This is a genomic window from Candidatus Omnitrophota bacterium (assembly GCA_028716165.1).
Lineage (GTDB): Bacteria > Omnitrophota > Gorgyraeia > JABMRG01 > JABMRG01 > JAQUQI01.
This window is the reverse complement of sequence record JAQUQI010000004.1, coordinates 1-115,343: the sequence shown is the minus strand read 5'-3', so window position 1 is coordinate 115,343 and position 115,343 is coordinate 1. Positions and strand designations below refer to the sequence as shown.

Genomic DNA, 115,343 nt, shown 5'->3' with positions numbered 1-115,343 from the left:
TCAACTTCCGCATAACCTCTTTCATCAAAAAATCTCCTAATGGATTTGATGATCCGGCACCTGGTCATAAAAACATGCATTGACTCATCATTGGATATCAGGTCAAGATACCTCTGCCTGTAACGGGTCTCTATGTCTTTGAGGCCGTGCCATTTTTCAGGTAAAGGCCTTAATGATTTTGAAAGCATCGTAAGCCCAGAAGCATTGATTGTTATCTCACCCGTCCTGGTCTTAAATAAAGACCCTTCGGCGCCGATAATATCTCCTATATCAAGAAGGTCCCAAAGCCCGCCGGTTACATCATCCTTTTTTACGTATAGCTGTATTTTAGAGGTATGATCTTTTATGTCAAGAAAAGCGCTCTTGCCGTGTTCTCTGACACTCATTATTCTGCCAGCAGCTTTTACGACATTTTCCATGGTCAACTTGCCCAGCTCAAAATCAGACCTTAACCCTGACAGGGTATTTGTTTTTTCAAATCGCGCGCCATAAGGCCTTACCCCATTTCCTCTTAACGCGTCTATTTTATTATGTCTTACATTTAGTATATCATCTGCCATTTAAACCCCGCCTGTAGTTAATAAGTGAACTTTATTATATATAATATAATATAGCATGTCAAATAGAAAAGGCGTGTTATTGCCGCCTTGCGAAAGGCTGTATTTTTTACGATTAAGACCTCTTTCTCTCTTTTTTGCCGCTGTTTTAATAAGTCCCCGGGCAGGATACAGCGCACTGCCAATTCGGGGTGAAAAAAATGAATTGTCTTGAAAATTCAAACAGTTGACCTATAATAAAACTGATGAAAAGAAGAATAAAGAAATGGCTTACCGTATTCCTGGTTATCTTCGCGGCGCTGTTTTTAACAGCGTCCCTTCTTTTGCATTATGTCAATAATAGTTTCGTTCCCGGGCATCTCAAGAATTTTATTTCACACGCCATCTATAAAAATACGCACTGCCGCGCGGACATCGGCTCTTTACGGCTTGGCTTAAAAGACGGTTTTATATTAGACGGTGTAAAAATATACATGCCCATAACGGAAGAACTTTTGCTATCCGCCGAACGGGTCTGCTTTAATATCGTTTTTATCCCTTCATTTTCAGGACAAAAAATAATAATACCCGTATTAAGAATATACAGTTCTCATATAAATATGCGCAGGCAGGCAGAGCCAAAATGGGATTTTACATCTATTCTGCAAATACCCGAAGCCGGCAAGAAACCGTTATCCTTCTCTATCAGACTAAACAATATCATCTTTGAGGACGGCAATATAGATTTTTCAGACCAGCTGGCCATAAAAAACTTCAAAAAACAACTGACAGGATTAAAAGGCAGTATAGGCATGGGCAACACGCTGACCTTTAAGGCAGGGGGCAGGGCCGATGAATGCGATTTTTACGTGTCCGGCAAATACCAAACGGATGACGGCAAACTAATCTTTGAATGTGAGGCTGAAAATCTGGATCCGCAAGATATTGCCGCCGCTTATATAGATTCCGCCGTTTGCGATATCAAAAAAGCCGATATGTCGGGGCATGCCAAAGGCAGTGTATTTAAAGGCCGCCTATCACTGACAGAATGCGATATCTTCGCGGAAAATGTGGACGCAGTTGTAAACGGCGTGCGTATAATCGGGTGTTACAACCTGCGCGGGAAAACAGCCTTCGATATGGACAGTATAAGCAATATTGAATACGCCTTTGGCGCAAATATTAATAACGGCAGATTAGGCATAGAGGGTGATACCTTGTTGGACAATATCAGCGGCATCAAAGCGGATATTGAATTCACAAACACGATATGGCGCGTCAAAGAGCTCTCCTGCCTGTTCTACGGGTTTAAAGCACAGATATACGGCCTTGTAAAAAACCCTATGGAAAATTATACCATAACAAGCAATTTAAAAACACAAATAAACTTAAAAGACATCGCCGGTAAAAACAATATACCGGTAAACAGCGGAACAGCCTGCATTGATCTGGATATAGCCTGCGATAAGACAGGGTTTTTTAACGTTAAGGGTAAATCCGATATAAAAGACCTGGCTATTACCGGCAATGATTTTTATCTAAGCGGTAATTTTAGTCTCACGGGACAGGGGTCAGGGGTTTTGGATAATTGGCGTTCGGCAGAATATAAGGGCACTGTGACCTTTGACAATACTCACGTATCAGGCGCGGGGGGCCTTCCTTCTATATATAATGCCGCGGGCGAGGCACAGTTTACGGACCGTTCAATATCCATAAAAAAACTTAACGGCACGATATCCGACACAAACATATCATTGTCCGGAAATATAGCGTACAAAGATACTGCCGTTGCCAACCTGCGCCTTGAAACCGGCCCTGTGCCCCTGCCAAGATTAATATCGCTCTTGCCAGATAGCGCTCTAAAAAAATTTGAAGGCGTTGAGCTGTCGGGCAACTGCTCATTGGATATCCGCTTCAAAGGCATTATCAGTAATCCGGACAGCCATTCATATGAAGGCCATTTAATAATAGACAAGGGATCGGCCGTGCTTGGGGTATGGCCTTACCGGATATCGGACATCAGTTCAAATATCAGCTTTAAAGGCCGGGACATCTCATGGCGCGGGATGGATTTTACCGTGTATGATAAGCGCTACTCATGTAGCGGGAGAATACCTGACTGCGCCAGGCCGTCGGTTGCCGCGCTAATATCTTCAGAGGATCTAAGCCTTGACTTGGAAACCGGCCCGCTTGATGAAAATAGAGTTTTGTTCTCAAAGCTAAACGGTAAATACCAGGGGCTGACTTTTTCACTAAAAGGTGCTATTGATGTGCCCTCAAACCCGCGCGTTAATTTTTCCGGGCAAGCCTATCTTGACCTCAAAGACCTGCCTGAAACCGCAAAACATTTTAACTCGCTCATTAAAGACGCTGATATGGAAGGGGTCGCAAAGTTTAATATTGATGCCAAAGGCCCTCTTGCCCGGCCGATTGACTGGACAGTATTCATTGAGGGCACTTCAGGAAATTTACGTATCAATGATTTTATACTAAAAGACGTCTATCTTGACTACAGGATGCAGGACAGATTTGTAGACATTCCGGTATTGTCCCTGTCCACATATGACGGGATAGTAAATGCGTCCTGCCGCGCCAATCTAAAAACCGATGAAAAGCCGTTTATCGTAAATCTGGACATAAAAGATATTGATCTGCATAAATTTGCTGTCCAGGCCAAAGGAGTTGACAAAAGGATCAAGGGCCTATTATCTTCCAAAACGGTTTTAAACGGTTACATAAACAACAGGGATTGTCTGAAAGGCAACGGCTGGCTACAGGTAGCCAACGGTTACTTATGGGAGTTTCCGGTCCTGCGGGGAATAATGAACATATTGCTGATGGAGCCGCCCGAATATATAATACTAACAGATGCTTTCGGCAATTTTGTAATTGAAAAGGACAGAATATACACCGGGGATTTTAAGATGCTTTCAAAATCTGCCTCGCTTTTATGGGAAGGCGGTATAGGATTTGATCGCTCATTAGACTTTAATATAACGGGCAGATTTGCCGAAAGCGTTATAAAACAGGTATCAGAACCCGGGAGGATAAAAAATGCCATGTTGCGTGAAGCCGGCAGCCTTATTATGGAGGTCCATCTTACGGGAACCCTTGAACACCCAAACTACCAGATAGTGCCTTTCCCTTTACAGAGAATATTTCATGACAAAATCACAAACACTATAAATGACATTTTCGGAAATATTCAAGAATAAAAACCTTGGCCTTTTCAAGCGCAATCGCTCTGTGGCTAATCGCGTCTTTTCGGCCCGGGCTTATCTGGGCAAAAGTCTTGTTTGAGCCTTCTGGGATAAAAACACTATCATAGCCAAAACCGTTGGCCCCGGCCCTTTCAAGGGCTATCCTGCCATAAACCGCGCCGCTAACCACCTTTATCGCTTTACCGGCAAAAGAGATGCATATAAAACAACGAAATCTTGCCCGCCTCTTGCCCGCGGTAAAGACCAACATGTTCTTTAAAAGCTTGGCTATATTTTTGTCGTCATTCTGCGAAAGCCCCGCATAGCGCGCCGACCTTACCCCGGGCGCGTAACCTAAAGCGGGCACCTCAAGGCCGGAGTCATCAGACAGGACAAGCTTTCCAACAATCTTTGATATCTGTTCGGCCTTTTTTACCGCATTGCCGCGAAATGTGCTCCTGTCTTCCCTGACTTCGCCGATATCTTTAAACATATCAAGGCTTAAAACTTTCACGCCGGAATTGCGCATAAGCCTTTTCAACTCAAGAAGTTTTTTGGTGTTCCTTGTCGCAAAAAGTATCTCTCTCAATTTTTCAACGCCTCTTTTTGTTTGAGAACAAGCTGTTTAATTCCTTTTTTGGCAAAAGAGATCACCCCCGCCATCTGCCTGTCATTGAACGGGCGGCGTTCCGCGGTTGCCTGGATTTCTATAAAATCGCCGGATGCCGTCATCACCACATTCATATCCACATCGGCGTTTGAATCTTCTTCATAATCCAGGTCAAGTATTATATTATTATTTACAATGCCGGCGCTTATCGCGGCCATGTAATCGCGAAGCGGCGAGCTTTTTAAGATACCTTTGTTTTCCATATTTTTTAAACAACTTGCCAGGGCCACGAAAGAGCCTGTTATGCTCGCCGTCCTTGTCCCGCCATCAGCCTGTATAACATCGCAATCAATAAAAATAGTACGCTCACCCAGCAATTCCAAATCAACAACAGACCTCAATGACCTGCCTATCAGCCTTTGTATCTCATGCGTCCTGCCGCCTACCTTTCCCCTGGAAGATTCTCTCTGAATCCTTTTGCCGCATGACCTGGGAAGCATTGCGTATTCTGCCGTGATCCAGCCGCGGCATTGGCCTCTTAGAAACAATGGGACACCGTCTTCTAATGATGCGGTACATATAACCTTGGTATTGCCAATCTCAATCAGGCATGAACCCTCGGCGTATTTTATAAAACCTGTTTTTATCCGGACCTTTCTGAGGGCATCCGGCGCCCTGTTACCGGCGCGTATCATAAGCGCTCCTTGAACAGGTTATTGCCGGCGGCATCAATGGCGACAATAACCGGAAAATCCTCCACGCGCAATTCATATATTGCCTCGGGCCCCAAATCCTCGTAGGCGATTTGCCTGGCCTCTTTTACTTTTTCCGATAGATACGCTCCGGCGCCGCCTATGGCCGCCAGATAAAGACAACCATATCTTTTGACAGCCTCTATAACCTCATCGGACCTTCTGCCTTTTCCTATTGAACCTGCTAAACCTGATTTCAATAAAACAGGGGTAAAGAGATCCATGCGCTTTGATGTTGTGGGCCCGCAGGAGCCGATGACGGCCCGGGGCGGAGCTGGCGTAGGGCCGCAATAATACAGGATATTATCAGTCAGATCAATGGGAAGATATTTATTAAGCTTTATAGCCTGGTATAATCTTTTGTGCGCCATATCACGAGCGGTATAAAGCCTGCCGCGTAACAGCAATTCTTCTCCGGCGCGAAACTTAGACCTGGCTTTTTTTGTAAGCGGCAGATATACTCTTTTCATGCTATATAACCCCTTTGGCACTGCGCGTAGCATGACAGCTTACCTTCACGCACAAAGGCAGGCCGGCAATATGAGTGGGAAAACTCAATATATTCACCCCAAGGCATGTGGTTTTCCCGCCGAGACCGGCAGGGCCTATGCCTGTCTTGTTCAGTTTTGTCATAATCATATCTTCTATGCGGGCAAGATGTTTTTTGGCCTGCTTTCTGCCGACTTTAAGCGTAATAGCCTGGGTTGCCAGCAAAGCGGCTTTATCCATGGTGCCTCCCATTCCTATGCCTATGATTAGCGGCGGGCAGGCATCATAACCAGAGCGTTTTACCGTATCCAGGACAAAATTAACTATAGTTTCCTCCGTGTCGGTAGGCTTAAGCATAACAAGAGAACTGGCATTCTCACTCCCAAAACCTTTAGGCACAACGATAATCTCTATCCTGTCGCCCTTGACCACATCATAATGAATAACACACGGCGTGTTTGTCTTTGTGTTATTTCTCAATAAGGGATCGGAGACCACGGACTTTCTTAGAAATCCGTCTCTATAACCGAGCTCAACGCCCTTATTGATAGCGTCGGTCAAAGCGCCTTTGACAATGACCTCCTGTCCTATCCGGCAAAATACCTCAACGAAACCGGTATCCTGGCATATGGGTATAGATTTATCACGGGCAAGGCGCGCGTTTTGAACAAGTATTTTTAAAATACGCCTGGCGGAAAGCTTTGTCTCGGTTCTTAAGGCGCGTTTAATAGCAATAAGAACATCTTTGCGTAAACGTATATTTGCCTCAATGGCAAGCCTTCTTACCAGCTCGCTGACTTTTGCGCTATCTATTTTTCTCATATACACTGCCTACTGTTGTCTGTATGCCGCCGCGCGATTTGAACACAGCCGTAATTTTGGCGCATAAAGGCCTGCATGCTTTGACAAAATCATCCAATATCCTGTTCGCGACATGCTCATGAAATATGCCTATGTTCCTGAAAGAGACAAGATAGAATTTAAACGATTTAAGCTCCACGCAATGCCTGTCCGGAACATATTCTATTGATATATCCGCGATATCCGGCAGGCCCGTCTTAGGGCATATACAAGAAAACTCGTCCGTGCGTATGTATACCGTATAACGCCTGTCTTTATATTGGTTGTCCCAAACCTCAATCGCCGGCGTCCTGATTTTCCTTATATTGTTCTGAAGACCCTCGTATTTACCTTGTTTAATGTTTTTTCTCGCCATAGGGCGCTCTCCATGTTTTTTGTCTGCCGGACGGACAGTTTCATCTTAACCCCATCATCTTATGCGATTGGGGTATAACAAGCACTTTGCTAAAAACGCTCAAAGCCTTTTTCTGCAGGCCCAAGAGGGTGTCGGCCGATATGTTTACGCCAGTCCTCTCTCTGCTCGTCTCCGGCTGGATAATGACAGGTACGTCACGGCTGGTTTCTTTTACAAGGGCGAGAGCCCTGTCAAATTCCTGTATGTCAATTTTATCCGAAACAATGATTTTTATAAATAACTCTTTACCCGCCGCGCGGGTCAAAAAAATCCTGTGATCTTGCCAACACGGTCTTATATTGCATACGCTGGGTAATTTTATATCCATTGAAATAATATCAATATAAGATATAACGCTCTCAAGCGCCTTGGCGAGCGTGCCATTGGTTTCTAAATATACGGTCAGATTTTCGCTTGCAAGAAGCGGCAGTAATTCTTTAAGAAATACGCCGCGCAATAGGGGTTCGCCGCCTGTTAATACCGCGGTATTTTTAAAACCCGGAAGCCTTAGTGCAAGCACGCGTTTCAATACCTCGCGCGCGGACAGCCGTTCGGCGCCGGCGTATGAGCGCGTATCACAGAAAGAACATTCCAAATTACAACCTTGAAACCTTATAAATATATGCCTGCACCCGGTATAGGGCCCCTCTCCCTGTATTGAAGCGAATATTTCCGTTATCTCGGCTGTGCTGTTCATCTAAAGGGGTCTTTTATACCTGCGGCCTGAAAACCTTTTGCGCGTATCAGGCAGGAATCGCATCTGCCGCAAGGCAGACTCCCTGCTTCATAGCATGACCAGGTATATCGCAAAGGGACTCCTATATTACACGCCTTGGTTATTATCTGGCTCTTCGTCATATTGATCAAAGGAGCCTCTACGGATATTGCCTTACCGTAGATTCCTGTCCGCATACCTTTTTTTATCATTGCTGAAAAAGACCTGATAAAATCATGCCTGCAATCAGGATAACCGCTGTAGTCTATCTGATTAGCCCCTATAAAAACCTTGCGCGCGCCTATCGCCTCCGCGTATGAAGCGGCAAAGCTTAAGAAAATAATATTACGGGCAGGCACATATGTATCAGGCACGCGTTTTCTGCGAAGACAGCCGACAGGGACCTTTTTGTCTTTATCCAACAAGGAACTACCTCCCCAGGGCAAAGAGATTTTTACCACACAACTCTTTGTGCCGCTCATCCTTGACAATAACCGGGCAGATTCAAGCTCTCTGCCGTGCCTCTGGCCATAATCAAAACTTAAGGCGTATGCCTCATACCCTCTTGCCTTGACGATATACAATACAGTCGCCGAATCAAGGCCGCCTGAAAGAAGAACTACTGCCTTTTTTTTATTCATAGTATATTGCGCAGGAGGCCGGCGTCTCCCATACCGAAACGCTTTCCAAAGACATGGGCGGTTTAATTTTGATTTTATAACGGTTAAAAATATACTCCGCTACTATTTCCGACGTCGGATTACGCTTTTTAAAATACGGCATATTATCAATACGCTTATGGTCAAGCGTGTCCAAGACAGACTTAAGCAATAACTTTGCCTTCTTAAAATCAATAAGCAGGCCTGTCTTATCAAGAAAGCCCGACTTTATAGTAACCTCAACCCTCCAATTGTGCCCATGCAGGCTCTCGCATTTACCTTTATAACCCTTTAATCTATGAGCGGCGCTAAAGTATAACTCAACCTTGACTTTATATCCCATAAACTACCTTTCTTATATGATCAATACGCTTGTTCAAAAACCTTTCACCGATACGCTTGAAATTCTGAGTCTCATCGCTTACAAAAAATTTGATCCGGCCTTTAGAGCGAGAACTGCTTAAGAGCATACTTTGAGTCAACAGCTCTTTCACATGCGCGGATGTTGATTTTGCCGAATCAACAAGGTTTGTCTGCCGGCCCAAAACCTTGGCTATAAGACCTTTGATAATCGGATAATGCGTGCAACCAAGGACAAGGGTATCTATGCGCATCTTTTTTAAAGGGTCCAAATAATACCGTATTATATCTGTCATCAATCTGTCGTCATCAAGAGACTCTTCTATGGCGGGCGCAAGCAAAGGACAGCCGCGCGAATAAACTTTCATGGAAGCAGAAATACGCTTTATCTGCCTGCTATAGGCATCACTTTTTATAGTGGCGGTAGTGCCTATAACGCCTATTCGCGAGTTTCTACAGGCCTTGACCGCGTCACAGGCGCCGGGATGGATAACACCCACAATAGGCACCTTAAAATTTCTCTTCAGAGCCGGCAAGGCCACGCTTGACGATGTATTGCAAGCTACTACAATCAGTTTCACGTTTTGCTTTAGCAAAAACAACGCGTTTTCTATTGAAAACCTTACTATGGTATTGCTGGATTTCGTGCCATATGGCACACGCGCCGTATCGCCATAATAGACTATGTCTTCGCGCGGCAGTATGCCGGCGAGCTCTTTTACTACCGTAAGCCCGCCTACGCCGGAATCAAAAATACCTATAGGCCTATTATCGTTTTGTCGTAAAACCTTCCGCCGCTTCATATTCATCCCTGTAATTTATTATCCCTTCGGATATCAACCTTGCTATTCTGCCGCGATAAGAAGCATCGCCAAGCCTCTGGGCTTCCCGGGCATTGGATATAAATCCCACCTCAACCAAGACTGAGGGCATTTTCGCGCCCTTGAGAACATAGAAATTAGCGGCTTTTTGGCCGCGGTTCTTGAGATTAAGATTGCCGCAGGTTATCTGCGTGATGCTTTTGGCTAATTCTATAGACTCCTGCCTGTTCTCGCTGTATTCAATGTCCCACAGAATCGCTTCAAGCTCGCTTGATGGAGCCAGGTTGCCAAAAGAAGAGTCTTCATATTTTAAAGACGCGTTTTCCACAGCTGCAACAGCGCGCGCGTTGTCATCAACAGCCTCTGATAAATAAAACACCTCAAAACCGTTTGCCTGGCCGGAACGCGCGGCATTAGCATGAATACTAATAAAAAAATCCGCCTCGTATTTATTGGCAATATCAGCTCTTTTCCATAAAGAAATAAATATGTCCTTGTCGCGCGTCAGCCTGATATCCAGTCCTCCCGCCTCAAGATAGCGTTTGATTCCTTTGGCTATATCCAAAACAATATCTTTTTCCCTTAACCCGTTTTGGCCCACGGCACCGGGATCTTTGCCTCCGTGTCCGGGATCCAAAACTATCCTTTTTATGGTATGTCTTGCGCGGGGGCTGGGGCTGTCTTTGGATATCCGGCCATGGATAAACAGATCCGCAAGGATGGATTTACAAAAATCATTCGGAACAAGGATATTTGACCTTCTCATGATAACAGGCGACTGGAGCTTGTGTAAAACTCCGTCAACCAAAACCAGCCTGCTGCCAAGAGCCATTTCTACATCATTATCACCTTTGCGCAAAATGAGAATTTTTTTTACGCCATCCCATTCCCAGGCCGTATTATAAGTATTTATAATTGAGGTGATATCCGTATAAACGCATTGGCTGTTTGCGCTGGCCTGATTTTTGAAAGAACCAGTATCCCTGACAGGAGATGTAGCGCATCCTGCCGATAGAAATACCAATAAACTTAAAAAAGATATTCTCAATATTCTCATATCATGAAATCCAATAATTGATATTATAGCTTTATGCGGCGCAAAAGTCCCGTATAAGCGCCCGCATAATCATAGGCTTTGGTGGACACGGTTGCAACCAATTCGAACTGCTGGAGAAATCCATGCCCACATCAAAGTGCTTCCAGTAAACAGACCCTATTTATACCAGAAATTAGCTCAAAAAGCAACCGAATTACACCTGTTGGGCTTGTCGTTTAATAATATAGGTAAAATACTTAGTGTAGACCCCAAAACCATCAAAAAAGCAATATTGTCATTGCGAGGAGCCCTTCGACTTCGCTCAGGGTAAACTCCGCGACGAAGCAATCATAAGCCCATGATAAATGGGCTATAAGCCTCTGTCATCCTGAGGGAGCGTAGTGACCGAAGGATCTGAAACCAAGAAAGGAGCCAATATCATGTCCCATTCAGCATCTACCGCATCTTTAATCCTGACCCCAAATATATCTGGGCTCAAGTCTGTATCTTATACGAAACCGGAAAAACTATCCTTGTTTACAATGGTATGAAAATCTGGATTCCAAAATCACAAATATACGGAATAAGGTTGAGAAAGAACATTTTTGAGATTTATGTCAGATAAAGTATTTTAGGATAATGAAATATTATATCTTCGATGTGTTTCTTTATATAACACACAACAGATATTTTTTACATAGGCCTATTTTTTTTGAATGGTTTCTTTAAACTTAAAACGTGAAAACAGCCGCTTGCTGACTTTAATACAGCTAGAAAACATTCATATATTAAATTTTCTATATCATTATAAGCCCAAAGCCGCTCTTTTAATACTTCTTGATCAAATAAAATACCTTTTATATAGCAACTTTTTTTTATACTTTCCCTATCCCATTTTTCCATATCTGGATATTTCTCATCTACTTTTTTATGCCATTTTTCTTTCTCTTTAGTTTTATATAATGGAACCATATATGGCCAGTCATGGTGTGTTTTAGGTCCATAGATTTCAATTCGCGGTTCTCTCCTGTGTATCTTCATATGTCTATATCTTGAAATCTGATCAAATGCATCGTTATTGAGTAAATCCAGATAATTCAATAATTTTTTTACTCCTTTTATATTTAACCCAAATTTCAATGGAAATGCTATCCTTTCTCTTATATGTTCATAGATAAGAACATTTTCCCTGGGATCAAACGGACAATAATATGACCATATCATTAATGCAATTTTATCCTTGCAAGAGTCTATTCTCGTAATACAATTATCCGCAAAATAAGAAATCTGAAAATTTGTATGTGAGAGTGCGCTTTCTGGAGGATGTATGGCTTTGTAAACCTCAGCATAAGCCTTCATCCATGATAGACTAAATGCTATTTCATCACAAATTTTCCTAATGCCAAAAACCCAATGAATTGCATTAAATTGCCAATCAAAAGGTATATCCCTACAAGCATCATTTAATTTTTTATACGATGAGAAAAGTTTTTTCGATTCTTTAAGATTTTCAAGTTTTTTATGTTCAGTACCAAAAGCATCTTTAACCTTTAAAAATAAATCTTCTTTATTATGTATTTTATTCATATATTAATGGTCTGACCCTAATTATTAAAGTTCATAATTTTCATAATATCTGCCTCTACTTATTACTAGATAGTCTATTTTTCACGCATTCTCGGCATTCGCAAAATCATCATCTTGAACTTCGTATAACTCCCCGCATCTTAAGCACTCATCTAGTTCCGATTCTTTCCATATCGAGCCACAACTAAAACATATATACCGATTGCTTTCAAACTGACTTCCGCTTAGACCTTTATCAACGAGAGTTTCCTCCTTGCATTCAGGACAACTATATAAGGGGTTATATCCTCCATCCTTAACTGTCGTATAATAATTGATGCCTAATATAGTTTCAATCCACTTATTTGCAACGATAGCTGGTTCAGCCGAATATCCGCAGAATAAACACAAAGGATGCTCTTCTCCTAATACCAAGGCTTCTTGATAGCAAGCTGGGCACTCAACTATTGTTGCATAAGAATCTTTTTTGACTTTTTCAAGCTTAGGTTTTATTTGTTCAAGCCGTTTTTTTACAAATTTTTGAAACGTATTTAAATTTTTTCGAATTTCCGATAATGCATGTTTTTCTAGGTGGGGTAATTTTTTGGGTAAAAACTGCTCATTTATAAAATCCAACAGCACAGAAAGAACTTCTGCTGTAGCAGTCATAAGCGCTTCGACTGAATCAGTCATTCCGAAATGTTCTAGTTAATTCCGCTTATCACGAAAATGAGATAAGATTTCTTCATCTTTTTTTACAAATGATATTTTACATATACCCTTAAGCCTTACAATTGTAGCATTAAAACGCACACTCATAAAATTACCAGATTCATAATCTTTTATATTTGCCTTATTGATGTCTTCGAACAGAAGTGACCAATATCCCATTTTTAGACATTCCTTTGAAACAAGTTCAACGTCAGCGTATAAATGTAATATAGCATATTTAAGACTTCTGCTTTTTTTATGTGCTATATATTCTTGTGCTGATGTAATAAAATCAAACGCATTGTCAAATAGTGTAAATTTTATATGCTCTACCTTTTCCATGCCTGTCTTTCATATCCTTTAATGACCTTTAGTGCTTAATACTTAATTATTTAAAAATAAAAGTGCTTCTTTTTTATCTAAAAACTCTGTTAGAACTATTTTCTTTTTACTATTTCTTTTTCGGTGGAGGTGGTGTCGGCTCCTGTGGCTTCTGTTCATTTTTAGGAGGTGGGTTATATCCTCCCTCGCTTAATTTTTTGACAGGCTTCTCATTGCTACTTTTGCTATCACACATGTTTTTCCTCCTTTTATTTAATAACTATTTATTTAAAAACTCTACAGATTCTATCTTTTGCTCAGAAGTAATTAAGATACCCTTGATATCCAAATAAGTAAATTTTCCCTCATCTATCCAAGCGGGCTTATGCAAAAAAATATATGGCTTTGCTGGATCATCAGAATAATACATAGGCCATCCATATATCCGTCTACCGTTTTCAAAATTTATTATTATGTGTGTTTTAAGATCACAAAATACATTATACCATATAGTGTCTCTTGATGTTCTATTTGTAAGTTTAAACCGTCTTAATATATTCATGGGGAAATCATAAGTATGACAAACACCGAATATAACAGGAATGAATAAACTTATAATAAATAATCCTAAAAAACCTATAGCATTATACTTAAGAAAATATCCTGTTTTTTCTGCACACAAATATACGGGGCTCTTATCTGAAAAAAATGTAAATAAAACATAAATAATCATTGAGAAAACTAATGATTCTAATATTTTCTCAAATGGCTCCGGTTTTTTTCTTGCTATAAAAAAATCTAAAACTTTGGAAGAAATAATTCCGGGAAGAAGTAATATCAAAATTTGTAATGTTTCAAAATTCATAGCTTCCATTTATACTGCTCCTTATTAATAAAAGGGTTAAAATTTGAATAAAACATAAACCACTTGACTACTTGGTTTCATTAAATTATTTAAAAAATAACGTGTGCTTATTATCATTAGAATGTAGCTTTAACTACTTTAATTAGTTGACCATACGTTAACAGCAGTGGATGCCATTTCTTTTTGACGTTGCGCTATCATTTGTTTATTCCACCTGGTGTATTTAAGAAGCGTTTTTGTCAAAATTACATCGGATTCCTTATAAAATTTGTTTTTCTTCTTAGTAAAACCAAGATTCCCCTTATTCAACACCTTGCTTAATAAAGTCATATTCCCGAGCCTATTTAAATAATCCTTATGGTAATGTCCAACATTGCCCCATCCATGACCTAGTGTTTGGGGCATTATGTGTTCTATTGTTACCTTAGAAGTATCGTTTGTAATCGGTTCCTTTTTCCCGCGATGATAACTTTCTAACTTGTACAAAATATATGTAGCCAATCTGCGTTGCGATGTGTTAAAAGTAGAAAAACTTTGTCCAAAGGTTCCATCATCTGGAGAAAGCTGTTTTATTTTTTTAACTAACTCGTTAAGTTCCTCTACCGTATTTTGTTTGATTCTTTTGGAAAATTCGGCAAATGTCTTTGCTAAATCATATGACGTTTTCTTATTGCATACCATCAATCTAAAAAATGTATTTTCTATCAGCAATAATGTTTTTCTTCTTATTCTATAGAATTCTAATTTGTCATCTCCAATTTTCAAATTAAAAAGCGACATCAAAAATGGATAGCACACTCCAACCTCTGCGTTAATTTTATTTATGGCCATTAATGTTTCCTTTATTTCTGGCCATTGATTCCATGCGCCCCTGTTTCCCAAATAAGGCTTCAATATGTCAGTATAAACAACCATATGCCTACGCATTTCATTGACAAGTTCTAAAATATTAACGTTTCCTTCCAATCCTCTTTTCATTGCTTTATACAAGCTTCCTTTAAGCGGTTGTCCATTTTGTAAAATCCAAAAATGTTTTAAAAATTCGTTAATTGAAACCTTACTAGCTCTATCCAAAAAGTCACTCCAAGCCCTATCTACCTCTCCCGAGCAACGTTGCTCTATTGCTTTTGAATAAATTAAATTTTTTATTAAATCTGAAGGTTGGAGAGTGACCCCTCTATAATTCAAAACTTCAAATAACGTCGCTGCCGGAAAATGTTTGTCCGCAAATATAACAACAAAGTAAATTTTATCGCAAATAAAATCACATAAGTTTTTTAAATAGTTTTCTTTTTTTAAATTATCTTCTATTTCCTGTAACCTATCGTTAACATGGGTCTTTAAATTTCGGAAGACATGGGCTCTTAAAAATTCATTGCTTTTCCTTGTTACCTTATCATGTATATACTCTTCGGGTTCCAAGAGACATTTTTTAAAATAATCTTTATCTTGCTTTGTTAATAGTAAATATGGTTTCTGTTCTTTGTCATAAACATATTTACGCTTTAGTTTCTTTATATAATCATTCAACTGGTTATCATTTTTAGAGTTATTAATCTCCTCTAACGCATGAATAATTATACTAATTAGTGCAATAACTACTGTTAGCCGTTGTTGCCCATCATAGACAATCTCATTGCTCCTATTATGCTGCAATACAATAGAACCAAAAAAATGATTTTTATTATAATTAATGGCATCTAATAAATCTTCCCAAAAATCATTAACATGTGTTTTTTGCCAGGCAAACGTCCTTTGGAATTTTGGAATTTGATAATAGCTTCCATTAAACAGCTTCTTGAATGTGGATGATTTAGCTTGTACTAAATTAGGCATCTTATCCTCCTTGTCACTCTTCCAAAAAATACCCTGCTGGTTTCTTTAGTACTTTTGCAATTTTCATTAATGTGGTTATGGAAGGTGATGATACGCCGGTTTCGTAGCGGGAAATGCTCTTCTGCTTAGCATTTATTTTATTTGCGAGTTGGGTCTGGTTTAGGTCTGCGTCTACACGAGCTAGTTTAATTTTCTTGCCTAATTGTTTTATATCCACTCTTTCCTCCTAAAATATAATCGATTAAGCATTATGAGTTATTATAATAGCCTTCTATGCTTGCAATAAAGCGATCAAAACAATCCAGCTCTCTTGGAATTTCTCTATGTATTTTTTTCGACCAATCTTTTATATCCTCTATTAAAAAACAGCTTTCTAAATTGTTTAATGCTATATCATGAGTATCATGTTTTTCTTCGTGAATCTTTTTCATAACGGAGAAGAAAAAACCAAAATCTTTTAATAATTTTTTTCTAATTTTTTCGTATTTAGTTTGCAAAACAGGATTCCTTTCTTGTTGATATTTACAAAGTATTTCTTTAAATTTTAACCAATTCGCATAAAAATTCTTGGCTCTTAACTGAAAACCAATTCTATTTATGCTTCTAGGTAACCATCTATAAATCAAAGTAGCAACTAAAATAATTATTACTATTTCCAAAGCATTCAAAAACATAATGGGATTTGTTAAAACCGCCCATACAGAATTCTTTAAAATATTATCTAATATTGCTAATATAGAACTTAAGGCAAGTAATATTTTGTTCATTATCTATCACCTTAAAAATTTGTTTTATTTATTGCTGAACATATTATCCAGGCACAAAAAAGACTTGACATAATATACCTTTTTGGGTATAGTTTAGTCATTTGATGGGTTATTGATAATAAGCAACTTAAAAACTATTCTGTATACCACGGGTAACTAATATATACCTTTTTAGGGCTAAATGCAAGTAAAAACTACTCATACAACTTGTGATATTAATTCTAGAACTTCAGTCATTCGCGATGATGTAGATTTAAAAAAGCTGCTAGATGTCATCTCTTCTATTATGGTTGATGAGTATATTGAAATAGCAAAAGAAAATCCTGACACATTCAAAAATGGGGGCACAAAATGAGAGTAGCGATATACGCGAGATATTCTTCTGAAAACCAGAGCGAAAAAAGTATTGATGATCAGATAAGGGTCTGTAAAGACTACATCAAAGCCAATGATATGACTATTGATGATAAGCATATCTATATTGATGAGGCCATTTCCGGGTCTATTATAAATAGGCCCGGGTTACAGGCATTAGAAAAGGACTCTGAAAATAAAGAATTTGAAGCCTTGGTAGTAGATGATCTCTCAAGGCTATCACGGAGCAACCATCAGATGCTTACATTGGTGTTAAAGTTTAATTATCTCCAGGTTAAGATTATATCTGTTTCTGATGGCATTATTACTGATGATGATAACTCAAAACTTGGTATTCATATACGCGGTCTTATGAACGAACTATATCTTGATGACCTTAAGAAAAAGACAATGCGGGGCTTAGAGGGCCAGAAAATACGGGGCTTTAGCGCTGGCGAAAAGGTATATGGCTATTCTACCCATCCTGTGGGGGAATTAAAAATAAACAAAAAAGGACAGCCCAAATATGACGGCATGGCGCATAAGATTAACCCCGAAGAGGCGGATATTGTTAAAAGAATATACAGAGAATTTGTTGAAGGCAAGAGTTTGCACAAAATTGAAAAAGAGCTTAATGAGGATAAAATCCCTACTAAAAGAGGCTATTCGGGCGGTTGGAGTATATCGAGCGTAAGCAGAATATTGAAAAATGTAAAATACACAGGGCTGTGGGTATGGAAAAAATATAAAAATGCCAAGGACCCCATGACCGGAAGGATAAAAAAGATCTTAAGGCCGGAAAAAGACTGGTTCTCCTCTTTTAAAGAAGAACTTATTATAATCGATAAAGAGCAATGGGAAAAAGCCCAAAAAAGATGGCAGGAACTTAAAGGAACATGGCCTGTCAGAAAAAAATCTAAAGATACAAAGCAAAAAAGCTATATTCACTCCTCTCCCTCTCATCTGCTTTCAGGGTTTATGAAATGCCAGTCTTGCGGAGGGGCTATAATTCTAGCAAGCGGCAAAGGCGGCGGCTATTACGGCTGCTATAATGCAAGGAGAAAGACTTGCAATAATATGCTCTTAGTGCCTCGCAAGCGCATAGAACAAACTATAGTAGCGGATTTAAAAGAAAAGATACTTACTATTGAAAATTTAGAGTATGTATATAAGAATGTCGAAAAATTAGTCGCCTCAGGCATGGATGAGGTGCCTGAACTCATCAAGAAAAAGAAAGCCCTGCATGATAAAATATCTTTGGAAGTACAAAACTACCTTAATTATATTAAAATGGGTAATTTATCAAAGGCGGTATCAGAGGCTTTAAAAGAGGCTGAAACAAAATATGAGGATTTAAGGGATGAGATAGGGGCCTTAGAGTTTCAGAAAGAGAAAAGATTTAAGGCCCCTCCAAAAGAATGGATAAGCCATAGATTAGAGAACCTGCATCAGACATTAAGCAAAAATACCTGTGCCTCAAGCTTAGCGCTTAAAGATATATTGGGCACTATAGAGCTTGAGCCAATTTCTGAAGAAAAGGATGATTTTTACAGAATTATGATGGGCGGCGTATTTAAGCCGTATTATGTAGCTCATACTAAAATTCAAACCCTTGCCCTGCTGGATAACAGGGAAAAAGGTTCGAATTGGTCGCAATGGTGGAGGCGGAGGGAATCGAACCCTCGTCCTTAAGTTTGCCGCAAGAGGCAACTACATGCTTATCCTGTAATTTGATCTTAGCCTTACTATCTCCTGCAGGAAGGATATGGCAAGGCGCCGCTTTTAATGAATCTCGTTTTGCTCCTTAAAAGCTAAAGTTGCAAAACCAGCCTGTTAATGGCGTCAGATTCTTCCCCACAGGCCGGGAAGGCTGACGGTAACCGCCTTTTAGGCGGCTAACGGTAGCACAGAGGGCATACCTACATTCATAGGAATTACCTCTGTGACTTTTGTGCGTAGATTATCTGCACTTATCTTTTGGTCGGCTTTTTACCCTTAGTTTGCACCAAGAGTCTCTTCCGAGACGAGGCCAGCTGACCAACCTCGGCATGCTCCTTCTTACGCCATACAATAAGTCGAATCCATAATCGCCCCCTTAAACAATCTATTTAATTGAGCGCCTGATCTCCCTTTCAATTGTTTTTTGGCGTAACTTTTCTCTCTTATCAAAGAGCTTTTTACCTTTGGCGACCGCTATCTCAATTTTAACAAACCCTTTTTTCAGATACACTCTTACCGGCACCAGAGTATAGCCTCTCTGCGATGCGAAACCATATAACCGGCTTAACTGGCTCTTATGTAAAAGCAGTCTTCTTGTTCTTTTTGGATCGGGCGCGTAAGGCCCGCTTTGCATATAAGGGCTTATATGCATTCCATATAGATAGGCCTGCGCGTTCTCAATCTTAACAAAACTTCCGCTTAAGGAGATATCTGCCTTGCGGCAAGATTTTACCTCCGGCCCTTTAAGCTCAATACCACACTCAAGCTTTTCTAAAAGCGTGTATTCAAAAAAGGCTTTCTTGTTGCAGGCTATGTCCTTGCTTGGGCTTCTTTTCATGCCTCGTTCTGTTGTAAATTATTAAGTATAACATAAAATAGCATAAATATCAATATATTCCCCGCGCGAAATAGGGGGCAGATTTCAAGAACGGATACTCTAAGCTGGCATAAAGACGGGAGGCGTTTATTAATAATGTTTCAGACATTTCCGCCTTTAAAAAAATTTATGGTATGCCGCAATCCTTCGCGCAACTCCATAACAGGCTTCCAGCCAAGCATTGCTTGCGCCTTGCCTATATCGGGCCTTCTAACTTTCGGGTCATTGACGGGCAGGGGCCTATATTCTATCCTGCTTGAAGAGCCGGTAAGCTTGATTATTTCCCGGGCGAGATCAAGCAATGTCATTTCATTGGGGTTGCCGATATTTACAGGCTCATTAATGGCTGAACACAAAAGCCGGTATATCCCGTCAATAAGGTCGCTTACATAGCAAAAACTTCTTGTCTGCAAACCGTCTCCATAAACTGTTACGGGCTTACCCTGAAGAGACTGGCAGATAAAATTAGGTATAGCTCTTCCGTCGTAATCTCTCATACGGGGGCCATATGTATTAAAAATGCGCACTATCTTGGTATCCAGGCCCCGGCTCCTGTGATAAGCCAATGTCATGGCTTCGGCAAAACGTTTGGCTTCATCATAGCAACCCCGCGGGCCTGCGCAGTTAACATTGCCCCAATATTCCTCCGGCTGGGGATTTACCAACGGATCTCCATAAACCTCGCTGGTTGAGGCAAGCAAAAACCTTGACTTATATTTAATGGCAACTCCCAGGGCATTATGCGTGCCAAGCGAACCTGCCTTCAATGTTTCTATTGGGTGCTTAAGATAATCAACAGGGCTTGCGGGAGAGGCGAAATGCATTACACAGTCAATCGGCCCGTCAACATCTATATAATTTGAAACATCATTGTTAATAAATTTAAAACGCGCATCTTTGGATAGATGGCTGATATTATCCATACACCCTGTAATCAAATTATCCATGCATATTACATCATGGCCTTTTTCTAAAAGCATAGCGCATAGATGGGAGCCAATAAACCCTGCGCCGCCGGTTAACAATATCCGCATCCTATCTCCTTCTTTTTAAAACCACATTATAGACGAACATGATTTCGCGCGTCCACAATCAACGGAATCAATCTTTAACAGATTCCCTGTCTGCCTAAACAGAAACCAGGCGCCTGGGATTGTTTTTAAACCATTCCACGGTAAGACGCAATCCTTCATAAAAATCCGTTCTGGTACTGACCACTTTTTGTATGCCTGTAATATCAGCGTATGTCCTGCGCACGTCTCCTGATCGTTTAGGGGCAAATTCCGGCTTTAGGCATGTCCCAAGCAGTTTATTAATAGCGTCTACTATACATAATATTGACACACTGTTTCCGAGGCCGACATTAAAAACAGAGCCGGAGACGGCTTTCGCATGCGCGCAGATAATATTAGCGTTTACGACATCTCCTACATAGACAAAATCGCGCGATTGCTCGCCGTCCCACTCAACTACAGGGGGCTTATCATTAAGCATCCTTGACAAAAGCGCCGGTATTGCCGCCGAATACCTGCTCTCCGGATTCTGGCGGGGCCCAAACACATTGAAATAACGCAATGACACGGTTTCCAGCCCATATGTCTTTGAAAATGTATGGCAATAATTCTCCGCCGCAAGTTTTGATACGCCGTATGGGGATATGGGCCGCGGATTAAAATCTTCCCTTTGCGGAAATTGCTGTGTATCCCCATAGCACGCGGAGCTTGACGCATAAACAAACCTTTTTACCCCGGCCTGTTTTGCCGCGAACAAAAGCATTAATGTGCCATTGACATTAATATCATTGGTCAGGAAGGGGTCATCAACAGATTTCGGAACAGAACGAAGCGCCGCCTGATGGAACACATAATCAACGCCCTTAAGCGCCTTGCGCAGGGCCGCCTTGCTCCTGATGTCGCCTTTTATAAGCTCAAAACAGCCTCTGTTTTTATGTTTATCTGTAAAATCCAGATTATGCCTTGAGCCGGTAATAAAGCTGTCCAGGACACGGACAGTTTCGCCTTTGGATAATAATGCCTCAACAATATTTGAACCGATAAATCCGGCCCCCCCGGTTACCAAATTTAAACTCATTCAATACCCTCCTTACACAATAAGAATTAAAGTTTTATTATGCGGTCTGAATATATACCAACTTTCGCGAAAGCGTTCCGAGCGTCAAATATAAGCCTCGTATTTTTGGCTATAAACCCATAGTTAAACCTCTGATGATCGGTGACCAATACGGCCAGGTCATGCTTTTTAAAAACGGCGGGAGAAAGCTTTACCGATTCAAGCCGGGCATTATGGGTATCCAGATACGGTATATACGGGTCATAGTAAGAAACGCGGGCGTTTCCATTTTGCAGTATTTTTATAATATCTAATGCCGGCGATTCCCTTAAATCCTTTATATCTTTTTTATAGGTCACTCCTAATATGAGTATCCGTGCCGCGGCAAGTTTTATCTTTTTATCCGCCAGAATTCTGCTTACCCTCTCTGAAACGTAATGCGGCATAAAAATATTGGTCTTTGAAGCAAGGTTTATCATGCTTGTCTTAAAACCAATCTTTTTGGCTTTCCAGGAAAGATATAAAGGATCGCAGGGCAGGCAATGCCCTCCGATTCCGGGCCCAGGATAAAAAGGCATAAAACCAAACGGTTTGGTGCTTGCCGCCTCAATGACCTCCCATACGTCAATGTTCAGCCTGTGGCATAACATTGCGAATTCATTGACAAGACCTATATTAACGTTCCTGAATGTGTTTTCAAGCAGTTTAACCATTTCAGCGGTTTCGGCGGAAGAAACGCGTATCACCCTGCCTACGGCCTTCTCATAAAGACTGGCCGCAAGTATGCCTGAAAATTTGCTGATACCGCCTGTTACTTTAGGTATACCTGAAAACGAATATTTTTTGTTTCCGGGGTCTATCCGCTCGGGCGAGAAAGCCAGAAAAAAATCCTTTTCCGGCAGCAGGCCTTTTTTCCCAAGGATAGGCAGCATTATATCACGGGTGGTTCCGGGATATGTAGTGCTTTCCAATATGATAAGCTGGCCGGGCCTTAGCTTATCGGATATAGCCCGTGTTGCTTTTAATATAAAAGACATATCGGGCGTCTTATTGACTCGCAAAGGGGTTGGAACGCATATTATGATAATATCCGATTCGGACAAGACATCAGCATTATCAGAAGGCTGGAATTTATCCGACACGGACATTATATCCTTACCGCATATATCATCTATATAAGAATGCCCTGATTTCAATGCGCCTATCCTGGAAGCCTTGGTATCATAACCGTAAACAAAAAAACCTTTTCTGGCAAACTCTATCGCAATGGGAAGCCCTACATAACCAAGCCCTAAAACGCATAATTTAGCGCGCTTTGTCTTGATAAGATTGGTCAACCTTTTAAACATATATTCTCCTGTTGTCTTAATATAATTTTGGTAATTTTCTCGGCGGCCTTACCGTCCCATTCCGGTATCGGCTCCGCTTTTTTCCATCTGCCGGCGAGTATGTCATTTACTGCCTTCAAGGCCCTGGCCTTATTCAAACCGACTATTAAGTTAGTACCCTTTTTGACGGTAACAGGCCTTTCGGTTGTATTCCTTAAAGTCAGACAGGGTATGTCCATTACGGTCGCCTCTTGCTGTATGCCGCCAGAATCTGTCATAATAAGCCTGGCCCTTTGAAGTAATTTATGAAAATCCACGTATCCTAAAGGCTGGCAGGAAATCACACCATTAAGTTTAAACCCAAACTCTGCCATCATTTTTTTTGTCCTTGGATGCATGGGAAAAATAATCTTTACGGCCTTTGCGGCCGAATTAAGTATATCAACAATTTTTTTCAGGTTATCCTGACAGTCAACATTAGACGGCCTGTGAACCGTGGCAACGGCATAATCATTATTTTTCAATCCCAAATCCTTCAGTATGCGGGATTTACCAATTGCTGTTTTGCATATATAAAAAGCGTCTACCATGGTATCTCCTACGAGAAATATCTTTGAGGAATCTATGCCTTCTCTTAAAAGATTTGTATTGGCATAGCTTTCGGTAGTAAAAAGATAATCCGATATGTGGTCCGTAAGAAGCCTGTTTATCTCCTCCGGCATATTTTTATCAAACGAACGAAGCCCTGCCTCCACATGAGCTATTTTTATATGAAGCTTTGAAGCGGCGAGAGCGGCGGCAAGCGTGGAATTCACATCACCGACTACCACCACGAGGTTAAAACTACTGCGAAGCAATATCTTCTCTATCGCCTCCATAACCCTGGCAGTCTGTCTGCCATGAGGCCCTGATCCTATACCCAAATTTATGCCAGGCTTAGGCAAGTCAAAATCCGAAAAAAATACATCGGACATCAATTTGTCATAATGCTGGCCAGTATGCACCAAACTGTATTTAATACTGCTTCGGTATTTTCTAAACGCCCTGATAAGAGGCATGATCTTCATAAAATTAGGCCGGGCCCCGGCAACCAGCATGATGTTAATCATATTACCACCTTATAATATTTGCCCGGCGTTTCAAATCCTGCCACCAATTAGTGTTTTTCATATACCATTGCGCGGTCAGCATTAACGCTTTATCAAAATCAAACAAAGGCCTCCAGCCCAGGGCTTTAATCTTTTTTGAATCCATAGCGTATCTGGTGTCGTGGCAAGGCCTGTCATTGACAAAACTAATCAACCGCTCGCCGCGGCCTATAATACGCAATATCTCTTTGGCTATATTTATGTTTTTTATTCTCCTGTCTCCTGATATATTATAAATATTTCCAGGACGGGCCTTGCGCATGACATAGTCAATTCCGGAACAATTATCAATTACATAAAGCCAGTCTCTTACATTCTTGCCTCTTCCATACACGGGCAGGGGCTTACCTTCTATAGCATTTGTTAAAAAAAGCGGTATCATTTTCTCCGGATACTGGTAGGGCCCGAAATTATTGGAACTCCTTGTTATGATAACAGGCAGGCCGTATGTCTTATGATATGAACGGCATAACAGATCCGCCGCCGCCTTACTTGCCGCGTAAGGCGAATTCGGCATCAGGGCATCTTCTTCCTTTGAAAAACCCTTCTTGACGTCTCCATACACTTCGTCGGTTGATATCTGGATAAACCTGCTGACCTTGCATTTAACGGCCGCCTCCAGCAATACCCTCACGCCGTTAACATTCGTTTTTATAAACCCCTCCGGATCTTTTATTGATCTGTCCACATGGCTCTCAGCGGCAAAGTTAACAATAACATCACAGCCTTTTGCCGCCGGAAATACGGCATCCATATCGCATATATCGGCTTTGATAAACCTATAGCCTTTACGCGAGCCGATATCGGCTAAATTATTCCGGTTTCCGCAATAGGTCAGTTTATCCAGATTGGTGATACTGCAGCCGCCGTATCTGGAAAACATATACCTGATAAAATTACTGCCTATAAAACCGGCTCCGCCTGTAACCAGGACGCGCATTATATTCTCCTAAAAAATATTTTTACCCGTAAACCGGGCGCGGGCCGCGGCATGGCCTGCGCGGATACGGAACTGTTCCCGATACGCTTCAAACCCTTATCATCTTTCCGCGCCATTAGGCTTATCATAATATTCGTTTAACGGAATGGATGACATAATCCATCTGCTGCCGCGTCAATTCAGGATATACAGGCAATGTGAATACCGTATCCGCGGCTTTTTCGGATTGGGGTAAATCGCCTTTTTTGTAACGCAAATAGGAAAAACACGGCTGGAGATGCAGTGGTATGGGATAGAACACGCGGGAATCAATTCCCATTGCCTGCAGGTGCTTAATAATCCTATCCCGCATAGAGCTATCCGCGGCACGAAGTATATATTGATGATATATGTGCGTGTTGGTAACCGGCACATACGGGAGCGCCAGGCATGTATCTTTAAGGGCCTTATTATAATATAAAGCGTTTTCCATTCTTTTTTTATTCCAGGAATCCATATACTTTAATTTCACGCGCAGGACAGCCGCCTGTATAGCGTCAAGCCTGTTATTGCGCCCGATATATATGTGCCTATATTTGTTAGCAGCCTCTGAACCCTGATTGCGCAAACGGTAAAGCTTGTCGGCAGTGTCTTTATCGCGCGCGAGTATCATGCCAGCGTCTCCGAATGCCCCAAGATTCTTCCCCGGAAAAAAACTTATACTGCCGCAATCACCCATAGTCCCGGCCTTAACGGATTTTACGCTAGAGCCTTTACCAGACACGCCTGGCATGTATTCAGCGCCAAAAGCCTGCGCCGTATCTTCAACAACCTTGATCCCGTTATCTTTTGCCAATTCAATAATAGGGGCCATATCAGCGCACTGGCCGTAAAGATGAACAGGCACGATTGCCTTTATCGCGTTAAGCCCTGGCTTCTTTTTTAAATGCGCCTCTAACGCCTTGGAATCCATGCAATATGTCTTTGGATCAATATCTATAAAAACAGGACTGGCCCCGGCATGGACAACGGCGCTTGCGGTGGCATAGTAAGTAAATGCCGGGCACAGGACAAGGTCTTCACGGCCTATATCAAGGGCCTGCAAGGACAGCGTGATGGCGTCCGTTCCGTTTGAAACACCGATAGCAAAATTCGCGGCAGTGTAATTAATTATATCCTGTTCAAGCGCTCTTACACTGTCTCCAAGTATAAAAGAACCCTTGTCAATGACATCGCCTATTGCCCTGTCTATTTCCTTCCTTATAGGGTCAATCTGTGCCTTCATATCCAAGGCAGGTATTTTCATATTAGCCTCTTATTTTACTAAAACCAAGCCTATGCCGGTCCGCCAGCCGGCATTAAAGCCTTTTCTTGTTAAATTTTTTTGCCGCGAGATTATTTGCTCTTAAAAGCGATTTAAATGTCCCCGAATCAGTCCAAAATCCGGTCAAGATGTCATAGTGCATAAGGCCTCTTTTGATATAGACATTGTTTACATCCGTAATCTCAAGCTCGCCTCTTTTTGAAGGCCTCAAGTCCTTTATTATATCAAACACCGAACCGTCATACATATAGATACCGGTTACCGCGTATTTGGTTTTCGGCTTGGCCGGTTTTTCGGTAATCCTTAGTATCTTGTTCCCGGATCTGGTAAATTCAACAACACCGAAACGCTGGGGATCAGAAACTTTTTTAATCATTATTCTCGCTCCCCGGCCCTGGGCCTTAAATTTGTCAACCGAACGGCTGATCGACTGCTCAATAATATTATCCCCAAGAATTACAACGATATTCCCGTTATCGGCAAAATCCCTCGCCAGCCTAAGGGCATCGGCAATGCCTCCCTCGCCTTTCTGGTAAGCATATTCTATGTGCTCCAGCCCGAGCTCCTTGCCGTCGCCTAAAAGCCTTAAAAAATCGCCGGCATTTTTTCCACCGGTCACAACCATGACGTCTTTAATCCCTGCCTGGACAAGCGTCTGTATCGGATAATATATCATCGGCTTATCCCATACAGGCAATAAATGTTTATTGGTAACGGCCGTCAGCGGATGCAAACGGCTGCCAAGGCCTCCTGCCAGAACAATCCCTTTTATCGGTAAACTCATATTATTTTTCCCAGTCATAATCTATATCATTATCACGATCATCAACCCGGAATTCATCAGGGTCGTTGTGGTTATAGGCATAGGTCACCGTATTTATGACAATAGCTTCTTTTCTGCTTATACATTTAAAACCGTGATAGACCCCTGGAGGTATACGCACCACCATGGGCTCGTCAAGGCTTATTTCATACTCTTCTATTTGACCCGATGTCGGGGAATCTTTACGCGCGTCATAAAGAACAAGCCGCATTTTTCCCGAAACGCAGGTAAACGAATCGTATTGTTTTTTATGCCAATGCCATGCCTTGACGATACCGGGAAAGGCGGTTGTCATATATACCTGCCCAAAACGGATAAACATTTCATCGTCATCGCGCAATATCTCCATAAGCCTGCCGCGTTTATCCGGTATAATCTTCAATTTTTTCACCCTGACGTCTTGTATCATATGCACCCCGCGGATATATCAATCGCTTGCCAGGCTTACGCGCGTCAAGCGGTACTCAACCCCTTGCTAATGAGCATGCCTAAAAATAAAAACCTTAATTTCTGCCTATACTGACATAAACAAAACCAAGCTTGCGCATCTCGGCCGGGTCAAACATGTTCCTGCCGTCAACAACAATAGGCCTCTTTAGTATACGGCGCACCTTGGCCCAATCAAGCTTTCCGAATACAGGCCATTCGGTGGCTATCACCAGGCAATCAGCGCCTTTTGCCGCCTCATAACTGTCTTTGCAAAAAGAAACACCCCTCAATTCCTGCCCAGCCTTACCCATTGCCTCCGGGTCAAACACGGAAATTCGGGCGTGTTCTTTCTTCAGCATATTTATTACATCAATGGCAGGAGACAGTCTTATATCGTCCGTGTTGGGTTTAAAAGAAAGCCCTAAAACCGCGTTCTTTTTTCCCTCAATATTCCACACCGCCCTTTTTATCTTTCTAAAGAAAAATTCCTTCTGCTGTTCGTTTCCCCTGCCGACAGCCTTTAAAAGCTCCGGATTGTATCCCAGCCGTTCCGAGGCATGGATAAACGCGGAAAGGTCTTTGGGAAAACAAAACCCGCCGTAACCTAAACTCGCTTTTAAAAAATCGCGGCCTATCCTTCTGTCCATGCCGATACCCTCGGCGACTTTATCAATATCAGCCTTTGAAAGATCGCATATCCTTGACAAGGAGTTTACAAAGGATATCTTCATGGCCAAAAAAGAATTGGAAGCGTGCTTAATAAGCTCTGCGCTTTTGATATCCGTGAATATTATTTTAGTTTTTATTGACCTGTATATAGCAGCCATGGTATTTTTAGCGCGTTCCGTCTCTGCCCCTATTACTATCCTGTCTGGGCGCATAAAATCGTTTATCGCCGTTCCCTCCCTTAAAAATTCGGGATTTGACGCGATATCAAATTTAGCCCGCCTTTTTTTGAACATGCTTATGGTGGATTGGACCCAGTCGCCTGTCGTAATGGGAACTGTTGACTTCTGCACTATTAGTTTATAAGAATTCATATTTCTGGCAATTATTTCAGCCACATTCTCAACCGCGCTTAGATCCGCTTCTCCTTTGGCCCTCGGAGGAGTTCCTACCGCGATAAAAATTACCTTTGACATTTTTATGCCATAGGCAATATCATCGGAAAAAACAAGCCTGCCGCGCTTGACATTTTTTAATACAAGCGCCGAAAGCCCGGGTTCGTATATAGGCATCTGGCCCTGCCTTAGCATATCTATCTTTGACTTATCATTATCAACACAAATCACATTGTGCCCTATTTCAGCCAGGCATGCGCCGGTGACCAGGCCCACATAACCTGTGCCGATTACGGCTATCCTTTCACTGCCTTGTGGTTTCATTATAATTCTTTCTCCTTTTATCCGGTTAACTGCCGCTCAATAATGCGCGGGGCTTATCATCAAAATGCGGATAGAGCCCCTTTTTTTTATAAATCACAACCTGCTTTATTCGCCTGATTGGGAGCCGCCTTTTGGCCTGTGATAGGTCTTGCCAAATTCAAACGGCACATCAGGGAAGGCTTTAAGCCTGAAAATAAACATGATCTCCTGCCCGCTGTCTTTTGTGACATTAAATCTAATATCCATTTCCCAGCAGTGTAAATCTTTTGTTATTACATACTCCTGTTCCTTAAGGCTCTTTATCTGTTTTTCACCGTTACGCGTGGCTAAAAAATCCAAATCCTGATAAACGCTAATCCGCCATCCGGGCAGTAAATCAAGCTTTGCCTGGGCTATCAAATTATTGGCGCCGGCCTGATAACTGTGGCCTATTCCCAAAGACGCCTTTTTGCCAAGATTAAAATCAATATTATTATTTATTTGCTTAAGCCATTCGTGATGAAAACGCAGGTGAGGGTCAATGATCGCGTCCGATGTGGCCGTAAGCCAGCTATAGGGCTTTAATTCCAACTTAGCGGTAAAATCCCCAAACCGGGAACCGCTGTCATAGTTAAAATCATATGTGGTATTGATAAGAAGCATGGCCAAGTCAACCGTCTCTTGTTTATCAGGCCCTCTCTTGGTCTGAAGTTTGTTTTCAAGGCCCAGACTTATGGAACTTTTCCTCTCCACGCCACCGCTTAACATGATACTGCTATCCTTCGTGGGCTTTGAGATATGCAAATAGCCGAACAATGGGGTCAAAATATGGCGCAGTTTGTTTAATTCCACGCCCAAAGGAGAGCCGCAAATATCAAACATCTTATAGAATTTGGTACTGATATCCACCCCGGTATAAGCGGCCCCGCTTATAATGGCTTTATCCATATCTATCCGCCTATCAAGAAAAGTCTGCTTTGTCCCCGCATATGGCGTAACCGAGAGAAAGCCAAGATTAGCCTGATAGGAAAGCTGGTTATACGTATCAAAAATATTAGCATGCTGGGAATCTTCTATACTGCCGGGGTCATCATCCGTATGCCTGGGATAAACCTTGTTCATGTTCGCGGCCCTAAAATCACCCTTATAATAAAACCTTGTGCTCCCAAGGCGTTGATTGTGTATATTAAGTTTGGCCTCTGGCAAAAGCTCTGTCATCTGGTCAAATCTATTGACCCGTTTTTGAGTCAAAAGGCTTGCTGTGCCAATTTTCATGTTATGCGCGGCAAGGATATAAGAAAGCGGGCGCTCATCTTTTTCGTAATCACGGTAAAAATAATCCTTCAGGACATTGTAGTCTTCATATTTATGCAATTCCGCCGTCACAAGCGTATTCGCAGAAGCCTGCCACTGATGCCTGGCGCGCATAATATATTTCTGCCGTTCCGTCGTAGGCTGTCCGTCGTCTTTATCGGTCCATTTGCTGTAAAAATGGTCTCTCTTCAACTGCCTTTCATTTATATAATAGCCAAAAAGGCTGCCTCTGCCAAAAAGCTGGGTATCGTATATATAATCAGCCCCCACGGCAAGATCCTTCTTTTCGCGGTAATCAATGTGTATATAACCTTTCTGATTAGGGCTAAGATTGTACCGCCACGCTGAAAGCAGGTAATACCCCCAATCACTGCTCTTGCCAGGGACAAGAGAGACATTGGGCATATCATCACCTAAGGGATGGCAATAATAAGGGATCCACATGACAGGTATATCAAGCCCTTTTTGCGACAACGGATTAATCCACGCCAGCGCGTTATATGTGTTAATCATTTTGCCCGGGTAGACATCAATCTTATCGGCAGTTATTTTCCAATGAGGTATCTCATGATCACAGGTAGTAATGAGGCTCTTTCTTACTATAAATTCGTCTTCGCTAACCCTATCCGCCTGCCTGCCCTTGACAAACCATGGTAAAACCTGTCCCGAAAAATCACTCACACAGCCCGTGCTGTTCTTGAAATCATATTTTATTGTTTCTCCTTTAAACACATCGTCACCCTGGCTAAGGGTAACATTGCCCTGGGCAAGGACATTATAGCTTTCCGCCCATACCGACACCTTGTCGCAGGTCAGCTCAATATCCTTATACTTTATTATAACGTTTCCCGTGCCGACAACTTTTTTTTCCGACTCAAAATATTCAACCTGATCTCCGTCGCACTCAATGGGATCTTCTTCGGCATAAATAACGCCGCAGATAAACGATATACCTGTGGCGGACCAGATAAACAGGGCCGACATGAACACCGGAACAATTATTTTCTTAATCACAATTTTGACCTTTTGCAAAAACGGTTGGATCCGCCAAGGTTTTGCCGGCGCGGGCCAAAAAACCATCCCGGATACGGCACGGCGGGAAGGCGCGCCTAAATTCGTTCTTCGGAGAAAACAAGCGAAGCGGCACCTGCAATGCCCGCATCCTCAATAAATCTGGCTCTTTTGATTTTAAGGTCTTTGGTAAAAACACTCATTGCCCGGCGATTTACGGTATTTTTAACAGGATCCAATAAAAGCCTGCCCGCCTTTGAAAGCCCGCCTCCTATGACAATAATCTCGGGGTTGAATGTGTTTACTATGCCTGCCAGTCCGATACCCAATCTTTCACCCGCTTTACGCCATACGTTCAGGCAGAACTTGTCTCCGGAGGAAGCCGCCCTGTCAATAAGTTCAGGGGTGATATTTGAATACCTGCCGCGGGCAAGCTTCAATAACCCAGATCTGGCCCCGCGCTTCAAATCCTTTACGGCATCTTTAACAATATAACTATTCCCAACAAAGGTTTCTATACAGCCATTGGAGCCGCAATTACATTTAGGCCCGTTTATATCTATACAAATGTGGCCCATCTCAACCGCTGAATAGCCTCTTCCCCTGAATATTTTGCCGTCTATGATTACAGCCGAGCCCACACCCGAACCCAGCGTTATACAAACCGCATTATCATAGCCTCTGGCCGCTCCCCATCGGGCCTCTCCGGCACAGGCCGCGTTCGCGTCATTATCCACATATACCGGCAGGCCAAGCCTCGCCTTCATAATATCACCGAGACGGACCATTTTCCAACCGTTTATATTTGTCAGGCTATGCACCACACCTTTACGATAATCAACGGGGCCGGGCACGCCTATGCCTATGCCTGATACGCGCGGAAAATACGGGGCCATAATATCTTTCGCGGCAAAGACCAACCTGTCTATAGGCCTGCCGCTTGAGGCATATTCCTTGCTTAAGAACGCGGCCTTGACAATGATATGTCCGCGGGCATCAAGCAGACCGACTTTCGTAAAAGTAGCGCCGAGGTCAATACCTACAGCCAAATCTTTTTTGTCCATAATCTTTATCCCGGACGGACGGCAATACGGCGGTCATTTCTTTCTGCCAAAACCGTACACAACCACCTTGTTCCTGCCCGAATCTTTCGCCTTATAGAGCATCTGATCGGCCCTGTCCATAAGCTGGTTAATTTCGTCAGCATCGTCAGGGTAAGTGGCAATACCTATGCTTATATTAACATCTATCTTTTCGTCATAGGCATTTATCCCCGAACTGCTTACAGCCTTGCGCAGTCTCTCGCCTACAATAAATGCCCCGTTTTTCGTGGTTTGGGGTAATAAGACGGAAAATTCCTCGCCTCCATACCTGCCCATAATATCTATCTCGCGCAAGCTGTTCTTGATTATTGAAGCGGTTTCACGTAAAATCACGTCTCCGACCAAATGACCGAATTTATCATTGCATTGTTTGAACCGGTCAATGTCTATCATGAGAAAAGACAATTTGGTGTTAAAATGCCTTGCCCTGGCAAGCTCTTCTTTAAGCCTCTCAAGAAAATGCCTGCGCACAAATGTATCCGTAAGGCCGTCAGTAATGGCAAGCTCCTGCACAAGCTCATAAAGCCTTATCCTCTCAAGAACAATAGCAAACTGGTGGCTCAATATTATAAACCTTATCATATCGGCAGACAAGGGCCCTTCAATTAAAAAAACCCCGTTTAACCTGTCGCCTGCCACAAGAGGAATGGCAATATATGTCTTTATCCCGTCCGGCAGGTTTATCGGTTCCGGAGAGGTCATATTGGCATCCCTGTCTATTAACAAAGGCCCTTTCCTGTCTTTCATATAATCGCATGCCGCTTCTTCATAATTACTTAATACGCAACCCGTATTTATATCTTGCTCCAGATCAAAAACTTTATCTATTTTAGGCTCTTTCTCCTTGAATGAAAATATGATTATTTTGCATTTCTGGAAATCAAAATACCCGGTTATTGATTTCCTCATACTTGCTATAAGCTCTTCAACCGTGTTCGCCGCAATCATCTCTTTAGGGGCCTGGTAAAGACTGATTATATCGTGGACCGCTTTTTCAAGATAAAGTTTCTGGCCTTTCAGTTCTTCATCAAGCTTGTAAAACGACCTGTACTCCTCCTTGACCACATTCAAGACCTTTTCCTTTATGCCAAGCAGGGCCATCGTGGAATACCTTAACAGCGCGCCGGCCAGCGATACGGACAGAATGAGAACAATTGTCTGCAGGACTTCAGACAATTGAACGTTTAAAAATAAAAAACACGCGCACATCAATATTGAGAAAATAACAATGGCGCATGCCTCAACAGCGGTAAAAAATAAAACTGCCGTTGAGGCGATAGCGGCGGAAAAACTAAAAACCGGCCCGAAAAATTGCCCGTTCGCTATAAACAACGCGCAGGCGATAAATAAAACGCATATTAATATAAAAGATATCAGGCAGCGCATATTTTATTGCGCCCTTCCTTTTTAGCCTTATATAAAAGAAAATCGGCATTTTTTAGTAGATCATCTTTATCTTTCATCTCATCGGAGTAAGAGCAGACCCCGGCAGATATAGTCACGCTTGTCTCCTCGCGCCTTAACACGAATTTATATCCCGCGACGTCCTGTCTGATTTTTTCGGCAAGCCCTGCCGCCTTACGCAATTCAAGCCCGGGCAGAATAATCAAGAATTCTTCTCCGCCATACCTTGTAATAAACCCTGCGTGTTTTTTCATGACCCCTTCTATAATATGAGCTACCCCCAACAGCACCTTATCCCCGGCGGAATGGCCGTATTTATCGTTATAATCCTTAAAATGATCAATATCAATCATGATAACCGAAAGCTGGCTTTTGTCGGAACAAGCCCTGTCCACTTCATCATAAAGAAGTGTTTTCATATGCCTGTGGATATAAAAACCCGTCAGGGAATCTCTCGTTGAGAGGTCTTCAGTATCTTTATACAGGCGCGCGTTGTTGATGGAGCCGGAGGCAAGGTCTGAAACGAAATCCAAAAGCCTTAAATCATCAAACGAATAAGAGCCCCTCTGCCTGCTATTCAACCGCAGTATACCTATTATCCGCGACTGATTGATAATAGGAACACTGATTAAAGACTTGAAATCCCGCTCGCCCGCCAGCGGCTTATAATCAAACCTAAAATCTTCGTTTATGTCCTCAACGCTCAAGGTCTGCCTCTCCTTGAATACCCATTTGTCAAAGATGTCCCCATTTTTGGACTTTATCTTGGGCATGGGCGAAGATTTTTTGGACGCAACCAGTGAAAGCCTCTGTCTGGCCTCATCAACGATAAACAACAGAGCGGCGTCTGAACCCGGTATTATGTCGTAAGCGGTATCTACCGCCAGTTTGTATATGTTTTCAAGCGATATCCTGGCGCTAAAGTCTTCTCCTGTTTCTCTAAGCCGCCGGTATCTGCCTAAGCGCCCAAAGAAAGCGTTATTCAGCCTTTCCGTCTTTTCCCAATCCGACCTGACTAGATTTGATGCCTCTTTTATTTTTTGCGCCGCAACCATCTTCTTTTCAGCTTTGCGCGTATTGCGAAGCGCGAAAAACCACACACCTAAGGCGATCAAAGCCAGCACGCCGGAATACACATTATATAACCGGCGCCCGGTCAAGGCCGAAAGCAAGACGATAGAAACAACCGTTATGGGAAGAATTATAAAAACGGCCGCGGGCGGCGACAACACAGGCAACAGGATAATGAAAATCCCGGCCGTAACCGCGATATACGGTATTATTGAACAAAGATATTCGGGGTTGCTCTCAAAAACAAAAAATCCCGCAAGGATAAGATAGGTTGTCAAAACTGCTAACAGAGCCAGTATGCCCAATATAATAATTCTAAGTTTTAGGGGATACATACGTAACTATAGAATAGTTTTTTCTGTTTTGGGGTCAAAAAAATGAGCCTTTTTCATGTCAAAAACCACGTCCATTTCCTGATTAACAGTAGGCTTGTTATGGCCTCCCACGCGCGCAACAAAGGTGTGTTTGCCCGTATTAAGATATAAATATACTTCGGCACCCATAGGCTCTACTACTTCGCAGGTAACCGAGATGGTATTTTCAGGCGACGCATACTGGACAAAGAGCTTATCGTAAATATCCTCCGGCCTTATTCCCATGGTCACTTCCCTGTCGCGGTAATTTCCAAGTTTATCACGCATCTCGTCGGCAATCTTGACCATGAAGTTACCCTCATTAAAAAACAGCCTGCCTTCAGAGTTGATTATTATGCCGTTCATGAAATTCATCGGAGGAGATCCTATAAAACCTGCCACAAATTTATTAACAGGCCTGTCGTAAAGCGCTATAGGATCGGCTATCTGGTGGATAACGCCGTCTTTCATCACGGCTATCCTCGTACCCATTGTCATGGCCTCTACCTGATCGTGGGTCACGTAGACCATGGTTGTTTGAAGCCTTATATGCAGTTTGCTTATCTCCACCCTCATCTGGCCTCTCAACTTAGCGTCAAGGTTGCTAAGGGGCTCGTCAAATAAAAATACAATAGGCTTTCTTACTATCGCCCTGCCTACGGCAACGCGCTGGCGTTCTCCCCCCGATAATGCCTTGGGCCTTTTATTCAAGTGCTTTGTAATTCCCAGTATCTCTGCCGCATCCCTGACCCTCTGCTCTATTTCGGCCCTTGAATACCTGCGCAATTTTAGGGCAAAAGCCATATTTTCATAAACAGTCATATGGGGATAAAGAGCGTAATTTTGGAATACCATTGCTATATTGCGGTCTTTCGGGGGCACCCCATTCACCCTTTTATCGCCTATATAAAGATCGCCTTCGGTAGGGTCTTCAAGCCCTGCTATCATCCTAAGTATGGTGGATTTGCCGCAGCCTGAAGGGCCTACAAGCACTAAGAATTCTTTGTTTTCTATTCCGAGGCTGACATTATTAACGGCAAGCACATTACCCGAATAAGTTTTGGAAATATTTCTTAAACATACCTGCGCCATTTTTTATCGCTCCTTTTTTGAATATTCTATCAATAATGACAGGGTATTTTTCATGTCTTTTCTGGATACTATAGCATCCACAAAACCGTGTTCCAGCAAGAATTCGGATTTTTGAAATCCCTGGGGAAGCTTTTGACGTATGGTTTGTTCAATAACTCGCGGTCCGGTGAAACCTATCAATGATTTAGGTTCGGCTATAATAATATCCCCCAACGAGGCAAAACTTGCCAGAATACCGGCCATAGTAGGATTCGTAAGTATGGATATGAAAAACCCGCCCGCCCTGTCCAGCCTGGATAAGGCCGCCGATGTCTTGGCCATCTGCATAAGCGAAAACATCCCTTCATACATCCTTGCCCCGCCGCCTGAACCTGATATGACGATTACCGGTATCTCTTCTTTTTGGGCAAGCTCAATAGCCCTTGTGATTTTTTCACCAACAACCGATCCCATAGAACCCATTATGAATCTTGAATCCGTAACGGCAAGAACAACGTCGTTGCCGTTAATCTTGCCCGTGCCGTAAACCGCCGCTTCTTTCAATCCCGTAAGCTCTGAATCCTGTTTCAATTTTTCTTTATACGTCTTCGGGCCCTGAAAATCAAGCGGGTCAACAGATGCCAGTCCGCTGTCCAGTTCCACAAAACTACCCTTGTCCAGCGTAATATCTATTCTCTTCTGTATGTTCAATACAAAATGATAGTTGCATTTCGCGCATACCATAAAATTCTCTTCAAGCGTCTTGTTGAATATGATTTCGCCGCAGTCTTCGCATTTAGTCCACAGGCCGTCGGGAAAATTGCTCTTCCTGATACCCCTGTTAGGATTCTTGTTGATTTGTTTATGTTTACTGAAAAACATGAGTGCTTTTCCCTTATGGCCCTTTTACCTGTTAAAAAATCAGCCTGTGCGATAAGCTTGGCGCCGGCTACGACAGGCCTAATAGTTCCTTTGCTTTATCAACAGCCGACGAAGCGTCCTGGGCATATCCGTCAGCTCCGATGTAGTCAGCGTATTCCTGTGTAACCGGAGCCCCGCCTATTATTGTTTTTATGCGGCCGTGCAAGCCCTTTTGCTTAAGCTTTTCCACTACCGTCTTCATGGAAGGCATGGACGTGGTAAGAAGAGATGACATCGCTATTAAAGACGCGTTGGAGGATAGTGCCTTGTCAATAAAAACATCCGCGGATACATCTATACCGATATCAATCGCGTTAAAACCCGCGCCTTTTAGCATCATGACAACCAGATTTTTACCTATGTCGTGGAGATCGCCTTTAACAGTCCCGATTACGATAGTCGCCTTAGGCTCAACCCCGGAGCTTGCCAAAAAAGGCTCTAATACCGTCAAGGCTGAATGCATGGCCTTGGCCGCTATCAAGACCTCCGGCACGAATATTTCATTCAGCTTGAATTTGGCTCCTACTCTTGACATCCCCGCTATCAAGCCGTTTTCTAATATATCCCTGGGCGACTCGCCTTCCGAGACCGCCTGGCTTACCAATCGCAATGTCAGGTTTATATTGCCGTCAAATACAGCGTCGTTTATCTTCTGCCAATCCAATTTCACATCCTTTTATAAGTATAAATTTAGGATATATAATAACATATAAAAATTTGCATGGCAACAAAAAATTAACAGCGGATACGATAACGGGCTAACTTGTGTAAATACCGGCCTAAACTACCGGGGTTTTAAACAGTTGACAAACCTTACCATGATTTAGTATACTTTAACCCAAAGCGGAAGTGGCGGAACTGGCAGACGCGCTAGCTTCAGGAGCTAGTGGGCACAACCCTTGGGGGTTCAACTCCCCCCTTCCGCACCATATTTTTTCGGTACAGTGCTCAAAAGAACCTGAAACGTGTTAATTATCTGCGCCAAAGGCAGATTTTTATTAATATATCCGATTGACCCCAATTTCATGGCCTTATTTATCAGATTATCATCATAACCGTAAGCTGTCAGCATGATTACCGGCAGGAGGGGGCATTTTTGTTTTATACGGGATAATACCTCTGTCCCGTCCATACCCGGCATTCCGATATCCAGTAAAACGATATCGGGTTTGACTCTATCAATCGCCGTTAAAGCGTCTGCCCCTGTGGAAACGGTTTCAATATCATAACCTTTTTTGGAAAAGAGGTCATTTAAGAACTCCCTGGCACCCTGTTCATCATCTACGGCAAGTATCTTTATACTGCAGGCCATAATATCCCTCCTTATGCGCTAAAAAGTCTTTGTATATTCATAAAAAAGCCGCGCGCCAAACCTTTAATGCCATGGTCCCAACTGGGCGCATACCGTCTTTTGCGAAAATAAATTAATAACAGAATTATGTAAAAAAAGCAAATTCCGTATTTTTAAAAACTACGCAAGATATTCTAAAGCCGCATCCAAAAATTATCCGGTATGTTTTGCAAATACAGCCTTCAGGACGCGGAGGCAGACAAAAAGATGTTTTATTTGGAAAAAATTTTTTTATAAAACGGCAGGTAATCTATTATGAGCTTTCCGTTTAGATGGTCTATCTCCTGCCCAAAGGCATGAGCAAGAAGGCCGCCGTTTACGTTCAACGCGCATCGCTTGCCTTTGTCGTCAAGCGCTGAAACAACAAGCTTTTTTTTTCTGCTTACCTTAACATATGTATTGGGCAGTGAAAGACAGCCTTCTTCCATCAGGGAAGTTCCTTCAGCTTTTATTATTTCAGGGTTTACCAGCTTCAAGAGCTCCTGGCCCGTGTCAATAACAATAACTCTGATATCCATGCCCACTTGAGAAGCAGCCAGGCCTACGCCATTGGCGGCATACATAGTCATGGCCATATCATCAAGCAGTTTTCGTATCTCGGTATTAACCACTTCCACTTTTCGGCATTTTTTACGCAAACATGGATCAGGGTATTTTATAATATTTAATATAGCCATTTAAAAATCAAGCCGTTTTTTAAGCGCGGCGTGCTCTTTCAAAAGCTCCTTGGGCAGGTCTCTGCCAAAAGCGTCTAAAAAATCTTTCTGGGATTCCAGCTCCTGCTTCCATTGAAGCGGATTTATTTCAAACAGCTCTTTGATGGCGCCGTCTTTGAGTTTAAGCCCCGATATATCCAAGTCTTTGGCATACGGTAAATATCCTATAGGGCTTTTCTTAGCCTTCGCATTACCATTACACCTATTAAGTATCCACTCCAGAACACGCAAATTTTCTCCATAACCAGGCCAGATAAAATTACCTTTGTTGTCCCGCCTGAACCAATTAGCGTGAAATATCCTCGGAGGTTTTGCCATCTTTTTCCCCATATCAAGCCAATGCTTAAAATATTTTGACATATTATAACCGCAGAATGGCAGCATTGCCATAGGATCGCGCCTTACCTCGCCTTGTTTGCCGTATTGGGCGGCCGTGCGTTCCGATGCCATGGTAGCGCCTAAATATACGCCATGCTGCCAATCAAACGATTCATATACGAGAGGGGCTACCTGCGCCCTTCGGCCGCCAAATATAATAGCTGATATGGGCACACCATGGTGCTGTTCCAAGCGGTATGATATGGATGGGCATTGAATAGCCGGCGCCGTAAATCTGCTGTTAGCATGGGCGCCTTTTAACACATTGCCTTCATCATCAAGCATGCCCGGATGCCACGGAAAACCTCTCCAGTCTATGCCTTCCTTCGGCTCCGGGTCATCGCCATCCTCCCACCAGACAGTATTATCGTTTCTTAAAAGCACGTTCGTAAATATAGTATTCTTGCTTATTGTCTCAACCGCGTTGGGATTTGTCTTCCTGTTAGTACCGGGAGCGACCCCAAAAAAACCCCATTCAGGGTTTATCGCCCAAAGGCGTCCGTCCGAATCCACCCTCATCCAGGCGATATCATCACCCACCGTCCATACCTTATACCCCTTTTTCTTCATTCCATCCGAGGGGACAAGCATAGCGAGATTTGTTTTGCCGCAAGCGCTGGGAAACGCGGCCGCTATATAATCTATGCGGCCATTCGGTTGTTCAATCCCCATTATTAGCATGTGTTCCGCCAACCAACCCTCCTTTTGGGCCTGATAGCTGGCTATACGAAGAGACAGGCATTTTTTGCCTAATAATACGTTACCGCCATAGCCCGAGCCAACGCTCCATATGGCATTATCCTGCGGTATATGCAGTATCATGCGGCGCTTAATGTCCAAGTCCGCTTTACCGTGCAGGCATTTTGTAAATACCCCGCTCTCTCCCAGCTGTTCCAAAACCTTATCGCCTACCCTGGTCATAATATACATATTGAGGACAACGTATATACTGTCAGTTATCTCAATACCTATTTTACTGAATTCCGAACCGATAGGGCCCATTGAAAAGGGGATTATATACATAGCGCGCCCTTTCATGGAACCGGATAATATCTTTGACGCTTTTGCGTAGGCCTCATCAGGCGGCATCCAGTTGTTCGTAGGGCCTGCCGCTTTACGGGTAGAAGTGCAAATAAACGTAAGGTTTTCGGTGCGCGCGACATCGTCTAAAGCAGTCCTGTGCAAAAGACAGCCGGGTAATTTTTTTTGGTTAAGCCGGATAAACTCTCCTGACGCCACCGCCTGGTCTTCAAGCTCTTTTTTCATCCGTTCCGAACCGTCAACCCAAACAATCGTATCCGGCTTACATAACTTCACGCATTCTTTGACCCAATTATTCAGCATTTTATGCTTAACCATTTAAGCCTCCAAAAAGAATCATATTATCATACAATAATATATATATTCACGCAATCAAAAATATGCATCCGGTAAAAATATTAGTAAAATCACAACGTTCGGAAAATGACCGGACGCGGGTATATCCGATCAAGGCCAAGATATATTTTTTGTTACCGGGCCAATAGACAAAGCGGACTATTTCATTTTAAAAACAGGCTTACGCAGCAGGAAAAAACAAAAAAATGACCTTAAGTAAAAATTTTCTTACGGGGTATGGACAGCAACAGCAACAGGCCGATCAAAAGACACGCATACCAGAGTATCGTAAACTGAAAAATCGCCTTCGGCGAGACAAACTCTATATATTGCCCTATGCCGGGATTGTTTTCAAAAGCAAAAAAACTCCTCCATATCCCGTTTACGATACCATGGCATATAATAGGCGCCAGCAAATTCCTGCTCTTAAGAAACAGAACCGCGAAGATAGAACCTGTAATAAAATTACCTATAAACAATATTATTATCTCATCCATACCGTTTCCGTCAAACAGGCTAAATGACGTGCGCCATAACGCGTAACAAACCGAAGAAATAATAATAGCGTGCGCCTCTGTCTTGTAAAGAAACTTTTGCATCAGATAGCCTCTAAATGCGGGCTCTTCGCATACGGCCTGAAAAAAAATTGATACAATCACCCAATACATGGAATTGGTAAAAACGATATTCCCAATTTTGTCGCCGGGCAAGACAAACGTCAATACTTTAAAATAACTGCCCAGGCCGAGCGTCAAGCCGGTTGCCGCCAGAGGAACAAATATCCCAAGGAACAAAAACCTAAGGCTTATTTTCATCCTGACAAACAGATGGTAATGGATTATGGCCCCTGCAAGCAAAACGTTTATAATAACCGGGTCCCAGCCGTTAAAAGATATCTGCCCCGTATGCATGCCCCATACAAGGATAAATTCAAACATCAAAAAAGAGCTTATCCAGCCGTATGCCTTAAGTTTTCTATAAGGATAACTTTTGGAATACAGCCACAATATAGGTTTTTTATCGCAGAGAGATTGGAATAAAAATGCCGTCAGGCCGGCAAAAAAAGGCAAAAACATGACCAGGGTCTTATGGCCTGCCCTGATTGCGGACACGTTAACCCAAAGTGCCAGCATTAACAAGCACAATATAAAATAAACCGGATTTACACCCTTATCACGCAAATTAACAGCCATTATGAACAGTCCCCTCCGTTACCTTGGCCGATCAAGACTCACTCTATCTTTGAAAGTTCCGCTTTTGTAATGGAACTTACCATGGAGGCATCGGCGGCGCCTTTTGTCTTAGACAACACACACTTGATAACATTACCCATATCCTTAACGGAAGCCGCCTTGACTTCGGCCATAGATTCCTTGACAATAAGCAGCAGCTCCTCCATACTTAACGATTTAGGCAGGTAAACGGACAGTATGTTTATCTCCAATTGCTCTTTTTCCACCAAATCCATGCGATTGCCCTGACGAAAACCCTCTATAGAATCCCTTCTCTGTTTAATCTGTCTCTTGATAACGGATATGACGTCTTCATCATCAAGCTCTTTTCTTTTTTCAATAGAAAGGTTCTGCATGGCGGATTTAAGGAACCTTAACGTTGACACTGTCGCGGCATCCCTGTTTTTTAAGGCGTTTTTCAAGTCGCTATCTATCCTGTCTTTAAGCATATTTCCTCCATTGGCATAACAAAAACTGTTTTAAAACAAAATACATCCGAAATATTTTCCGTAACGCGGTCAAATATGCCTTAAATTTATATTATATAGACATATGCGCCGCGGTGTCAAGACATTACGCCGCATCGCGGTGATCTGCGGTTTTTGCAATCGCCCGGTATACGATAAACCAGAAACCCTCTAAAATATCAAGCTAATTTCCGGGCTTTATACTTTTTTAAATATACCATAAGTATCATAACTGCCGAAGGCGTAATGCCTGATATACGCGACGCCTGTCCGAGCGAAACGGGCCTTATCCTTTGCAATTTCTGGATAATTTCCGAGGAAAGCCCGGGTATGTTCATATAGTCAAGTTCAGAGGGTAAATTTATCTTTTCAATATCTTGCATCTTTTTAACGCATATCTGCTGCCTGTTTATAAAACCTTCGTATTTTATTACCGTCTCTATTACCGCTTCATGCGCCGGGGGAATGCCGTCGGGCGAAAGATTAAGTTCCTTTATATGAAAATATCTTATCTGCGGACGGCGTAATAATTCCAAGGCTGATATCGGTTTTTTAAGCTCCGGCATACCAAGTCCTTCCAGCAGACCATTAATCCTCTCCCCGGGAAATACCCTTTTGCGGGAGAGGCAATCCACCGCGTTTTTTATCAGCCTGTCTTTTTCCTGCGACTCGGCAAGTTCCTGTTGCAAGACAAGGCCCAGCCTGTGGCCATAATGCCTAAGGCGCACATCGGCGTTGTCTTCACGCAGTAAAAGCCTGTATTCCGCCCTGGACGTAAACATGCGATAAGGTTCATCCGTACCTTTTGTAACCAGATCATCTATCAAAACACCTATATAACTCTCTTGCCTTGACAGTATCAACGGGCTTTTATTCTCTATTTTAAGAACGGCATTTATCCCGGCCATAAGCCCCTGGGCAGCAGCCTCTTCATAACCGGTGGTACCGTTTATCTGGCCTGCCAGAAAAAGATTCGGCATTTTTTTTACCTGTAAAGTCGGCATAAGTTCCGTGGGCTGGACAAATTCATATTCTATGCCATAACCGGGCATCACAATTTTTGCCGCTTCCAGACCCTTTATAGAATGCAAAATATCCTCCTGAACATCAAGCGGCAGGCTTGTTGATAAACCGTTTGGATAATACCAATCCGTGTCAAGGCCTTCCGGTTCCAAAAACACGTGGTGTGACGACCTCTGCGGAAATTTGACCACCTTGTCCTCAATGGACGGGCAATACCTGACCCCTTTAGATTTTATAATGCCGGTAAAAAGCGGTGAACGAGTCAGATTTTTTCTTATTATATCATGCGTCCTCTGATTGGTATGGGTCATGTGGCAGACAATCCTGTTGACAGGACTGTTCTTTGTTGAAAAAGAAAACGCAACAGGTTGCTCATCTCCATATTGCGGCGTCAGTCCGGAAAAATCTATGCTGTCTTTTTTGACGCGCGGAGTTGTTCCTGTTTTAAGCGTTGCTATCTCAAGGCCAAGCTTCTTTAATGACAGGCTTAATTCTATTGATGCCGGTTCCTTATAGCATCCGCCTGCTTCATGGTCAAGGCCGATATGTATAATACCGTTTAAAAATGTCCCCGGAGTCAGGATGACTGCGCCGGCAGAAATTGACCCGGAACAGGCAGTCCGTACCAGGCATGTTTTGCCGCCGTCAAATGAAAGAGCGCATGCCTCATCCTCTATTATAATAAGGTTTTTTTCTGAACAAAGCTTACCGCTCATGTATTCAGAATACCTGTGCCTGTCAACCTGAACCCTGGAAGACCACACGGCGGGCCCGTGGCTTTTATTCAAGATTTTAAAATGGATGCCGGCAAAATCAGCCGCTTTTGCCATCTCGCCTCCCAGAGCGTCTATTTCCTTAACAAGCTGTCCTTTGCCAACGCCTCCTATGGAAGGATTGCACGGCATATAGGCCATCCTGGCCTTGTTCATTGTAAGCAAAAGGCTTTTATGCCCCATGCGCGCGCATACCAAGGCCGCCTCTGCGCCGGCATGGCCGGCACCTATAACAATTATATCGTATCGCGTCATATTCTGCCAAAAAGGGGCATATCCTTAAAGCATAAATGCCTTGGAATACGCCCCAACCATCCATACGTGCCTGTGAACCCGCGTTCGTTTTATCCGACCCTTTGCGCCAGAATAATTGCCTCAGCTATATCCCGCATCGGCCGGCGCGTATTCATCGCCAGTTTTTGTATCCTGGAAAACGCTTCGTCTTCGCTGCAGGCCTGTGTTTTCATTAATATTCCCTTTGCCCGCTCAATTGCCTTACGCGAGGCAAGCTCCTCCTGGATGATCTTAGTTTTTATCAAAAGCTGTGAATTTTCTATTACCACGGCCGCCTGGCTGGCAACAGTGGCAAGTATCCTTATCTCCGACTCGGTAAAATCATGCTCCTGCGAAGTATATAAATTTAAAACACCTATTATCTTATTTTTTACCTTAAGCGGGACACATAAAAGCGAACAAAGGCCTTCTTTCTTGGCTATCTCCACATTATTGTATCTGGGGTCATTTCTCACATCCCTTGAGATAACAGGCACACCCGAAAGCGCCACTTTACCTGCTATGCCTTCGCCTAAAGACAGGTCGGGCTTTTTGTTATACGCCTCGCTTACCGACTGGGTTGCCTTAACGGACAATTTGCCTTTTTCCTCGTCTATAAGCAAGAGCGAACATATCTTTGAGCTCATCACCTCGGCCGTTACGGTTACTATGAGCTTAAGGATATCTTCAAGATACAGATTAGACGCTATCGCTTCGCTGATCCTGGAAATAGTCTCTATCTGTTTCTTGTAAGACAGGCTTTTGGGCTTTCTTTTCTTAGGTCTCTTATCCATATGCTTTTTTAAAAAACGCTTAAAGGGTTGTCTGCATGGCGCGGGGCGGACACGCGGAAACGCATAATTCGCAGGCTATACATTTTTCAATATCAAATATCACTTCCATGGTGTTTCTGTCCACATAAAGCGCTCCTGTCGGGCATACCGCAACGCAGGCGCCGCAATGGGTGCATCTCTTGTCGTTTCTGCGCACATCCCTGCTCAATGTTTCAATTTTAATCCCTTGTTCCTGCAAAAATTTAATCCCCTGGGCATACTCCTTGTCTTTGCCGCTAAGTTCAAGTACCATGCGCCCGTTTTCATTCGGCGTAATCTTTGCCTGCAATATGTTGAAAACCAGATTATAATCTTTGACGAGATGGTAGGCAATAGGCTTGTCTATAAGTTGAGGCGGAAAATATAAAACTATCCTTTTCTTTTTCATTTTTTTCGCTTTTTTTTAAAAAAGTTATTTTTAAATTTACACGTCTAATTTATTATAGCAAAATACGGGTAAATAGCAAGTAATTTACTCTGGCAAAAAATAAACGCCTATTCCCGGTAAAGCATTATCAAGAACACTTAAACGTCCGGACAAATAGCCCGAAGCTCAAGCCGCGCCGCTTACAGAGCTAGTGCGCAAGTCTTATATTGCCCCAGGCGCCTAATTTGTCGTTTATGACGATCAGTATGCCTGTAATACCCTTTAGCGACTTGCCGTATCTTATAACACTGCCGATATCTTTTTCCGACTTGACCTTATTGCACAAGGCCGTGGCGCAGGCGTCAGCCAGGGATGCCGAAGGCGATACCACGACGACCGCGTCCGCTTTGCCAAAACTCAAGCTATGCCCTACGGTCGCGCTGGATGTGCATATACCGCACGGGGTATCTTCAGGTTCTATCCTGATAACTAATTTATCTTTAAAAGCTGACGCGGGCCCGGCATATATTCCTATTGTCCGGCTTTTTGACGACAGCATAAAAATATCTCCGCCATTTTCTACAATAACCTGACAGCTTAAACGCAAAAGCCTTTTACCCGCGGTCTCTGCCACCGCTCCCGCTACCGAGGCCATGGGGCCTACGCCGCAATGCCATGAAGCTTTTACCATATTTTTTATAACAGCGGGGGCATCTTTACCGCACAAAACAGGTTTTAATGACGTGGCAAATATATTATTAGCCTGTATGTATTTTTTAATGTCCGAGCGAAGCCCAATAATAATGTCAACCGCCTCTTCCGACAGATCTTGACAAGCGCTGATAAAAACATCGGTTTCGTCTATCGCAACCCTAAAATTCACAAGATCGTCAGAGGCGATCCTGTTCCTATATATGCGAGGCTGATACTGATTGTATGGATATATTTTAGGCATGCTTAAGAATAGCTAATACCAGATACACCTAACCGGTGTCAGCAATGCGGGCAGGTTTATTTAATAGCTGCGGGCTTGCCCATAACAATTCTAACGTGATGGCGTTTTTCATCACCAAAAGCAGCGATTATATTAGACTTCTGCTTTTTGCCATCCACGGTAACCTCTGCTATTCCCGATGACATATACCTGGGGTTTAAAACCTCTATCGTATAATAGGCATTACGGAATGTCCGTTTTACCTTGAAAAGTTTCCATCTGTTAGGTATGCATGGGGATATCAGCAGGCCCTCGGGCACAGGCCTTATGCCAAGTATTTGCTCAACCATGACCTTGAACATCCAATATCCGCCTCTGTTATACCATGAATTCTCTGCCCTGCCGCTTGTGCGCGCTTTGGGGCCGTCAATATATTCACACGAAACAAAAGGCTCAAGCTTGTATATATCAGACCTATGCGATCTGTCAACAGGGTCTATCTTGGTATATATGTTCCAGGCGTTATTGCCGTTGCCAAGAAGAGTCTCGGCCCAAATGGCCCAGCACGACGATTCTATGCTGACCCCGCCGTTCTGCATTAAAGAACCGGGCAGCCTGCTGATTGTACCCGACTCTTTATCATATTCCTTATAACACGGAGATACTGTTACAGGGCCATGGTCTTTGTAAAGTTGGTCTTTTGCCGTGCCCATAATAGAAGCGGCGTCATCCGGCGACAGGCACAACCCTGATATCACGGCCCATGTCTGCGTGTCAAGAAAAAGCCGGGCATCTTTGCCTTTTGAAACCCCTATCCCTTCTCCGCTGGCGGAAACAGCGCCGATAAATCTGTCCTTATCAAAAAAAGACTTTCTTATTTTTTCAACCAGCCTTTTATGCCTGATTTCATAATCAGAGGCCAATTGCCGTTCTTTTTTTGCCCGGCATAACTGTATAAACTGGGGTAACAGGTATATTAAAAACTGGGCAAGCCAGACTGATTCGCATCTGCCCGAATCAGATATGGAATCCAGAGCATCCATATGGTCTCCGGGATATATCGGAAAAAGCCCCCGCTTGCTTGATGACTCCAACGCCCTTTCAACCGCGATTCTGCAATGGGTAAAAATACTTTTTTTAGGGCTGTCCTGAAATTTGGCATCTTCATCAAGAAAAGATATCTCATTTGTCTCTTTTATATATTCGCACACGGCATACGCCAACCAGAGAGGCGCCTCAACAGAATCCGATCTTGTTCCCTTGCGGCTCCTAATGTCCCAACTGCCTACAACAGAACCGTTCTCAAATTGCATTTCAGCGCAATCCAGCAGAAGCTGACGCAGGTACTTCGGATGAACGGAAAGCAGGGTCAATCCGTTTATGATATTGTCTTTGAATAAGGCCCTGCCGGAAGGATTATATACCGACCCCGAGGCTGACAAACCCGCGGATATAGACTGATACCTGAACCATTTGTTCGTCAATATGTTCGCGCCTTCATCAGGCGTGGTTATATTAAGGCTTGAAAACCTTACAGTCCACCTGTGCCCCATTCTTGAAAATTCTTCTTCAACATTTTTGATATTTTTATATTTTTTTATAATCCTCTCCGCGTCCGCCCTTTGGGCGCATTTGCCCAGAGTAAATATAAACTCTTCTTCCCCGTTAGGGGCAAGCTCTATCTCCATGTGCAATGAAGCTGCGGGATCATTATAACGGCCCTGTTCATTAAAACACATGCCTTTTTCCACACATCTTGGCCTTGACACATCCCTATAAGAGCCGAGAAAAAAATCTCTGCCGCAGGTAAACGTCTGGACCTTGCCGTTTACCGAATGAAAAGCGTATTCGCCGTTAGGGGCCTTTGCCAATACGGCCGAAAGGGCCTCGTCATATATCGTATCTACAAAAAATTTATCATACTCTCTATTGCCCGAAGGAGCGCCAAAATCCCATTCCAGATAACTGAACACGCTCAAAAACCGCACCTGTTGCGTCACATTCTTTATCCTCATTTGCCATACCTCAACAGGCTCATCCGGACTTACGTAATAAATAAGGCTTGAAATTATACCATTATTTTTTGAACTGATATTAGTATAACCTATTCCGTGCCTTACTTCGTAGAATTCCGGATTTTTGCACACCGGCTTCCACGCGGCAGACCAGTAATCCTGGCTTTGGTTATCCCTTATATAAATGAATTTTCCGAAATTTTCGCTGATATTATCCTGGCGCCATCTTGTTATCCTGTTGGAAAGGCCTGCCTGAAAACTCATGCCACAGCCTGATTGGGATATCATCATCCCATAGTCGCCGTTAGTAAGTATGTTTGACCAGGGGGCCGGAGTTTCGGGCGTATTGACCACAAATTCTGACCCATCAAATAAAAAGAACCCGTATCTGGTGCGGAATATTTCTTTTATGCGTCCTAACGGCAGCAACAGCTTTGCCATGGGCTTTTCTTTCTTCGTTTTTTTTGGCGCCGGCAGGGATTTGCCTGTATTTTTTTTGACAATTCCCGCCTGCTTTTTCTTGGATGGTTTTTTCATGTTTTTTTTATGTTTTATAGTTTTTTTCTTTGCAGCCCTGGAATGTTTTTCTTTCTTCGGCATGTTTCCTCCCGTATGCGGCGGCTGCAAACACGCGGGCGCAGTCTCCGCAATGATATCAAACGATTAAATTACTATATTCACCAATTTTTTAGCAACAACAATGACCTTTTTCGCGCAAGCAGATCCCATGCATCGGCCAATCTTGCTATCAGCCAATGCGGCGGCCCCAACCTGATCTTCAGATGCCGTGTCATTGATTTCAATTTTAGACCGCAGTTTTCCGTTAATCATTACAGCAATCGTAAGGGTCTCTTCCCTGGTCTTGGAATCATCAAAAACCGGCCATGGGTGGTTAAAAACGCTCGGCCTGTTACCAAGCCTCTGCCACAGCTCTTCAGCTATGTGCGGCACAAAAGGCGATAACAAAAGAACAATACTGGTAATAACGTCTTTGAAATAATATGTATCGCCGTTTTCCACGGCGAAATGAGCATCATTGGCAAGCTCCATAACAGCGCTTATGGCCGTATTGAACTTAAAATCCACTTCCATGTCTTTTGTAACCTTTTTTATCGTCTGATGCATCTTGCACTCAAGCCTCTTGTCACCCGGTCCGGGATTATTTTTTACAGGCGCGATACCGGCGCCTGTCTGCGATACCAATTTCCATAGGCGCCCTAAAAACCTGTAAGCGCCCTCCACCGCCCTGTCATTCCATTCGGCGTCTTTTTCAGGCGGGCCTATAAACAAAGTGTAGAGTCTGACCGTATCCGCGCCATAATTTATGACTAACTCATCAGGGGAGACAACATTTCCTTTTGATTTTGACATCTTAGCCCCGTCTTTTATTATCATGCCTTGTGTAAACAACGCCTTAAAGGGCTCCTTAAAACCAATGTGTCCGAGATCGGCCAAAACCTTGGTGATAAACCTGGAATATAATAAATGCAGTATTGCGTGCTCTACGCCGCCGATATACTGGTCAACCGGAAGCCATCTGTCAACAATGTCCTTATCAAAAGCGCCCTCTTCGTTTTTAGGCGACAGATAGCGCAAAAAATACCAGCTTGAATCAACAAAAGTATCCATTGTGTCAACCTCGCGCCGGGCATTGCCGCCGCACTTGGGGCACTTTGTATTTACGAAATCCTTGATGCCGGCCAGTGGCGATTCGCCATAAGGCTTGAATTCCACCTTGTCTGGAAGTAATACGGGCAAGTCTTTTTTTGGAACAGCCACAATACCGCATTTACTGCAATAAACAATGGGTATAGGGGCTCCCCAATAACGCTGTCTTGATATCAGCCAATCCCTTAATTTATAATGAACAGACCTGCGCCCCATGCCTTCAGCCTCCATCCAGTCGGCAATTTTGACAGCAGCCGCCTTGTTAGGCAAAGCGTTAAACTGACCGGAATTAACCATGACTCCGTCTTCAACATACGCGGCATTCATATCTTTTCCCGCGATCCCGGGCGCGAGCGGGTTATCTATGACAACCTTTACCTCCAAATGATATTTTCTTGCGAAATCAAAATCTCTTTGGTCGTGCGCGGGCACAGCCATAACAGCCCCCGTGCCGTATTCCATAAGCACATAATTAGCCATCCAAAGAGGTATCCTTTTTTTATTAACAGGGTTGATAACATAATGGCCTGTAAATATTCCTTTCTTTTCCGCCTCATCCGCAAATCGCGACACCCTGGATTCTGCCCTTGCCGAAGCTATGAATTCCAGAATCTCCTCTTTTTTGCCGCTGTTTTCAACCAACCTTGCCAAATCCGGATGCTCGGGAGCAATCACCATATACGTGGCGCCAAAAATAGTATCAACTCTCGTAGTAAAACAGGTAATGTTAAAGCCCGCGCCGTCAACCGGAAAATCAATATTTATACCCGCGCTCCTGCCTATCCAATTGGCCTGCATTGTCTTGACCCTTTCAGGCCAGGACGCCAGGCCTGCCAGGTCATCTAAAAGCTTCTGGGCATAATCCGTTATCTTAAAAAACCACTGCTCCAGGTCTTTATCCACAACCCTGCTGTCGCAACGCTCGCAAAGGCCGCCTACCACCTGCTCATTGGCAAGCACGGTATTGCATGAAGGGCACCAGTTTACGGACGCCTTTTTTTTATAGGCAAGCCCTTTATTAAATAATTCCAGAAATATCCACTGCGTCCATTTATAGTAATCGGGCAGGCATGACGTTATCTCACGCTTCCAGTCATAACCCGCGCCCCAGCGGGAAAGCTGCCTCTTCATGGCGGCAATATTATTAAGTGTTGACTCCTTCGGGTGCACCCCGCCCTTAATAGCGGCATTTTCAGCCGGAAGGCCGAAGGCATCCCAGCCCATCGGAGAAAGCACATTATAACCTTTCATGATCTTGTATCGGGCTATGGCATCGCCTATAATATAATTTCTGCCGTGTCCGACATGCAGTTTGCCGGAAGGATAAGGGAACATCACAAGGCAATAATATTTTTCCCTGGCATCCTTTGGATCCATGCGAAAAAGGCCCATCTTAAGCCAATAATCCTGCCATTTTTTTTCAATATCATCAAAGGGATATAACTTTTCACTCATATCATTTCTTTCCGGGCAGGCCTATGCCGATTTGCGTTAAGAGAAACAGGCGAAAATAAAGGTAAACAAAAACTTAGACAAGTTGAACATTGACAATACAAGCTATTAATGTTATAATTTTTTCCCATATGGGGCTGTAGCTCAGCTGGGAGAGCGCTTGCATGGCATGCAAGAGGTCAGGGGTTCAATCCCCCTCAGCTCCACCAAGCCATACCAACTGCCTTTTATCCGCTATATTAAGACATAATATATAAAAAGTCAAGGCATAATAGAGGCCGTTTTATTCAAAATGGATGTTTTTTTACGTAATGTATTAGTATTAAACACTTTACAATAAATATTCAATATAATACCCGCTATCTGCCTTATATGTTCAGCGTATAAAGGAAAAAATTGATCGCTTATCGCGTAAAAGGGACTGATAGGGCGCCATTAATTAGCTTGACTTGCCAAACGAGTAAATATAAAATATCATCTAATAAACCATTGCCGAGATGGCGGAACTGGCATACGCGTCGGTCTCAAAAACCGATGATCGCAAGGTCATGTGGGTTCAATTCCCACTCTCGGCACCATATATCACTTTGAATTTTTTCAGCGCGCCAAATTAACAGACAGGCATTTTAATATGATTATGAAATCGCGAAAAACATTCTGCTCGTAAAAATGGGGGAACCAATGAAAAAGAAAATACTGGGCATGATTGGCACGTTGGAGATAGAGCTCAAAGGCACCGATGACATTGCCATACTTGAGCTTTCCGGACAGATAGACAGCTACACGGCCGAGGTTATCACGAATATCATAGACTCCCATATAAATAAAGGCAATCTCAAGATCATAGCGGACCTGACCAATATTGATTACCTTGACAGCGCCGGATTAGGCGCTTTCATAAACGCTAAAACCAGGCTTGGGACAAATAAAGGCGAGCTCCGGCTGGTAGGGCTTAAGGGAAAAGCGAAAGAGGTTTTTGACATGGCTTGCCTTACAGATTTTTTCAAGATATTTGAAAGCCGCGAACAGGCATTTGAGAATTTTTAAAATTTCGCTCTCATACCGGCCAAATACTGCCTGCCTGGCATCAGGCTATCCGTTATATCCCAATACGTCTTATTAAATACGTTGTCAACCGCGAAAAACAGGCTTATATTACGGTTCAAATCATAGTTCATGTTACAATTTGTCAAAAAATAATTGTTATAGTCTTTTTTGTTCTTATAAATTATATCCACGGTCTGGACGCCGAAAGGCAGGAACAATTGCGCCATGGCAAACAATTTGTGCTCATCGCGGCCTGTAACGTATCTGGAAATAAAATCTCTTGAGTTTATGATATCAGAGCCGGAATAGGAATATCCTGTTTTAATTTTCAGACAACCGGCAATAAAAGCGCTGGCGGCCCCTTCAAAACCAAGCGTCCTTACTTTCGCTATATTTTCCGCCCGGAAGACCTGATCCGAGACATCATATTTGACCCAGTCTATCATATTATCCGTGTGCCTGTTAAAAACCGTCAGGGACAAATCCATATTGCCCTTGGCGGCAGTAATGTCAAAACCGGCCTCATAATTTATTGCGCTTTCCGGAGACAGGTTCCTGTTGCCGGAGCTTACCGCGTCTTCATAGTATAATTGCGTATAATCAGCGGGCATTAAAGACCTTGATACGGCGGCCCTGAATTTAATAAAATTATAAGGCCTTATATATATGCCTGCCTGCGGCAGGATACGGGTATTAAAATCCGAATAGCTATCCACGCGGGCGGATAAATCAAAACCTGCCGCGGGATTGTGGTGGACCTTCCACGACAAGGCGTAAGAAGCGCGAAGACGAGAATCTTTGACAAGCCTTGTGCTCTTAATAGACTGGTTGCAAATATCAATTAAAAAACCAAGCTCACCCGCAGTATCAAAGCCTATCTCCGCTTCAACCATGGCCCCTGAAACCTTCGTAATGTGACGATTAATATAGAAATCCTGGCGTCTTATATCAAGCATAAATTTATCGTGATGCCGCCTGTAATACAGGTTGGGCCGGACAGTAAGATTTCCAATTTGGGCGCTGGACTGCCAGTTTAAAAAAAGCGTGTCCGTCCATTCCCGCGAATCATATGGAACGTAAAAGTTGGATGCGCCGTATTCTTTCTCGCCATACCCTGCCAGGGCATAATTGGATACCTTATCTCCAAACGGAAATGCCGCCGAAGACGAGACCGCAAATTGTTTATAATCAGTGCCTTGCCTATAACCTTCGGAAGATGACTGCTCTGCCGCGACATTTACGCCCTTGTCCTCTTTGGCAAAACAGGAATATACGCCGGTATTTTCTGCGCAATCTGAACCGCGGCCAAAAAACACCCAAGACTGCGTGTCCCGGGGCCTTCTGGCCTTGATATTTACCGATCCGCCTATTCCGCTCTGGGCCCAGGGCTTAGTTGACTGGCCTTTTACTATCTCTATATTTTCTACGGCAAATTGCGGGAGAGGCAGGTCAAGGTTGTGATGGCTGGTTTGCGGATCGTTTACCGTCACCCCGTTTATCGCCACTGACACCTGGCCTGCGCCGCACCCTCTTATGCTCATATCTGATTGTATACCCGATACCCCGCGCCTTGATATGTCAACACCGGGTTCCGTATCCAGTAAAATATCTATGCTACTCGTTTCGCGCCAAGAACGGTTTATAATGTCTTCATCTCTGGAAGGGTTTTCGTGGGTTATATTCTCGCCCGGCTGGATATAAACCGTTATAGGTTCAAGTTCAATATCCGCGCAGACGCAAGGGCATGAAAAGGCGAAAACCGAAGACAGGCACGCGGTAATAAATAAAAACACCCTAAATGAATATAGATACGCCATGAAGGCATTATAAACAAGGCAATGAAATTGTCAACTCAAATATAAATATTGGTTTACATTATTCGTATAAAATTCGCTAAACAAAATACAGATCACATGGATGAATGCTAAAGACAGTGTCTACCCTTTGACCTTTATAACCATAATGGTAATATCGTCATGCTGCGGGGCCCTCTTACGAAAACGCAGAATATCGCTATATATATTCTCGGTGATTTCTTTCGCGGTCAAACTTTTATACCTTGATACGCTGTCCTTGAGCCTGTCCTCGCCGAATTCTTCTTTGGCCGCGTTACGCGCCTCTGTAACTCCGTCGGTATAAATTACAAACACATCCCCCGGCGCCATGGGAATTTCTCGCATGGAAAATTCTATTCCATCCATAACTCCCAGCGCCATACCGCTATGCGCCTCTATCAATACCGTTTTTGACGAGCGTCTTGCATGAACTACAGGCAAATGTCCGGCATCAACGATAGAAAGCTTCATATGTTTCGCATTAATATTAATATACGTCAGGGTCACAAAAAGCCCCGATGTAGATTCCGTAGCTATCTGGTTATTAAGCGATGTAACTACCTTTACAGGATCCGGCTCGGTTTTGGCATGAAACCTGAAATTACTAACAGTCATGGCCATAAACAGCGCCGCGGGCACACCCTTTCCGGAAACATCTCCAATCATTACCCCGAGGCTCTGGTCATCGTTTGTCACAAAATCATAAAGATCGCCTCCTATAGACTTGGCGGGCTCCATCTTAAACGATATGTCAACAATGTCCGATTCGGGAGGGGATTGCCTTAAAAAACTCTGTTGTATCCGTTTCGCTATATTAAGATCCCTCTGCATGAGGACTCTTTTATTCTGCTCAAGTATGTACTGGTAAAAAGTACACGAAATATAAACCGCGGCAATAAGTATAAGCGGGTAAAACAGGTCTATCCATATATTTAAAAAAGCGAACAAAGCAAACGACACGGCGATAAATCCCGTGACAATACAAAAAGCCGATAATACTTCCAGCAGTGGTTTTAATTTGAATACAGCGGCCGCGACAAGCGCTGATAAAATAATCAATATAAGTATATTAACAAGCGGGCTGGCCCTTAGGATAAAGTTCTTCAGCAGTATCGTATTAATCAAATTGGCGTGAAGACCGACCATAGGATAGCGTTGCTGCAACGGCATGGGATTGAGATCGTGCGTGGCTACGGCGGTAAGGCCTACAATGCATATCTTGCCGCGTAGTTGTTCAAGGTCAATAATGCCTTTCCCGCCCCTGCAATAATCCCTGTAGGAGGTAAGTATATCTATGAATGAATAATGGCTGAATACCTCTCCCCATCTGCCTGCGTAATTTATCATTATCTGGCCGCGTGAATCAACGGGTATCTCCAGTCCGGGCCCAGGCACGAGAAGCTTCCCGTTTTCAACCTTGATGCTTTTTATGTCTATGGACAAAGCATCGCAAACAGCCAACAAAGATATTTGCGGTATCAATTCCTTTCCATAGCTGATAAACAAAGGCACGCGCCTTCTCTTGCCGTCTATGTCGGTAATAACATTTATGTGGCCTATGCCGCGGGCCTTTTCAGCCAGTTCCGGCATAGGCCCTGATTCAACGGATACCGCGTCAGGAAATACGCCGGAGGTAATATTCTCACTTAGGCGCATGGCAACAGGCAAATACACATTACCGGCGGATGAAACTGATTCAACAAGCTGCGCGTCTGAAAGCTGATTGCTTTTTGTGCTGAATAATATATCAAATATAACTGCCTTGACCCCGCAGGCAGTAAGGGTATCAACCAGGGCTGCGTGGAATTTCCTGTCTATCGGCCATTGGCCTATCTTATCAATAGTATCCTGAGCGATTTCTATTATCGCTATATCGCTTATAACACTTTGCCGGGGCCGGGTCCTGAAACGAAGGTCTAACGTGGAAAGTTCAAAGGTCTCAAAAACGCGGAAATAGGAGGCCATTATCACACTGGTTAGTATGATAACAACTATTGAATATCTTAAAGCCTTTCTGCTGATTTTTGGCTTTGGCATTAAAAGGAAATGTTTATTCCGGCAGTTATTATACTGCCTGAATACTCCTGGATGGGGTCGTTGGAATAGTTCTGGCGATAAGAATAATCCAGGTTAAATGAACAAGACGGCGATAATTGATAAAACAGGCCTGTACCGAGCATCATAATATTATCACGCTCCTTCTTGCTTGGATCTTTCTTGGTTACGCGCGACTTAAAATCTTTTCTCTGATATCCCCCGTTTATAAGCACGGTCAATTTTTCGCTGACAGGATATGCGGCATAAAGGTTAATCCGCTCTGAACTGTAATCATAATAATCAAGATATTCATCGTTTGAATTATTAATAAAATACGTGTTTTTTACCTTGATAAAAACCTTTTTTAAATATGTCGCGAATTCGGCGATAATAGTGTGCCTGCGGTCTTTGCGCGTTAAATCTATTTCGGTATCGGAGCTGTCGCGTATCTTTCTGGACCTGTAATCATAAACAGTATACTGGTACATGCCTCCCATATATGCCATGCGGCCTATGTAATACCTTATCCCGGCAAACGGGCCGTCAGAGGCAAGGTCCGAATCTTTACCTTTAAAATAATCCACGAAATCAATGCCGTAACCCGTCTCAACCTTTACATTGTTCCGATGATAATATTCAAATGAAGCGGAAAGCTGGTTGTCCATCATGCTGACATCGGTAAACTCATGGTACAAAATACCGGTAAAATCATATTTAGCTTTTATGTTTAACGCTTTGTTGACCGCGTATCGCAAAACAGCGTCCGCGTTAAACTGATCAAACAATCCTCCCTTGCGCCTTGAGTCAAGATATACGTTGTTGTCATAGCCTTCTAATGCGCCCGCGTAGAAATTATACGACAATCTACTTTGAGCATCTGACTTACCGCCCTGCCGGACAGCCTTTACAGCAGGCTGGCTGGCGTCTTTGTGTTTCTCTCTCGTATCCTCCTCATCAGCGCGCAAAGGCGTAATGACGGCGCACAGAAGACAGCAACACAGAAAAAGTATTTTATATAGGGGCCTGGTATTAGACTCCGATACCGGTAGTGTATGAAGGCCGGCCGTCACCTCCGCCGTCAGAGGGCCTGTCTTTATTATCGCGCTCGTCGTCTCTTTTCTGGTGTTCGTCACGTTCAAATATGTTCTCCTTATTGTCATCTCTTATGTCATTCAGGCGCTCCTGCATCCCCTGGATAGCGTCCATAGCGTCCGCGGCGCCTTGTAAACCTTGCTCGCGCTTATCTCCAAGCCAGCTAAGATACTCTTTTAAGTTCTGCCTGAATTGCGACCAGCCCTCTCTATCAAAATCCGACAGCATGATAAGATCCCCGGGCATTTCAAATCTGCCTATAACCCGCTTGAATCCGTTATCAATAATAACTATCTCGGCCATTAGTGTGCCGTCTTCATTAATACCTTGGACATATGCCATGTCTTCAAAACACCCGACAGTCGTATTGTTGCCATCAGATTCAACCGACATGCCGCTGCCTGAAACCCCCGCGACCGCTGTAGGTGTGCGCACCTGAAAAGACGACGCCGATTCAACTCCTTCTATCAGGGCGAATATCCTGCCGTTATAAAGCGATAGATGCTTTTTTTTAGCATCGGCAATACTTATTTCTGAATTTTGCGAAAGCGTTACGATATTCTTGTTGGAAGTATCAAGGGCGATAGATACTTCTGAACCGTCCAGTGTCTTGATCCTGTCTTTTTCATCAAGCGCCATCCCCCGCGTTGCTATCTGCCATTTTGCGTCATCGGCCTTCTGGATATTGACCACGCCTTTTACATAAATAACACTGATATCTGATTCGGAAAAAGCGCTAGAACACGCGCAAAAAAAACACAATACCGATACTGCAAAAATCCATAGCCTCTGCCTCATATGCCGCCCCTTCCTGACAAAAAAGTTTTTATTTTTCCCTGCCTTTAACGAGCAATTTCCACGGGTTGCGCTTTATGTCATCAGTAAATTCTTCAAGATTTTCTGTAGTCCTTTTAAGATTGTCCATTATTTCGTCAATATTGCCCCTGTTATCCGATACCGCGCCGTTTAAATTTTTGGCAAGATCGCTTATATTGGTCATAGTCACCTTGGCAACCTCCATTACAGACCTTGCTTCATCAATCACAGCCTCAATATCAATTGGATCCTTGCCCCGTATAGTCGCGCCGGCTTTTAAAAATCCCGCTCCGGTATCGCCGGGGGTAAGTTCAATATATTTCTCACCCATAAGCCCTAACGTAGTGACCGCCGCCCGGGCCCCCTCCCTTATCCTGGCATCCTGGAACAATTCCAATTTCACCAAGACCGACGTATCTCCTTCTTTCCCGTAGGCAATTCTGACACTCTCCACCTTACCGACTTCAACGCCTGCTAAACGGACAGCGGCGTCTTTTTCTATGCCGGAAACATTTGAGAATACCACGTTTATGCAATACAACTGTTGAAAAGGTTTAAAATTTCCAGCCATAATGGTAAGTCCGGTCAGAATACCAATGCACACCAAAACCACAAAACCTGTTTTAACCTCATTTGTAAATATCTTTGGCATACTACTCTCCTTATTTTGTCAGTTCCTCTAAATAGCCCTCTCCTGACCTGAAAAATTGGATAGGCCCGTCGGGATTTCCCGTCACAAACTGTTTTACGCGCAGATCAGCAGAATTTTTTATCTCGTCAACCGCGCCTTCCGCGATAACCTTGCCGTTATATAACATAATTATCCTGTCGGCTATTGAGAAAACGCTCTTCATGTCATGAGTCACAACAACAGATGTTATATGAAGCTTTTTGCTTAAATCAAGTATAAGCTTGTCTATAACTCCCGCTACTATAGGGTCAAGCCCTGCCGTAGGTTCATCGTAGAAAACTATCTCGGGATCCATTGATATGGCCCTGGCTAATCCGACTCTCCTTCTCATGCCTCCTGAAAGTTCGCTGGGCATAAAATTTTCAAAACTTCGCAGGCCGACAAGCTCAAGCTTCATCTTTACCATTATGTCAATTATATCGGGAGCAAGCCTTGTGTGCTCCTTTAAGGCCAACGCTATGTTCTCCTTTACCGTCATGGAATCATAAAGAGCGGCATTCTGAAAAACCATACCGTATATTTTCCTGATCTTGTCAAATTCAGACTCGCCAAGCGTTGTTATGTCCTTTCCCTTTATAATAACGGTCCCGCTATCCGGTTTGTGCGTGCCTATCATGTGCCTCAACAGGGTGGATTTTCCACAGCCGCTGCCGCCCATAATTACCAGGGTCTCGCCCTTGTAAACTTTTAAATTTATACCGTTTAAGACTGTTCTACCGTTAAAACTCTTAACCAGGTCTTTGACCTCTATTGATACTTCTTTTTTTTCCATACACAGCTCCCAATATCGTATGTCCGACAGTTGCTCCCAAAGCCATTACAAAACTATAATTTCCCAAGCCGTTGTCTATCGCAGTATTTCACCGGAAAGCGGGGTCATGCCCTCTTATTGTTATCTACGCGTTAGATCATAAACGTAAACCGGGCCTGCGGGTTTCGCGTATCTGTGTTGATTGCGGCAGAAACCAGTCTATATGTTACTAAAAAAGAATATCCCAGTGAGAATACAATCGGCCAAAATAATCAGGATAAAACTGGTAACAACGCTTACCGTTGTTGAGCGTCCGACCCCTTCGGCGCCGCCTGATGTGTTAAGGCCCATATAACAACCTATAAGCGATATAATGACTGCGAAAAAAACAGACTTAATCAAACCCGTATATATATCTTTGAGTTCTAAAAACTTAAACGTGACATTTATATACATGCCGGAATTTATGCCCACATTAAATACTCCGACAAGATAGCCTCCTACCATGCCTACCAGGTCGCTGAATACGGTAAGGCAGGGCAGCATTATCACAAGGGCTAAAACACGCGGAACCACAAGAAATCTTACCGGATTAAGCGCCTGCGTCTGCAATGCCTCAATCTGTTCGGTAACCTTCATACTGCCGAGTTCGGCGGTTATCGCCGCTCCAACCCTGCCGGCTACAACAAGCGCCGTAAGCACAGGGCCCATTTCTCTGGCCATAGCCACAGCCACAAGGCTTGCGACATACATCTCGGCGCCAAGCTGGGCCAGTTGGTACGCGCTTTGCATGGCAAGCACTATTCCCGTAAAAAAAGCCACAAAAAATACTATAAGCAAGCTGTTTACACCGCTGAATACCATCTGTTCAAATATGTTCTTCCGTGAAGAGGCCTTGCGCATGAACGGGCCCGCAAACATCCAGAAAAGGATTTGACCAAGCAGTGTAAATATCCCACCAACCTGGGACAGCACTGATAACACCATCCTGCCTATAGCTCCAATTATATTCAACATTTTTGCTTCTTTCTGTTTTTAAAACCCGGATATCGCGTCTTCAGCAGCATCAAAAATATCAAAAAGTTTCTCAAGTTTGGTTATCTCAAAAAGGCTCTTGACCTTCGGGGCAAGATTGGATATGCGCAGCCTGCCCCCATAAGACCTGGTTTTTTTAAGCATCTCTACAAGCGTGGCCAGGCCTGAACTGTCCACATAAGAAACGCCGTTTAAGTTTACCAGCACTTTCATCGTCTTATTCTTCAACCCCTTTTCAAAAAAATCTCTGACCTCCGGAGATGAATTAATATCTATATCGCCGCTAATCTCATAAGTAGTTATGCCGTTAGCTTCTTTTTGAGATATATGCATTAGTGTTCCCCCTTATTTTTGTTTTAAATATTTAACCATGGTAATGCGGTTGCCCCGCTTATTGAATTTTAGTTCATCCATAAGATATTTGATAAGAAAAACACCGCGGCCGGAGCCTTTTAATATGTTTTCATCAAGTGTGGGATCCGGCACGGAAGCAATATCAAAACCATCTCCATTATCTTCAATTGTAAGTGATACCTTGGAATCTTTATGATTAAAATCAACCTGCACCTTTTTCCCTTTGTCAAATTTATTACCGTATTTTATCGCGTTGATAAGCGCCTCTTCCAAACAAAGCCTTATATCAAAAACATCCGATTCACCGGCGCCGACCTGTTCAAGCATAAACTTGACCTGGTCAACAACCTGTTTTATCCTTCTTAAATCGCTTTCTATTGTAATTGTTTTATTCATATAAACATGCGGGCGCGTTGATCAACGCGAAATATTTGGATCGGTGAATCTGCCTATACGCCTGAATTTTTCATAACGGGCCTTAAGCATGTCGTCTTTACTGACAGATAAAACATCTTTGACACTGCTTAATATGACACGTTTAATGTTTTCGGCGGCGGCCAAAGAGTTGCGGTGCGCTCCCCCAAGCGGCTCCGGTACGATACCGTCTATGATGCCAAAATTTAGCAGGTCCTGCGCGGTCAGCTTGAGCGCCTTTGCCGCTTCATCCGACCTTGCCCTGTCTTTCCATAGTATAGCCGCGCATCCTTCCGGGGATATGACCGAATAATATGAATTTTGCAGGACATATACCCTGTCGCCTATGCCTATGCCTAAAGCGCCGCCACTGCCTCCCTCGCCAATGACAAAAACTATAATAGGGACTCTTATGTCTGTCATCTCCCGCAGGTTACGTGCTATAGCCTCTGCCTGGCCCCTTTCTTCAGCCCCTATGCCGGGATAGGCTCCGGGAGTGTCAATAAAGGTAATGATCGGGATATCCAATTTTTCCGCTATCTTCATGACCCTTATAGCCTTCCTGTATCCCTCCGGGTTAGCGCTTCCAAAATTCCTTTTCAGGTTCTCATTAGTGTCTCGGCCTTTTTGATGGCCAATGATGCAAATCCGGCACCCGTCAACCCTGGCTAAACCGCATATCATTGCTTTATCGTCGGAAAATGCCCTGTCGCCATGGAGTTCCACGAAATCACTCATAATAATGCCGATATAATCAAGCGTATAGGGCCGCTGTGGATGGCGCGCTATCTGCACCCTTTGCCAGGGGGTAAGATTCTCAAATATCTCCCGCTTCAGCTTCTCAAGTTTCTGGTTAAGCCGTTCTATTTCTGAATGAAGGTTTATGTTTTCAGAACTCGTAAATTTTTTAAGCTCTTCTATCTTTCTTTCAAGTTCTAAAATTGGCTTTTCAAATCCAAGTCCTATTAAGCTCATCAACACGACCTTTATTCTATAACGGTTACCGATGTGCCTACCGGTATAATGCTATACAGTTCCTCAACGTCCTCGTTACGCATCCTTACACAGCCTTCTGTAGACTGATACCCTATGCTTTCAGGTTCCGTGGTACCGTGTATACCGTAACCTGATTGCGGCGTGGCAAGGCCCATCCATCTTGTTCCGAGAACATTTTCGGGACTGCCGGCGGGAACAGCTGTCCCCTTATTATACCACACAGGGTTAATAAGTTTATCTTTAATCTGGAATACTCCTATCGGAGTACAATTGTTTTTACCCGTAGCTACATCGTATGTCTTGATAACTTCGTCATCCAGGAGTACGGTAAGCACGCACTGGGTATTGTCCACAATAATAGAAAAAGGCCGGTTTTGCACCTTGAGCTTGACCCCGGGTATTATTACGTCGGACTTCAGGCCGTTGGCCTTTTGGATAAGTTCTACCGTCGTTGAGAATCTCTTGGCTATCTTTGCCAGTGAATCGCCCGGAGCTACGGTATATAATTCACTGCCGGCAGCAACGATATCTGAAAACAAGATTGACATATTAACAGAAGAAATATTTTTTTGGACAAAGGCATAATCGCAGAACTGGGAATAACTGCTGATAATCTCATGGTACATGGATTTAGCCTTTACAAAATTTCCGTCTTTATTATATATATCGGCAAGCATTGACACGGCCTCATAGCCTTCCTGTTTCCCCTTGAAAGAGTCTGCTATCTTTTCAAGCTCGCTTACAGCCTCGGATTTTTTACCCGACAACAAAAGGTCATTTACCCGCTTCAGAGTTTTGGACTGCCTGCCGGAGGAAACAGGCGCGTCCCCGCTCAAGTTCGTCGTTTTTTTATTTCGCGAAAAATCAAACAGTAATCTCGCCGCTACCAGTACTATAACAACCGCGGCCGCGGCCGCGCAAATACGTATTATATTTTTTTTCATTTTCTTGTTTATCCCGCCTTTTATATTATCAAATATAAGAAATACGACATGAAAGCCCCAAACAATGCCCCTGCCAGTACCTGGACCGGGGTATGCCCTATCAATTCCGCGAGCCTTTCTTCATTTATTGACCTGTTTGAATAGATATCCTCCATCATTTTATTCAAAATCTCCGCCTGTTTTCCGATAGCGCGCCTGGCGCCCTGCGCGTCAAACATGGTAACAATCGCGAACCCAAGGCCAATGGCAAAAACACCTGAATCAAATCCGTAAGACATGCCCAAAGCTACGGCAAGGGCCGACGTGGCGGCACAATGCGAACTTGGCATACCCCCTGTGCCTATAAGCCACTTAAAATCAAAGCTCTTTTCTCTTATGACGGAAACTGCTATCTTGATAAGCTGGGCGGTAAACCAGCATATAAGAGTTACAATAAATACTTTATTGCACGCAATCTGAACAATAAATCTCATGGTAGGTTAAAAAGACTTGCCGTAAAAATGCGTTATGATTTTGTTGATGTTTATAGGGTCTGCGTTTAAAAGCTCTATGCCAGTATCGTAATAAGTCGCCGGTAACGCGTCGCCGGTTATGTCAATCCGTCGGTTCCATATAACCATGCCGGACAGCTTTAACGTATTATTATCGGATAAAGTTATATACATATCCAATATTGTCTTGGGTAAAAGCTTTTCCTTGAGAGAAAGACAAATACCATTACCGCTGATATCCTTGCTTACCGTCTCATTTACTATCTTCGGCCTTGCATTAACCTCATAAGTGAGTTTTATAGGCAGTGATATCCTCTCATATAGCCTGTTTTCCATATTTTTTTATACCTTATAATAGTGTAATTATAGCATACGCGCTATATCAGGTAAAGAAAAACCTGAATTTTTTCAATCTTTTATTAACATTAATTTTTAGATATAGATTACGCCGCATAAATCCTATTTAATCAATGTTAACGCCTCTTGTCTGGTTTTGGCATTTTCCTTGAAAACCCCTCTGACCGCGCTGGTAACCGTAACAGTCCCGGGCTTTTTAATGCCGCGCATAGACATGCACATATGCTCGGCTTCTATAACAACAAGCACTCCTAAGGGTTTTAGTTTTCTCATGATAATATCAGCTACCTGGGTCGTAAGCCTTTCCTGGACCTGGAGCCTTTTGGAATATATCTCCACAACCCTGGCAAGTTTGCTTAAACCGGTAACTCTTCCCGCCTTTGGTATATACGCGACATGGGCCTTACCGACAAAGGGAAGCAGGTGATGCTCGCAAACAGAATAAAGAGGTATGCCTTTTACCAGCACTATCTCATTATGTTTTTCGCCTAAAATAACTTCAAGCTCTTTTTCCGCGTTCGCTTTGATGCCGCTAAAAATTTCTTCATACATATCCGCGACCCTTTTCGGAGTATCAACAAGGTCTTCCCGCGATGGATCATCTCCTATCGCAAACAGTATATCGCGCACTGCCTTCTCAATCTTTTTTTTGTCCATGCCCCGCTCCCCGTTTATTTACCCACACAAAACCTGCCAAAAATCCGCTCCAGCGTGCCATCGGTAAAAACCTCCCCCGTAATAGAGGTTAATGATCCGGCGGCATCTTTAATGTCTATGAGAATAATATCTGCCGGCCTTTTTTCGTCAAAACCGCGTTTGGCAGAAACTATAAAATCTAAAGCCTTTTTCGCGCATTCTATATGCCTGGAATTAGACAAGAATATATTTTCAACCGAAATTTCCGAGCCTAAAAGGGCCTTATATACGGCGTCTTCAAGCCGGTCAAGCCCCGTTTTGTCCTTTACAGACACCTCAAGGACAGCCTCTTTATCCAGATATCTTATGCAATCTTCAGGGGATAGCGCCGGGGGCAGGTCCGATTTGCTCAAAACAACTATAACCTTCTTTTTCTTTACGCGCTCAATCAGGCATATATCTTCATAAGAAAGCGGGCGGCTTCTGTCAATGACAAGCAAAATAATGTCCGCGCCGTCAATACATCTTTTGCTTCTCTCAATACCCGCCCGCATAATCTTGTCGTCAGATTCCGTTATTCCCGCCGTGTCAATTATCCTTAACGGTATGCCCGCGATATTAAGGGTTTCTTCTATGCTGTCTCTTGTAGTGCCTGCGGCGTCCGTGACAATGACTCTGTCGTGCCCCAATAAACAATTCATAAGGCTTGATTTTCCCGCATTAGGAATACCGCATATAACGCAACAGGCCCCTTCGCGAAATATGACGCCCTTGCCGGACGCGTTTATAAGTTCAGATAAAATAACCTCCGCGTTTTTTAGAAAACATGCGGCAGAATCAAAAGACGAGGCAGGTATTTCTTCTTCGGGAAAATTCACGTCTGCCTCAAGGCAGGCCGCCGCGTCCAGGATAAACTGTCCGGCTGAACGTATCTTTGATGACGCCTCGCCTCCAAGCTGACGCTGGGCGATATCCAGGCCCTGCCTTGTGCTGGAGGCTATAATATCGCAAACAGCCTCTGCCTGGATAAGGTCTATCCTGCCGTTTAAAAAAGCCCTTTTCGTAAATTCACCGGGAAGCGCGAGGCGGGCGCTATTTTTCAATACCAGATCTAATACCCGGCTAAGGCATGCCGGGCCTCCGTGGCAATTAATCTCTATAATGTCTTCGCGCGTATATGTAAACGGCCTGCGCATTATTGAAATCAAAACCTCATCCACAACCGTGTTTGCGTCATATACGCGGCCGTAATGCATGGTATAGCCCGGCGCGTCAACAAGCTTAAGACCTTTTTTGCCCCTAAATATCCTGTCGGCTATGCCGATAGACAATGGCCCGCTCAAGCGTATTATCCCTATACCGCCTTGCCCGGGCGGGGTTGATACCGCGGCTATTGTATCTTCCAAAAAATATTTTTCAATGTCTGCCATCTAAAATCCTCAAGGCCCCTGCGGCAAGAAATAGAGATCCGGTGATTACGATGACCCCTTTCTCCGGCGTTATGGCAGCAGCCATGGTAAGCGCGTCTTTCAGGTCATAGCAAACAAACCCTTTTTTGGAATAAGCCCCGGCCGCGCGGGCAAGATTATCGGCAGGCAATGCCCTGGGGGTATCTGCCTGGGTAAAAATCACGCTTCTTGAAACAGGGCACAGGATCCTTACTATTTTATGATAATCTTTGTCAGATGACACGCCTAATATCAGGCATATATGCCTTTTATCAAAAATATCATTTAAGGCCTTTTTAAGAGCATTGGCTGATACGACATTTTGCGCGCCGTCCAGAACAACCCTCCGGTGACGAAACAAACCCAGTTGGAATCTTGCCGGAAAATCAGCCGCGGCAAGGCCTCTTCTTACAACATCTTTTGATATGGGCAGATTAAACCTCTGCCCGGCTGTTTCTGCCAGGGATACGGCGACAGCGGCGTTTTCCGATTGATGAATACCCCTAAGCGGGCTGTGCAATTTTTTATAAAAACCGGATTTTGTCTTCAGGTCAAAATCCGTTCCTGACAGCGATGTTTTAGCATTGCTTACGACGATATCCCTGCCTGCCAGGATCAAGCGCGCGCGCCGCCTTAAAACAACCCTCTTGACTACAGGCAATACCTCTGCCGGTTGCCTGGCGCACACGACACAAGAATTTTCATGTATAATACCGCATTTTTCGCCGGCAATATCTTTAAGAGACGTGCCCAATAAACGCGTATGGTCATAGCTTACCGGCATTATTGCCGATATCGGTGAGCGCGCCGTATTTACGGCATCAAGCCTGCCCCCCAGGCCAACCTCCAAGACGGCTATTTCAACTTTTTTGCGCGAAAAATATGAAAACGCCGCGGCTGTAATAACTTCAAAATAAGTAAGATCCGGCAGGTGATGTCTGGCGGCAATGTCTCTGATAGCGGATATCTCTGACGAAAATTCCGAATCCGATATATGCCTTTCGCCGACTTTTATCCTTTCATTTACGCAAACCAAATGCGGGGATATCAGCGCGCCGGCTTTGATGCCTGCCGAATTAAATATTGAGGCAAGCATAGATACGGTAGAGCCTTTGCCTTTTGTCCCGGATACGGTTATTGTAGGATACCGCTTCTCCGGATTATCCAAAAGAGAAAGCAGTCTGGATATTCTTTTGAGATCATAAGCCTTGCTGTAATCATATTCGGTAAATTTTTCAAAATTGGCCAGAGAATCCAGATAGCGAAGGGATTGAGTAAGGTCCATATATCTTCAATGCCTGAAATGACGTATCCCCGTAAAAACCATGGATATGTTGCGCCTGTTGCAGACATCAATTATAAGTTCATCAGACTTTGAACCGCCTGGCTGGATAATTGACGTTACGCCTGCCTGCGCGGCCATCTCTACCGCGTCTTCCTTCGGGAAAAAAGCGTCTGAAGCCAAGACGGATCCCGTTGAACGCCGGCCGGATTTATGTATAGCCATAAAAACAGAGTCAACCCTGCTCATCTGGCCGGCACCTATACCCACTGTCTTTGTTTCTTTGGCAAGAACTATGGCGTTTGACCTGATAAACTTAACCGCTTTCCAGGCAAATATCAAAGTGCGCACCTCATCGGACGTAGGCTTTTTCTGCGTGACAATCTTAAGCTGGCTCTGATCAATATCCTGAATATCCTTCTGCTGGACAAGAAGCCCGCCTGCAATATTTCTAAAATGGAGTTCATCCTTATCCCTGGTTTTGCTTATAGCATCCAGGGAAAGTATGCGCATATTTTGTTTTGACGAAAGCCTCGCCAGGGCATTCTGTTCATAGCCTGGAGCTATCACGCACTCAACAAAACCGGCCGCTAAAATAGCTTCCGCGGTATTGACATCTACCTTCCTGTTCAGCCCTATTATTCCGCCAAAGGCTGAAAGCGTATCAGTTTCAAGCGCGGCTGAAAAAGCGGCAGTAAGGGTATCCGCCGTGGCTATACCGCAGGCGGTGGCATGCTTGATAATACACGCGGCCGGCTCATCAAAATCCTTCACCACCTCATAAGCGGCGTCAAGATCCATAATATTATTATACGAAAGAGCTTTCCCGTGTAATTGCCTGGCATTTGACGCGGACGGCTCTTTAGAAAAAGGCCTCTTATAAAATGCCGCTTTTTGATGCTCATTTTCTCCATAACGAAGGTCTTGGTATTTATCAAGAGACAAGACAAGCTCATCAGGAAAAATGGATTCCGCGGGCTTTGAAACGTTTGGGGTAAGTTTTTTCTTAAGGTATGCCTTGATACAGCTGTCATACTCCGCTGTTACCGAAAATGCCTCAACCGCCAGGCCGGCAAGCGTATTATCCGTAACACATCCTTTGTGCTCATCAAGTTCTCTTGCAATCCGGTCATATTGCGCGGGGCTTGTAAGAACAGCTACTGATTTATAATTTTTTGCCGCAGAGCGCAGCATTGACGGGCCTCCGATATCTATATTTTCTATGGCCTCTTCAAGCCGTATATCGGGTTTCAATATGGTCTTCTTAAACGGGTAGAGGTTTACAACAACCATATCAATCGGTTCTATACCGCAAGCTTTCAATTGATCCATATGCGCGCTGTGGCCGCGCAGGGCGAGAAGGCCGGCATGTATCTTGGGGTGTAGTGTTTTTACCCTGCCGTCAAGCATCTCGTTAAAACCGGTTACCTCATCCACCGTTTTTACATTAATACCTAAAGCGGATATAAAACGCGCGCTGCCGCCGGTAGATATGACCTCTACGCCCAAAGAGTGGAGTTTTTTTACAAAAGACTCAAGATTCGTTTTATCGGAAACGCTTATTAGCGCTCTCTTTATGGCTAACATTCCATACTCCTGAATACGGGTGTTTTAAGGGTATTATTATATCATACTATCATTGTGAAAATCAAAAGAAAAATAACGTTAGTAAGTATCGTCGGTGGAAAACTGTTACGGAAAGCTTAAAAAAATATTGGTAAAAGGTTTCCTGTCTTGATTTAGTGAAGGAGTTTGAGTTTAAATCGTAATAACCGTATTTTTTCGCGCAGTACAGATATGTCGCGCATCAGGGTGTCCGCTTGTTCCTGATGGGCAGATATTTTTTCACGCAATCTTGAACTATCGCCGGATGGCTGATCCTGAACAGAATCCTTGCCGTTCAATCTATTAAGATCTAATATCATTTTACGCACAGCAGAAAAAGATGATTGCTTAAGCCTCAACTCCGTTGACAACTCCATAATACTGCGCTTGATTTCGGATCTCTGCGGATCAAGCTGCGCGTTAAGCGACAGTATCTGGCTGGATATGTCTCTTTTGGAAGACCGCAGTTCATCTTTGAGAGAAAGGATCTTGGTTTCTATCTGGCTGGCATTAAGTTGTTGTTTTGAACGCAGCAGCGCTATCTCTTCATCCAGTTTGGCCCTTTTTTGCAGTGCCTGCTCAAAGTCAGGATCAAACTCCAAAACCTCCTGTCTTATTTCCGAATCTGGTTTCAATTCAAACGGGTATTGGCATCCGGAAACCAACATTATTACAATAAAAAATATAAATACCTTATAAACCATGCGCAGTTCCAATGATTAAAATACTTAACAGGCATAAAATAAGGGCAGCCGTCAATACACTCTTGTCGGCTGCCCTCTCATCGTCTAACCGTTATTTCTTTTTCATGTTGTTTATTATTTCTTCCATGGTTTTGGCCGCCATGTCTTTGCAGCCTAACCCAAAGGCAAGCCCGAGGGCCAGCCCCATTGAGGCAAGCACGATATTTATAACGTTCAATATCACAGCCATCTGTATCTGGAGCTGCTGCATCGCTATCACAATGGTAAAAATAATCACCACCGATTGCGTCAACTGTCCGAGCATCTTTGCCTGCGTCATTCCGGCATTACTTACGGCCGTCCTGATAACAGTACTTAATAAGGTTGATACGAACATGCCAAAAACAAGGATAAACACCGCAACAATTACATGTGGTATATAAACAACCACAGTATTCAAAACCTGGGCCACTACCGTCCACTGCATGGCATTTAAAGCGGTAATCATGACAATAAGCATAACTATCCAGTAAATAAGGACTCCTATTAATTCGGATAAGGTGTATTTTATGCCGCCTTTTGCCAGGAAACTGCTTGTGCCTGACTTTTCGGCAAGGGTGTCAAGCCTTAATAGCTTAAGGCTTCTTACGATAATATTTTCAATCAGCTTTGCTACGAGCCAACCGACTATAAGAATGACCAAAAGCCCTATCATCTTGGGAATAAATGCGCCTACCCTGGTCAGCATCTCCCTTACCGACTCCATTATAACAAATGTCCAATCCATTTCCACACCTCCCTCAAATAGGCCAAATCCTTGTTTCCCCGAATGGAAAACAGCTTATGGCCGGGTCATTCCTGATATGTTTAATTTTAGCACACGCATCGTATGCTGTCAAAATAAAAATGGGGTTGCGCCACATTTTTTAACCCGGCACAACCCCATAAACAATAATCGAGCTTTAATCCTTCTTGTCTTTCTGGTTTTTATCTTCCTTCTTTGATGCTATTGAGTCTTTTATCTCTGATACGCCTGCCGCAACGGCAATAAGGCCGCCGAGGATAAGAATAAAAACTATCATAAATTGCAGGCCCAAAACAATGGCCCTGGACCAGGCGAAAAAAGCCAATATAAAACCAATTACCACCGCGGCGGTACCGCCTATTATGCTTAATATTTTACCCATAGATCGTCAACCTCCTTTTTTGTCTTTATGCAAAAAAATTATATCATTAGTCCGTAAAAAAGCAAGCAAAAAATTCCTCTGCCAAGAAAAAGATTGACATAGCGAATAATTTGGTGTTAATATCGTGTGATTTATTATCCATTATAACATAAGGAGAGCATATGCATAGTGCGGTTTATTTTTTAACGGAAAAAGAGATAATCAGAAATAAATTTGCGGTATCGGCGATAGGGGTAACCACTTTTGCTCTGCTTACGTGGTTGGGCGCCTATATTTATATACCTTTAGGCTTTACTCCGGTGCCAATTACCCTGCAGGAGATGTTCGTTTTTTTGTCAGGGGCGTTGCTGGGCAGAAGGCTCGGGCCGGCATCTCAAATAACATACCTGTGCGCGGGAGCTATGGGCTTGCCCATATTTTCGGCAAGCGGATTCGGATTATCGCATATCGCGGGGCCTACAGGCGGATATCTGCTGGGCTTTGTCTTTTCAAGTTGTTTTATCGGATACGCGCTAAGAAAAAATACTTCCACGCTGTCAATGCTGGCAGCTTTTTCGTGCGGAGCCGTGATTATTTATGCGCTTGGAACGGCATGGCTGGTATTGGGCCTGAGATTGGGCCTAAAACAAGCGGTTGCCCTTGGCGTCATCCCATTTATGCCAGGATGTTTTATCAAGATAGCGCTTGCAACCCTTATCGCAAAAAAATCCTTAAAACACGCCGGCCGGATCTTCTCATAGCCGATAAGACAAAAATATTTCACAGCTTGTAACCTATGTCGCGCAAAAACTGTTTTCTGTCCTGTTTGTCGCGTTCCGACTCTTTACCTTTTGGGCTGTTCCCGTCAACTATGCCTATAACGGCCTTTCCTTGTTCTGTCTCAGCCATAATCACTTCTACAGGATTAGCGGTTGCGCAATAAATAGAACAAACTTCGGGCACGGATTTGACAGCGCGTATGATATTAATAGGAAACGCCCCTTCAAAAATTATTATAAAACTATGGCCAGCTCCTATCGCCATAGCATTATCCAAAGCTTGCAGTTCCAGCTCTTTATCGTTTCCTGCTGAACGCACAAGACAGGGGCCGGAGGCTTCGCAAAAAGCCAGGCCAAACCTTATCCCGGGAACAGAACAGATTACGGCCTCGTAAAGGTCCTCAACCGTCTTAATAAAATGAGACTGCCCGAATATTATATTGGCGCCTTCGGGCTTAACAATTTTTACTCTTGCAATATTCATGGCATGTCATTAATAAACAGGGCCGCATACCAGGTTACACTATGCGGCCCCGTTTATTTAATCCTCAATTTTTATTGCTTCCATGGGACAGCTGGATGCTGCCTCATTAATGTCGCAATCGCAAGAACCACCTTTCACGTGAGCAACATTATCATCTCCTACCTCAAATTTTTCGGGGCACATGCTTGCGCATAAACCGCAGCCTGTACATAGAGATTCATCAATACTGATATTTGCCATATTATTTCCCTCCTCATTTTATGTGCGGTTTGTTATCCGCGTTATTATATCAAATGGTATTTCATGGCCTTCATACAAAATATCTCCGCGCGCGTCTAAAACAATAAACGTAGGAACACCACTAATCCTGTATAAATAAGCTGTGTCTCCATTTAGATCTAATAATACATCATAAGGCAATCCGTATCTTGACTTGAATTTCACGACCCTGGCAGCAGGTTCTTTGACATAAACGGCAACAACCTTAAGGCCCTTGCCATTGAAATCATTATCTATATTTTTTAAATCAGGTATAGCTGTCACGCAATGCGGGCACCAGGTAGTGGTAAATACAAGCAAGAGATTCTGGCCCATATAATCGGATAATAACACGTCCTTGCCGGACAAATCCTCAAGAGCTGAAGCGTTTGTTGCCTTGGTTTCCGGCGCGCCCAATTCCGCGGTAGACACATATCCGCTAAGACACAGGATACCGCATAAAGCACAAACTAAAAAAACAGTTCCTATTGCCGGCCAAGTTTTCATCAGAATAGCCCCCCTGCTTTTATAAAAAAATATTCCGCGCACGCTATAAGAACAGCTCCAAACACTTTTTTCACAACATCAAGCCACTTACCAGACTTTGGCAAAGACGCGGCAAGCCCGGTAAACGTGCCTATAAAAAGCAACAGCAGGCCCATACCAAGCGCGTATGTGAATAAAAGGCTTATGCCGAGTAAAACATTTTGCCTGCTGCCGACATATGTAAGTACGGCGCCCAATACGGGAGCGGTGCACGGCCCCATAATAAACCCTGCCGACATGCCAACAACCAATGCCGCGAACAAGCTTTTGCCCTGCCTTGGCGAAGGCCTGGCGGCCGGTAAATCCGGCAATGCTATGGCAAAAACTCCCATCATGGAAAGCCCAAGCAATAAAAAAACATTTCCTACTATAATATAAGTCCACGGATTAGAAGATATCTCTCCGAATATCCTGCCGCCTAATGCCGCCATGGCTCCCAGGCATGAATAAACAAGCGCTATGCCAATCACGTAAAAGAGTGACAAAAAAAACGCCCTGCCTTTCGCGCCGGCGGAACTGGCCCCGATGAAACCCACGGTGACAGGGATAACCGGATAAATGCACGGTGTAAGGCTGGTGAAAACCCCGCCCAGAAAAACAACGACATAACTTATGACCGAGACGTCCTTTATCGTGCTGTTTGAAAATGATATAAGTGATTCAAGCATTATAGTAATATTATATCGCCTTTTTGTCCCAACGAAAGCGCGAGCAGCATATGCTCTCTAATAAGCCTTGTCAGCAAGAAATTACGCTTTATGTGCATCCTGCCATTGTGGCCTAATCGTTTCGCGAAAGACGGGTTGTTCAATACCTGCCTTATCCTTAACGCGGCACCTTCCACGCAATGGCAAAGCAGGCCGCTATACATGTTTTTTATCTGCAGGGGTATCCCGCCCACAGCTGACGCCACCACAGGTTTTTCCTTCCAAAGAGCCTCCGTCACCGTAAGGGCAAACCCTTCTCTTATGGATTTCTGAACTATAACGGATGAGGCCCTTTGCAACGCGTTTACTTCTATATCGTTATTTTCAGGCTCAATGAGAAGCACGTAGACATCGGGTACGCCTTTGGCCTTTTCCTTAACCTCTTTAAGCATATCAGTCCCTTCAGGATCGTCCGTAGCGCTGTTGCCTGCCAGCACTAATTGCGCGTCAATATATCTTTTTACAAGCTTAAACGCCTCAATTACTCCTATGGGGTCTTTAAGGTGATCATACCTTGATATCTGTGAAATAATAGGTTTATGGCTGTCTATGCCGTATTTGGCAAGCACGCTGGATATCGTGCTTTCTTCCAGCGGCCTGCTCTTGTCGCTCAAAGGGTCTATGGCCGGGCATATCAAAAACTGGGGGATCTTTAAAGGCCTGGTAAATTTCGGGCTTGAAAATACAGAGGCGTCGTAACCTTCAATAAAAGCTGATAAAAAATCCCACACTCTTTCATCAGGGCAAGAAACATCTATATGGCATCTCCAGATCCATTTGACAGACTTTAATTTTTTCTTGTTTTGAATAAGGGCGATTGGCTGCGGGTCGTGGATAAATACTATATCACCGCTTATTTCGGTTAACCTGTTATACGCCTTGGCATTTTCTATGTATATGTCAAAATCTCTATCGGATATGGTCTCCGGCATACCGTGAAGGGCATTATGAAACTTCTTTGTTACATTAAAAAAATCAGGTTCAGCCTCTATTACATTCCATTCAATATCAACGCCCAATTCCCTCATAAGCGGTACCACCCGGGACAGCATCTCGGCCACGCCGCCGCCGGTACGGGTAGAATTAATATGCTGTATCTTCCTGCCTTTAAGCCTTGAGGCCAAAAATCTAAGCTCTTCAACCGTATCTTCTCCGACTATTGGTATATAGTCGTTCAAAGAGGATAATTCAGCCCTATCTTTTCGCATTGTCTATCCCCCATTCAGGGCTGTTTACTATAGTATCAATAATATTAAAACGCAGGTTTTCCAGCGTATAGGTATAGGGGTCAAAACATTCAAGCCTGGATGCAAGATTAGGATAGCCCAGTGACGTATCTATCCAATTAGAAAAATCATTGGTCCCGCGTCCAAGCCTTAATCTGGCATTAAAAACATGAAAATCAATTGAACCTATGGCGACTTTTTTAAGAGCTTCAACCATATCGGACAGGTTATGCGCCGTATAAGGCGTCGGCAGAATAAATGTCCTTGATTTCGTAAAATCAAACTCTTTGCCCGGCGGAGCATTGCGTATATCCTTTGCGTCAAAAAGATAGCCTTCAATAACCTCTATTATTTTTTCTCTAAGCGCCCTGACCGTATTATATTGATAAACATCTATACTGCCCAGAAGCTCACCAAGGGCGTCTTCTCCGAGCACTTTGGCAGTCCAGTAGGCAAAAGCGTTAGGGGGTTCGGGAGAAAGAAACTGGTGCTGCTGCAAAAAAACATGCATGTGATAATATATGACAGAACCCGGGACATCTTTTATTATATTCACAAGCTCTCTGGCGTTTTTAGCCTTAAGGCCCGTAGACTCACGGAGTTCAACATGATTGTAAAAATAAAAAGGATTTTTTTTGCTTTTTTCTGCCATATTATGGGTTATATTATTCAGTGGAATTTTTCAACAGTTCTTTCTGTTTAAGCAGTTGCCTGGCATACCGTGATTTCAGAGACCCCATTTTTTCCTGCGCATCCTTGATTTTGGCATCTATCTCCTTTAAAGACATCTGGTTTATCTTTTTATTTTTTTTAGAGGGCTCTTCCTGTTTAGCCCCATCTGCCGCGGGGGCCGGCTGTGCCTTAACGGTAGTTTCAGCGGGCACGGGAGCGTCCGGCGCCTTTTGTTTTGTGTCATCGGGTTTTTGCGATTTTACTTCTTTTTTCTCTTCCATCTTATCAACCTTTCTTTTTTTAAATCCCTCCGGCTATTTTTGACCGTAAGTATATCACAAAATCATTTTATGTGTCAATCCCGCGTCAGCCGGACGCAGGTATTATCAACTTATTTAAAACCGTCCGGAGACAAGATATTCAACCCTTTCATTCAAATAGTCCAGCCTTAACGGTTTTACAATATATTCATCGGCGCCTTGCCGAAAAAACTCTTCTATATCCTCAATATCATCTTGTTCCCCGATAACTACCAGCGGAATTTTTCTGCCGGCAGCCCTTTTAGCTTGCGACGCTAAATCCGAGACGCTCATGCCCGTGAATGCGACGTCGGCAATAATGAGATTAAAGATATCCACCCTTAGCTTCTTTACGCCTTCTCTGCCGGTATTAACACATGATACCCGATATCCTTGTTTTATGAAAAATTCCGGCAGCATAACAACTTCTTTGCCGCCGTTTATCAGCAATATTTTAGCGGACAGCATAGTTTAATAACCCTTCATAGTATCAACATAATGAACGCACGACCTGGCCGCCGCGGCGCCGTCGCCGCAGGCCGTAACAATCTGCTTAAATAATGTATCCCTGCAATCTCCGCACGCAAATACGCCATGAGCCGACGTATTTAAACCGCGGCCTGTTATAATATAACCGTTTTTATCAATATCCAGGGCATTCTTAACAAATCCCGTATTAGGCACCTTACCGATTGACACAAACAGGCCCTGGCAATCCATATCCCTTAGCGCGCCGGTTGATACGTCACGAAGCCTCAACCCGGAAATTGTTTTACCTCCCATTATCTGCTCAATAGTTGAATTCCAAACTATTTCAATCCTGTCATTCGCGAAGACCCTTTTTTGCAGAATTTTGGCCGCCCTTAACTTGTCCCTGCGATGCACTATGCTTACTTTTTTCGCAAATCTTGACAGAAAAAGAGCCTCCTCAACCGCTGAATCTCCTCCGCCGGCAATCACCACGTTTTTATCTTTGAATAATGCGCCGTCACATACGGCGCAATAGGACACGCCGCGGCCAATAAATTCGCGCTCACCTGCGATATCCAGTCTTTTTGGCACCGCGCCCGAGGCCACTATAACAGATATTGTATCATACATCCTGTTATTTGCGGTAACCTGCCATAATTGCTTGCTGTTTTGACCGGAATTTTTAATACCCGAAACATCTGCCGGAAGTATTTCTACGCCGAAATAACCGACCTGTTCCTTTAATTTTTTTATCAGGTCTATGCCGCTTATCCCGCCGGGGAATGCGGGAAAATTCTCAATTATAAAAGCGTACGCGGCCTGGCTGGCAACCAAGGGGTCTTCTATTATAAGAGCCCTTAGATTTGCCCTCAATACATATAAAGCCGCTGTCAGCCCGGCAGGACCGGCGCCTATTATTATAACATCGTAAATCAAACCTTGCCCCTTCTCCTAATAGTTTCCGCGGCGCTGATAGGTTTATGCCCGGGGGATTTTTTACCGTCATATACCGTCACCACCCGAAGCCCCTTGAATAATTTTTTTACTTTGCTTATCGCCTCTTTTGATACAGGCCTTGCCCCTGAAGGCCTTAAAGGCGTATTAATATGCACCTCGTCAGGGCCAATAGAGCGGGCTATAGCGGCCAGTTTTTTCGCGTAACGTATATTATACGGAGTAAACATTATCTGCAGGGCGAATATTCCTTTATAGCCCCTCCTAAATGTCTTTATACCGTCAATTATACCACGCAGTTTAAACCCCTTATGCGGCTTATTAACAGCATTGAATACCCGGCTTGAGGCAGAGTCTAATTTTGCCTCTACCAAATCCGCCCCGGCAAGCGCGCGGCGGACGGAACTGTTGCCAAGCAAGGTAGAGTTGGTAAAAACAGCTATCTTTTCTTTTCTTGACCGTCGCACCGCCTCTATAAGTTCGTCAAGGTTCCGGGCCATCGTGGGTTCGCCTGTTCCCGAAAAAGTAATATAATCAACTTTTATCTCCGGCAATCTTTTGAGTTCGCGCAAGATATCTTTCGATAAGACAAAAACCTTTCTTTTGCGGCTTAAGGCAGGCGAAGGCCCGAGTTGACAATAAACGCAATCAAATGTGCATACTTTGCGTTGTGTTGAAATAGGGTCAATGCCTAAAGAACTACCCAATCTCCATGAATTAACAGGCCCATATATAAATTTAAAATTCATTGTATTAGTTTCTTATTTAGAATAATATTAGTATATAGAAACATCCGGCAGATGTCAAACAGTTACATTAACCGGTAAAATAAGAAACAATTTTTATGCTTTTACAAAATACGCCTCTTAAGGCATTTTGGGTAAAAAAACCTTGCGCTTGATTCGGACGAAAAAAAACCTTTTAAAAACGTCCGGGGGTCCGGTATGCGCGATAACAGTTTTTGATCTTTGCTTAAATCCTAAAAAATACAAGCTCCAAAGCCCTGCATGCCAAAGGCTACCATGTCTTTCCAGTCAGCACTTCAAAGGCTTGGATATATTTCTCTCTGGTTTTTAGAATGACCTTTTTAGGCAATTCCGGAGCAGGAGGGGTTTTGGGCCAGCAGATTGACTCCAGATAATCCCTTACAAACTGCTTATCAAAGCTTGGTTGAGGCCTTCCAGGCGCGTATCCATTCTTGGGCCAGAAGCGGGACGAATCAGGGGTAAGGGCTTCATCTATAAGTATTATCCTCCCCTCATATATGCCAAATTCAAATTTGGTATCAGCTATAATAATACCTTTTGACTCCGCGTAATGACTGGCCTTGCCGTAAATAGCGGTACTTATCTCTTTTAATTCAGAGGCTGTGTCTTTACCGATTGTTTTTTCAACAAAATCCATCGTCACGTTCATGTCATGGCCCGCGTCTTCTTTTGTTGACGGAGTGAATATAGGCTCTTTTAATTTATCCGATTCTACCATGCCCGGGTCAAGTTTAATACCGCATATAGATTGGGATATTTTGTATTCTTTCCATCCTGAACCGGAAAGATACCCTCTTACCACGCACTCAACGGGTATAGGTTTCGCCTTTCTGGCCAGCATTGACCGGCCCTGCAAGATTTTTTGGTATTTATGCAAATAGGCCGGGTATTCTTTGACTGATGCCGTAATAAAATGGTTAGGAATAATATCCCTGGTAAAATCAAACCAGAACATGGAAAGCCTTGTAAGCACTTCTCCTTTATCTGGAATACAGGTAGGCAAGACAAAGTCAAAACAGGATATCCTGTCCGTTGATATCACCAACAGGTTATCTTGCACATCATAGACATCCCTGACCTTACCCCTTTTAAACAACTTTAAGTCGGGCAAGTCGCTAACATTTAAAATATCTGCCGGCATATTATTGCCTCCCTAAATTTTTGGATTTTCCGTAAATTTTATGATATCATTCATCATCCTGACAGACTCCGACGGATACCTGCCTAAAGCCGTCTCGGCTGACAGCATAACAAAGTCAGTCCCGTCAATAATAGCATTTGCGACATCCGCTACTTCCGCGCGAGTAGGCCTTGGATTTTGCGTCATGCTTTCAAGCATTTGAGTCGCGGTTATCACGGGTTTTTTTGCTCTGTTGCATTTTTTTATAATCATCTTCTGGATCATGGGTACCTTATAAACCGGTAAAGACACGCCCATGTCCCCGCGGGCAATCATTATTCCGTCCGAAACGCCTATGATTTCATCAATATTCCTTATGGCTTGTTTGTTTTCTATCTTGGAGATGACCATGCATTTATGGCCAATACCAAGCGCGGCCCTGACAGTCAGCACGTCCTTTTTTGAGCACACAAACGACTGCGCCACATAGTCTATATCATTCATTTTACAAAAAATAATATCATTAAGGTCTTTTGTATTGATCTTGTTAAATTCAAGCCGGGCCTCCGGTATATTAATACCCTTATGGCTTTTTAATAATCCGCCCGCCGTAACCCTTGCCTTTAGGCAATTCCTGCCGCGGCCTGTCACTACCAAAGCGATATTGCCGTCATCAATATAAATATAATGCCCTTGTTTTACGCCGCGCAAAGAGCCTCTGTAATCAAATGGAATCGCGGGCAATTCTGTGCCGCCATCCTCCTGGCTAAGGCATACCCTCTGGCCTTTTTTGAGCTCAATTGGCGCCTCTATGCGGCCGACCCTTACGCGGTGGCCCTGTAAATCACCTAATATTTTTATGCGCCTCCTGTACCGCATATTCAGGGCCCTGATACTTTTTATCCTGGCTGTCATTTCTTCTGTCATTGCATGCGAAAAATTAAGCCTGGCAACATCCATACCGGCAAGCATCATCTTCCTCAAAACCGTTTCGCTTGAAGAAGAGGGCCCTATAGTACATATTATTTTAGTCTTAACCATAAAACCGCTTTTTACCTTTCTATTAGCAATGCCGTTTTTGACATCAGGAGATATTTTTAAAACAAAACGTCAAAAGCATTTTTAAGGCGTATTGATAAAAAGTGCTTTTTGACGAAATAATTACGCGGTCCGGCATTTAACATATCGTTAAAAGATACCGGTTTGCGTATACCAATCAGGGAATCAAAAGAAAATACGGGGTATGCGCAAAAAAATAGCAGGGCCGAATAGTCCGGCCCTCGTTAATATGCAAAAAAGCAAACACGGCATACAGAGCGCTTGCACGGCAAAAACTATTCAATAGGCAATATGATCTTTTGCCCCTTCTTAAGTTTGTTGGGGTTGGCGATTTTATCTTTATTCAATTCGTATAGATACTGCCAGCGGTGGGCCGCGCCCAGATGTTCCTTGGCTATCTTTGAAAGCGAATCCCCGGCCTGAACAATATATTCTTTGGTGGCTACCTTGATTTCGGCCTCAATTTTTTTCTCTTCCTGCAAAAGAAACTTATCCTCACCTATCCTTTTAACCTCCTGGCCGGCTTCAATATCAGGATATGGTATCATCACCTCTTCAACTTCAGCTATCATAAACTGGGCGTTTCTGTCTTTCTGCATACCAACCAGATCGGTAACAGGGGCAACGGCATCCAGTTTACCGCGGCTGACTATCAAGACCCTATCGGGATGAATACCGCCTTCAAGCATAAACTTTTTAACCGCCTCACCCCTCTGCCGGCCAAGTTTTTCATTATACGTTTCCGAACCGCGTATATCACAGTTGCCGGTAACGAGTATGCTCGCGTAAGGGTTTCTCCTCATTGTATCTGACGCTTTTTTAAGAATGGCCTTGGCATCGTCTCGTAAATCAGATTTATCAAAATCAAAATAAACTTTAACATTGCTTAAAACCTTTTTAATCAGCAGTGACGGCCTTAATTCCTGCGCCGCCGGCGGGTCAAGCTCTTCTTCTTTATAGTCAAAAATTATTTTATACACATATATATACCCTCTATTACCCCATGGCCTTATTTCACCGGGTTCCATTGGCCACCACCAATATCCGCTTTTATTTTCATCTTTTACAGGAGCCGGCCTGGCATCGGTAGGCCACCATTCAAAATGTTTCTGCATCTGCTTGATTTGCTGCATTTTCTGATCTTCTTTGGACAATTTTTCAGCAATAGAATGATTGCAGAAAATCAAAAACACGGAAAAGACCATGATAAATATATTAATTTTTCTACAGAACATCTGCGCCTCCCCGAATTAAATTAAAATAAAAACCAAAAAAGCCGCGCGCCCGCCGGTTATCATTAAAAACAGGCGCATCTGCCGGCTCATCATGTGACATTATAAAGCTGTGCATATAACCCGCTTAACATTCTTTCATCAAATTATAGCATAAAGCCCTGTTTCGTCAATACAATTCAGGCTGATTTTGGTTTTGTAACCATACGGCCCGGCAGAGCAAGAATATATTTAGCTAAAAATATCTAAACACCTTGACCCGCTTTGCGTTTTCATATAAAATTAAACTAATTTTATCTAAAAAATTGTCACTATAAATATATGAAAAAAATTTTAAACCATACAGCAATCCTGCTTATAGCCCTGTCATTGAGCTCATGCGCCGGAGAGCGTCCGGGCCCTGTTATATACACGCCCAAAAGGGTCTTGACCGAAACGCATCAACCTGTCGCAAGGCGCGATACATATCATATCGTAGCCCCGGGCGAGACACTATGGCATCTAAGCAGGGCATACGATGTTGACCTGAAAGATATCGCCGCGGCTAATTGGATAAAAACCAACACGGAATTAAAAAGCGGGCAGCACATACTGATACCTAATGCCGCTCCGGTAAAGCCGATAATACCACTGTTTCCTTCGGATAAATGGAAATATATCATCATCCACCACACCGCTACCGACACAGGAAGCGCGCTATTGCTTGACAAATCCCACAAAAACAAGGGCTGGGCCGGTTTAGGTTACCATTTTGTCATCAATAATAATACCGAGGGTAAACCCGACGGGCACTTAGAGTCTTCTCTTAGATGGCTGCGGCAGGAAAACGGCGCCCATTGCAAGGCATCGGGCATGAACGAAAAAGGCATCGGAATAGCGATTGTAGGCAATTTCAGTAATGTATACGTAAGCCGCAAGCAATTAATAACACTTGTTTATACCGTTAATGTCTTGAAAAAATACTACAATATCCCAAATTCAAACATAATGGGCCATCGCGATGTTTGCGGAGCTAATACCGAGTGCCCGGGCACGCATTTCCCGTGGCAGGAATTCATAAGCCGTATTGACAAATAAAAACACCACTCTAACACCGTTTAAACAAAAATATCCTCAAGAACCTTCGACATACATTACGCGGCACGGGCGAGTATTTGGGCTATATTGTTTTTCTTGATTGCCTGTCCGATGTTCCGGGACGCGGAAATCTCGGAGTAATACTTGTCTATCATCCGTTCAGCGATTTGGGCTTTGTCCTCTCTGCCCTGCCTTTTGGCCTCCTCCAGCAATCTCTTTGATTCCTCAAGGATATGGGCCAACGCTTTTTGACGATACCATTGCATAAACGAAACGCCTCCGTGCAGTTCAACCAGCATTTTTTTCTGCTCCTGGCTAATGCCCTCTATGTTTTCCATGGTTAAATCTTCTATTACTGCTGAATCCTTTTTGTAGCCCCACATCCTTAAACCTGTAATTTTTCCATTGCCGTCCCGTTTAAAAAATGTGACTATAGCGCCCATGTCGGAATATCCTTCCGACATTTCATTATCTATATTGGCAACACCAGTGCCTGATTTCAAATAAAGATATATCCACGGTAAGGCCGTAGTCTGGTCATCAAATTTTTTACGCTCATTATGCCCCCAAAACACCAAGAAAGATGATTCCCTGTCCACAAAAACCTGATTCACGTGGCCCAGGATTTCGTGCCCCAGGCTTTCCAGTCCTCCGGCATCAATAAATTTTTTTACGGAAACAGCCTTGGCATAAGCGGTCCTATCCGAATACCAATCGTTGATCGTTGTAAATATACTGCCGAGCTTATCCCACATCTGCCTGCGAAATTCATCGGAATCAGGTATAGTATCCATGCCCTCAAAAAAACTTCTGACATCATCGGACATAAGTTCCAGGGCAGGCAGGCCGCGCAGGCCTTTATAATAAACGGCGAACCCTCCGCCATTATTATAATCCACGGGAAGTATGCTGTGCATATGAAGGTTACCCAGTATATCAACGTAAAAGAGCCTGAAATTTTTTAACTCCCACAATGCTGCGTCAATAATTTCCCGATCCTGCCGGTAATTGTCAAGATTGACTTCGTCAAAATCAATAAGCGGAATATTTACAAAATATTTGATGTTTAATTCTCTTATGATACTATTGTATTCTTGCCTTTTAAGCCTTAAATAGGACAGTGTCTGGCTAAGAATATCCGGCAGGGGGAATTCATCCTTGCGCTTATATGAGGGGTCGTCTTTATTTAGTTCATTTTGTTTACGTATATCGGCATTCTTCTTTTTTAACTCCTTTAGCTCGGTTTCAGATTTTTCACGTATATGATTTAAATCAATAGGGGATAGTTTTTCGTGATACACTGATAATTCAATATTCGCGAGGTCTAAAGATTGATTGAAACGCCTTTCATTTATCCTTTCAAGTTCTATATCTCCCCACCCGGAATGACAAAACGCGTCCTTAGACCAATAGCCTATGCCATGAGTTTTTTCAAAACTAACACCCAGCTCTTCCGGAAGAAGGTGTATACCGAGCACAGACATTGCGCGCCAAAAATCATGATTACCTACAAAAGGCTTTGCTTTTCCGCTGTCTCTCAACCATTTGACCAATTCCAGGGTCTGGGTAGGTTCATTACCTCTGTCATACTTATCATTAAGGCCTATAAATCTTATATGTTCATCTTCTACGATAATACCGTATTCAATCAGACGTTCTTTTAGGTCATCAAGATTATGGATATCTGGATAGATGTCTGATGGCAGGCCCAGGGCAAATCCGGCAAGGCCCATCGCCCTGCGGGCGCCGCCATGAATATCCTGCATGGTAGCGATAACCGGCAGTCTGCCACTTCCCGGCTCTTCCAACTCTTTATTTAACTCACCCACAATATAAGCCTGCTCAAGTATCCTGCGTTCCGCGTCCCAGAAATCAAATATAAGAGAAAAACAAAACCGGATATAACGGTTTTCCCGTACAGAATACAGATGTTCGGACTCGGACAAGGTATTAGCCAGCTCATAGTATTGCTGCGGGCTGATTGAGGCCTGGCCGTTGCCAGCTGAACTTATATTCAATGTTTTATATATATGTTTAACCGCGGCATGGATACCGCGGTCAATCTCATTTCCAAAAACCAAAGAACAATAAGCCATGCGCCATTTAATAGGCAGTTCATACAACCTATATTTATCAAAAACCTCTTCCATCTTCTCCTGCAAAAGCGTCATAAAGCAATTACTATCGCTGTTTTTGTGCATGCAATCGGCGTTTTGCCTCTTCCAGTCATTCATCTCGCTTACAGCCCTCAAAAAATCCTTCTTCTCTAAAACACCACGGCCATCTTGAAAAAAATTACGCGTTAATTCGCCTTTCAAGCCTTCCAGGGATGCCGCAGGCCTTAGCGCGTAAGCAAGCATATTAACCGGCGAAATTGTACAATTAGAAAAAATAACGTTTACAACAAACAGCACTGCTACCGGCAGCAAAAAAAATCTCTCTTTCATTTTTAACCTCTTAAGAAAATAGGTAATCTGTTTGGATAAGTTATTAAAGTTGTTAACTAATTTTTATAAAAGATTATTTTAAATATATCACATCCGCGTTAAGCAGTCAAGCCATAATACTGGGTAAGTGATTTTTTTAAAATGCAGGTAAGCTTGAGGCAGATACGCTTAAATACAAAATAATATAATATTTATTAACTAAACGCGATGAATTAGTCTTAATATAAAAAACACTGTTACATAGCGGAACTATATCCGGCAAGATAACCTGTGGAAAAAGCCGCCTGTAAATTAAACCCGCCTGTATCAGCGTCAACGTCTATCATTTCTCCGCAGAAATAAAGGCCCTTTATCTTTCGTGACCGCATTGTGCGGGGGTCAATACCCTTAAGGCATATCCCGCCTCTTGTAATAATAGCAGTCTCAAGCCCGCAGCAGCCTTTTATCTTTAGTTCAAATCCTTTTAACAGGGCTGATACGCGGGCGCGTTCTGCCTTGAGCAGGCGGCTTAAATTTTTATCCGGGTCAAATCCAAGAGTTTGCAGAAAAACATCAGACATGCGGAGCGGTAAAAAAAGACGCATCAGTCCCCGTAATGACATATTGGGTGAAATTTTGGTTTGGCGCAATATCCTATCCTGTATCCGGTCCTCTGAAAGTGAAGGTTTCATATCCAAAAAAGCCTTAACCTGTTCTCTATTTTCAAGCCAGTCAATAACCTTCGCGCTGGCAGACAATACCAATGGCCCGGATATGCCTTTTCGCGTAAAAACAATCTCTCCTATATCCGTTAACAAGGCCTTGCCTGCCGACGACCTGAACATAATCCTGATATTTTTAAGCGATAAACCGTTTAATCCGTAATTATCGCGGCATAAGAGGGCGGTCAGAGCAGGCCTAAAGCCGGATAATCCAATGCCGTGTCTTTTTAATACCGTAAACCATTTACCGTCCGAACCGGTAAGAGGATATGAGGCTCCGCCTAAACAAAGTATCACCTTGTCCGCAAGCATCCTCTTGGAACTGTCAACGATAACCCCTTTCACCGTGCCATCGCAAATAATAAGGTCATTGAATAATACGCCTGTCAGCAGTTTTACATTCTTAGAGCGCATCTCTTTTTCCAATACGTCCAGCACAGAGGCTGACTTGTCGGAAACAGGAAATACCCTGTTCTGCCTTTCAATCTTCAGGCCTAATCCTCTTTTTTTAAAAAAATCCATCAAGTCCTCAACAAAGAAACTATTGAAAGCGTCTCTTAAAAACTCCCCTTTTCCATTAAAATGGCTGAAAAACTCATCCATCGGGCAGGCATTGGTTAAATTGCAGCGGCCCTTGCCGCTTAACAAAAGCTTTCTGCCCGGCAAATGATTACGCTCTATAAGAGTAACGTCAGCCCCTGATAGGGCCGCGCTTATTGAGGCCATCATACCGGCAGGGCCGGCTCCAACAACAATTACGCGATTCGCGTCAGGCATGCTTTTTTATCCCTTTTATGCTTGTTTAAAATCCGGAGCTATTATACTTTTTCAATACCGTCTTTCTTCACCCACCCCTGCCTGCCGTCAGGCCGCTTGACCCTTATCCATCCCTGGCCATGATCAACAATAGAAACCTCCTGGCCCGTATCCAATAAAAAATAAACTGTGGCTGTATCAAAAGGTTCAAATCTCGCCTCAAGCCCTTGGTTAACGACAACAGCTTTCTTATCCAGATAGTTTTGTTTCAGGTTACAATAAAACACAAATGAAAATATGGTAAGCAATACCCCGGATGCCCAAACCAGGCAAATCAAAAATCTCTTACCGCGGGTTTTAAAAACAAGGGCCAAAACAGCCAATGCGAATAAATAATATAAAAATATAAAAATGTATGCCGCGGCATCCAGGGTAAGCTTTGATGACAACCGAAAAACTTGGTTCATTAACGGGCCCCGGTGAGGCGGCCTTATATTGTTTTTTACAAGTGATCGCGCGTATTCTATGTTTGACATCAAATCATGGTCTCGCGGCATCAATTTTAAAGCCAATAGATAATTCGCTATCGCCCTGCCCAGGTCGTTATTTTTAAAATAGGCATTGCCCAGGTTATAATACAAGGCCCCGGACTCAAGCCCTTTATTTAAAATCTCTTTGTAACCTGATACAGCCTTTTCGTAATCCCCGCGCGCGTAATCTACATTTGATTTTACGTATAATTTTCGCTCTTCTGTAAAATCCGCGGCACACGCGCATGCGGACAGGCTCAGCAAAAAAAACGTTATCAGAATATATTTTGCGTTCATCCTTAGCGATCTTTCCAGTTTGCCCACAATAGACCTGAATAATTTATACGGTTTTTCCATGTCTTTTGTCCGCGCTTTTAATGGAGCATACCGTGCCATGTCACATATATTAAAAAATTCTTCTATTTCTCTTATAATATCGTCCGGGATTGCCTCTTTGCGAAGACTGGGGACGATATCACCGGTTATGCCGGCTGACGGCAGGTGGAATTTATCGCCTAAATATTGTTTAAGGCCTCTTATGGCGTACTGGAAAAACCTATCGCCGTCACCCTTAGCCATTGCGTTATCCATTTCTTTGATATTTTTCAGCGCGATTTTATGGGCGCGGCATTTTCGCGCGTATCCGGCGTCGGAATTAAACCTCTCGTATCTGCGCTTAATTATCAAGGCTGACGGCACAAGAACAAATGGTATAAATAATATGACAAAAAACAGGCCGCGAAGGCAAAATGGCCTGCCGGCAGGCCTTAATAAACCTAAGCCTTCTTTGATATAAACGATGTCCTTTCCCAATGCCTCAATCTGATCTGCGTCCCGGTTACGGTCAATATCAGGCGATGATACTATCAAGCGTTCCCGGCCCTCCGGATTTGGCATTACTTCAATGGGAATCGGCAGGCTTTTAATGGTCTTATACGCCTTGAGGGCTGGGTCAAAAAAACTAAAAGTAAAGGCAGGTATCTCTTTTACCGAATCGCTTATTGGAATAATAACCTGCTGGAAAACCTTTTTGGAAAATGACTGTGAAACCTCGGGTTCGTATTTTTTAAATCCGTCTTCTTTTTCCAGGAGAGGGGCTATAACAGTATCAAAATTACCGCTTCCTTGTATCTCAATTGTAAGAGTTATCGGATCTCCGGCATTTACCCTGTGCGGAGAGGCCTTGACAGACATGGCAAATTCCCCTACAGCGCCCGAAAAATCGCCTGGCCTGCCTTCGTCAGGAAGAGGCATTACCTCAACGGCAAATTCATTGGATTTAAAACTTGCCGGCCGCGCCTCATAACCTGTGAAAAAATCCTCAAAAGGGTCTGATGTAAAAAAAGACATACTTTTTCTTCCGGCGGATTTTTTATAAACAAGATTACAGGCTATTTCAGCCGGGCCGATGGTAAACCTGCCCGGATAGAGGCTGTATAAGAATGTCTCAAACGCGACCACATTATAGCTTATCCCGTTTGCGAGTTTGGTATACTGTGACGGCTTGCTCCATTTGTCCATCAAAAAACCATCATGGGCATATTGAGGATATGCTATATCACGCACAGCCAGGTTATTTATGTATAATGATATGGTTACCGGGAGTTTTTCACCCGCGTAAACTGCCTCTTTTGCGGCGTCAAGAATCAAAAACACGCGCTTATCATGATCGTTTCCGTCCGGCAGAGCTTGCCCTTCGTCAGCAAAACCCTGGTGCCCGGCCTGCGGCTCTGACACGTCCATATTTATAGGCTCGGACACATATACCTTGCCTTTGTATTCAACCTCAAAACCGGGAATGATTAAGGAACCTGTTTTTATGGGGGTCAATATATAATTATGGGTTATGGAACTGGAACGGGCTCCATTGATTATAGATATACGCGTCGCGGGGCCGATATAACGCCAATCAAAACCTTCTATCTGTTTCAGGTCAGGGGCGGGTAAATCCTGTGAGCCTGAAAAAGTCAGAGAAAGGTTAAACGCGGAGTTGATAAACACTTTGTTGCTGTCAACGCTCGCGTTGAATTCAAAGTCATCGGCCAAGGCGCAAGGCCCGAAATGCAATACTAAAGACATTAATATTATAATTTTTTTCATATTCATCATTATATCACCAGTCCTTATCAACAGGAACACTCTGTCGTGATTGTAATTTTTCTGAATACATGCCTTTTGGCTGTTCATGCCTTGAATAGCTATCCAATAAAGCCTGTGCCGACACAAGCGATATATCCAGGCTTTCATCGGATGCGGAGCCGGCGCTGGCCTGGCGGTTATTTGAGCCTTCCTTTTTTATACCGGTCGTGCCGTTATTTTCTTGTTCAATCATTTTTGACACATCTTGCTGTCTCTTTTGATCCTGGCCGGATGCCGTGTCATGGCTTTCATCAAGGCCTTGTTGGCTTCCAGCATCCTGATCTTCCTGATCTTCCTGCTCTTTTTGAGCAGAGCCCGCCGCGGCAGACTGTTGGCCGGCATTATCGCTTTGCTGGTCGGGGGAGTTTTTCTGATCATCCTTTTTTTTGCCGCCGCCTTCAGGTTTTTCGGGGCAGGATTGTTGTTTCTCATCCTGCCTCTTTTCTTTTAATTTTTCAAGTTCGGCACGGGCCAGAGCATAATTATACTTCGCGTCCTCATCTTTTTCATCCATTGCCACAGCATGTTCATAATGCCTTACAGCTTCCTCCAAAAAAGCGATAGCCATACCAATATCCTGGCCCTGTCCGGCCATGGCCAGGCAATATTCACTATTAGCCAGATTATAAAAAGACTTCTGGGCCAGAACACTGTCTTTATCATTAATAGCCCGCTCAAAATATCCTTTTGCAGAGGAATAATTCCCAAGCCTGTAGGACGCCGCGCCGGCATTGTAATTTACAATGGCCGACTGGCTGTCAGATGAAAGCGCCTTTGAATATTCTTCAAGCGCTCTGCTGTAATCATTTTTGGCATATAAAGCGTTTCCCCTCTTTATCTGGTTTTTAATGGACGCGTCGGCGGAGCAGGGCAGGGATAAAATGCCTGACAGTAAAGCAACAGTTAAGATACTCTTTCTGCTATTCATATGCTTTTATCTCATCGTTTATAATAACGGCCGCAATTAACAGCAGGAAAGCCGTGAAAACAGTTATCTGAAATCTTTCATGGAATATTTTATCCTCGCGGAGCGAATTTGCGGTCTTTATCATTCCGGAAAGCCTTTGGTTATAAATATATTCAAGGCCAAAATCAGCGCCGCTTGAACGGACATAAGCACCGCCTGTGATCAATGCTATCTTTTTCAGGATATCCTCATTAAGCCTTGTCTTTACCACATTACCATGCCCGTCTTTTAAAAATATCTTTTTGCCGGATTGATCCGTGACAGGTATGAGCTCCCCTTCGGTCGTCCCTATGCCGAGACAATATATAACAATACCTTCTCCTTTGGCCTGTTGGGCCAGAGATAAAGCGCCGGTATCATGGTCTTCGCCGTCAGTAATCAATATCAAAACCTTATCCTTTGATTGCGATCCTTTGTAAGCGTCTCGTGCCTGTCTTATGGCGCTTGACAAACAAGTACTGCCGCGGGGTATAGTGTCCGTATCCAGAGAATCCAAAGCAAGAATAAAACCGTTATAATCGGAGGTAAAGGGGCACTGGATAAAAGCCGAGCCGGCAAAAGCTATTAGCCCTATCCTGTCGCCTGAAAGCTTTGATAATACCAAATCTTTGATTGCCAATTTGGAGCGAGTCAGCCTGTCGGGTTTTATGTCAACAGCCAGCATGCTGTTTGAAACGTCCACGGCAAACATGATATTAATACCTTTTCTTTTTATCTTCTGCCATTGGAAACCCCACTGCGGGCGCATAAGCGAAAAAACACACAGCAATAAAACCAACACAGTAAGCGCTTGGCAAAATCGCTGTCTTTTAAAACTCGTGTCGTTGACAAGAAAACGAATTGACCCGTCACGGGCAAATAGGCCTAAAATACTTTTTTTCTTTCTGCCGGCCCAGGCCAAAAAAACAATCGCCGCCGCGATAACCCATAACCCGTGTATATAATGTAAGGATTCAAACCGCATATTATGGCACTTTCCTGAACATAGTATTTGACAAAATCGCGTGGAGCAGTATCATAATCATGGACGCTACAACAAAAGGAGGAAAAAGCTCCTTATACCTCCGGTATCCGGCGTCTTCTATCTTTGCCTTTTCAAGTTTATCTATATGCCCGTAAATAGCCCTGAGCGACTCTGTATCGGAGGCCATAAAATACTGCCCGCCTGTAGCCTCGGCTATCTTTCTTAACAGATCTTCGTCAAAACCGATGTCCACATTCTGATATACGATATTTCCCCATAGGTCTCTGGCGGGAAATGGCACAGGGCCATTACTGCCAAAACCGATGGTATAGATTTTTACCCCGAACGCCTTGGCCGTATTCGCGGACTGGATTGGAGAAATGTTTCCGGAATTATTTTCTCCGTCAGTCAACAATATGATGATCTTGCTTTTGGCAGAACTTTTACCCAGCCTTGACAAAGAAGACATGATGCCTGATCCGATTGCCGTACCGTCTTCTATAGCCCCTATGCTTATCCTGCGCAGGTTAGCTATCAGCCAGTCATGATCCAGTGTCATAGGGCAAACGGTATATGCCATACCGGCAAACGTTACCAAACCTATTCGGTCGCCGGGCCTGTTGCGTATAAAATTTTCTACCACATCCTTAACGACAAAGAGCCTGTTCTGACGCTTATTGCTTATTTTAAAATCCTCCGCCAGCATACTGCCTGACGAATCAATAGCAAGGACCATATCAATACCCTCTGTGTATACAACAGCATCTTCCAGCAATACGCGAGGCCGGGCCAATGCCACGATAAGGCATAACAGGGCGATAATCAGCAAATACCATAAATTGTCAGCGATTAAGATCCTGATATTGGGTCTTGGGTTTTCAAACAAGCCGGTATTTGAAAACCGGATACTCGCGCTCCTTACCCGTTTCTTACGAAAAAAAATGACCGCCGCCACAACCGGAACCAGCGCAAAGAATATGGGGTCTTTGAAAATCATTACGCATTCTCCTCCGGGCAGACGGCCTCATCAGGCTTTGTTTCATCTATAAACTGTTTTGCCGCAAGGAATACGCCTTCTATCTCTTTGCTGTCGGGAGCATACCTGGCGAACTTCACCATATCGCAACGGCTAAGAAAGTCTTTGATAGCGTTTTTCTGACGGCCTGTAAGCATATCGGCATTACGCATGGAATATAAAAACTCTTCCGTAGTCATCTCCGGCGCCCTAAGAAGAAATCTGTCTTCTATATAACGCCTGATTATGCCTGAAAGCCTGAAATAATACTCTTTGACAAGGCCTAAACGCGGAAAATCTCTGGCGCGTAATTCTTCCAAGCGGTTATACGCGGCTTCATGGGCAGGTATCTTTTCAAGGCATTCTCCTGCCGGTATATGTCTACGCTTCTTTATAATTATATAAACCGCGGCCGATAAAAGACAAAGAGCCAGGATAAAGGCCAAAATATATAACAAAACGGTATAATGGCCTCTAATAAAAACAGGCGGTTTGATGTCCCTAATAGCTCCGGAGAGAATGCTATCCATACCAGGACAACCTCCTTTTTCGGGCCCTGAAAAACTCTGCCAGCTCGCCTGCATATGGTTTGTCGGTCCGGATAAGTATGCGATCAACGCCCGCTGAAATAAAAAGTCTTTTACCCTGTTCAAGCCGGTTTTTACAACCATCTCTATAATCAGACCTGAATCTTTCGGATGACGTATCTACGGTAAGCTCCAGTCCGGTCTCCGAATCGCGTAGTTTTATAATCCCGGCATTGGGCATTTCCATCTCACGCGGATCAATAATATTTACGGCAACTATATCATGGTGCCTGTTGGAAACCGACAAGACCTTCTTAAAATCCCTGTCAAAAAAATCTGATATTACAAAGACTACCGCTTTGCGCTTAAGCGTTTTGTTTAGATACATTAAAGCCTTGTTCAGGTCAGTTCCCGTGGAAACAGGCTGATAATAAAGCGCCTCTCTTACTATCCTAAGTATATGTTTTACGCCTTTGCGGGGAGGTATCGTCTTTTCAACCTTATCTGAAAAAAGGATAAGGCCTACCTTGTCATTATTTTTGACCGCGGAAAAAGCCAGGACAGAGCTGATCTCCGCGGCTATCTGGTTTTTTGAATTAGCGCATGTCCCGAAACGGCACGACATGGAAACATCCAGCAGTATCATAACGACAAGTTCGCGTTCCTCAACAAACTTTTTCACATACGGATGCCCGGCGCGGGCGGTAACGTTCCAGTCTATGGATCGGATCTCGTCTCCCGGTATATATTCACGCACCTCATGAAACTCCATGCCTCTGCCTTTAAATACGCTGTGATAACGGCCGGCAAAATCCGAGTCTGCCATGCGAGACGTGGTTATCTGTATTTTTCGTATTTTTTTAATTATATCTTTGGGTATCATGATAATGCCTTTAAAGAATATTCACGGAACTTCTATTTCATCAAATATTTTTTTGATTATCTCCTCGGATGTCATTTCTTCGGCCTCGGCTTCATAGCTGATGATAACACGATGACGCAAAATATCCATTCCTATGCTTTTGATATCCTGCGGAGTGACATAACCGCGGCCGTTAATAAAAGCGTGCGCTTTGGCGGCAAGGTTCAGGCATATGGTGGCCCTTGGCGAAGCCCCGTACTGGATAAGGCCTTCAAGCGCGTTAAGTTTATATTTTCCCGGTTGGCGGGTGGCAAATACTAAATCCAGGATATATCTTTCCAGTTTTTCATCAACATATATTTCATCAACTACCGCCCTGGCTTTTTTTATGTCGTCACAACTTACAACAGGCTGGGCCTGCGGCCTCGGCCCGGTAAAACTCATACGCTTAAGGATTTGATATTCCTGGGCGATATCCGGATAAGATACCTTGGCCTTCAGCATAAAACGGTCCACCTGGGCCTCGGGCAAAGGGTATGTGCCCTCCTGCTCTATGGGGTTTTGCGTTGCCATGACCAAAAACGGGTCATCCATTGCGAAAGTCTGCTGGCCAATCGTAACCTGCCTTTCCTGCATCGCTTCCAAAAGCGCGCTTTGCACCTTTGCTGGGGCGCGGTTTATTTCATCTGCGAGGATTATATTGGCAAATATCGGACCTTTTTTTGTCGTAAAATTACCGTCTTTCGGATTATATACAAGAGTCCCTATAAGGTCGGCGGGTAAAAGGTCGGGGGTAAATTGTATCCTTTGAAAACTCGTATTAATAGCCTGGGACAATGTCTTTACAGAGAGCGTCTTCGCCAGTCCTGGAACACCCTCTACAAGCACGTGGCCGTTAGCTAATATGCCTATCAATAAACGGTCTATCAAATCTTCCTGGCCAACAATGATATTACGAATTTCCGATTTTAGCCTTTCTACAAACCGGCTCTCCTGCCTGACCTTTTCATTGATAGCTGTTATACCACTCATACTAAACCTCCTTTTATTCAAGGTTGATCATCTTTTGACTTGAAATCGTTTTAGGCGGCCGCAAACACCGGTCAAATCCAAATAATCCCAAACCCAAAAATCAAGATTTTAGAGGTGCTGATTTTTTTGATATCTTGTTCAGGTTTTCGCGGGCGGGATTTATATCGGGGGAATACGCATTGTTCTTAAGGCCTTGCCATACACGCAACCTGTGCTCATATCAAATCCCTGCCACCTAACAACCGATTACCGCATGCCGCGCGCCTGGTTTATTTTATAATAAAACCCTGTTTTTTGGTGTCATAATCAATAGTTATCTGAGAATGTTCTTTTATGTCATGTTTGAGTATTTTTAAGGCAATAACGTCGTATATCCTTCTCTGTATCACGCGCTTGAGCGGACGCGCTCCGAACGCGGGGTCAAAGCCTTCTCTTGCAAGCTCCTGCCTTGCCTCTTTCGTGATAACCGCTTTTACAGATTTCTCGCTCAAGCGGGACTGCAGGTCATCCAACTGCAGGCCTATGATCTTTTCCATGTCTTCCTTTATAAGTTTATTAAAAACAATAATCTCGTCTATGCGGTTTAAAAATTCGGGCCGAAAATGCTCTCTAAGCAATGCTTCAATTTTTTCTTTTACAGAAGCTGCGGCCTCTGATTCCTGGATCAGCCGCGTCCCTATATTGGACGTCATAATAATAACAGTGTTTTTAAAATTAACGACCCTGCCCTGGCTGTCGGTAAGCCTGCCGTCATCCAATACTTGCAGCAGCACATTAAATATATCAGGATGCGCCTTTTCTATCTCATCAAACAATACAATGGAATAAGGCCTGCGCCTGACTGCCTCGGTTAACTGCCCGCCTTCTTCATAACCGACATATCCTGGAGGCGCGCCTATGAGCCGGCTGACACTGTGCTTTTCCATGTATTCGGACATATCAATACGCACCATCGCCTTTTCATCATCAAAAAGAAATCCCGATAGATTTTTAGCCAAATATGTTTTGCCGACACCCGTAGGGCCAATGAACATAAAACTCCCCAGCGGCCTGTTTGGATCCTGCAAACCGCTCCTTGAGCGCCTGATCGCGTTGGATATAAGCTCTACGGCTTCGTCTTGCCCTATCACTTTTTCTTTAAGGCGATCTTCCATAAACACAAGTTTTTCAATCTCGCCCTGCATCAGCCGCGAGGCCGGCACTCCTGTCCATTTGGATACTATCTCGGCTATATTCTCCTCATTGACCTCTTCCTTTAATATCCGGCCCTGGGTTTGTATGCCGGAAAGCTCTTTATTGTACCCCACGATATCATTATTGAGTTTTATAAGACTGCCATAACGTATTTGAGCGGCCTTTTCAAGATCGCCTTTGCGTTCAGCGTCAGATTCTTCAACCTTCAGGCTTTCAATCTCTTCTTTGGTCTTTCTTATTTTACCGATAATTTCCTTCTCAACACTCCAGCGGGCACGCCAGGAAGATGTCTTTTCCTTAAGGACCGCTATCTCTTTGTCAAGGGTATTCAACCTTTGCCTGGAATCAGCGTCTTTTTCTTTTCTTAACGCCTGGCGCTCAATCTCCAACTGCATAAGCCTTCTTTCCATCTGGTCAATCTCCGCCGGCAAACTGTCTATTTCCATTTTAAGCTTGGAAGCAGCCTCATCTACCAGGTCAATGGCTTTATCGGGAAGATGCCTGTCCGTTATATACCTGTCCGAGAGCGTAGCGGCAGCAATAAGGGCGCTGTCCTTTATCCTGACCCCGTGATAAACCTCATAACGCTCCTTAAGGCCCCTTAAAATGGATATCGTGTCTTCAACGCTCGGCTGTCCTATGAAAACAGGCTGAAACCTTCTTTCAAGGGCTTTATCTTTTTCAATATATTTTCTGTATTCATCAAGCGTGGTAGCGCCTATGCACCTTAGATCCCCGCGTGCCAGTGCCGGTTTAAGCATATTGGACGCGTCCATAGCGCCCTCAGTCTTTCCCGCGCCGACTAAAGTATGTAATTCATCAATAAAAAGAATGATCTCGCCGTCCGATTTTTCTATCTCATTGAGAACAGCCTTTAGCCTTTCTTCAAATTCGCCTCTGAATTTAGACCCGGCAAGCAAGGCGCCTATGTCAAGGGCCGCTATGCGCTTACCCTTAAGCAATGATGGCACGTCATTGTAGACTATCCTCCTGGCCAGGCCTTCAACAACCGCCGTTTTTCCTGTCCCGGCTTCGCCTATTAATACAGGGTTGTTTTTTGTCCGGCGTGATAAAACCTGCATGAGCCTGCGAATCTCGCTGTCTCTGCCTATAACGGGGTCCAATTTTTCGCGGCGCGCAAGATCAGTGAGGTCGCGGGTATATTTTTCAAGGGCCTGATATTTTTCCTCGGCGCTTTGATTCGTCACCCTTTGGTTTCCGCGTATGTCTTTCAAAACAGAGAGTATGGCTGTATCGGTTATCTTGTATTTATTAAAAATACCTTTTATGTTTTTATCACGGCAGGCGCAAGCGGCAAGCAACAGGTGCTCACTGGATATGTATTCGTCTTTCAGGTATTCCGCTTTTTTGCCCGCTTGCTCAAATATGCCGCTTAATTCACTTGAAAAAAACACATCGGAGTCAGGTGACTCCACTTTGGGCGTAGCGGACAATACGGATAACACGTCTGCCTCAAAAGCATCTACGGCAATACCAAGTTTTTGAAGGATGGGCCTGGTAATACCGTCTTTTTGGCTTAAAAGGGAAAATAATAGATGCCCTGGAAGGACCTGCTGGTGATTATGCTCTCTGGCGTAAGCGGCCGCCTCTTCTATCGCGGCCTGGGCCTTATATGTAAACCTGTCAAACCTCATCGGCATATACCTCATTGGCTAATACGGCAAAGCGGTGTGGTAAAAAATATATCACAAATTTGATATTTTGTTAAGTATTTTTTAATTGGCCCTGCCATAAAATCCCGGCTGGAATACAAATATACGCCGGACACCACGCCGGCTCCGGGCAATAACCTGGTAAACCGCTTATTCCACGGCAAAAACAGCCGAAACAACCGCAACTACCTTTTTTTCAAGGGATGAAGTATCATTTTCGCCATACCACGAAACGTCGGTGGACGTAACAGGCACTATTTGAAATACGCCCATCCTGGCTGAACGTATCGCGCCTATTTTGTTTTTTGTAGAATCCGCCATGCTGACAGCCCGGCGTTTGGCATCCTCCGTAGCCATAGAAAGCATCTCCACTTTGAGATCAGACAACTTTGTGTAAAAAAACTGCGGAGGTGAGGATATAAACCTTATACCCGCGTCTATAAGTTCAGTTGACATGCGCGAGATATTATCCACTCTTATAACATCATAAGATTTTATCTCTACAACACACGAAAGTTCATATGCCTCTATCTCGTTTGTATCATGGCCTCTTTCATTCTTCCTGTATAGCGTTTTTGTATAGACCGGGGATATTGTCAATTCATCTTCTTTTATGCCTTTTAAAAACATGTAGCCTTTGACTGCCTTAAGGTCTTCCTGCAATCCGTTATAGGCGGACTTCAAGACCGGGTCCCTTCTTGAAAACTCCGCCTGCCAAACAATGTAATCCGAAACAATCTTTTTTTCGGCTGAACCGGTAACGCTGATAACCTGGCTTGAAAATTGTTTGACCTTCAAAAGGCCATTGGATAATATCATCGTTGAAACAATAGTCGCGATGACAAAACATACTCCCAGAATAATTATCTGGGTACTGCGCAAGAGCTTTATTCCTTCCATCTTAACCTCTTTAGGTTTAACAACCTCATAAGTAATTTATGCAAATCCGGAGCCGGGCGCAAAAAATTGGCGTATTGTGCGCCACAGCCGCGGCAGGCTTCATTTGTATGTTTTTCTTGGTTCTAAAAAAATAAACGCTTTTTTCAATATATCTTTTAACCCGGCAAAGGCTATCAGCTTTTCGGCTTCAATAGTATCAAGCCACCTATAATCTGTTATTTCAAGGCCGTCAACTAAAACGTCTTCGGAATCATTCCGGCACAGGAAATATACACAATGTTTCTCAATAGGGGTTCCTTCGCGGCCGGGCCTGGTACTTAATGTCCGATATGCATCTTCCTGTCTGAAGCCTTTAATGAAAACGGGATTTATGATACCCGTCTCTTCCGCGAGTTCTCTTCTGGCCGCGGCCTCTTCATCCTCTCCAGGCTCAAGATGGCCTTTAGGAAACCCCCATATCTTGTTCCTGCCGCTATAAACAAGTAAAAAAACCACGTAAGGATAAATGGTTTTTTTTCTATATACCAACGCTCCTGCCGCGAATTCTTTTTCCAGCATTATCACATCATCCTCAATCCGATTTTTTAAAAAAAGCCAGGGGCAGACAATAAACAGGCGTGAATGTATCTTATTCCCCTTACCCGTAATAAAAATACGGGCAAGGGGAATAAGTATATTATTACTTAAATGCGCCTAAATCCTTCTTTGCCTGGTCAAGCATGCCTTTGGCCTGGGCCTGTAGCTGATTCTTAGCCTTCGCCAAAAGGTCTTTAGCCGCCTGTGAATCCTTGTCAAGATATACCAGAATATGCTGCGCTATATCAACCGCGGACTGGAAATCTTTTGAATTATAAAACGCTTTTGCCTGCGAAACGAGATAATTAGTTTTTTCCCCAACAGTCTGCATCGCCTTGGCAGTATCTATAGCGGCTCTGCTTGACTCGGCTTTTTGCGCGCCGCATCCTGAAACAATAAAGCTTGTTACCATACACGCGATAATTAAAACACAGGATAATCGCTTCATATGCTCACCTCATTTTTAAAAAAAGTTTTAGGCGCCCGATAACGCCTGTTACTAAAATTCGGACTTCAATCGCTTGCGCCGGCTAAAAACCTCTTTTCCGGACATTCAACAGTTCTCATCACCCCCTTTTTTATTCTTTTCTTTTGTCTGACATGAACAGCAGACCGGACATTCCTCGCCGTCTTTTGTGCCGTCAAATTCACTTAAGCATACAGCGCACACAAGTTTCATCTGTATCCTCCTTTATATTGTTCATCCGGCTCGGAACTTAACAAAAACAAAAACCTCCGCCCACTATTCGGATAGACGAAGGTATCAATCGCATAATACGCGCCTCATATGCACCTCATTTACGATATTTTAAATAAATTTATACCATAAACCGTGTTTATATTGCAAGATGTTTTTCAATATGCCAAGACACTCCGTTTATCAGGGATTTTCCAAACTACCGCGCGGATTTTTCCGGCAAAAAATATAAATAGTTTTTCAGAAAAAACTGCGCCGGTCATTTCAGATAATCCATAAGTCAATCACTACGCTATGGGCAAATCCGGACATAAGTACGGGCAGGGTTTATTGTCTTGTATTAACCCGCAGTCCTTAGAGCACGGCACCATGACAACGGTCACCTCACTGCCCGGGACCCCTGCCGCTATGTCCTTTTCTATCCGCGATACTATCTCATGCGCATGAAAAAATTTCATGTCTCTGGGCATTATTACTTTTAGTTCAATAAATTTTTTATGGCCTGCCGTTCTTGTCTTAATGTCCTTAAAATTGCAGTAATAATCCAAATGACGGGCAAGCCTTGCCACAACCTCAAGCTTGCTGGGTTCTTCAATTGAAGCGTCAAGCAGGTTCACGAATGCCTGCCTTGCCAGTTTGGCAGAAGGCAATAATATAGCCATGCTTACAAATATGGTAACAACAGGATCTATATAATCAATTATACCATCGGGTAAAAAACCTTTTGATAAGATAGTTACTAGAAATGCGCCGGCTATTGCCGTGGAAATAAAGCCTTCCAATACATAGTGAATGCTTTCAGCTTTTACGGCGGGTGAGGAACTTTTTTTTGCCATACGGAATAATAGTGATGCCCCGATAAAATTCAATGACAGGCTCATCACGCTTGAGGCAAAACCTATCCACGGAAGCGTAACGTAATGCGGCCTAAAAAGCGCGGCAAAAGCTTGAAAAGACATGATAACAGCGATACCGATAAGCACAATGCCTTCCATGGCCTCGCATACATGCTCAACCTTGCCATAACCGTAATTATGCAAAAGATCGGCCGGCTTGACTGAAAGTTTCAGGGAATTATAAAGTATTATAGAAACCGTAAGGCCCACAACCGTTATGGCAAAGTCCGTGGTAACGGCCAGGGAATGCACGATTATAAGCGCGGCGAGTTTAAAAACAAAAAGCACGGTATTAAACCAAAGGCTTATTTTCGCGGCCTTCATCATATACTGCTTTTTTCTATTCATATATCCGATCCTGCATAAAATTTCAGGATTTGTTATTGCGGTTTTTTAGGCTTTCTTAAAAACGCTATGGGATTTATGTCTTAAAATTATACAATTATCATGTCGTTTTGGCAAGCACATACAATAGATGTTTTATGCGATAACATTACCGGTTTTGACGCGCTGCGGTTTCGCGAAAAGTCATCGTTTATCCAGGTTATCTTCCACTTCCCGCAAAAGGTTATCCACCTCTTCAAGCCTGATCGGCTTGAACAATATCCTCAAAGCCCCCTTGCTCGTCAGCTTTCTTTGGGTTGACTCGTCACGATAAGCCGTTATTATTACAGGTATAGTATCCGGGCTTATCGGCTTTAGCCTTTCCAGCACATCATCGCCGTCAATGCTTCCGATACCGCTAAGTTTTAAATCGCACAATAAGACATGCGGCCTTTCACGTTCTAATATCTCAAGAGCTTGTTCTCCCGTGTATGTGTTAAATACCTCGTAATTCAAAGACTTTAGGTATTTGGAAATAGAATCTGAAAATTCTTTTTCATCATCAACTATCAAAACTTTTAACGCGCCCATGAGACACCTCACGCTTTTGGAAATTCCAAATAAAACACAGTCCCCTTGCCGACTTTGCTTTCAACTCTTATTTCACCTTTGTTTCTCCACACAACCTCCCTGACTATAGAAAGCCCGTAACCATTGCCATCCGATTTTGTGGTATAAAAAGGCTCAAAGATCTTTTTAATCTTATCTTCCGGTATGCCGCATCCGGTATCAGAAACTTCTACCTTGATTTTTCCGGAATCCTCTTTCGCGTTTATTGCTATCTCTCCTTCTTCTTTTATCGCCTGCGCGGCATTTCGTATAAGATTAAAAAATATCTGCTGCATTTGATCTTCATCGGCAAGAATATCCGGCAAGTTCTCCGGTATATTTTTACTGGTCTTTATCTTATCAAGCGTCAGTTTATGGCCAAGAATATCAAGGGCGGCATTGACACTTTGGGCGACATTGACCTTTTTAGATAAAACTGTCTTTGTGGGTTTGGCGAAACCAGATAACTTGCATGTGATATCGGCCACTTTATGTATTTGGGTTATTGAACGATTCAATACATCTTTGACATCAGAAAGTATTTCATCCTGCGTTTTGTCTTTATACACTCCTCTTTCCAGATCAGCCATAAATATCTGCATACGCATACTCATATTATTCAGCGGATTACATACCTCGTGATTGATACCGGAAGCAAGCGTTCCTATGGTAGCCAGTTTTTCATATTGAGCGGCCTGCGCGAAAAGCCTGGCATTGCTTATGGCAATAGACAAGGCCTTGGCCAAAGTGGACAATATGTCAATATCATCAAACGTATAAGGCTGGTCGGATTTTTTAGGGCCAAGGCTTAAAACCCCTACAATATCATTATGTATGGTAAGCGGTATGCAAAGTTGGGACTGTATACTCAACATCTCTTTCTTTATTTCATCAGAAGCCTGTAATTCGCGGGTGTAGCTATTATAAATAACGGGGGCCTGTGTAATCTTGAAATAATTAATTATGCAGCCGTCTCTTTTAAGGACAGATCCGCGCCTATTCCCTTCAGAAGAGTCATAAATTTCATAAAATGTTTCGTCCCTGCTTAATAAGAAAATCGCGCAATTTTCTAAATACAAGTTCGTGACCAATGTTTCAATTGTGATCCTGCAAAGCCTGTCCAGGTTCAGTATGGTTAATGCCTCATTGGAAAAATCGTGAAATATTTTTCGCGCGTCATATTTTTTTTGAAACAAATATTTATTGGTCAAATTGACTAAAAGACCGTATATAGGCTGATGCAGTAACACTATAATAACGGCGCTGATTGCCAGAGACAAAAATCTGGAATGCGGCAAAAATGCCGCTATAAATTCCTGCGTTAATATCGCGACAACTACAATAACTCCAAAAACAAAACCGAACAAACCGGCAAATACAAGCGTCTTCTTTATTATGACTTCAATATCCATAAGCTTATGCCTTAAAATAGCGTAGGATATTATGCTCACCCAGGCGGTCATTATCAAAAACCCAAAGGGATAAAAATCAAATCCATATCCCGGCAGATAATCAATACCGGCCACGGGCCCTACAACAAATCCCCAAAATATATACCTTATCCTGTTAGCTTCACTCACAAAACCACTTTTTAATTTATCATGGTAACCATAATATGACAAAAAAGCGCCCCGGGCAAAAAGTATCGCAAACAGCAATATTGAAAATATATTCAAAAATGTAAACCTAGGATAATATCCCCAATCAAACCTGTAATATCCTTTTATAAATCCATTGGGCGCCCATGTTAAAGCAATACATATTGCGCCTAATAAATAGGTAAAAATTACCAAAGGCCTTTCGTGCCGGTTTAACAGCAGGACAATAAAATGGTGGAATGTCATCGCGGTAAATATTGCTCCAGATAGCGCTATCTTGCCGCATATTGATGCCAACAACAGATCCTCTGTTATATACATGATACTTGCAAAAAATAACCATAAAAAACAGCATAAGCAACCGCATGCAAAAGCTACCTTATAATGCGCTTTATACATCCTTAGCCCTTGCACAAAAATAAACATACCCAGCGCAAGCAAGAACAAACTGGCAATAATGGATAATGAGGCATAAAAATTCATTTACAAAACTCTTTCTGTAATAATTTTGGATAATCTTTTAGCGAGGGCTGCGATACTAAGTATTGGAGGCAGGCCTGTTGATTCGGGAAAAACGCTGGCATCGCATACAAACAAACCCTTGATACGCGTCTCCAGGTCGTTATTAACAACACTCCCTATCGCTGCTGTTCCCCCGGGATGAGCACCCCGGATTTGGGTTGTAAACATATCATTTTTTTGAATTCCCATTTTAGACAAAATATTATTGGCAAAAAGGCTTCCACGTTTTAATCGTCGCATGTCTTCTTCGGACGGAAACTTATGTATCTGCCCGCTTTTATCAACACTACCGTTATTATCGTCTTTTATTTTCGTCATAATACCTACCAATCGTCCTCTCCTTAATTGTTTAGGAAAATAACTTATATCAATGCCGCTATAGTGAAAAGATTCTTCTCGTATTTTTTTCTCTAACCACTTCATACGATTACCGCTCAAAATACGCCTGTTCGGAAAAAGTGTAAGCAAAACTAAAAATGAATCCAAAAAAGGTGATAATATAAAATTATTTTTATTAAAAAACTCCATATCGGTAACAATAGACATTGATGGCTCGTTAAGAAGATTGTATTCCCTTGAAAGACCATACGTGACACTCAAAAGATCGCAGAACAATCCACGCCCTGCTTTTATACCTGAATTCTGCAATATGATGGGTGTTCCTACCGCACCCGCGGATAACACCACAAGGTTTGTTTTGATTACAAAAAAACCACTCCTGTTTCTTCCAACAATACCCACAACTCTGCCTCTACGGATCAATACTTTGCGAGCCTCGGAGCCAACCATCAATCTTACATTATTTGCCAAAGCTTCTTTAACACAATTTAAAGCCGTCCATTTGGAAGCAGGCCTGCACCCTAGTACGCACCGGCCGCAACAAGTGCACTTACGACTTTTAAAAAATTTTGGCATAGGTACCATATTGATACCCAATAGCTTTGAAGCTTCCGATATCTTGCGCGATGTTTTGGATATAAAAGGATTCGGTATGACACCAAGGTCTTTTTCAGCTTCTATATACTCGTTCGATAAATCTATCCCCCTGTCATAAAGCTGTTTTTCTAAAGCCCTCACTCCATTGCCGCAACTTACTATTGTAGTTCCGCCAACCGCAATAGCACGATAGATCAATACACCTTCTTTGCTCCTGCTAAACAATGCGCACTTATCATAAAGTTTGGAAGCAAATAATTCAGATCCTACATTTCTTGGAAAGACACCTTTCTCTATAATATATACTTTTTTGTTAAGAGATGATAATTCCTTTGCGATGACCGAACCACCGGCCCCGGAACCAACAATAACAATATCAGCTCTTAATGTCTTTGGCATGGGATCAGTCTGTTATACTTATTCCTTGCAAATGGCTGGTTTTTGCCCATATATAATTCATCTCTCCAAATGGCCCGCCGCTTTTTTTAGTACCGCCATGCGTAGCAATGTAGAATGAAAAACCAACGTGCCTTGAATTTATTCTCAATAGTCCTGAATTCATCATCTCGCTGGCAAATTTATCTATGAATTTTTTTGACTTGACCCAAGCGGATATCCTTAACCCGTAAGCATTGCAATCTGCAAAACAAGCCATTTTTGAAAAAATGACATCATCCTTATCCAAACCTTGAAACTTTTTGACAGAATTACCGGTTATTTTTACAAGCGGTATAAGTGGAAAAAAATTCTCCTCAACAACACAAAGCATATCCACGGCTTTGCGCTCATCATCAATCTTTAGCAAAGTCGGTTCCAGATAAATTCCATTCGTATCAACTTTTCCATTATAATTTACGCGATGCCCGCCACAAATAACAACCGCCCCTTTTGATTTAGCGTCTTCCAGAAACTCAAAAAACTGTGGTATCTTTATAACTGGCGATAAGCATGTTTCAGGGTCATCGGGAAGGCCTATTTTTAATGCCTTGGCCCTTTTTGCCATTTCATCGCAGAAACAATCAAATATATCTTCGTGTATTAACGCGTTCTTGGGAACCATACATATCTGGGTCGACCCTAAAAACGCGTCCATCAAGGATTTGGCCGCTTGATTTATATCCGCGTCTTTCCATACAAACAGCAAATCATTGCCCGAAAGTTCCAAAATAGGTTTTTTGCCCGCGGCAAATATTTTCTGGCCAATCTCAATACCCTTATCGCTTATACCAAAATGTATAATGTCATTGACGTCCCGGCTTTTAAGCCATTCATCCATAAAGCTGTCGGAATTGCCTATGATGATATTAACGGTGCCCGGCGGAACACCATTCATCCTGGCAGCTTTATCCACAACATTTTTCCAAACATATGTCGTAGCTAAGGGGGTCCTAAAAGGCGGCTTGACTATAATCGTATTTCCGGAAAATAGTGCGCCCGCGGCCACAAAAGAATTGCTTGCCGGAGCATTTTTGGGAGGGCTAAGACATACTACTCCATCTGGCCTTCTTACAAGGTATAATTTTTCATTTCCTGATACCCCGATATTTCTTTTCATTTCTTCTTTAAAAAAATTTAACGATTCAACAGAAAAACCTTTCGCCATACCTTCAAATTCCCATTCAGCAAGCTTCAACGGGTGCCCTTCAACAATAAAAAGTTCTATGATTTGTTTCTTATGCCTGAGAAGTAAATCATGTATATCAACGGCTATCTTATGCCTTTTATCTATTGAAAAATGTCTGTAAACTTTACTTGCCTCATATGCCGCTTTTATGGCATCCTGACAAATATTTTCATCTCCAACAGAATACCGCGCATAAACATATTCATCTGTTTTCTCCGGGATAGAGCCTCTTTTAAGCTCCTTGATTACCGTCCTTACAGCCTTAAAATCAAAAATAGCTTTGCAGGCATAGGGATAATATTCGTAATTTCCTGTATCAATCTCTTTTCCGCCGACCAGTAGTGTATAATTTTCCATAATATTATTTCACCTTTTTTACCAGGTTATGTTTAAAACATACTGACCAAAGCATTTTATTGAGCCTCTCAACGTTTTCTTTGTCTTTTTCCGGATCATAAGCGAACATGTCCACTTTTTCAACCCACATACCAGGGTGGATATCTGCTCCGGCTATACCCAAAGATGCGATAGACTGCTGGCTTCCATGCGCGATCATGGCCTTGGGAGCGTATTTTGATTTCATAATATTCAACATCGTATCCGCCATCGGGGCGGTTTTATCCGTAAACGGCTCCTTGTCAGGAACATCCGTAGCGCATATAACCACATCCGGTTTGAAGCTTTTAAGAACAGCCTGCACGTCTTTCTGGCAATAGACACATTTAAACTCATAATCACCATACCCCTTGATAGGGTATCCTTCTCTATCCGCGGATTCAACTATCGGCAGTAAATAGGGCATGCAGAATTCACTTTCAATGAACATTATCTTCGCGAATGGGACGACGTCTTCTTTCATACGCACATCGGCTAAAGACACCGGTTTAACCAAAGTTACATCTTTCGCCGATAAAACATCTTTTATCCTGTCAACAAGTTCAGTCAAAACAACCGGCTTTGGGAAAAAACCGTCAACACCAAGCCTTGCCATCTCTCCCTTGACCTGTTTATCATAACTTGTGATAACAAGAACCTTCATCTTGGGGTATCTTTCACGGATAAAGCTCAATACTTCAGGCCCCTGCATACCCGGCAGCTGCATGTCCAGCAAAACAATATCGGGCTCTTTACTCTGGATTATCTCCAGCGCGTTCTCGCCTGTCGGGGCAACAAGAAGTTCTATCTCTAATACCTGCGGCAGATAAGCGCGCAGCATATTAATTAGGCTGACATCATCATCTACCGCCAGTACTCTCTTTGTTTTTGGCATCATACCCCCCAAAAAAACGTTTACATGTTTTTTTTGTTGCCGTTACTGTATTATTATAACAAATAGCTATAATATGAGATAGGATAAAATCATAAAATTGAAGGAAATTTTTGACAAACACGTACAATCTGCGGCATAAAAACCACGCGCTGAAACGAGGGCCCGGACGCGGCACAACCCGCGTCACCTGCTAAGAAGACCAAGCTATAAATAACGGCTGTCGGTTCTTTAAATATTACAACAGAATTTTTTAAGGGTAATATCCCTTAGCGGTGAGAAAAATACCTATTGCCAGCATGATAATCCAGCACAATATCAGCATCTTATCATTTTTAGGATATGACCCGGCTATTTTAACGGCAATATCAGGAAAAACAACGAAGAGAACTCCCTTGGCAAACATCAGCCATCCAAAAATCGTAATTATTAAACGCCAATCCGGCGCCCATATATTATGAAAAGCCACTATAGCTGTGCCGGCGCTAAAAATCATAAGCCCTGATATATACAATAAAGCGGGACTCTTGAATAAATCATCCCTGATATTCCATAAAGCCTTTTGGTTCAATAAAACAGTCAAACCTATCACCAGCATAAATGGGCCTATCAGCATGGCCAATACGGTTGAATTCATATGTCCTCCTTTTTGCAGGCCTAAAAATAATTATTCCTCATCAGATTTTTCAAAAACCTTGCTAAAAATACTGCTTACAATTTGATATGTATCAACCGTATCCTCTTGGATCGCGGCATCATTTTGAGATTCAGTATCAGCATCAGCATCCGTGTTTTCAGAGGAGCTATCCTCAATACCAAGCGTTTTATTAAGAGCTTTGGCAAGCTGGCGTTTCCCTTCTAACAGCAAAGCATTCTTACCTATATCAAAAGCTGTTTGCGTGACAGAAATAACAGGCTTGGCGGCCCCCTGGCCTGTAACATAAACAGGGATACTAATATTGCCATCCTGATTAAGCAGATATTGCATAAGAGGCGCTGATTGTGTCATCGCGCCTGAAAGTTCATTCGGGACAACGACCTTGCCTTCCAGCGAATATTTTTGATCAAAGCCCGACCGGATCATGCCGGAAAATATAAACTCCTCCGCTTCTATTAAAACAGGGTCAAACAATATAAGGCCGTCTGATATCTTAAGTTCGGCGGAAGCCTTGTTTATCTGCGTATCCTTATCCTGTAATATTGCTTTGTATCTTTCAGGCAAATTATCCGCTATCTGTGAATACGCGTTAGGCAAAAACGACATTTTATCCAGGACCGTTTTTAAAACATTAAGGTCTACCAACTTGGCTTCTTTAGCCTCCAGCTTGCCGTTACCGGTAAATGAGCTTAAGTCTTCGCCTCTGCCGTTAATCCGGATATTGCCGTTTACCAGCCCCTCTACCCTGACTCCAAAACGGGATTGGTCTAACGCCTCTGACAGGTCAATACCATCAAGCCTGGCAGAAAAAGCGAAGTTTTTAGCCCCTGCATAATCCTGCATCTTAAATCCCATAAAAGCCTTGCCTTTACCGATGGCCGCTTGAGCGCTATCCATGGTAAAATCATTTTCCGTCAAGTCAAACTCCGCGTCTATATTCTTTATGGGAAGGAGCAATTCTTTGAATTTAACTTCACCTTCTTTTAACTGCCCGTGGCTTACCAGCCGATTCAACCCTTTGGCGCCGGCTGACATGTCTTTTACTAAAGCATAGAAATTCCCCCGGACACTCTCCGGCAAGCGGGCATTTTTAAAAACCGGCGCGCTTGCCTTTAATCGGTCTATTGAAAAAGCGGATAAGTCGGCTTCAATTGTCGTATTTTCAAACCTAATATCCTGGCCTTGCAAAAAGAACCCGGACCTGCCCTTAATTTTGATATTGGGCGAACTACTCAAATAAGCCAGCCCTATATTAAAATCAAACATGGAATCCAGCTTAAGATCCTTTATCTCGCAATCAATAAGAGAGGCGGTAAACGATATGCCCGGAGCTATTTCTTTCATGCTTACTGCTCCGTTTTTAAGGCTTATGTCCGCGTTAAGGGCCTTCAAACCTTCATTTGTCAAAAGCATGTCTTTTACCCGAGCACTTAATTGACCGCTTAAGGCGTCTGGGAAATGGGTTGTTTTTGACAAAACCGGCAAAGTTTTTATACGCTCAAGGCTTATCTTAGAAAGATCGGCCCAGAGCGCCGCTTGGTTCATACGGATACTCTTATTCGCGGCATCCATCAGAAGACTGCCGTTTAGCGAAATATTGGTCTCATTGCCTTCATACGCAAACGAGATATTAAAATCAAAAGGCCTATTAAAAGAGATGTTTTTGGCGTCTGCGTTTATTTTTTTTGACATTATGCGCATGCCTGAAGAAGGTCGTGTTATTGATATGCCGCCATCAGCCAAAGACAAATCCATATCTATATCGCCTATCCCTTTATCGCTTAAAACAGCATTTTTTACCAAAATCTTTAACTCGCCATTAAGAGAATCCGGCAGAGGCATATCTTTAAGCGATGGGAAGTTTTTTAATTTTTCCAATGAAATCTGACCCAGGTCAATTGAAACCTTAATACCGTTTAATCTGGCCTGATTCTTTAACATATCAGGGTCTACCCTGCCCTGCAAATACAGATTTGCCTCTGATGACAATACAGCCGCGTTAAGCAGTATATCAAAAGGCCTGGACAGCGAAAACCCGCCGACTTCCAGATTGATCTTTGATACGGAAATATCTGCCGCGGGAGACGCTGAATTGTCGGAAAAATAAACAGCCGCGTCAAAAACCTTGATGGAATGAATAAAAAATGCTGCTAAAGCGGGTTTGGAGGAGCCAGAAAATTTATGGCTTGCGGGTAACACCGAGGCATCCGCGGCCTTATTACCTATTGTCTGGACGTTTAAAAGGCCGTTTTTATCTCGTATGATATTTACCGTAAGAGAACTGACGGCAATATCTGAAGCGGCAATATTTCGTTTCTTTATACTGGATATTAAATCAACGCCCGCGTTTATTTCTTTCGCGAAAATAAAATCTCCCGTGCCAAAAGCAGGGTCATCTCCCACAGCAAAATCATTTAGGCGAAGCCTTAAACCCCGGGCCCATGATATCTTAAGCTCAATATCCTTAAAGTCAACCGTCCTGTTAAGAGCTTCTCCGGCCATTTTAATTATTTGAGGCCTGTACCTGGCAATGTCAAAGTTTCTGATAAATACATAAACAGCGCCCGATATGACAACAAATAATATAAATAAACTAAAAAATATTGCCGCGGCAATTTTAATATATCTATTCACGACGCGCGTGCCTCCATTTAAAGATACCGATAAACACATGTAGACTATGTTCTTCTACGAAACAGTAGAACTTATATGTTTTTTATTATATCACCATCAATGGCCTCATTGAAGTATAATTTTTTAACGCGAACAATCTTTACGCGGGCATATGTTTGCATGAAAACGCCTTTTACACGCGTAAAAATCGGATTGGGGGGGGTTAAAAAAATTTAAATCTGGGTAGAATTTTAATAGCTTTAAAGACCCGCTGTCCCGGATCAATTAGCCCATCCGCACAATATCAGCTTATCCGCTCTTTTAAGGCTCTTAATGTGGTATTCTCTCTTTTGGGCTTGAGACCTGGTAGGATATATCTCGGAATGGATAAGCTTTACCGGCCGGCGATATTTCGTATACCTGCAACCGCTTCCTTTATTGTAAGCATTTATGCGGCGGGGAAGGCTATTAGTAACGCCCGTGTAAAGGGTTTCATCGTGGCATTTAACAATATAGACATGCCAAACCATAGAATTGCCCATTTCAAAACCTGCTTGCGCGGCCTAAAAACACTGCTATCCGTGCTAATAGACACAACTCCATAAGTTTTAATACCTATCAGATCTTATGGTATTTATGTTTAAAAAAACAAAACTTATAAGGAATATTATTCCCTTATTAGAAATGTTTTATGTTAATACGCCTCTGCGCTTTTAAGCTTTCTTATCGGTCAAGACGAGCCACAGAGCGTGAATAACGCCGGGTATGGCAAACAACAGCGTCAAGACAATGTTAACCCAAAAATGGGTACTTACCCCTACCTGCATGAATGCCGCCACAGGAGGAAGAATAACAGCGAGAATAATCTTTACCAACTTCATGGTAATGCCCCCTTTCTGTTATGTTGGACTGTTTGTTTATGATTTAAAAAATTCTTAAAAAAAGCGCAACTGTCAATAAAACAAAACTATTGCGCAAAAAAAATTATACATCCTTCAAAAGTAAATTTGCCTGCGATTTTTCAATGATCTTATTGAAACCTTCCAAGCTGTTTCTAATTTTCTCTAACTCTTTTGTCTCTATGGCAGGTATAGAATCGGTCCCGTATTGCTCAAGCTTGGCAACAACATACTGAATAGTGAGTAAATGTATATCAATTGCCGGCTGATAGGCGGGCGTCCTGTTTGAATTTTCCGCGACAGCAATCAATACTCCGGCCATGGCTAATTCATACAATATATCACGCGCCAGCCTTACGGGAATACCTAATATATTAGATATCTTTTGCGCGGTAAGGGGTTTTTCGCCTGAAGCAAAATTTTTGCTAATCAGATTTACTATCCTCAACGCGAGTTGGTTCTTCAGCGCTCGGCTGACGTTTAGGCAGTCCGGCTCAAATTCATAGGTATCTACATTCTGATGCGCAAAAGAAACTTCAGCGCCTAATAACACGATCCTCCAGCTTAACTGTAACCACACCAAAAACAAGGGTAAAGCGGCAAAGCTTCCATATATAGCATTATATTTAGCTACGCCTACCTGAAAATAAACGTATATCCATTGCATAACCTGATACACGGTACCGGCGACTATGCCCGCGAGAATACCGGATTTGAGATTGACTTTTGTGTTTGGAATAAAAATATATATAAAAGTAAATACAACCCAAATGACTGTATATGGTAAAAATCCAAGTACAAAATTTATCAAAGGGGCTATTGCCCCCAGCAAAGATATGTTTTGGGTCACCATCCTTGCCTGGGTGCTGATAAAAACAGTGGCGCTACTTGCTATAATCAGCAATATGGGGCAAATCAATACCACCGAGAGATAATCGGTAAACCTGCGCATAAAACTGCGCATATTTTTTATACCCCAAATATCGTTAAAAGATTGTTCAATATTACCCAACACTTTGATAACTGCCCAGAACAGGAGCGCGACGCCTACGCCAGCGATAACTCCTCCTTTGGTATTCTCAAGCAGGGAATGAGAAAAATTAACAATATTAAGGAGGACATCATTCTGCACGGGTATTTTTTCCATCAGATGCTTCTCAAGGATCTTATCAAGGCCGAATCCTTTGGCTATGCCAAAAATCATCGCGAATACGGGCACAATGGACAAAAGGCTATAAAACGTCAGGGCTGAAGCGCGAAGTGAACATTTGTCTTCGTTAAAACCGCGCAGCGATAAAAGAACAACCCTTAGATTTCTTATAAGAAATGAGCTTTTTTTCGGAAGGTCTCTCAACCTGATACGCCAGATATCTTTATTTAAATAATTAACAACCTTATTTTTCATATATCCTTTCCCTGCTTTCTTAAATAAAATACCATAATTATAAAACAAGCTCAATCATAATCAGCTGTATTCCAAAAATAATGTCCCCATGAAAATTTACCGGGCCTCATTCGTTTCAAGCCCGGGCGGGATTTTAAATATGCCCTATGGGTGAACTATTATCGGCGGCTTTCTTAATAATCGCGCCTGTCCATAGAAAACCTATAGCGGCAGACAGCATATCAGTTAGAAGCCTGCCCAAGAAAATGCCATAAATTCCAAGGAATTTCGCGCCGAAATACACTAAGGGTATCATCAAAAAAACCACGCGGATTGCGGTTAAAGAAGCTGCAAAAAGCGGTTTATGTATCCCGGTAAAACAAAAAGTGGCATAGCGATGCACTTCCAGGAAACCATAACCAAAACAGGTAATATTGATATAGCGGACCAGGACATTAATTACTTCGGAATCGGAAGAAAACAATTTGCCCAGGGGCCGCGCGATAACCAAAAAAACTATCGCAATAATAAATCCGAAACTAAGCGCAAAAAACATTGACCCCTTACGTGCAGACCTTATCCGGTCAAAACGCCCGGCCCCGTAATTTTGGGCGATAAATGGGACCAGCGACATTCCCACCGTCATAGGAATCATAAACGCGAACATCTCAATACGGCTCGCGACCCCTACAGCGGCAACCGCGGCCTCGCCGAATCCGGAGATTATCTTGATAACAATCATTGCGGACAACGGAACCAGGAGATAACTTAAAGTCGTAGGAACACCGATATTTAGAATCCTGCGCCAAGAGGCGGCAACGCGGCCAAACGAATGAGAAACAAAAAGAATTAAGTGATACCTTTTATGGATAAATATAAATGCCGCGATTAATATGATAGTCTCGGAAATTACCGTGGCAAGCGCCGCCCCGCTTATCCCCATCCTCGGGAATCCGCATAATCCGAAAATCATAACAGGGTCAAGGATAAAATTCAGCACGGTGCCAAAAACCATAAGAAAGCTTACTGCCTTAGTGTGGCCGGTACCGATAATTATATCGGCGAACATCATGTGTAAGACCCTGAAAAGCAATCCGTAATACCAAATTGACATATACTGCTGTGCCAGCGCAAAGACATCCCCTTCCGCGCCTAAACGCATAAAAACAGGCTTGATCGTCAAAAGCCCGGCTGCTGTTAAAGCCAGCGCTACGCTTGACGATAAAAAAGCCGCGTGTGTCGTAATACGAGCGGCAGTCTTTTGCTTCCCCCTGCCCAAAGCATGGGCCACTACTGTCATGGCGCCTGTTCCCAACCCGCGCATGATAAAACCAAGAAGCATGACAACCGGAAACGTAAATGACATTGCCGCCAAGGCATTAGTACCTAACCGTGACACAAACCACGTATCAACCAAATGATACGCGTTCATGGCAAACGTTCCGGCTAACATCGGAAGAGCCATGCGTGTTATGGTAGGAAAAACCCTGCCTTTGACTAAAAGCGGCATCCTGTTTACCTCAATTATTAGATAGGGTCATAAAAACAATTTATTTAATCACTTGAAAGATTATAATATAAAAAAAGATTTATTACTACTGGATTTTAAAGGCAGGTTACGTCAACAAAATTCTGTAAATTCTTTTAAGGGCTTAACCTTCCATTGGTTGTTTAAGTGTGTAAAAATAGCATAAATTATCCGTTCGCAGCTTTGCTTGTTGCTAAAGCATGAGAACACTCT

The 115,343-nt window shown here is 43.2% G+C and carries 111 protein-coding genes, 3 tRNA genes and 1 other RNA gene (1 of these 115 running past the window's edge); 9 read left to right on the top strand and 106 right to left on the bottom strand.

Annotated elements, in window-relative coordinates; genetic code table 11:
- A protein-coding gene (gene lysS / locus PHV77_03755; GenBank protein ID MDD5504412.1) for a lysine--tRNA ligase crosses the window boundary here: on the bottom strand, window positions 1-560 show its 5' end (the start). 880 nt of this gene lie to the left of the window's left edge; the window shows 560 of its 1,440 coding nt (coding positions 1-560); its start codon is at window positions 558-560; its stop codon lies off the left edge, out of view.
- A 242-nt stretch (window positions 561-802) separates the two neighbouring features.
- On the opposite strand from lysS, the gene PHV77_03750 reads away from it, so the two are divergent.
- Window positions 803-3,751, top strand: a complete 2,949-nt coding sequence (locus tag PHV77_03750; GenBank protein ID MDD5504411.1) for a hypothetical protein — start codon at window positions 803-805, stop codon at window positions 3,749-3,751.
- Here the strand turns inward: PHV77_03750 and rdgB are convergent.
- The 17 genes from rdgB to PHV77_03665 all read right to left on the bottom strand — a co-directional run bounded on the left by rdgB (window position 3,717) and on the right by PHV77_03665 (window position 16,499).
- On the bottom strand, window positions 3,717-4,325 hold the full coding sequence (gene rdgB / locus PHV77_03745) for an RdgB/HAM1 family non-canonical purine NTP pyrophosphatase (protein MDD5504410.1): 609 nt from the start codon (window positions 4,323-4,325) through the stop codon (window positions 3,717-3,719). The two genes, PHV77_03750 and rdgB, sit on opposite strands and share 35 nt — an antisense overlap.
- Window positions 4,322-5,041 (bottom strand): ribonuclease PH, encoded by a 720-nt coding sequence (rph, locus tag PHV77_03740; protein ID MDD5504409.1) that lies wholly within the window; start codon window positions 5,039-5,041, stop codon window positions 4,322-4,324. The genes rdgB and rph overlap by 4 nt, the downstream gene beginning before the upstream one ends.
- Entirely contained in the window at window positions 5,038-5,568 is a 531-nt protein-coding gene (locus PHV77_03735) for a FumA C-terminus/TtdB family hydratase beta subunit (GenBank protein ID MDD5504408.1), read from the bottom strand. Before PHV77_03735 ends, rph begins: the two co-directional genes overlap by 4 nt.
- A gap of 1 nt (window position 5,569) precedes the next feature.
- Window positions 5,570-6,409, bottom strand: a complete 840-nt coding sequence (locus tag PHV77_03730; protein MDD5504407.1) for a fumarate hydratase — start codon at window positions 6,407-6,409, stop codon at window positions 5,570-5,572.
- Entirely contained in the window at window positions 6,393-6,803 is a 411-nt protein-coding gene (gene queF, locus PHV77_03725; protein MDD5504406.1) for a preQ(1) synthase, read from the bottom strand. The genes PHV77_03730 and queF overlap by 17 nt, the downstream gene beginning before the upstream one ends.
- 40 nt (window positions 6,804-6,843) lie before the next feature.
- Window positions 6,844-7,539 (bottom strand): 7-carboxy-7-deazaguanine synthase QueE, encoded by a 696-nt coding sequence (locus PHV77_03720; GenBank protein MDD5504405.1) that lies wholly within the window; start codon window positions 7,537-7,539, stop codon window positions 6,844-6,846.
- Window positions 7,536-8,198, bottom strand: coding sequence for a 7-cyano-7-deazaguanine synthase QueC (gene queC / locus PHV77_03715; protein MDD5504404.1), 663 nt, complete (start codon window positions 8,196-8,198; stop codon window positions 7,536-7,538). The genes PHV77_03720 and queC overlap by 4 nt, the downstream gene beginning before the upstream one ends.
- A complete protein-coding gene (queD, locus tag PHV77_03710; GenBank protein MDD5504403.1) occupies window positions 8,191-8,559 on the bottom strand; it encodes a 6-carboxytetrahydropterin synthase QueD in 369 nt (122 codons plus the stop codon). Before queD ends, queC begins: the two co-directional genes overlap by 8 nt.
- Window positions 8,549-9,385 (bottom strand): glutamate racemase, encoded by an 837-nt coding sequence (gene murI / locus PHV77_03705; GenBank protein ID MDD5504402.1) that lies wholly within the window; start codon window positions 9,383-9,385, stop codon window positions 8,549-8,551. The genes queD and murI overlap by 11 nt, the downstream gene beginning before the upstream one ends.
- The gene (locus PHV77_03700; protein MDD5504401.1) at window positions 9,345-10,454 is read right to left on the bottom strand and encodes an N-acetylmuramoyl-L-alanine amidase; all 1,110 of its coding nucleotides are present in this window, start codon (window positions 10,452-10,454) and stop codon (window positions 9,345-9,347) included. Before PHV77_03700 ends, murI begins: the two co-directional genes overlap by 41 nt.
- 672 nt (window positions 10,455-11,126) lie before the next feature.
- On the bottom strand, window positions 11,127-12,020 hold the full coding sequence (locus PHV77_03695; GenBank protein ID MDD5504400.1) for a Cthe_2314 family HEPN domain-containing protein: 894 nt from the start codon (window positions 12,018-12,020) through the stop codon (window positions 11,127-11,129).
- 81 nt (window positions 12,021-12,101) lie between these two features.
- Complete coding sequence (locus PHV77_03690) at window positions 12,102-12,692, bottom strand: hypothetical protein (GenBank protein MDD5504399.1); 591 nt, start codon at window positions 12,690-12,692, stop codon at window positions 12,102-12,104.
- Window positions 12,693-12,707: 15 nt separating this feature from the next.
- Window positions 12,708-13,052: a hypothetical protein gene (locus tag PHV77_03685; protein MDD5504398.1), complete on the bottom strand. Its 345-nt coding sequence runs from the start codon at window positions 13,050-13,052 to the stop codon at window positions 12,708-12,710.
- Window positions 13,053-13,311: 259 nt separating this feature from the next.
- On the bottom strand, window positions 13,312-13,905 hold the full coding sequence (locus PHV77_03680) for a DUF6338 family protein (protein ID MDD5504397.1): 594 nt from the start codon (window positions 13,903-13,905) through the stop codon (window positions 13,312-13,314).
- A 129-nt stretch (window positions 13,906-14,034) separates the two neighbouring features.
- Window positions 14,035-15,732, bottom strand: coding sequence for a DUF262 domain-containing HNH endonuclease family protein (locus PHV77_03675; protein ID MDD5504396.1), 1,698 nt, complete (start codon window positions 15,730-15,732; stop codon window positions 14,035-14,037).
- A gap of 13 nt (window positions 15,733-15,745) precedes the next feature.
- Window positions 15,746-15,949 carry a helix-turn-helix transcriptional regulator gene (locus PHV77_03670; protein MDD5504395.1) on the bottom strand — a complete coding sequence of 68 codons (204 nt, stop codon included), beginning with the start codon at window positions 15,947-15,949 and terminating at the stop codon, window positions 15,746-15,748.
- Between the two features lie 31 nt (window positions 15,950-15,980).
- Window positions 15,981-16,499, bottom strand: coding sequence for a hypothetical protein (locus tag PHV77_03665; protein ID MDD5504394.1), 519 nt, complete (start codon window positions 16,497-16,499; stop codon window positions 15,981-15,983).
- Window positions 16,500-16,680: 181 nt separating this feature from the next.
- On the opposite strand from PHV77_03665, the gene PHV77_03660 reads away from it, so the two are divergent.
- Window positions 16,681-16,854 (top strand): hypothetical protein, encoded by a 174-nt coding sequence (locus PHV77_03660; protein ID MDD5504393.1) that lies wholly within the window; start codon window positions 16,681-16,683, stop codon window positions 16,852-16,854.
- Window positions 16,851-18,545, top strand: a complete 1,695-nt coding sequence (locus tag PHV77_03655) for a recombinase family protein (GenBank protein MDD5504392.1) — start codon at window positions 16,851-16,853, stop codon at window positions 18,543-18,545. The genes PHV77_03660 and PHV77_03655 overlap by 4 nt, the downstream gene beginning before the upstream one ends.
- Here PHV77_03655 and ssrA read toward each other — a convergent pair.
- From ssrA to PHV77_03565, 18 genes are all read right to left on the bottom strand, one after another.
- Window positions 18,510-18,948: a transfer-messenger RNA gene (ssrA, locus tag PHV77_03650) on the bottom strand. The two genes, PHV77_03655 and ssrA, sit on opposite strands and share 36 nt — an antisense overlap.
- A gap of 9 nt (window positions 18,949-18,957) precedes the next feature.
- Window positions 18,958-19,410 carry an SsrA-binding protein SmpB gene (gene smpB, locus PHV77_03645; protein ID MDD5504391.1) on the bottom strand — a complete coding sequence of 151 codons (453 nt, stop codon included), beginning with the start codon at window positions 19,408-19,410 and terminating at the stop codon, window positions 18,958-18,960.
- Between the two features lie 140 nt (window positions 19,411-19,550).
- The gene (locus PHV77_03640; GenBank protein MDD5504390.1) at window positions 19,551-20,483 is read right to left on the bottom strand and encodes an SDR family oxidoreductase; all 933 of its coding nucleotides are present in this window, start codon (window positions 20,481-20,483) and stop codon (window positions 19,551-19,553) included.
- A gap of 94 nt (window positions 20,484-20,577) precedes the next feature.
- Window positions 20,578-21,540, bottom strand: coding sequence for an SDR family oxidoreductase (locus PHV77_03635; protein ID MDD5504389.1), 963 nt, complete (start codon window positions 21,538-21,540; stop codon window positions 20,578-20,580).
- A gap of 26 nt (window positions 21,541-21,566) precedes the next feature.
- A complete protein-coding gene (locus PHV77_03630; GenBank protein MDD5504388.1) occupies window positions 21,567-22,868 on the bottom strand; it encodes a nucleotide sugar dehydrogenase in 1,302 nt (433 codons plus the stop codon).
- A complete protein-coding gene (gene wecB / locus PHV77_03625) occupies window positions 22,853-23,956 on the bottom strand; it encodes a UDP-N-acetylglucosamine 2-epimerase (non-hydrolyzing) (GenBank protein MDD5504387.1) in 1,104 nt (367 codons plus the stop codon). Before wecB ends, PHV77_03630 begins: the two co-directional genes overlap by 16 nt.
- Window position 23,957: 1 nt before the next feature.
- Window positions 23,958-24,935, bottom strand: a complete 978-nt coding sequence (gene rfbB, locus PHV77_03620; protein MDD5504386.1) for a dTDP-glucose 4,6-dehydratase — start codon at window positions 24,933-24,935, stop codon at window positions 23,958-23,960.
- 124 nt (window positions 24,936-25,059) lie between these two features.
- Window positions 25,060-26,220, bottom strand: coding sequence for a DegT/DnrJ/EryC1/StrS family aminotransferase (locus PHV77_03615; protein ID MDD5504385.1), 1,161 nt, complete (start codon window positions 26,218-26,220; stop codon window positions 25,060-25,062).
- A 52-nt stretch (window positions 26,221-26,272) separates the two neighbouring features.
- Entirely contained in the window at window positions 26,273-27,010 is a 738-nt protein-coding gene (locus PHV77_03610; protein ID MDD5504384.1) for a sugar phosphate nucleotidyltransferase, read from the bottom strand.
- A 13-nt stretch (window positions 27,011-27,023) separates the two neighbouring features.
- Window positions 27,024-27,470 carry a dTDP-4-dehydrorhamnose 3,5-epimerase family protein gene (locus PHV77_03605; GenBank protein MDD5504383.1) on the bottom strand — a complete coding sequence of 149 codons (447 nt, stop codon included), beginning with the start codon at window positions 27,468-27,470 and terminating at the stop codon, window positions 27,024-27,026.
- A 94-nt stretch (window positions 27,471-27,564) separates the two neighbouring features.
- The gene (locus tag PHV77_03600) at window positions 27,565-28,875 is read right to left on the bottom strand and encodes a UDP-glucose/GDP-mannose dehydrogenase family protein (GenBank protein ID MDD5504382.1); all 1,311 of its coding nucleotides are present in this window, start codon (window positions 28,873-28,875) and stop codon (window positions 27,565-27,567) included.
- A gap of 105 nt (window positions 28,876-28,980) precedes the next feature.
- Window positions 28,981-31,182: a hypothetical protein gene (locus tag PHV77_03595; protein MDD5504381.1), complete on the bottom strand. Its 2,202-nt coding sequence runs from the start codon at window positions 31,180-31,182 to the stop codon at window positions 28,981-28,983.
- A 95-nt stretch (window positions 31,183-31,277) separates the two neighbouring features.
- Window positions 31,278-32,243 (bottom strand): ROK family protein, encoded by a 966-nt coding sequence (locus PHV77_03590; GenBank protein MDD5504380.1) that lies wholly within the window; start codon window positions 32,241-32,243, stop codon window positions 31,278-31,280.
- Window positions 32,244-32,276: 33 nt separating this feature from the next.
- Window positions 32,277-33,668, bottom strand: coding sequence for a sensor domain-containing diguanylate cyclase (locus PHV77_03585; protein MDD5504379.1), 1,392 nt, complete (start codon window positions 33,666-33,668; stop codon window positions 32,277-32,279).
- Window positions 33,656-35,092: a sensor domain-containing diguanylate cyclase gene (locus PHV77_03580; protein MDD5504378.1), complete on the bottom strand. Its 1,437-nt coding sequence runs from the start codon at window positions 35,090-35,092 to the stop codon at window positions 33,656-33,658. The genes PHV77_03585 and PHV77_03580 overlap by 13 nt, the downstream gene beginning before the upstream one ends.
- Window positions 35,093-35,098: 6 nt before the next feature.
- Window positions 35,099-36,202, bottom strand: coding sequence for a sn-glycerol-3-phosphate ABC transporter ATP-binding protein UgpC (gene ugpC / locus PHV77_03575; protein MDD5504377.1), 1,104 nt, complete (start codon window positions 36,200-36,202; stop codon window positions 35,099-35,101).
- A 3-nt stretch (window positions 36,203-36,205) separates the two neighbouring features.
- Complete coding sequence (accD, locus tag PHV77_03570) at window positions 36,206-37,063, bottom strand: acetyl-CoA carboxylase, carboxyltransferase subunit beta (protein ID MDD5504376.1); 858 nt, start codon at window positions 37,061-37,063, stop codon at window positions 36,206-36,208.
- A 67-nt stretch (window positions 37,064-37,130) separates the two neighbouring features.
- A complete protein-coding gene (locus tag PHV77_03565) occupies window positions 37,131-37,766 on the bottom strand; it encodes a corrinoid protein (GenBank protein ID MDD5504375.1) in 636 nt (211 codons plus the stop codon).
- Between the two features lie 179 nt (window positions 37,767-37,945).
- Here PHV77_03565 and PHV77_03560 point away from each other — a divergent pair.
- Window positions 37,946-38,031 (top strand) — tRNA-Leu (locus tag PHV77_03560).
- On the opposite strand, the gene PHV77_03555 is transcribed toward PHV77_03560, so the two are convergent.
- From PHV77_03555 to leuS, 11 genes are all read right to left on the bottom strand, one after another.
- Complete coding sequence (locus tag PHV77_03555) at window positions 38,010-38,414, bottom strand: response regulator (GenBank protein ID MDD5504374.1); 405 nt, start codon at window positions 38,412-38,414, stop codon at window positions 38,010-38,012. The genes PHV77_03560 and PHV77_03555 overlap by 22 nt on opposite strands.
- Window positions 38,415-38,665: 251 nt before the next feature.
- The gene (gene def, locus PHV77_03550) at window positions 38,666-39,130 is read right to left on the bottom strand and encodes a peptide deformylase (protein ID MDD5504373.1); all 465 of its coding nucleotides are present in this window, start codon (window positions 39,128-39,130) and stop codon (window positions 38,666-38,668) included.
- Complete coding sequence (locus tag PHV77_03545; protein MDD5504372.1) at window positions 39,131-40,906, bottom strand: phosphoenolpyruvate carboxykinase (GTP); 1,776 nt, start codon at window positions 40,904-40,906, stop codon at window positions 39,131-39,133. It abuts the gene before it with no gap.
- A gap of 230 nt (window positions 40,907-41,136) precedes the next feature.
- Window positions 41,137-42,117: a CPBP family intramembrane metalloprotease gene (locus PHV77_03540; protein ID MDD5504371.1), complete on the bottom strand. Its 981-nt coding sequence runs from the start codon at window positions 42,115-42,117 to the stop codon at window positions 41,137-41,139.
- A 38-nt stretch (window positions 42,118-42,155) separates the two neighbouring features.
- The gene (locus PHV77_03535) at window positions 42,156-42,605 is read right to left on the bottom strand and encodes a GatB/YqeY domain-containing protein (protein MDD5504370.1); all 450 of its coding nucleotides are present in this window, start codon (window positions 42,603-42,605) and stop codon (window positions 42,156-42,158) included.
- Between the two features lie 197 nt (window positions 42,606-42,802).
- Complete coding sequence (gene mnmG, locus PHV77_03530; GenBank protein ID MDD5504369.1) at window positions 42,803-44,674, bottom strand: tRNA uridine-5-carboxymethylaminomethyl(34) synthesis enzyme MnmG; 1,872 nt, start codon at window positions 44,672-44,674, stop codon at window positions 42,803-42,805.
- An 89-nt stretch (window positions 44,675-44,763) separates the two neighbouring features.
- Window positions 44,764-45,486, bottom strand: a complete 723-nt coding sequence (locus PHV77_03525) for a GAF and ANTAR domain-containing protein (protein ID MDD5504368.1) — start codon at window positions 45,484-45,486, stop codon at window positions 44,764-44,766.
- Window positions 45,487-45,505: 19 nt separating this feature from the next.
- Entirely contained in the window at window positions 45,506-45,913 is a 408-nt protein-coding gene (locus tag PHV77_03520; protein MDD5504367.1) for a 4Fe-4S dicluster domain-containing protein, read from the bottom strand.
- 187 nt (window positions 45,914-46,100) lie between these two features.
- A complete protein-coding gene (locus tag PHV77_03515; GenBank protein ID MDD5504366.1) occupies window positions 46,101-46,847 on the bottom strand; it encodes a UPF0280 family protein in 747 nt (248 codons plus the stop codon).
- Window positions 46,848-46,903: 56 nt separating this feature from the next.
- The gene (locus PHV77_03510; protein ID MDD5504365.1) at window positions 46,904-49,441 is read right to left on the bottom strand and encodes a hypothetical protein; all 2,538 of its coding nucleotides are present in this window, start codon (window positions 49,439-49,441) and stop codon (window positions 46,904-46,906) included.
- Window positions 49,442-49,504: 63 nt separating this feature from the next.
- Complete coding sequence (leuS, locus tag PHV77_03505; protein MDD5504364.1) at window positions 49,505-51,964, bottom strand: leucine--tRNA ligase; 2,460 nt, start codon at window positions 51,962-51,964, stop codon at window positions 49,505-49,507.
- A 130-nt stretch (window positions 51,965-52,094) separates the two neighbouring features.
- Between leuS and PHV77_03500 the strand changes: the two genes are divergently transcribed.
- The 3 genes from PHV77_03500 (at window position 52,095) to PHV77_03490 (ending at window position 53,008) form a co-directional block, all read left to right on the top strand.
- Window positions 52,095-52,170 (top strand) — tRNA-Ala (locus PHV77_03500).
- Window positions 52,171-52,452: 282 nt separating this feature from the next.
- Window positions 52,453-52,539 (top strand) — tRNA-Leu (locus PHV77_03495).
- Window positions 52,540-52,642: 103 nt separating this feature from the next.
- Window positions 52,643-53,008: an STAS domain-containing protein gene (locus PHV77_03490; protein ID MDD5504363.1), complete on the top strand. Its 366-nt coding sequence runs from the start codon at window positions 52,643-52,645 to the stop codon at window positions 53,006-53,008.
- Here the strand turns inward: PHV77_03490 and PHV77_03485 are convergent.
- From PHV77_03485 to PHV77_03390, 20 genes are all read right to left on the bottom strand, one after another.
- The gene (locus tag PHV77_03485) at window positions 53,005-54,825 is read right to left on the bottom strand and encodes a TonB-dependent receptor (GenBank protein MDD5504362.1); all 1,821 of its coding nucleotides are present in this window, start codon (window positions 54,823-54,825) and stop codon (window positions 53,005-53,007) included. The two genes, PHV77_03490 and PHV77_03485, sit on opposite strands and share 4 nt — an antisense overlap.
- 120 nt (window positions 54,826-54,945) lie before the next feature.
- On the bottom strand, window positions 54,946-56,880 hold the full coding sequence (locus tag PHV77_03480) for a CHASE2 domain-containing protein (GenBank protein MDD5504361.1): 1,935 nt from the start codon (window positions 56,878-56,880) through the stop codon (window positions 54,946-54,948).
- Window positions 56,880-58,013, bottom strand: a complete 1,134-nt coding sequence (locus tag PHV77_03475) for an outer membrane beta-barrel protein (GenBank protein MDD5504360.1) — start codon at window positions 58,011-58,013, stop codon at window positions 56,880-56,882. Before PHV77_03475 ends, PHV77_03480 begins: the two co-directional genes overlap by 1 nt.
- On the bottom strand, window positions 57,910-58,770 hold the full coding sequence (locus PHV77_03470) for a FecR family protein (GenBank protein MDD5504359.1): 861 nt from the start codon (window positions 58,768-58,770) through the stop codon (window positions 57,910-57,912). Before PHV77_03470 ends, PHV77_03475 begins: the two co-directional genes overlap by 104 nt.
- 28 nt (window positions 58,771-58,798) lie before the next feature.
- A complete protein-coding gene (locus PHV77_03465) occupies window positions 58,799-59,440 on the bottom strand; it encodes an MlaD family protein (GenBank protein MDD5504358.1) in 642 nt (213 codons plus the stop codon).
- Window positions 59,441-59,450: 10 nt separating this feature from the next.
- Entirely contained in the window at window positions 59,451-60,251 is an 801-nt protein-coding gene (locus PHV77_03460) for an ABC transporter ATP-binding protein (GenBank protein MDD5504357.1), read from the bottom strand.
- A gap of 198 nt (window positions 60,252-60,449) precedes the next feature.
- Window positions 60,450-61,247, bottom strand: coding sequence for an ABC transporter permease (locus tag PHV77_03455; protein ID MDD5504356.1), 798 nt, complete (start codon window positions 61,245-61,247; stop codon window positions 60,450-60,452).
- Between the two features lie 18 nt (window positions 61,248-61,265).
- Window positions 61,266-61,598, bottom strand: coding sequence for an STAS domain-containing protein (locus tag PHV77_03450; protein MDD5504355.1), 333 nt, complete (start codon window positions 61,596-61,598; stop codon window positions 61,266-61,268).
- Window positions 61,599-61,610: 12 nt separating this feature from the next.
- The gene (locus PHV77_03445) at window positions 61,611-62,015 is read right to left on the bottom strand and encodes an ATP-binding protein (protein MDD5504354.1); all 405 of its coding nucleotides are present in this window, start codon (window positions 62,013-62,015) and stop codon (window positions 61,611-61,613) included.
- 21 nt (window positions 62,016-62,036) lie between these two features.
- Window positions 62,037-63,008, bottom strand: a complete 972-nt coding sequence (locus PHV77_03440; protein ID MDD5504353.1) for an acetyl-CoA carboxylase carboxyltransferase subunit alpha — start codon at window positions 63,006-63,008, stop codon at window positions 62,037-62,039.
- 11 nt (window positions 63,009-63,019) lie between these two features.
- On the bottom strand, window positions 63,020-63,973 hold the full coding sequence (locus tag PHV77_03435) for a L,D-transpeptidase family protein (protein MDD5504352.1): 954 nt from the start codon (window positions 63,971-63,973) through the stop codon (window positions 63,020-63,022).
- 20 nt (window positions 63,974-63,993) lie between these two features.
- Window positions 63,994-64,446: a divergent PAP2 family protein gene (locus tag PHV77_03430; GenBank protein MDD5504351.1), complete on the bottom strand. Its 453-nt coding sequence runs from the start codon at window positions 64,444-64,446 to the stop codon at window positions 63,994-63,996.
- A 6-nt stretch (window positions 64,447-64,452) separates the two neighbouring features.
- A complete protein-coding gene (locus tag PHV77_03425) occupies window positions 64,453-64,800 on the bottom strand; it encodes a PilZ domain-containing protein (GenBank protein ID MDD5504350.1) in 348 nt (115 codons plus the stop codon).
- 123 nt (window positions 64,801-64,923) lie between these two features.
- A complete protein-coding gene (folE, locus tag PHV77_03420; GenBank protein MDD5504349.1) occupies window positions 64,924-65,478 on the bottom strand; it encodes a GTP cyclohydrolase I FolE in 555 nt (184 codons plus the stop codon).
- Window positions 65,479-65,492: 14 nt separating this feature from the next.
- On the bottom strand, window positions 65,493-66,887 hold the full coding sequence (mnmE, locus tag PHV77_03415) for a tRNA uridine-5-carboxymethylaminomethyl(34) synthesis GTPase MnmE (GenBank protein ID MDD5504348.1): 1,395 nt from the start codon (window positions 66,885-66,887) through the stop codon (window positions 65,493-65,495).
- On the bottom strand, window positions 66,874-68,190 hold the full coding sequence (locus tag PHV77_03410; GenBank protein ID MDD5504347.1) for a bifunctional folylpolyglutamate synthase/dihydrofolate synthase: 1,317 nt from the start codon (window positions 68,188-68,190) through the stop codon (window positions 66,874-66,876). The genes mnmE and PHV77_03410 overlap by 14 nt, the downstream gene beginning before the upstream one ends.
- 6 nt (window positions 68,191-68,196) lie before the next feature.
- The gene (gene purH / locus PHV77_03405; GenBank protein ID MDD5504346.1) at window positions 68,197-69,774 is read right to left on the bottom strand and encodes a bifunctional phosphoribosylaminoimidazolecarboxamide formyltransferase/IMP cyclohydrolase; all 1,578 of its coding nucleotides are present in this window, start codon (window positions 69,772-69,774) and stop codon (window positions 68,197-68,199) included.
- 152 nt (window positions 69,775-69,926) lie between these two features.
- Window positions 69,927-70,496, bottom strand: coding sequence for a hypothetical protein (locus PHV77_03400; GenBank protein ID MDD5504345.1), 570 nt, complete (start codon window positions 70,494-70,496; stop codon window positions 69,927-69,929).
- Window positions 70,497-70,587: 91 nt separating this feature from the next.
- Window positions 70,588-71,262, bottom strand: coding sequence for a hypothetical protein (locus PHV77_03395; GenBank protein MDD5504344.1), 675 nt, complete (start codon window positions 71,260-71,262; stop codon window positions 70,588-70,590).
- A 175-nt stretch (window positions 71,263-71,437) separates the two neighbouring features.
- Window positions 71,438-71,662 (bottom strand): hypothetical protein, encoded by a 225-nt coding sequence (locus PHV77_03390; protein ID MDD5504343.1) that lies wholly within the window; start codon window positions 71,660-71,662, stop codon window positions 71,438-71,440.
- A gap of 161 nt (window positions 71,663-71,823) precedes the next feature.
- On the opposite strand from PHV77_03390, the gene PHV77_03385 reads away from it, so the two are divergent.
- A complete protein-coding gene (locus PHV77_03385) occupies window positions 71,824-72,402 on the top strand; it encodes a biotin transporter BioY (protein ID MDD5504342.1) in 579 nt (192 codons plus the stop codon).
- A 19-nt stretch (window positions 72,403-72,421) separates the two neighbouring features.
- Here PHV77_03385 and PHV77_03380 read toward each other — a convergent pair whose 3' ends face one another.
- The 13 genes from PHV77_03380 to PHV77_03320 form a co-directional block, all read right to left on the bottom strand.
- Window positions 72,422-72,904: an adenosine-specific kinase gene (locus PHV77_03380; GenBank protein MDD5504341.1), complete on the bottom strand. Its 483-nt coding sequence runs from the start codon at window positions 72,902-72,904 to the stop codon at window positions 72,422-72,424.
- Window positions 72,905-72,961: 57 nt separating this feature from the next.
- Window positions 72,962-73,144, bottom strand: a complete 183-nt coding sequence (locus tag PHV77_03375; GenBank protein ID MDD5504340.1) for a ferredoxin — start codon at window positions 73,142-73,144, stop codon at window positions 72,962-72,964.
- Window positions 73,145-73,162: 18 nt separating this feature from the next.
- Window positions 73,163-73,669: a TlpA disulfide reductase family protein gene (locus PHV77_03370; GenBank protein ID MDD5504339.1), complete on the bottom strand. Its 507-nt coding sequence runs from the start codon at window positions 73,667-73,669 to the stop codon at window positions 73,163-73,165.
- On the bottom strand, window positions 73,669-74,376 hold the full coding sequence (locus tag PHV77_03365; protein ID MDD5504338.1) for a cytochrome c biogenesis protein CcdA: 708 nt from the start codon (window positions 74,374-74,376) through the stop codon (window positions 73,669-73,671). The genes PHV77_03370 and PHV77_03365 overlap by 1 nt, the downstream gene beginning before the upstream one ends.
- Complete coding sequence (locus PHV77_03360) at window positions 74,376-75,623, bottom strand: glycosyltransferase (protein MDD5504337.1); 1,248 nt, start codon at window positions 75,621-75,623, stop codon at window positions 74,376-74,378. The genes PHV77_03365 and PHV77_03360 overlap by 1 nt, the downstream gene beginning before the upstream one ends.
- On the bottom strand, window positions 75,610-76,293 hold the full coding sequence (locus PHV77_03355) for a DUF5752 family protein (protein MDD5504336.1): 684 nt from the start codon (window positions 76,291-76,293) through the stop codon (window positions 75,610-75,612). The genes PHV77_03360 and PHV77_03355 overlap by 14 nt, the downstream gene beginning before the upstream one ends.
- A 13-nt stretch (window positions 76,294-76,306) precedes the next feature.
- Window positions 76,307-76,594, bottom strand: coding sequence for a hypothetical protein (locus tag PHV77_03350; GenBank protein ID MDD5504335.1), 288 nt, complete (start codon window positions 76,592-76,594; stop codon window positions 76,307-76,309).
- 114 nt (window positions 76,595-76,708) lie between these two features.
- Window positions 76,709-77,080 carry a response regulator gene (locus PHV77_03345; protein MDD5504334.1) on the bottom strand — a complete coding sequence of 124 codons (372 nt, stop codon included), beginning with the start codon at window positions 77,078-77,080 and terminating at the stop codon, window positions 76,709-76,711.
- A gap of 3 nt (window positions 77,081-77,083) precedes the next feature.
- On the bottom strand, window positions 77,084-78,019 hold the full coding sequence (trxB, locus tag PHV77_03340; protein MDD5504333.1) for a thioredoxin-disulfide reductase: 936 nt from the start codon (window positions 78,017-78,019) through the stop codon (window positions 77,084-77,086).
- A complete protein-coding gene (locus tag PHV77_03335) occupies window positions 78,016-78,786 on the bottom strand; it encodes a radical SAM protein (GenBank protein ID MDD5504332.1) in 771 nt (256 codons plus the stop codon). The genes trxB and PHV77_03335 overlap by 4 nt, the downstream gene beginning before the upstream one ends.
- Before the next feature lie 268 nt (window positions 78,787-79,054).
- The gene (locus PHV77_03330; protein MDD5504331.1) at window positions 79,055-79,945 is read right to left on the bottom strand and encodes a phosphoribosylaminoimidazolesuccinocarboxamide synthase; all 891 of its coding nucleotides are present in this window, start codon (window positions 79,943-79,945) and stop codon (window positions 79,055-79,057) included.
- A gap of 12 nt (window positions 79,946-79,957) precedes the next feature.
- On the bottom strand, window positions 79,958-80,965 hold the full coding sequence (gene pyk, locus PHV77_03325) for a pyruvate kinase (protein MDD5504330.1): 1,008 nt from the start codon (window positions 80,963-80,965) through the stop codon (window positions 79,958-79,960).
- 293 nt (window positions 80,966-81,258) lie between these two features.
- Window positions 81,259-82,218 (bottom strand): OmpA family protein, encoded by a 960-nt coding sequence (locus tag PHV77_03320; GenBank protein MDD5504329.1) that lies wholly within the window; start codon window positions 82,216-82,218, stop codon window positions 81,259-81,261.
- 318 nt (window positions 82,219-82,536) lie between these two features.
- Here PHV77_03320 and PHV77_03315 point away from each other — a divergent pair, with 318 nt between their 5' ends.
- A complete protein-coding gene (locus tag PHV77_03315; GenBank protein ID MDD5504328.1) occupies window positions 82,537-83,292 on the top strand; it encodes an N-acetylmuramoyl-L-alanine amidase in 756 nt (251 codons plus the stop codon).
- 56 nt (window positions 83,293-83,348) lie between these two features.
- Here the strand turns inward: PHV77_03315 and PHV77_03310 are convergent, their stop codons facing one another.
- The 26 genes from PHV77_03310 to PHV77_03185 form a co-directional block, all read right to left on the bottom strand.
- A complete protein-coding gene (locus PHV77_03310; GenBank protein MDD5504327.1) occupies window positions 83,349-85,739 on the bottom strand; it encodes a hypothetical protein in 2,391 nt (796 codons plus the stop codon).
- 236 nt (window positions 85,740-85,975) lie between these two features.
- The gene (locus PHV77_03305; GenBank protein ID MDD5504326.1) at window positions 85,976-87,217 is read right to left on the bottom strand and encodes an NAD(P)/FAD-dependent oxidoreductase; all 1,242 of its coding nucleotides are present in this window, start codon (window positions 87,215-87,217) and stop codon (window positions 85,976-85,978) included.
- 41 nt (window positions 87,218-87,258) lie between these two features.
- The gene (locus tag PHV77_03300) at window positions 87,259-89,826 is read right to left on the bottom strand and encodes a BatD family protein (protein ID MDD5504325.1); all 2,568 of its coding nucleotides are present in this window, start codon (window positions 89,824-89,826) and stop codon (window positions 87,259-87,261) included.
- Between the two features lie 13 nt (window positions 89,827-89,839).
- A complete protein-coding gene (locus tag PHV77_03295) occupies window positions 89,840-90,793 on the bottom strand; it encodes a tetratricopeptide repeat protein (GenBank protein MDD5504324.1) in 954 nt (317 codons plus the stop codon).
- The gene (locus PHV77_03290) at window positions 90,786-91,796 is read right to left on the bottom strand and encodes a VWA domain-containing protein (protein ID MDD5504323.1); all 1,011 of its coding nucleotides are present in this window, start codon (window positions 91,794-91,796) and stop codon (window positions 90,786-90,788) included. The genes PHV77_03295 and PHV77_03290 overlap by 8 nt, the downstream gene beginning before the upstream one ends.
- A gap of 1 nt (window position 91,797) precedes the next feature.
- Window positions 91,798-92,793 carry a VWA domain-containing protein gene (locus tag PHV77_03285; GenBank protein MDD5504322.1) on the bottom strand — a complete coding sequence of 332 codons (996 nt, stop codon included), beginning with the start codon at window positions 92,791-92,793 and terminating at the stop codon, window positions 91,798-91,800.
- Window positions 92,793-93,341 carry a hypothetical protein gene (locus tag PHV77_03280; protein MDD5504321.1) on the bottom strand — a complete coding sequence of 183 codons (549 nt, stop codon included), beginning with the start codon at window positions 93,339-93,341 and terminating at the stop codon, window positions 92,793-92,795. Before PHV77_03280 ends, PHV77_03285 begins: the two co-directional genes overlap by 1 nt.
- Entirely contained in the window at window positions 93,334-94,221 is an 888-nt protein-coding gene (locus PHV77_03275) for a DUF58 domain-containing protein (protein MDD5504320.1), read from the bottom strand. The genes PHV77_03280 and PHV77_03275 overlap by 8 nt, the downstream gene beginning before the upstream one ends.
- 21 nt (window positions 94,222-94,242) lie before the next feature.
- Window positions 94,243-95,232, bottom strand: a complete 990-nt coding sequence (locus PHV77_03270; protein ID MDD5504319.1) for an AAA family ATPase — start codon at window positions 95,230-95,232, stop codon at window positions 94,243-94,245.
- Window positions 95,233-95,501: 269 nt separating this feature from the next.
- A complete protein-coding gene (gene clpB, locus PHV77_03265; GenBank protein MDD5504318.1) occupies window positions 95,502-98,081 on the bottom strand; it encodes an ATP-dependent chaperone ClpB in 2,580 nt (859 codons plus the stop codon).
- A gap of 168 nt (window positions 98,082-98,249) precedes the next feature.
- Window positions 98,250-98,999: an SIMPL domain-containing protein gene (locus tag PHV77_03260; GenBank protein MDD5504317.1), complete on the bottom strand. Its 750-nt coding sequence runs from the start codon at window positions 98,997-98,999 to the stop codon at window positions 98,250-98,252.
- 99 nt (window positions 99,000-99,098) lie between these two features.
- Window positions 99,099-99,557 carry an NUDIX domain-containing protein gene (locus PHV77_03255; protein ID MDD5504316.1) on the bottom strand — a complete coding sequence of 153 codons (459 nt, stop codon included), beginning with the start codon at window positions 99,555-99,557 and terminating at the stop codon, window positions 99,099-99,101.
- A gap of 121 nt (window positions 99,558-99,678) precedes the next feature.
- Window positions 99,679-100,023 carry a hypothetical protein gene (locus PHV77_03250; protein ID MDD5504315.1) on the bottom strand — a complete coding sequence of 115 codons (345 nt, stop codon included), beginning with the start codon at window positions 100,021-100,023 and terminating at the stop codon, window positions 99,679-99,681.
- Window positions 100,024-100,128: 105 nt separating this feature from the next.
- Complete coding sequence (locus PHV77_03245; protein ID MDD5504314.1) at window positions 100,129-100,254, bottom strand: hypothetical protein; 126 nt, start codon at window positions 100,252-100,254, stop codon at window positions 100,129-100,131.
- A gap of 305 nt (window positions 100,255-100,559) precedes the next feature.
- On the bottom strand, window positions 100,560-101,516 hold the full coding sequence (locus tag PHV77_03240) for a cation diffusion facilitator family transporter (GenBank protein ID MDD5504313.1): 957 nt from the start codon (window positions 101,514-101,516) through the stop codon (window positions 100,560-100,562).
- A 180-nt stretch (window positions 101,517-101,696) separates the two neighbouring features.
- Entirely contained in the window at window positions 101,697-102,083 is a 387-nt protein-coding gene (locus PHV77_03235) for a response regulator (GenBank protein MDD5504312.1), read from the bottom strand.
- An 8-nt stretch (window positions 102,084-102,091) separates the two neighbouring features.
- The gene (locus tag PHV77_03230) at window positions 102,092-104,182 is read right to left on the bottom strand and encodes an ATP-binding protein (GenBank protein MDD5504311.1); all 2,091 of its coding nucleotides are present in this window, start codon (window positions 104,180-104,182) and stop codon (window positions 102,092-102,094) included.
- Window positions 104,183-105,556: a GMC family oxidoreductase N-terminal domain-containing protein gene (locus tag PHV77_03225; protein MDD5504310.1), complete on the bottom strand. Its 1,374-nt coding sequence runs from the start codon at window positions 105,554-105,556 to the stop codon at window positions 104,183-104,185.
- Between the two features lie 4 nt (window positions 105,557-105,560).
- A complete protein-coding gene (locus PHV77_03220) occupies window positions 105,561-107,138 on the bottom strand; it encodes an aldehyde dehydrogenase (GenBank protein MDD5504309.1) in 1,578 nt (525 codons plus the stop codon).
- A gap of 4 nt (window positions 107,139-107,142) precedes the next feature.
- A complete protein-coding gene (locus PHV77_03215; protein ID MDD5504308.1) occupies window positions 107,143-108,051 on the bottom strand; it encodes a response regulator in 909 nt (302 codons plus the stop codon).
- Between the two features lie 250 nt (window positions 108,052-108,301).
- Window positions 108,302-108,685, bottom strand: coding sequence for a hypothetical protein (locus tag PHV77_03210; GenBank protein MDD5504307.1), 384 nt, complete (start codon window positions 108,683-108,685; stop codon window positions 108,302-108,304).
- Window positions 108,686-108,715: 30 nt separating this feature from the next.
- Window positions 108,716-111,340: an AsmA-like C-terminal region-containing protein gene (locus PHV77_03205; GenBank protein MDD5504306.1), complete on the bottom strand. Its 2,625-nt coding sequence runs from the start codon at window positions 111,338-111,340 to the stop codon at window positions 108,716-108,718.
- Between the two features lie 260 nt (window positions 111,341-111,600).
- Window positions 111,601-111,861, bottom strand: a complete 261-nt coding sequence (locus PHV77_03200) for a GIY-YIG nuclease family protein (GenBank protein MDD5504305.1) — start codon at window positions 111,859-111,861, stop codon at window positions 111,601-111,603.
- Between the two features lie 171 nt (window positions 111,862-112,032).
- Complete coding sequence (locus PHV77_03195) at window positions 112,033-112,200, bottom strand: YqaE/Pmp3 family membrane protein (GenBank protein MDD5504304.1); 168 nt, start codon at window positions 112,198-112,200, stop codon at window positions 112,033-112,035.
- A 103-nt stretch (window positions 112,201-112,303) separates the two neighbouring features.
- The gene (locus tag PHV77_03190) at window positions 112,304-113,623 is read right to left on the bottom strand and encodes a YhjD/YihY/BrkB family envelope integrity protein (GenBank protein MDD5504303.1); all 1,320 of its coding nucleotides are present in this window, start codon (window positions 113,621-113,623) and stop codon (window positions 112,304-112,306) included.
- A 133-nt stretch (window positions 113,624-113,756) separates the two neighbouring features.
- Window positions 113,757-115,112, bottom strand: coding sequence for an MATE family efflux transporter (locus PHV77_03185; GenBank protein MDD5504302.1), 1,356 nt, complete (start codon window positions 115,110-115,112; stop codon window positions 113,757-113,759).
- Window positions 115,113-115,343: the final 231 nt, after the last annotated feature.

Coding starts and splice junctions, on each gene's coding strand:
- clpB (MDD5504318.1), bottom strand. CDS start 98,081: ATGAGGTTTGACAGGTTTACATATAAGGCCCAGGCCGCGATAGAAGAG.
- smpB (MDD5504391.1), bottom strand. CDS start 19,410: ATGAAAAGAAGCCCAAGCAAGGACATAGCCTGCAACAAGAAAGCCTTT.
- PHV77_03355 (MDD5504336.1), bottom strand. CDS start 76,293: ATGGCAGAAAAAAGCAAAAAAAATCCTTTTTATTTTTACAATCATGTT.
- PHV77_03435 (MDD5504352.1), bottom strand. CDS start 63,973: ATGAAAAAAAATATAATACGTATTTGCGCGGCCGCGGCCGCGGTTGTT.
- PHV77_03195 (MDD5504304.1), bottom strand. CDS start 112,200: ATGAAGTTGGTAAAGATTATTCTCGCTGTTATTCTTCCTCCTGTGGCG.
- PHV77_03535 (MDD5504370.1), bottom strand. CDS start 42,605: ATGCTTAAAGACAGGATAGATAGCGACTTGAAAAACGCCTTAAAAAAC.
- PHV77_03585 (MDD5504379.1), bottom strand. CDS start 33,668: ATGCGCTGCCTGATATCTTTTATATTAATATGCGTTTTATTTATCGCC.
- PHV77_03525 (MDD5504368.1), bottom strand. CDS start 45,486: ATGGATAAGAGACCTAAGAAAAGAAAGCCCAAAAGCCTGTCTTACAAG.
- PHV77_03365 (MDD5504338.1), bottom strand. CDS start 74,376: ATGCTTGAATCACTTATATCATTTTCAAACAGCACGATAAAGGACGTC.
- PHV77_03240 (MDD5504313.1), bottom strand. CDS start 101,516: ATGAATAGAAAAAAGCAGTATATGATGAAGGCCGCGAAAATAAGCCTT.
- purH (MDD5504346.1), bottom strand. CDS start 69,774: ATGTTAGCCATAAAGAGAGCGCTAATAAGCGTTTCCGATAAAACGAAT.
- PHV77_03700 (MDD5504401.1), bottom strand. CDS start 10,454: ATGAGAATATTGAGAATATCTTTTTTAAGTTTATTGGTATTTCTATCG.
- PHV77_03315 (MDD5504328.1), top strand. CDS start 82,537: ATGAAAAAAATTTTAAACCATACAGCAATCCTGCTTATAGCCCTGTCA.
- PHV77_03605 (MDD5504383.1), bottom strand. CDS start 27,470: ATGATACAAGACGTCAGGGTGAAAAAATTGAAGATTATACCGGATAAA.
- PHV77_03680 (MDD5504397.1), bottom strand. CDS start 13,905: ATGGAAGCTATGAATTTTGAAACATTACAAATTTTGATATTACTTCTT.
- PHV77_03375 (MDD5504340.1), bottom strand. CDS start 73,144: ATGGCAAATATCAGTATTGATGAATCTCTATGTACAGGCTGCGGTTTA.
- queD (MDD5504403.1), bottom strand. CDS start 8,559: ATGGGATATAAAGTCAAGGTTGAGTTATACTTTAGCGCCGCTCATAGA.
- PHV77_03305 (MDD5504326.1), bottom strand. CDS start 87,217: ATGCCTGACGCGAATCGCGTAATTGTTGTTGGAGCCGGCCCTGCCGGT.
- PHV77_03590 (MDD5504380.1), bottom strand. CDS start 32,243: ATGGACAAAAAAGATTTGGCTGTAGGTATTGACCTCGGCGCTACTTTT.
- PHV77_03470 (MDD5504359.1), bottom strand. CDS start 58,770: ATGAGGCAGAGGCTATGGATTTTTGCAGTATCGGTATTGTGTTTTTTT.
- PHV77_03425 (MDD5504350.1), bottom strand. CDS start 64,800: ATGGAAAACAGGCTATATGAGAGGATATCACTGCCTATAAAACTCACT.
- ugpC (MDD5504377.1), bottom strand. CDS start 36,202: ATGGCGCAGGTATGTTTAAGAAATATTTCCAAAACTTATTCGGGTAAT.
- PHV77_03190 (MDD5504303.1), bottom strand. CDS start 113,623: ATGAAAAATAAGGTTGTTAATTATTTAAATAAAGATATCTGGCGTATC.
- PHV77_03380 (MDD5504341.1), bottom strand. CDS start 72,904: ATGAATATTGCAAGAGTAAAAATTGTTAAGCCCGAAGGCGCCAATATA.
- PHV77_03300 (MDD5504325.1), bottom strand. CDS start 89,826: ATGAAAAAAATTATAATATTAATGTCTTTAGTATTGCATTTCGGGCCT.
- PHV77_03295 (MDD5504324.1), bottom strand. CDS start 90,793: ATGAATAGCAGAAAGAGTATCTTAACTGTTGCTTTACTGTCAGGCATT.
- PHV77_03685 (MDD5504398.1), bottom strand. CDS start 13,052: ATGGAAAAGGTAGAGCATATAAAATTTACACTATTTGACAATGCGTTT.
- PHV77_03215 (MDD5504308.1), bottom strand. CDS start 108,051: ATGCCAAAAACAAAGAGAGTACTGGCGGTAGATGATGATGTCAGCCTA.
- PHV77_03280 (MDD5504321.1), bottom strand. CDS start 93,341: ATGGATAGCATTCTCTCCGGAGCTATTAGGGACATCAAACCGCCTGTT.
- PHV77_03520 (MDD5504367.1), bottom strand. CDS start 45,913: ATGAAAAAGAAAAGGATAGTTTTATATTTTCCGCCTCAACTTATAGAC.
- PHV77_03210 (MDD5504307.1), bottom strand. CDS start 108,685: ATGAATTCAACCGTATTGGCCATGCTGATAGGCCCATTTATGCTGGTG.
- PHV77_03635 (MDD5504389.1), bottom strand. CDS start 21,540: ATGAGTTTAAATTTGGTAACCGGGGGGGCCGGATTTATCGGTTCAAAT.
- PHV77_03260 (MDD5504317.1), bottom strand. CDS start 98,999: ATGGAAGGAATAAAGCTCTTGCGCAGTACCCAGATAATTATTCTGGGA.
- wecB (MDD5504387.1), bottom strand. CDS start 23,956: ATGATTAACATCATGCTGGTTGCCGGGGCCCGGCCTAATTTTATGAAG.
- PHV77_03455 (MDD5504356.1), bottom strand. CDS start 61,247: ATGTTGAATATAATTGGAGCTATAGGCAGGATGGTGTTATCAGTGCTG.
- folE (MDD5504349.1), bottom strand. CDS start 65,478: ATGGACAAAAAAAAGATTGAGAAGGCAGTGCGCGATATACTGTTTGCG.
- PHV77_03225 (MDD5504310.1), bottom strand. CDS start 105,556: ATGCCAAAGACATTAAGAGCTGATATTGTTATTGTTGGTTCCGGGGCC.
- PHV77_03640 (MDD5504390.1), bottom strand. CDS start 20,483: ATGCGGATATTGTTAACCGGCGGCGCAGGGTTTATTGGCTCCCATCTA.
- PHV77_03335 (MDD5504332.1), bottom strand. CDS start 78,786: ATGAATTTTAAATTTATATATGGGCCTGTTAATTCATGGAGATTGGGT.
- PHV77_03750 (MDD5504411.1), top strand. CDS start 803: ATGAAAAGAAGAATAAAGAAATGGCTTACCGTATTCCTGGTTATCTTC.
- PHV77_03630 (MDD5504388.1), bottom strand. CDS start 22,868: ATGTTTAAAAGGTTGACCAATCTTATCAAGACAAAGCGCGCTAAATTA.
- PHV77_03735 (MDD5504408.1), bottom strand. CDS start 5,568: ATGAAAAGAGTATATCTGCCGCTTACAAAAAAAGCCAGGTCTAAGTTT.
- PHV77_03465 (MDD5504358.1), bottom strand. CDS start 59,440: ATGCCAAAGATATTTACAAATGAGGTTAAAACAGGTTTTGTGGTTTTG.
- leuS (MDD5504364.1), bottom strand. CDS start 51,964: ATGAGTGAAAAGTTATATCCCTTTGATGATATTGAAAAAAAATGGCAG.
- queF (MDD5504406.1), bottom strand. CDS start 6,803: ATGGCGAGAAAAAACATTAAACAAGGTAAATACGAGGGTCTTCAGAAC.
- PHV77_03540 (MDD5504371.1), bottom strand. CDS start 42,117: ATGGCTGTTAATTTGCGTGATAAGGGTGTAAATCCGGTTTATTTTATA.
- PHV77_03185 (MDD5504302.1), bottom strand. CDS start 115,112: ATGCCGCTTTTAGTCAAAGGCAGGGTTTTTCCTACCATAACACGCATG.
- PHV77_03285 (MDD5504322.1), bottom strand. CDS start 92,793: ATGATTTTCAAAGACCCCATATTCTTTGCGCTGGTTCCGGTTGTGGCG.
- PHV77_03410 (MDD5504347.1), bottom strand. CDS start 68,190: ATGGACCTTACTCAATCCCTTCGCTATCTGGATTCTCTGGCCAATTTT.
- PHV77_03720 (MDD5504405.1), bottom strand. CDS start 7,539: ATGAACAGCACAGCCGAGATAACGGAAATATTCGCTTCAATACAGGGA.
- PHV77_03485 (MDD5504362.1), bottom strand. CDS start 54,825: ATGGCGTATCTATATTCATTTAGGGTGTTTTTATTTATTACCGCGTGC.
- PHV77_03490 (MDD5504363.1), top strand. CDS start 52,643: ATGAAAAAGAAAATACTGGGCATGATTGGCACGTTGGAGATAGAGCTC.
- PHV77_03390 (MDD5504343.1), bottom strand. CDS start 71,662: ATGGGTAAAATATTAAGCATAATAGGCGGTACCGCCGCGGTGGTAATT.
- PHV77_03690 (MDD5504399.1), bottom strand. CDS start 12,692: ATGACTGATTCAGTCGAAGCGCTTATGACTGCTACAGCAGAAGTTCTT.
- rfbB (MDD5504386.1), bottom strand. CDS start 24,935: ATGCGCGTCCTGGTTACAGGCGGAGCCGGTTTTATAGGCAGTAATTTT.
- PHV77_03600 (MDD5504382.1), bottom strand. CDS start 28,875: ATGAAACCACAAGGCAGTGAAAGGATAGCCGTAATCGGCACAGGTTAT.
- PHV77_03510 (MDD5504365.1), bottom strand. CDS start 49,441: ATGCCGAAGAAAGAAAAACATTCCAGGGCTGCAAAGAAAAAAACTATA.
- mnmE (MDD5504348.1), bottom strand. CDS start 66,887: ATGGCAGACATTGAAAAATATTTTTTGGAAGATACAATAGCCGCGGTA.
- rph (MDD5504409.1), bottom strand. CDS start 5,041: ATGATACGCGCCGGTAACAGGGCGCCGGATGCCCTCAGAAAGGTCCGG.
- PHV77_03675 (MDD5504396.1), bottom strand. CDS start 15,732: ATGCCTAATTTAGTACAAGCTAAATCATCCACATTCAAGAAGCTGTTT.
- PHV77_03255 (MDD5504316.1), bottom strand. CDS start 99,557: ATGCTGGAAAAAGAATTCGCGGCAGGAGCGTTGGTATATAGAAAAAAA.
- PHV77_03445 (MDD5504354.1), bottom strand. CDS start 62,015: ATGAATAAAACAATTACAATAGAAAGCGATTTAAGAAGGATAAAACAG.
- PHV77_03330 (MDD5504331.1), bottom strand. CDS start 79,945: ATGCCGGCAGATATTTTAAATGTTAGCGACTTGCCCGACTTAAAGTTG.
- PHV77_03370 (MDD5504339.1), bottom strand. CDS start 73,669: ATGAAAACTTGGCCGGCAATAGGAACTGTTTTTTTAGTTTGTGCTTTA.
- PHV77_03580 (MDD5504378.1), bottom strand. CDS start 35,092: ATGTATCCCCTAAAACTTAGAATTATTATATTGGGCATACTGGCTCTG.
- PHV77_03480 (MDD5504361.1), bottom strand. CDS start 56,880: ATGCCAAAGCCAAAAATCAGCAGAAAGGCTTTAAGATATTCAATAGTT.
- mnmG (MDD5504369.1), bottom strand. CDS start 44,674: ATGACGCGATACGATATAATTGTTATAGGTGCCGGCCATGCCGGCGCA.
- murI (MDD5504402.1), bottom strand. CDS start 9,385: ATGAATATGAAGCGGCGGAAGGTTTTACGACAAAACGATAATAGGCCT.
- PHV77_03310 (MDD5504327.1), bottom strand. CDS start 85,739: ATGAAAGAGAGATTTTTTTTGCTGCCGGTAGCAGTGCTGTTTGTTGTA.
- PHV77_03615 (MDD5504385.1), bottom strand. CDS start 26,220: ATGAAAATACCTGCCTTGGATATGAAGGCACAGATTGACCCTATAAGG.
- accD (MDD5504376.1), bottom strand. CDS start 37,063: ATGTTTTTCAGTAAACATAAACAAATCAACAAGAATCCTAACAGGGGT.
- PHV77_03665 (MDD5504394.1), bottom strand. CDS start 16,499: ATGAACAAAATATTACTTGCCTTAAGTTCTATATTAGCAATATTAGAT.
- PHV77_03395 (MDD5504344.1), bottom strand. CDS start 71,262: ATGGATTGGACATTTGTTATAATGGAGTCGGTAAGGGAGATGCTGACC.
- PHV77_03730 (MDD5504407.1), bottom strand. CDS start 6,409: ATGAGAAAAATAGATAGCGCAAAAGTCAGCGAGCTGGTAAGAAGGCTT.
- PHV77_03430 (MDD5504351.1), bottom strand. CDS start 64,446: ATGAGATTTATTGTTCAGATTGCGTGCAATAAAGTATTTATTGTAACT.
- PHV77_03660 (MDD5504393.1), top strand. CDS start 16,681: ATGCAAGTAAAAACTACTCATACAACTTGTGATATTAATTCTAGAACT.
- queC (MDD5504404.1), bottom strand. CDS start 8,198: ATGAATAAAAAAAAGGCAGTAGTTCTTCTTTCAGGCGGCCTTGATTCG.
- PHV77_03400 (MDD5504345.1), bottom strand. CDS start 70,496: ATGGTTTATAAGGTATTTATATTTTTTATTGTAATAATGTTGGTTTCC.
- PHV77_03440 (MDD5504353.1), bottom strand. CDS start 63,008: ATGAGCTTAATAGGACTTGGATTTGAAAAGCCAATTTTAGAACTTGAA.
- PHV77_03695 (MDD5504400.1), bottom strand. CDS start 12,020: ATGAATAAAATACATAATAAAGAAGATTTATTTTTAAAGGTTAAAGAT.
- PHV77_03345 (MDD5504334.1), bottom strand. CDS start 77,080: ATGCTGTCCGCTAAAATATTGCTGATAAACGGCGGCAAAGAAGTTGTT.
- PHV77_03230 (MDD5504311.1), bottom strand. CDS start 104,182: ATGAATTTTTATGCCTCATTATCCATTATTGCCAGTTTGTTCTTGCTT.
- PHV77_03545 (MDD5504372.1), bottom strand. CDS start 40,906: ATGGTTAAGCATAAAATGCTGAATAATTGGGTCAAAGAATGCGTGAAG.
- PHV77_03200 (MDD5504305.1), bottom strand. CDS start 111,861: ATGGGCAATTCTATGGTTTGGCATGTCTATATTGTTAAATGCCACGAT.
- PHV77_03460 (MDD5504357.1), bottom strand. CDS start 60,251: ATGGAAAAAAAAGAAGTATCAATAGAGGTCAAAGACCTGGTTAAGAGT.
- PHV77_03290 (MDD5504323.1), bottom strand. CDS start 91,796: ATGCGGTTTGAATCCTTACATTATATACACGGGTTATGGGTTATCGCG.
- PHV77_03450 (MDD5504355.1), bottom strand. CDS start 61,598: ATGCATATATCTCAAAAAGAAGCTAACGGCATAACTACTTATGAGATT.
- def (MDD5504373.1), bottom strand. CDS start 39,130: ATGGCTATATTAAATATTATAAAATACCCTGATCCATGTTTGCGTAAA.
- PHV77_03220 (MDD5504309.1), bottom strand. CDS start 107,138: ATGGAAAATTATACACTACTGGTCGGCGGAAAAGAGATTGATACAGGA.
- PHV77_03235 (MDD5504312.1), bottom strand. CDS start 102,083: ATGGGCGCGTTAAAAGTTTTGATAGTTGATGATGAAAAAGAATTTTCA.
- PHV77_03350 (MDD5504335.1), bottom strand. CDS start 76,594: ATGGAAGAGAAAAAAGAAGTAAAATCGCAAAAACCCGATGACACAAAA.
- PHV77_03385 (MDD5504342.1), top strand. CDS start 71,824: ATGCATAGTGCGGTTTATTTTTTAACGGAAAAAGAGATAATCAGAAAT.
- PHV77_03275 (MDD5504320.1), bottom strand. CDS start 94,221: ATGATACCCAAAGATATAATTAAAAAAATACGAAAAATACAGATAACC.
- PHV77_03655 (MDD5504392.1), top strand. CDS start 16,851: ATGAGAGTAGCGATATACGCGAGATATTCTTCTGAAAACCAGAGCGAA.
- PHV77_03515 (MDD5504366.1), bottom strand. CDS start 46,847: ATGCCTAAAATATATCCATACAATCAGTATCAGCCTCGCATATATAGG.
- PHV77_03360 (MDD5504337.1), bottom strand. CDS start 75,623: ATGCGAAAAGATAGGGCTGAATTATCCTCTTTGAACGACTATATACCA.
- PHV77_03320 (MDD5504329.1), bottom strand. CDS start 82,218: ATGTTCTGTAGAAAAATTAATATATTTATCATGGTCTTTTCCGTGTTT.
- PHV77_03555 (MDD5504374.1), bottom strand. CDS start 38,414: ATGGCCTGCAGTATAAAGATACTTGCCGTAGATGATGAACAGGGTGCC.
- PHV77_03270 (MDD5504319.1), bottom strand. CDS start 95,232: ATGAGTGGTATAACAGCTATCAATGAAAAGGTCAGGCAGGAGAGCCGG.
- PHV77_03245 (MDD5504314.1), bottom strand. CDS start 100,254: ATGAAACTTGTGTGCGCTGTATGCTTAAGTGAATTTGACGGCACAAAA.
- PHV77_03250 (MDD5504315.1), bottom strand. CDS start 100,023: ATGAAGCGATTATCCTGTGTTTTAATTATCGCGTGTATGGTAACAAGC.
- pyk (MDD5504330.1), bottom strand. CDS start 80,965: ATGGTTAAGACTAAAATAATATGTACTATAGGGCCCTCTTCTTCAAGC.